The sequence below is a fragment of the Candidatus Campylobacter infans genome, assembly GCF_013416015.1.
Lineage (GTDB): Bacteria > Campylobacterota > Campylobacteria > Campylobacterales > Campylobacteraceae > Campylobacter > Campylobacter infans.
Window position 1 is genome coordinate 1,318,929 of the sequence record NZ_CP049075.1, and the last position, 115,343, is coordinate 1,434,271.

The following is a 115,343-nucleotide window of genomic DNA, read 5'->3' on the forward strand; positions in this document are numbered from 1 at the left end:
ATCATAGTTTTTTTGCCCCATTTTTGTAACTTTTAGCCCTTTATAATCTTGCTTGCTCACAGCTGGAATGTTAAGATTTAAAAACTCTTTTTTAGCAATTTGTAGCTCGTTATTTAAAATTTTTTTAATAAGATTTATGCTGATTTTACAAGCCAAATCATAGCCATATTTATCCAAGCTATCACCAGCATAAAACTGCGAAATAGCAATGCTTTTAATGCCTTGAAGTGCGCCTTCTTTTGCCCCAGCGCAAGTGCCTGAGTATGAAATATCCTCAGCCACATTACACCCGTAATTGATCCCGCTTATTATAAGATCTGGCATAGCACTAAAAAACTTAGCTAGGCCTATATACACGCAATCTGCCGGCGTGCCATCTTCAAGGCGGTAAAAATCATCACTGATTTTAAACAAATGTAAAGGGTTATGCAAGCTTAGCGAATGCGAACAAGCTGATTTTTGGCGATTTGGGGCTATTGTAAGCACGCGCACATCGCTTAAATTGCTTTTTAGCATATTTTGTAAAGCCACAAGGCCAGCCGCATCAAAACCATCATCATTAGTAAGTAAAATTTGCTTCATTTTAGAGCCTTTTTTTTTAGTTTAATTGCTATAATAGCAAAAAATCTAAGGAAAAACATTGAAAATTTTAGCCACTTGTTTAGAAAACTCAGCAAATCTACATTTAAAAAGCGTGCTTTATGAGCTAATTAAACGCGAAAAAATAGAACTTTATGGAATTTTCAGCAAAGATATAGAAAATTTCTTAAACTCCCAAGATGGCTGTTTAGCGCACGCAAGCTATGATAGTTTAGAGTTTAATGCGATGGGCTTTATGCAAATTTTACCTTTAATTTTTAAAGCCAAAAGAGCCATTAAAGAACTCAAACAACTAGCAAATAGCGTAGATGCCGTGCTTTTAATAGATTCGCCAGATTTTAATTTGCCTCTTGCTAAGGCTTTAAAAAATGCCAAAATTAGAGCAAAAATTACTTATTACATCTTACCCCAAGTTTGGGCATGGCGTAAAGGCAGGGCCAAGCAAGTTGAAAAATACTGCGATAATATCGCATCTATTTGGCCTTTTGAAAAGGATTTTTATCAAGGCGCAAGCTTTGTTGGTCATCCGCTCTTAGATGAGATTAAGATTCAAAAAAACCCACAAAAAAGCAATAAAATCGTCTTTATGCCAGGTTCAAGAAAACAAGAAATTTCACACTTAATGCCGATTTTTCGCACTCTTGCGCCTTGCTTGAATGAAGAAAAAATCATCGTAGTTCCCCAGTATTTGCGCGGTAAAGAAAATGAATATTATGGGGATTTAAGCGGATTTTCTTTAAGTTATGATGGGCTTGATGCGCTAGCAAATGCTGATTTTGCCTTTATTTGCTCTGGCACGGCTACTTTGGAGGCTGCTATAATTGGCACGCCTTTTGTGCTTTGTTACAAAGCGCGCGCGTTTGATATTTGGCTTGCAAAAAAGCTAGTAAAAATCAAGCATATCGGGCTAGCAAATATTATTTTTGATTTTTTACATTTAAAGCCCTTACACACCGAGCTTTTACAAGATGAGCTAAATATAGATAATTTATTAAAAGCTTACCACAGCGCAAACCCTAGCGATTTTTTACAAGCTTCAACTAAGCTTAAAAGCTACCTACAAACTGGCAGTGCAAAAAGCGTGGCAAATATCATAATGCCGTGGAGATTTAATGCTTTTAATTCTTGGTAAAAGCACAAATTTTAATGCGCGCAAATTTTAAAAGCACTAAAATTTTAATGCGCGCAAATTTTAGGCTTTAATTTGTGATTATATCGTAGTTTTGCGGTATTTTCGGCTCTAATAATTCTTTGTTTATGACTTCATTTTTGTGCGTATTTTTTAGCGTGATTTTAACATCATTGCCTAATTTATCTGTGTAGCTAATTTGTGCTGGCAAGGCATTTTGCGTGAAAATGCGGTATTTTACATCATCAAAATTTGCCTCAAAGGTGCTTTTATTTATTTGTTTGGCCCCGGATAAAAGCGTTAAGAGATCGGGCGCATCGCTGATTTGCGTGATAACAGCTTGCTCTAAATCAGGCTCTAAAATTGTGATATTTGTTTTAGAAAAATACACAAATTTTAAATTAGGATTTTCATACTGCCAAAACGCGCCAAATTTTGAATCTATAATAAAATGCCCGCTATAAGTGATGGATTTATTTTGGTTAGTTATTGTTTGCGTAAAATCACTTTTTAAGGTATCAAACTCCAAATCATTTGCGTTTAAAATTTTAAAACTCAAAACCAAAAATAAAAAAAATCTCTTCAAAATAAGTCCTTTTATAAAAGCTTTCAAGCATTATACTAAGCAAAAATTAACGCAAGATTAGTTAATATTTGCGCTTTAAATTTTCACAAGGCAAAAAGATGATTAAAAGCATTGCTAGAAAGATTTTTGGCACAAAAAACGATAAAGAGCTTAAAAAATACGCAAAAAGAATAAGCGCGATAAATTTATTAGAATACGAATACGGCGCGCTCACAGACAGCCAGCTACAAGCAAAATTTGATGAAATTAAGCTAAAAGTAAGAAATAACGAACTAAGCTTAGATGATGTTTTAAATGATGTATTTGCCATAGTTAGAGAAACATCAAAGCGCGTTTTGAATATGCGCCATTTTGATGTGCAGCTAATTGGCGGCTTGGTGCTAAATGATGGCAAAATAGCCGAAATGAAAACTGGCGAGGGCAAAACGCTAGTTGCTACCTTACCCGTGGTATTAAATGCACTAAGCGGTAAGGGCGTGCATGTAGTTACGGTAAATGACTATCTAGCCAAGCGCGATGCAACGCAAATGAGCCAGATTTATAATTTCTTAGGTCTTAGCGTTGGCGTGGTTTTGAGCGGACAAAATGATGAAATGGCGCGAAAAGAGGCTTATGCTTGTGATATTACTTATGGCACAAATAACGAATTTGGCTTTGATTATTTGCGCGATAATATGTGCTTTGAAGCTGATGCAAGGGTTCAAAGAGCGCATAATTATGCTATTGTAGATGAAGTTGATAGTATTTTAATAGACGAAGCGCGCACACCGCTAATCATCTCAGGGCCTACAAATCGCACGCTTGATGGCTATATCAAAGCTAATGATGTAGCAAAAGCCATGCAAAAAGGCCAAGCCCCGCTTGATACACTAGATAAAAACGCCAAACCCACAGGGGATTTTGTAGTAGATGAAAAAAATCGCACCATAATGATCACAGAACAAGGCATACAAAAAGCAGAAAAACTTTTTGGCGTGGATAATTTATATAGCCTAGAAAATGCCGCCCTTAGCCATTATTTAGATCAAGCCTTAAAAGCGCATAATTTATTTGAAAAAGATGTTCAATATGTGGTAAGAGATGGCGAGATTGTGATAGTTGATGAATTTACTGGGCGTTTAAGTGAGGGCAGGCGATTTAGCGAGGGCTTACATCAAGCCTTAGAGGCAAAAGAAGGCGTAAAAATCAAAGAAGAAAGCCAAACCCTAGCTGATATAACCTTTCAAAATTATTTTCGCCTTTATAACAAATTAGCTGGTATGACAGGCACAGCCCAAACAGAAGCTAGCGAGTTTAGCCAAATTTATAAATTAGATGTAATCACCATTCCTACGAATCTACCAGTGCATAGATTAGATAAAAACGATGTAATTTATAAAAGTGAAAAAGAAAAATTTAAAGCCGTGATCGAAGAAATAAAATCAGCAAATGCCAAAGGCCAGCCAGTGCTTGTAGGCACTGCTAGCATAGAAAAAAGCGAAATTTTACATAAGCTTTTAATAAATGAAAAAATCGCGCACAATGTGTTAAATGCCAAAAACCACGAAAAAGAAGCACAAATCATACAAACAGCCGGCGCAAAAGGCGCTGTAACAGTGGCTACAAATATGGCAGGGCGTGGCGTGGATATTCGCATAAATGATGAAGTGCGCGCTCTTGGCGGGCTGTATATAATAGGCACAGAAAGGCACGAAAGCCGCCGCATAGATAACCAACTCCGCGGGCGTAGCGGGCGTGGGGGCGATCCAGGCATTAGTCGCTTTTTTTTAAGTTTAGAAGATAATTTATTAAGGATTTTTGGCTCAACAAAAATTAAAAATATAATGGATAAATTAGGCGTAGAAGATGGCGAAAGCATAGAAAGCGGTCTAATAACAAGAGCCATAGAAAACGCACAAAAAAAGGTAGAAAGCTTACATTTTGAAGCCAGAAAGCATATCCTTGAATATGACGATGTAGCAAATGAGCAAAGAAAAACCATCTACAAATACAGAAACGAGCTTTTAGATCCAAATTTTGATCTAAGCGCAAAAATCATCTCAAACCGCGCTGAGTGGGTAGCAGATATGCTAAATAACGCCGGCCTTTATGCCCAAGATTTAAGCGAGAATATCAATTTAGATGCGCTTTGTGCGCAAATTAACGAACAAAGCGGGATAAAATTAACGCCAAACGAGCTAAACGGGCTTGATTTTGATGAAATTTCTAAAAAAATAGAGCAAATTTTAAGCAATAATTATGAAGAAAAAATGAGCCAGCTAAGCCCGCAATCTCGCCAAAATATCGAAAAAATGCTGTATTTACAAATACTAGATCGTGCGTGGAGAGAGCATTTATACCAAATGGACACGCTAAAAGCTGGCATAGGCTTGCGCGGGTATAATCAGCGCGATCCCCTAACTGAATACAAAAAAGAAAGCTTTAATTTATTTATGGAGCTAGTTCGCACGCTTAAAATCACCTCAGCTAAAACCCTAAGCCTAGTGCGTTTTGAGCTAAGCGATGAGAGCGCAAATGAAAGCGGCCAAAGCGCAAGAGAAAATAAAATAAATAAAAAACCAAGCAGAAACGATCCTTGCCCTTGTAAAAGTGGCAAAAAATATAAGGATTGTTGCGGTAAAAGTGGGCCTAAATTTTAGTTTTCATAAATTTTAATTTTTGAAATTTTAAAAATTTTGAGTTTTAAATTTTAGTTTTTGAAATTTTGAAATTTCATAAATTTTAAGTTTTGAAATTTTGAAAATTTGTCAATTTTGAAATTTTATAAGTTTTAAATTTTAATTTTTGGAATTTTAAAATTTTAAGTTTAATTGAGCGCACAAATTTTAATTTATGCCCTAAAAATTAAAAGTAAATTTTAAGTGTGAGTTATGGAAAATCCGTCTTTTTTAAAAGAACAAATCATTACTTATCTTGGCAATAAGCGCTCTTTGCTTGCTTTGATTGAATGCGCTATCAACCAAATAAAAGCAGATTTAAGGCTTGATAAAATCAGTTTTGCTGATGTATTTTCTGGCTCTGGCGTGGTTTCGCGCCTTGCCAAAGCGCATTCAAATATAATCTACGCAAATGATTTAGAGCTTTATAGTTTTATCATAAATCAATGCTATTTAAGCAATTTTAATAAAATTTTAAGCGATAAAATTGATGAGTTTTATGCTTTTTTACACAAGGATTTAGAGCTTAAAAAAGGCTTTATTAGCGCGCTTTACGCCCCAGAAAATGAAGAAAATATAAAAAAAGGCGAGCGAGTATTTTTTACCACGCAAAATGCTATGTTTATTGATTCAATAAGGCAAAAAATCGAGCTAATCCCAAAGGATTTTCAATGCTTTTTTATAGCACCGTTATTATATCAAGCTAGCGTTCATAATAATACTGGCGGAGTTTTTAAAGGCTTTTATAAAGATCAAAATGGCATTGGAAAATTTGGCGGCACAAAAGAGCAAGCACTTTCGCGCATTAAAGGACAAATCAGCCTGCCAAAGCCGATTTTTTCAAATTTTAATTGTGATTTTTGTGTAAGGCAAATGGAGAGTTTGGATTTTGCTAAAAGCTGCGAACGCGTGGATATTGCGTATTTAGACCCGCCTTATAATCAGCACCCGTATGGCTCAAATTATTTTATGCTTAATTTAATTGCTTCTTATAAAAAACCAAGCCAAATAAGCAAGATTAGCGGAATTCCAAAGGCGTGGAACAAAAGCATATACAACCAAAAAGCAAAGGCAAAAGATGCCTTTTTTACGCTCTTAGCTAGCCTAAAAGCAAGATATTTAATAATCTCATTTAATAACGAAGGCTTTATTAGCAAGGCTGAGTTTTGCGAGTTTTTAAATAAAATCGGCCAAACACAAATCCTAGAAAAAAAATACAACGCCTATAAAGCCAGCAGAAATTTAAATAATAGAGATTTACACACAACTGAATATTTATACATCATAAAAAAATAAATGCCTAATTTATGGCAAATTTTAATGCCAGCGCATTTATAAATTAAAATTTATAAAAATGGAGCATAAAATGCTTGAAATTTTAAAAATTAGCTTTAAAAAGGCCAAAAGTGGTAAAATATTTATTATTTCGTTATTTGCGCTTTGATAAATCCCAGCCTTTTATTGCGCTTTGCTCGCTGCTTGCGTTTTTGGGCGTTAGTATAGGCTTGATGGTGTTAATAATTGCTATGGGCATAATGAATGGCTTTGATAAAGAATTTGAGCGCAAGCTTTTTGCGATGAATTATCCAATTACGATTATTCCAGCATTTCGTGGTGGCATAAATGATGAATTAGTAAAAACTTTAAGCACGAAATTCCCGGATTTAAAATTTAGCCCCTATCTTAGCACTCAAATCGTCTTAAAAAATGGCGACTCTCTTGAAGGTGGCTTAATTTTTGGCGTAAATTTTGATAAAGAAAGACAAATAAACTCAGTGCTAAATACAGCCTTAAATAAGCTTCAAAAATCCCCACAAAATTTTGAAATCATCATCGGCAAGGGCTTATTTGATGAGTTTGGCTTGCGCCAAAATGATAAAATCACTGCTATTTTTATGCACTCTAATCCAACAGGTTTTGGCATCAGCCCACAACTAAAACGCTTTGATGTAAGTGGATATTTTCACTCAGGCCTAATAGCCTATGATAAGGGCTATTCATACACAAGCCTTAGCGCACTAAGAAAGCTTTTAGGCTTAAACCAAGGCCAATATCACGGCATTCATGTATTTTCAAATAATCCAAAAAAAGATATAAACGCGCTAAAATCCACCCTGCCTGTTGGCTTTGGCGCGATTGGCTGGTGGGAGCAAAATGGCAATTTTTTCTCAGCCTTAGAGCTTGAAAAGCGCGCTTTGTTTATTGTTTTAATGCTTATTATTTTAGTAGCAAGCCTAAATATAATCAGCTCTCTTTTAATGACCGTGATGAATCGCCGCGCTGAAATCGCCCTACTTTTAGCACTTGGAGCAAGCAAAAATGAAATTAAAAATAGCTTTTTCGCACAAGGTTTGGTTATAGGCGGGAGCGGAATTATTTGTGGTTTGATTTTGGGCTTAATTGGCATTTGGCTTCTTGGAAATTTTGAGATTATATCATTGCCAGCTGATGTTTATGGTAGCTCAAAATTGCCTATGGAGCTTAGTTTTAGCGATTTAATGCTTACTTTATTTGGCTCTTGTGTGATAGTAGCAGCTTCTAGCTTTTATCCAGCCAAAAAAGCAGCAAATGTAGATGTATTAAATACTTTAAGAAACGAATAAAATTTGCTTATATTAAAATTTAAAGGATTTATATGGACAATAAAGAAGAAGTAGTAATAATAGAAAACAACGAAAAAAACGAACAAGAAAGCACAAAGCAAAATAGCATAGATGAAAGCCAAGAGTTTATACCGCTTGAAGAATTAGATACCATCAAGCAAAGCACAATCTCCCAAGAAGAGCAAATAAGCCACGAGCCAAAAGAAAAAAAGCTTAATAAAAGGCTGATTATTTTAATATCTGCTGGCCTTTTAGGGGCTGTGCTTTTGGTGATGATTTTATTTTTATTGCTAAATAAAAACGAAGAGCCAGCCCAAAACGAGCCACCAATTCAAACCGAGCCAGTAAAACCAATAGAAAATAGCTATAAAATCGATAAAACACGCATCGAAGATATGATAAAAAAAGCAAACTCACTTTATGAAAATGGAGATAAATTTGAAGCCTTGAAAATTTATGAAAATGTGGCTATTTATAATGAAGCACTTTCGTATTATAACCTTGGCGTATCCCAAATGAACCAAGAAAAATTCCAAGATGCCATCACAAGCTTTCAAAAAGCCATCACAAACCACGAAAATACCGATGTTTCAGCATTAAATGCTGCTGTGTGTGCCTTACATTTAAAAGATGAAAAACTATTTCATCATTATTTAGATATCGCGCGCGCTTATCTAACTAAAAATTCAAGCGGATTTTTATATTACAGCGCGCTAATTAATTATTACCGCGGATATTATATAGAAGCACTTTATATTTTAAATAGCATTAAAGATAATTTTTATTCAAATAACGCGCTGTATTTGCGTTCTAAAATTTTAAGTATGTTAAGGCTTGATAAAGACGCCATAAACGAACTAAACAAAGTAAAAGACTACAACATAAACTTACCGCTTGGGCTTTTAAACGCTAGAATGGGCAATTATCACCAAGCCCTAACCCACCTAAATAAAATCAAAGAACCAGACCCAAAAGCCCAAGAAGCAAAGCTAGCTAGCACGCTAATCTTACTTAAATTAGGTATGTATGCGAGCGCAGCTCAAAATTTAAAAGAACTAAATGATAAAAACGCAAGCATAATTACTAGCATTTATCCTATAAAAACAGCTTTAAAAGATGATTTTTTCAACCTCAACGCAGCTCAAAAATCTTTTAGAGAAAAAGACTTTTTTCACAAGCAAAGCACTTATGGAATTTTATTTTACTACACGCCTTATCAAGTTTTTAATGCCGACCAAACCATAGAATACACGCAAAAAGGCGGTATTAGCGTTTTTATAAATCAAAACAAAGAAGCAGATGAATACCTAAAAGCCTCAGGCCTAATCAGTAGCGTAAATGCAAAGCTAACAAAAGCTATCTCAAAAGTGCTTTCAAACGAGCTAAGATCAGCAAACAAGCTCTTTAAAGAACTAATCAAACAATACCCAAATCATCATGTTTTACAATTTAATCTAGCATTAAGCTATGCTCAGCTTTTTGATTTTGCAAATGCTTATAAGCACTTTATCACAAGCTACCATCTAAACCCTAAAAACCATCTTGCAGGCATTTATGCCGTAATTTGCGCACAAGTAATACACAAAGATTATCGCAATTTATACAATGAAGTAAGCGATGGCATAAATGCTGATGATAGCTTAGAGCAAGATAATTTTTATTCTACTTTATTATTTTTTGTGCGCGATAATACAGGCGCGCTAAATCGCTGGCTAGATCAAGATAAAGCAAAAGATACCTTAGAGCACGCTTTTAGCTATATAGCTAGCGTTATGACAAATAGAAAAGATGAAAGCAAAAAGCATAGCTTGGTGATTTCAAAAACCTTGCCAAATGATTTATTAAGCGGACTTTTGGAGTTTTTAGCATACAATGAACACTCAAATATCAAAGAATACGCCAAAAATGTGCAAATAAATTTTTTTAATGCAAAAATCGATTTAAGCGCGATTTATGGCGGATCAAGCATAGTGCGCGAAATTTTTGTCAAGCTTTTACAAATTTCAGGCCTAGTTGATACCTTTCGCAATGCCGTAATACAAGACTTAAAGCTAGCAAGTGCCGATAAAATCGATGGTATGCGCACAACTCTTGCGTATTTGGATTTATTTTCACGCCATTATGACGAGGCTTATGAAATTTTAAATGATTTAGTCCATAACAAAAAAGAAAATGACGCCCAAACGCTATTTTTAGCAGCAGCTGCTAGCGTGGGTGCTGGGCATTTACACAATGGAGTAGCTTATTTAGAGCTTGCCAAACTCACAAACCCCACAGCACCTGGCAACCGCGTAGCACTTGGCTTTTTATACCACGAGCTTGGCAACATACCAGCAGCCATTTCACAATATGAAAGCCTAGGCAATAGCGATTATTTAAATAGATTTTTTACTTTTCATTTGGCTGAATAATTTAGTCAAAAAGGCCAAATTTTAAAAGCCTTAAAATGAGCTAAAAATATGATTAAAAATTTATTTATACTAGCGTGGCACATTTTGCTAAAATCGCGCTTTAAATCAGCTATCAAAAACAAGGTAAATAATGCGTAATTTTATCCTAAAAGAAAATAAAATTTTATTTTTACTTATTTTAAATATCGCAATTTTAATTTATGCTTGCGCTAATATAAACATAAGCTATGACGAAGCCCAAATATATTTTAGCCATAGCTCATTTTTACGCAAACAAGGCTTTTTACACGAATTAACCGGGCTAAGCATGAGCGCATTTGGCGATATTTTAGGGCTTGATTTTGCCATTAGAATGCCTTTTGTATGCGCTCATTTAATAAATATTTATTTATTTTATTTGCTAAGCCGTAAAATTTTAATTAGCCACGATGATAGCATTTTGAGTGTAGTGATTTTTATGTTTTTGCCTGGCGTTTTAGCTAGTGCTGTGCTAGTAAATAATGCCGTTTTTATCATTATGCTTAGCCTTGGCGCGCTTTTATGTTTTAGTTATTCTCGTTTTAAAACGCTTATTTTTTTATTTATTTTTAGCATTTTTATTTCAAATGCTTTTATTACGCTTTATTTGGCTTTATTTTTTTATGCGCTTTATACTAAAAATCGCGCTTATGGCGTGCTTGGGGCTATATTTATATTAGTTTGGCTTTTTGTTTTTGATTTTGAAATTTCAGGCAAACCACGCGGTTATTTGCTAGATACTATGGCTATTTATGCTGCTGTTTTTTCGCCTTTTATTTTTATTTATTTTATTTATGCGCTTTATAGAATTTGGGTTAAAGAAAGCAAGGATTTTTTATGGTTTATTAGTTGTGTGGCTTTTTGTTTAAGCTTGATTATTTCGGTGCGCGCTAAGGCTCCGCTTGAAGCATTTTTGCCATTTTGTGTGATTTTTTTGCCACAAATGCTTAGGTTATTTTTAAACTCTATGCGCGTTAGACTGCCGGCATTTCGCACAAAATATAAAATTTTAGGCGCATTTTTGCTTTTTAGCTTAATCTTACAAAACCTAGCAAGCATTTTTAATGCGCCCTTATATTTATTAAACCAAAACGCTAAAAATCATTTTATGTATAATTATGATATAGCAAAAGAGCTAGCTACTAAATTAAAGCAAAATGATGTTTATAGCGTCTATACCAGCGATGAAAAGCTAAGACTTAGATTAAAATTTTATGGCATTGATTCTAGTTTTAAGGCTAGACTTTCTACCCAGCAATGCGCCAAAAACGCTAGCAAAATTAGCATTGAAAAGCTAGGCAAACAAATCGCCCTATTTTATTTATGCAAATAACAGCTAAATATGCTATAATCCCGCCCAACTTCAAAAAGGACAATTATGAAAAAAGCTTTCACATTATTAGAATTAATTTTTGTCGTGGTAATTGCTGGGATTTTGGCCTTTGTTTTAATCCCAAAATCAAGCGACACAAAACTTCTTGAATCAGCAAATCAACTCATCTCGCATATTCGCTACGCACAGCAACTAGCCCTAAATAACGATCAATTCGACCCAAACGATAAAAATTGGTATAAAAAAATGTGGAGAATTGAGTTTGAAAATAACGGCACTTATAAAGTTTGGCGTGGCAATGAAGCTCAATCTAATAAAATAGCACCCGATCCAGCAAATCCTGGCCAAAAGCTAAAAGATGTGCAATTAAAGCGCGGAATTATCGCTAAGGCTAATAAAAAGGTTATCTTTGACGAGCTAGGTCGCGTATATAGCGATCAAGCCACAACTAAATCTTATGAACATAAAATAGATCAAAACACCACCATTAAGCTATGTAAGGGCAGTGCTAGTAGTGATTGCACAGGCAAAGAACACATCAAGCTAAGCATAGAGCCAGAAACTGGCTATATCTTGCCAGAGCATTGTGGCGCCGCAAATAAAGATGGATTTAGTAGCTGCAAAGTTTTAGATATTTAAAACCAAAAAAAGCAAATTTTAAAATTTGCTTTAATCGGCTAAACCAAAGGAAAATATGAAAAGAGCCTTTACTTTAATTGAGTTAGTTTTTGTCGTGGTAATTGCTGGGATTTTAGCTTTCGTTTTAATACCAAAATCAAGCGACACAAAACTACTCCAAGCCACAAATCAAATCATCTCGCACATCCGCTACACACAATCTTTGGCCATAAACGGCGATCAATTCGACCCAAACGATAAAAATTGGTATAAAAAAATGTGGAGAATTTCTTTTAGCAATATCAACAACAAAAAAGACGACAAATATAATGGCTGGAATTATGTCGTTTGGCGCGATAGCCAAGGTAATAGCACAGCAAATCCAAACTCTCCAAAAGAAATAGCCCCAGATCCAGCAGCGCCTGGGAAATTATTATACGCTAATGTTAGCGGCGGGCATAGATGGGTAAGCGATAGCACAAGAAACCCAAAGCTAAATTTAACCAACACCTACAACATAAAAGATATAAAATTCGCAAATTTTAAAAAAAAGAACTCAAAAACTTTAATTTTTGATGAATTAGGGCGCGTTTATTCGCCTAAAATAGATAATCCCTACGACAACAAACACGACCAAATAGCCACCATCACGCTAAGTAACGCAAGCGGTGCTAGCATAACCATAATGATAGAACCAGAAAGTGGCTATGTGTGTATCGCTAAAAAAGAAAAAGATCTAATCACTTGCGATGAAAATTATAATTTATAAGTAAAAAGGCTTTGCTCAATTAAAATTTCAAAGCCTAAATAAAATTTATTCTTGCAAACAACTTACAAGCACGGTATTTACGATATCTTCTACACTACACCCACGGCTTAAATCATTTATAGGTTTATTTAATCCTTGTAAAATCGGCCCAATCGCCACCGCATTACTAGCGCGCTGAACGGCCTTATAGCAGATATTACCAGCATTTAAATCAGGGAAAATAAACACATTTGCGCGCCCTGCCACGCAAGAATCTGGCATTTTTAATTTTGCTACTTTTTCATCAACGCTAGCATCAAATTGCATTGGCCCATCAATGCTAAGCGTGCTATCAAGCGCGCGAGCTTTAAGCATAGCCTCGCGCACAAAATCCACCATTTCGCCTTGTGCGCTATTTGCTGTGGCATAGCTTAGCATAGCCACCTTAGGCTCTAAGCCAAAACCGCGCGCCGTGCTGGCTGTGGCTAGTGCAATGCCCGCTAGCTCATCAACGCTAGGCTTAGGGCAAATCGCACAATCAGCAAAAATCCACACCTTATCTTTTAAACACATTATAAAAGATCCGCTCACACTACTAACGCCTGGTTTCATCTTAACAAATTGTAATGCCGGGCGGATAGTTTGGGCTGTGGTCGTGCTAGCTCCGCTTACCATAGCGTGCGCTAAGCCTTTATAAACTAACATTGTGCCAAAATAAGTGCGATCTTTTATCAGCTCATCTGCTTGGCTCTTACTTAAACCCTTATTTTTTCGCAATTCATAAAGCGAGTTTGAAAAATCCTCTAAATACTCGTTATTTGCTGGATTTATAAAATTAGCCGAGCCCAAATCGCAATTTAACTTGCTAGCTTTCATTAAAATTTCATCTTTATCGCCTAATAATATAATCTTACAAAGCTTATCTTTAAGCAATTCATCACAGGCTAAAAGCACGCGCTCATCATCACTTTCAGGCAAAACCACAACGCGCGAAAGCCCGCTTGCTTTAAGCCTTAATTCATTTAAAAAATCACTCATTTTTAATCCTTTGGAACTAATTTTGCTTATTATAGCCCAAATTCTAAATTAAACACAAAAATGGAGCCAAAATGACTAAGCAAAATTTCATAATGTTAAGTATGGTAACATTTAGCTTATTTTTAAGTGCTTGCGCAAATACCGATCCAAACATCGCAATGACGCCACCGCCGTATGTAGAGCAAATGCCAAACAAAGAAACGGGGCTTGATGTAAATTATGCAGGTTCTATTTTTGGGCGTGGCGATAATCCGTTATTTTCTGATAAAAAAGCCATGAGTGTTAATGATATAGTAACAGTAATAATCCAAGAAAACGCTAACCAAAGTAGCAAAACCAGCAAAAGCACCAAACGAGATAGCACAATTGGGCTTAGTGGCGGAAAATTTACAGGTCCGCAAAATACAAAAATAGGCAATTTAGCAAATAAATTAAACAATTACACAGATATTGGATTTAGCGGTGGTAGCGAGGCTGGATTTAGTGGCTCAGGCTCTACATCGCGGGCTGAAACCTTTACTACTACAATAGCTGCGCGCATTATAAAAGTGCTATCAAATGGCAATTATTTTATAGAAGGTAGCAAAGAAATTTTATTAAATAACGAAAAGCAAATAATGCAAATTACAGGCGTGATTCGCCCTTATGATATCAACCAAAATAACGAAATAAACTCACGCAATGTCTCAGACGCTAAAATAATGTATATCACGCAAGGCGATTTACACAAAAGCACCTCAAAGCCTTGGGGAACAAAAGTAGTTGAAACCATTTGGCCGTTTTAATTAAAATTTTAAAATTTGCGCCTTTATTGCGCAAATTTTAATGCTAAAAGTTAAAATTTTAATACTCTTAATTTTTCATACCCAAAAATACAAATAATTTAAGTTAGATTTTGTAATAATCCCAAATTTTAATTAAATTTTAATTAAAGGTAACACAATGAAACACGGTGATTTTACCCAGCTAGCCAAACACTATCACAACCGCCCTGCGTATTCGCCACTGCTACTTAGCAAGCTTATTGCTTGTATAAATGATGATGGCAAAAGCGCACAAAATTTACAAGTTGTAGAAGTCGGTGCTGGCACGGGCAAGCTAACAACAATGCTAGCAAGGGATTTTGGGTTTAGCGTAAATGCTATCGAGCCAAATGATGCGATGAGAAATGAAGGCGAAAAAGCCACACAAGGACTAAGTGTCAAATGGGCAAAAGGTAGCGCAGAGCAAACAAATCTCCCCGCGAATTTGGCCGATTGGCTTATAATGGCTAGTTCATTTCACTGGACAGATCCTAGCAAATCTTTGCCTGAATTTGCACGCGTGCTAAAAAGCCACGAATTACAGGGGGGGGGGGGGTCGTATTTTACGATTATCTACAATCCCCGCGATATAAAAGAAGGCTCAATTTTTTATGAAATCGAGCAAGAGATTAAGGATATTGTTCCAGAGCTTAATCGAGTAAGTAGCGGAACGCAAGATACAAAAAAATGGGACGAAGTGCTTATTAGCACAGGGCATTTTACAGACTGCGTTTTTATGGAGTGTGCTTATAGCGAAATATGGAGCAAAGAGCGATATATGGGAGCTTGGCACTCTGTAAATGACATACAAGCCCAAGCAGGGCAAAAGAGATGGGAGCAGATTTTAGCGATGATAGAGTCTAAAATCGCACCATTTGACAAGCTAGAAATTCCTTATAAAATTCGCTCTTGGACAGTGCGCAAGGTTTAAAAGGCAAATCTGCTTTGTGCTGGGTTTTCTTAATAAAAAAGGGACAAAATGAAACAAGAAAAATTAGTTGAAAATGTGTGGGATTACAGCAAACACGCGAAATTTTATGAATTTCGCCCAAATTACGCGCCAAAAAGCATTGATATGCTTATAGCGCTCGTAAGTAAAGGCGCAACTTCGCTTAAAGTTGCTGATATTGGTGCTGGGACAGGAAATCTAAGCATAATGCTTTGTGAGAGGGGCTTAAAAGTGATAGCAGTAGAGCCAAATGATGCGATGCGAGAAATTGGCATTGCTCGCACAAAGGGGCAAAATATAGAGTGGGTGCGTGCTACTGGGCTTGAAAATGGCTTAGAAAGTGGCGCATTTGACTGGGTAACCTTTGGCAGCAGTTTTAATGTGATGGATAGAAACGAAGCGTTAAAGCAAACACATAGGTTGCTAAAAAATGATGGTTACTTTTCTTGTATGTGGAATCACAGGGATTTAAACGACCCTTTACAAGAAAAGGCAGAAAACATCATCAAAGAATTTGTGCCAGATTATACGCGTGGCATTAGACGCGAAGACCAACGCCCTATTATTGAGGCGCACAAAGAGCTTTTTGATGAAATTTCGTATTTAGAGCAGGATTTTTATTTCACGCAAAGTTTGCAAAATTATATTTTGGCGTGGCAGAGTGTAAAAAATCCTTATTGGGATTTAGAAACTGATGCGGGCAAAGATTTATTTGCGCGAATTTGTGAGAGATTTAAAGAAAAATTACCAAATGAATTTCGCATAAAATACACCACAAGGTGTTGGAGCGCGAAAAAGGTGTGAGAGCAAAAGGACAAAAATGCAAAAGCTTAAATTCCAAAGCAAAGGCAGAAATTTGCTTGCATTGCAAGGGCTTTTGAGTAATGGCGAGGTTTTGCCATTACTCATTTTAAGCAAAAAAGATTTGCCAAAAAAAGATGATGAAAACGAAGAGAAAAATAAGGCACAAATTTTTGCCAAAATTCAAGCTTTAAATTCCAAACGCATTATTGTCCGCTCATCATCTTGCGATGAGGATAGCCACACGCACTCAAATGCTGGGGCATTTTTAAGCAAGGCAAATATCAAAAGCGATGATAAAAATGCTGTGTTTAATGCCTTAGAAGAGGTTGCAAATTCTATGCCAAATGACAATGATGAAATTTTGATTCAACCCTTTTTACAAAACATTGTCGCTTGTGGCGTGGCATTTAGCGTGGATAAGGATAATTTTGCGCCTTATTTTTGCATATCTTATGATGAAAGCGGAAGCAGCAACGCCATCACAGATGGCAGCAGTAAAGAAAGTAAGAATTTTTTTGCTTACAAAGATGAAATTGATAAAATCACTGACAAAAAAATGGCACAACTTATAGCGATGATAAAAGAGTGTGAAAAACTTTTTTCTTGTGAGTTTTTGGATATAGAATTTGCCTTTGCAAATCTTGGAGACAAAGAAATTCTTTATTGTTTGCAAGTGCGCCCACTTGTAATGAATAATAAACTAAATTTATTCAAATCGTTGCCAAAAGAAGCATTAGGTAGGCTCTATCGTAGGTTAGAAAATTTACAAGAAAAAAGATGGGGCGTGCTTGGGGAGCAATTTATCTTTGGAATTATGCCTGATTGGAATCCTGCCGAAATCATCGGCACTCGTCCTAAACGCCTTGGGCTTAGCCTTTACAAAGCTATCATCACGGACAATATCTGGGCGTATCAGCGTGATAATTACGGATATAGGGACTTGCGAAGCCACCCTTTAATGCACTCGTTTTTAGGAATGCCCTATATCGATGTGCGACTTAGTTTTAACTCTTTTGTGCCAAAAGATTTAGATGAAAAAATTGCCGAAAAATTAGTAAATTTCTATTTACAAAGCCTTATAAATTCGCCACATTTGCACGATAAAATCGAATTTTTTATCGTGTATTCGTGCTATGATTTTAACAGCCCCAAAAAACTTAAAAAATTACTCCAAAATGGCTTTAATGAAAACGAGATTAAAAGACTTGAATTTGCGCTTTTAAATCTCACAAATGACATTATAAATCCTAAAAATTCATTATTTAGAAAGGATATCGCAAAGGCGCATAAATTAAGCGTGGCTTTTGAAAGTGTTAAAAATTCAAATTATTCTTTAATAGATAAAATTTATTGGCTTTTGGAGTGTTGCAAACGCTACGGCACTTTGCCTTTTGCTGGTGTGGCTAGGGCTGGATTTGTAGCAATGCAAATGCTAAATTCGCTCGTAGAAATAGGCTTTTTAAGCAAAAAACAAAAAGAGGATTTTTTAAATTCTTTAAACACCATAAGCAAAAAACTCTCAACCCAAAGCGTAAATTTAAACGCACAAAATAAAAATGAGTTTTTAGCACAATTTGGACATTTGCGCGCTGGCACTTATGACATACTTTCTCCGCGCTATGACAAGGCGTTTGAAAAATACTTTTCATATCATACAAACACGCAAAAACCAAAAAAGAAAGCGTTTAGGCTAGATTCTAACAAAATGAAAGAATTAGACACGCTTTTAACACAAAATGGCTTAAAGATAGATTCGCAAGCCTTTTTTAGCTTTTTAAAAGACGCTATAGAAGGACGAGAAAGCGTGAAATTTGAGTTTAGCAAACTTTTAAGTTATGCGATAGAACTCATAGGCGAACTTGGCGCGTATTATGATATAGACAAAGAAAATATGGCGCATTTAGATATTCAAAGCATTTTTACGCTGTATTCATCTCTTTATCCTAAAAACCCAAAAGAGCGGTTTTTAGACGAGATTGCGCGACACAAAAGTGAGTATAAAATCACCCTTGCGCTCAAACTCCCGCCACTGCTTTATGAACCAAAGCAAGTATATCACTTTTTTACGCAAACTTCTTTGCCAAATTTTATCACTCAAAAAAGCATAAGTGCTAAAATAGCCTTTGAAAATGATGAGAATTTAGAGGGAAAAATCGTGTTGATTAAGGCGGCTGACCCTGGGTATGATTATTTGTTTTCTAAAAATATCGCTGGGCTAATTACTTGCTATGGCGGAGCAAACTCACATATGGCAATCCGTGCAAGCGAGCTTGCCTTGCCATCAGTCATCGGTGTAGGTGAAGAAAAATTTATGCAATTAAGCAAAGCAAAAATCATTCAAATTGAGTGTGCAAGCGAGCAAATACTATGTTTATAGCTATCTCTCAAAGACTTGCAACACAAGAGTCTTACAAAGAGTTAAGACAAATTTTAGCATTAGAATGGGGACATCTTTTTAAGAGTGAATTTAAAGGCTTTTTGCCCCTGCCTTTGTGTTTTGAGATTCCATTTTCTAGTTATGAAAGCGCGATAAAAGCTTGCATTTTAAGTGGCGGAAATGATTTAAGCGAATTTGATGAAAGCATAGAAAATAAAATGCGCGATGATTATGAAAGACAAATTTTAAAGCGTTGTATAGAGCTTAAAATGCCTGTTTTAGCCATTTGCCGCGGGGCGCAGTTTATGGCGCATTTTTTTGGCAGCACATTAAAGCCTTGTCAAAATCATATAGGTTCGCATTTGGTGCGTGATATTTGGGGAAGTGAGTTTAGGGTGAATTCTTTTCATCGTTATGCGATTGCGAATTTGGGTGCGGATTTAAAATGTTTAGCACTCGCACAAGATAAAACAACCGAAGCGTTTAAACATAAGAATTTGCCCTTTTACGCGCTTATGTGGCATATTGAGCGGGAAAATGGTTTAAATGATACAAGGATTTTAAATCAATTTAAACACGAAATTTTAAATTTTAAAGGTTTGCAAAAATGAAAGTAGCAAAGGCGTTGATTTTAGCAGCTGGCTTTGGCTCGCGCCTTATGCCACTTACCAAAAATGTGCCAAAAACGATGGTAGAGTATAAGGGAAAAAAGATTATAGACTATGAGATACAAGCCTTGCAAAATGCTGGCTTTAAAAGCGATGAAATCGCCGTTGTAGGCGGATATAAATTTGAAATTTTGCGCGAGTATTTAGAGCAAAATTTCGGCTTAAAACACTTTTTTGAAAACAAAGATTACGCAAGCACAAATATGCTCCACTCGCTATTTTGCGCTAGGGATTTTTTGCTTGAATGCAAAAAACAAAAACAAGACATTATCATTTCTTATGCAGATATTGTGTATTTTGCGCCTTGTGTTGTGGCGCTGCGTAAAAAAAATGCGGATATGGCAATTTGCGTTGATAAAGAATGGAAAAGGCTTTGGAGTGCGAGATTTGATGATATTTTAAGCGATGCTGAAACCTTAAAAATGCGCGATTGTAATGGGGAATTTTATATTACAGAACTTGGCAAAAAGCCCCAAAATTTAGATGAAATTCAAGCACAATATATGGGACTTTTTAAATTTTCACATAAGTTTTTGGATAAGGTTATCGCCCTTTATGATAGCCTAGATAAAAATGCGATTTTTGACACACAACCTTATAATAACATTTATATGACGAGCTTTTTGCAAGCGTTGATTGATAAATATCATAATGCAAAAGCAGTGATAGTTAGCGGTGGCTGGTGCGAGATAGACTTTAAGAGTGATTTAGAAGTGGAGGTTGTGAAATGAAAAAAGGTGCTGTGACATGGCTTTGTGGTTTGGCTGGTAGCGGAAAAAGCACTTTGGCAAGGGCTTTAAATGAACTTTTAAAGGCAAAATTTGACAATGTTATTTATTTGGACGGCGATGAATTACGAGAGATTTTAGAGCATTTTTCTTATGAGAAACAAGGGCGTATTGATATGGCAATCAAACGCTCAAAACTAGCAAATTTTTTAAGCAAACAAGGGCAGATTGTTATCGTTAGCACGATTTCGCTTTTTAATGAAGTGTATGAATTTAACCGCGCGAATTTGCAAAATTATTTTGAAGTTTTTGTTGAGTGTGAATTTGAGGAACTAAAAAGACGCGACCAAAAAGGACTTTACACAAAAGCACTTAGTGGTGAAATAGCAAATGTCGTAGGCGTTGATATTGCCTATGATACGCCTAGTCCAAATTTTACAATAAACAATACCAAAACAATAGATTTAGACAAAAAAAGCGCCTTGATATTGAGTGAGTTTGAGAAATTTTTAAAATCATAGGTAAAAAAATGAATCAAAATTATAAAACTAGCAAAATACCTTCACAAATTATTAAATTTATCCTAAAAACTACTTACACAAATTTTAAATTACATCAAAATTTGCCTATAAAATTTTTGTGCGGCCGGCTAAACGAGAGAGAGAGAGAGAGAGAGAGTAAGTCCGCACACTACATTTATTTATATTATTACAATCTACAATTTTGCGTGTTTGCAAATAAATGCGCCGCAAAACCTTTCACACAGCTTTTTGCATTGCAACAAGGAAATATCCTATGCCACGTAAAATAGTCTATGTCGCAATGAGCGCTGATTTAATCCACCCAGGACATATCAATATCTTAAAAATCGCCAAAGATTACGCCAGCAAGATAAAAGGCGAGGTGGTAGTAGGCTTGCTTACCGATAAAGCCATAGCTTCGTATAAGCGCTTGCCTTATATGAATTACGAGCAACGCAAAGCCGTGCTAGAATCCATCGCGCTAATTGATAGAGTAATCCCACAAGATACGCTAAGCTATGAGGGCAATATCCGCCTTTTAAAGCCAGCTTTTGTTATACACGGCGATGATTGGAAAAGTGGAGCGCAGGTTAAAACGCGCCAAAATGTGCTTGATACACTTGCCGAGCTAGGTTGTGGCGAGCTTATCGAGCCGCACTACACGCAAGGCATTAGCTCCACGCAGTTAAACGAAAATGCCCGCGCTATCGGCATTAGCACTAATGCTAGACTCTCACTTTTGCGCCGTCTTATTAGCGCTAAAACCCCTTTGCGCTTTATAGAAACACACTCGGCACTTTCAGCACTTATAGCCCAAAACGCCTTTGTTAATCGCAATGGCACAAAGGTTGAATTTGACGGCTTTTGGAGCAGTTCTTTGACGGATTCAACAAGTCGTGGCAAGCCAGACATAGAGGCTGTGGAGCTACAAAGCAGGCTAAATACCATAAATGAAATCTTTGAAGTAACCTCCAAGCCACTTATTTACGATGCTGACACAGGTGGGAAAATCGAGCATTTTACCTTTGCGGTGCGGAGTTTGGAGCGCACGGGGGTGAGTGCTTGTATCATCGAGGATAAAACGGGCTTAAAGAAAAATTCACTTTTAGGCAATGAAGTAGCACAAACCCAAGATGATATAAAGGATTTTTGCGACAAAATCCGCGCAGGCAAAGAAGCGCAAATCACAAGTGATTTTATGATTATAGCAAGGATTGAGAGTTTGATTTTAGACAAAGGAATGGAGGACGCGCTAAATCGGGCGTTTGCCTATGTCGATGCGGGGGCTGATGGGATAATGATACACTCACGCCACAAAAGCCCAAATGAAATTTTAGAATTTATCGCTAAATTTCGAGCTAAAAATTCACTAACGCCCATCGTAATCGTGCCGACAAGTTTTAATGAAATCACAGCGCAAGAACTTGGCGAGGCTGGGGCAAATATCATCATCTATGCAAACCACTTACTTAGAGCTGGCTTTGTGGCGATGAAAGAAGTAGCCCAAGGGATTTTAGAAAATGACAAAAGTGCAGAGATAGAGTCTAAATGTATGAGCGTAAAAGAGATTTTATCTTTAATCCCCGGGACAATATAGTGTCAATTTAGCGGATAAAAGCACGAATTTGTAAATTAAAATTTAAAGGATAAAAATGGCAAAAATTGTGATTTTTGGTGCAGGCAACTGCGGACGGCTAATCGCCCAAAACCTTGCTGGCAAGGGCGAGGAAATTGTTTGTTTTATCGACAACGACCCACTTAAAGCAAATGCTAGCGTTACACTAATGCTTAATAATGGGGGGGGGGGGGCGATAACGCATTGAGCGAGCCGCTTAAAATCCACACAAGCGAAATTTTAAAAACACTAAATTTTGATAGTGTGATTGTTGGCACTTTTACGGGATTTTATGAAATCCGTGCGCAACTTGAATCTATGGGAATCCCGCGCCACAAAATCGATGTCAGCCACATTGAATTAAGTGTGCGTGCAAGGGAGGCGTTTTTGCAAGATTTTGCAAAAGAAATAAACGCTCAAAATTTAGCGGGCAGTGTCGCAGAGCTAGGCGTGTATCGTGGCGATTTTGCACGGCGTATCAATGAATGCTTTAAGGACAAAACGCTTTATTTGTTTGATACTTTTGAGGGCTTTGAGAACAAGGATTTAACCCAAAGCAAAGATGGCAAAATGGGCGCAAATCTTGGCAAAAAGCACTTTTCAAATACAAGTGTAGAACTTGTGCTAGGCAAAATGCCTTATCCAAAGCAATGCGTTATCAAAAAAGGCTGGTTTCCACAAAGTAGCGCAGGCTGTGAAAATGAGCGGTTTTGCTTTGTGAATTTAGACGCGGATTTGTATGAGCCGATTTTGGCTGGATTAGAATTCTTTTATCCTAAAATGGTTCGCGGAGGCGTGATTTTAATCCACGAGTATTTTTCAGCTGGTTATGTGGGCGTTAAAAAGGCTGTGAATGAATTTGCGCATAAATTTGGGCTTTGTAATTTTCAGAAGCTACCCATAGGCGATAATTTAAGCATAGCAATCATTAAAATTTAAGGAAAAAAATGAAAACAGAGGTTTTTGGTGCGAGGTTAAAGGGGCTAGGATTTAGCGATTTTATCGGCGTGCCGTGTAGTTATCTTGCACCGCTGATAAATTGGGCGATAAACGAAAACGCTTTTATAATGGCAAACAACGAAGGCGAAGCAGTGGCAATGGCTAGTGGGATTAGTTTAAGCTCACTTTGTAATAAAACGCGCCGTTATGGCGTGGTGCTTATGCAAAATAGCGGGCTTTCAAACGCACTTTCGCCCTTAACAAGCCTAAATCATACCTTTGAAATTCCTATACTTGGTTTTGTTTCTTTGCGTGGCGAGCCAAACGAGCAAGGGCAAAACACCGATGAACCGCAGCACGAATTGCTTGGGCGTATCACAGATAAGCTACTTAAAATTTGCGAAGTAGAATGCGCCTTTTTAGACTCTCAATTTGAAGTGGCGTGCGAGCAACTAACAAGGGCTAAAAAGGTGCTTGAATCAAACAAAAGTTTTTTCTTTATTGTGCGCAATAATTGCTTTGAAAAAGTAGCGCTTACAAACAATCCGCTGAATTTAAATTTGAAAAATTCATCATCACAAGAATTTGCGTCAGTGGATTTTTTTGAGCGCGAGCAAGAGAGCCAAAAACCTACGCGCTTACAAGCTTTACAAATTATCCAAAATCTTAGCAAAGATTGTGCTATTTTTGCCACCACAGGCAAATGCGGGCGCGAGCTTTATGAGCTAGAAGATAGAGAAAATCAGCTTTATATGGTAGGTTCTATGGGTTGTGTGAGTGCTTTGGGGCTTGGTGTCGCGCTTAAATCAAGCAAAAAAATCATCGCCATTGACGGCGATAGTGCCTTGCTTATGCGACTTGGTGCGTTAAGTGGCAATGGCTATTACGCAAAGGTTGCTAATAAGGGAAATTTTTGCCATATCTTGCTTAATAATCAAAGCCACGACAGCACGGGCGGGCAGTTTAATCTTGCCCCATTTGTGAATTTCGCGCAAGTGGCTAAGGCGTGTGAATATAGCACAATAAAAGTTGCGCGAAATTTAAGCGAATTTGCCGCGTTTTTGCAAGAATTTTTAAAGGCAAAAAATGGCGGTGCGTGGTTTATTTACCTACAAATCGCAAAGGGCAGCAAAAAGAATTTAGGACGCCCTAAAAGTGCGCCAAAACAAGTAGCACAAAGATTTAGCGCGTGGCTTAATGAAAGCTAGGATAAATTAAATTTTAAATTTATGGCAAAAAATTTAAGATAATTTTTAAGGAAAATAAATGCGGTTTAACTACCACAACCCCGTTAAAATCCACTTTGGCGTAAAATGGCTAGAAGCGGTAGAAAATTTAGCCCAAAGGCTAAAAGATACGAAATTTTTACTCATCACAAGTCAGGGTTTTAGCAAAAGAGGATTAAGCGCACAAATTCAAAATGTGCTTGCAAAACAGCTTGCGGGCATTGTTGATGAGATTACGCCAAATCCGCAAATAAAGCATTTACAAAGCATTAAGGCAAAGTTATGTGATTTTGATGCAATCATAGCTCTTGGCGGAGGAAGCGTGATAGATAGTGCGAAATTTTTAAGCGTAGATAGTGTTTTTGAAAATGATAATTTTACAATCAAATCACAACCCAAAAAACTTTTTGCCTTTGCCACTACTTCTGGCACTAGCTCCGAGCTCACGCATTGGGCAACCGTGTGGGACAATGACGCTTTTGTTAAACACTCTTTAAACGATGAGATTCTCTATCCACAAGAGGCGATTTATGACCCAAATTTGACGCTAAGTCTGCCACGCCAAACCACTATCTACACGGCACTTGATGCTTTAAGCCATAGTTTTGAATCCATTTGGAACAATAACGCAAACCCCATTTCCACGCATTACGCGCTGATGGCGATTGAGATTATTTTGCGTGATTTAGTGGAGTTAAGTCAAAATTTACACTCACTTCAACTTCGCTCAAATTTAATGTTAGCAAGCATTTACGCTGGACTTGCTTTTTCTAACACACAAACCGCGCTAGCTCACGCATTGAGCTATCCGCTGACTATGCGTTTTGGCACGCCACACGGATTAGCGTGTAGTTTTAGCTTGCCCTTGCTTTTAGAATGCTTACCACGCAAAAGCCACGCTTTCGTGCTTTTGTCGCCATTTAAGCCACAACTTTTGCAAATCTTTGACAAGCTTGAAATTTCTATTTTGCCAAAAGATTATGGTTTAAACGATGAATTTATCGATGAAATTTTTAGCACACTCAATTCGCGTGCAAAAAACGGCGTTTTTGATATAAGCTTAGTTAAAGCAAAACTCAAAAACCCTTAATTAAAACAAAATTTTAATCTTTAAAATTTTAAAATTTCAAGCATTTTTATCCAAATCCTCAGCCACTTGTGCGGCAATGCGTAATTTTGAGCTATCAAAATGCGTGTAAATGCGCGATGTATCAAGGCTAGAATGCCCGAGCGCTTCTTGAACTAGCACTAAATCTTTTTGCTTTTTATAAAGCATAGTAGCAAAGGTATGGCGGAGCATATGCGCGCCGTTTTTTTCCTTGCGTATCCCAGCACAAAACAACACCTGCTCGACAATACGGCTAATATATGCTTGCGTAAGATGCGTGCCTTTGGAATTTGTAAAAAGCAGGCCATCGCTACTTGCATAATTTATCCCCATTTCATCAATTAAATGCTCTATCAAATGCCTTTTAATCATCACAATGCGATATTTGTTACCCTTGGCGCGTATGCGAATGGTGAATATATCGCCATCTGCTGTAATGTCGCGCCTTTTTATATTTAATGCCTCGCTTACGCGAATGCCTGTAAAAATGATAATCTTAATAATCAAACGATTTCTAGCGGTATTTTTTTTAAAATCCATCTCATCAATGGCGTTTAAAAATTTATGCACCTCATCTTCATTCATAAACTCAGGCAATTTCACGCCCTTATTGCCAGTAATTCCGCCCCAATTTTTTAGCTCTATATCATAAACATGCGCCTTGCCGTTTTCATCGTTTTGGCGGCTAAGGTATTTAAAAAAATTAATTGTCGCCATACGAAAATTTTTTTTGCTAGCATCTGATAGCGCGCCTGTCGTGCTTGCAAGCACTTCGCTAATTAACTCTTCATCGATTTGTGCCAAGCTAGTTAAGCCATAAAAACCCAAAACTTCATAAATTTTTTTAAGTGGCGCAAAATAAGTATTCACGCCAGCTAGTCCAGCATTTCTAGCTTTTTTTACTAAGCCATCTAGCTGGTTTATATTTTTTACGCCTTTTGTTAGTTCGTAGTTTATGCTAGCTAGCACGGCAGGTTCGCGTAATTCTTTATTTGAAAGTGTGGTTAGTTTATATTTTACAAAGCGAGCAATCCAAAAAAGCAAGCTATCTTTAAAATTTTCTTTACAATCAAGTTTATATTTCATTTTATCTCTTTTGGCTAAGGTGCTGATTTAAAATTTGAAAGAAATGCGATTATAGCGAGTTTTTATTAAATTATGCAAGTTTTATGCGCTCTTTATAATCTGGCATAAAACTAGCTATATAATCATAAAAACTTTTTTGATGATGATTAAAACGCAAGTGTGCTAGTTCGTGTAACACCACATATTCAGCAAATTTTGGATCCTTATGAATTAACGCGGTGTTTAAGTTGATGTAAGCTTTTTTGTGATTACAGCTACCCCAGCGCGTTTTCATTTTTTTAAAACTTACGCGCTTTATTGGCTTATTAATTAGCTTGGCATAATGCGATATATACGCATTTAGCATAATTTTAGCCTGCTCTTTTAAATAATCTTGTAAGCTTGCTTGATCTTTTGCGGTGATATTAAAAAGCCAAATCTTTACGCCATTTATATTTTCATCAAAACTAAGCTTATATTTTTGGCCTTTATATAAAATTTCATTTGCGTTTATGGAGTTTTGCTTGATTTTGGCGGTGGTTTTGCGTAGCCAGCTAAGATTTAATTCTAAAAATTCAAAAGCAGATTTTTGCGAGGTAAAAAGTGGCACATTTAAGCTTATATCGCCATTTTTAGCCACTTTCAAGCGCAGATATTTTACATTTTTTTTAAATATTTTAATCTCAAATTCATAAAATTTCATATATTTAAAATTTTAAATAATCTTAAAGCCTTTTTAATCCAAAAGCTTTAAGATTTTTAGGCTAATTATTTAAGCACTAAGCCCATTGTCATTTCACCGCGCATTATCCATACCATCGAGCGTTTGCCGATTTTTTGCGTGTTTGTTAGCTCTGCTTTTAAATCGCTTACTTTTTCAATGGCGCGTTGATTTACTTGCACGATTAAATCGCCTTTCATAAAGCCTACATTTTTAGCTTGTGAATTATCTTCTACTTTTGTTACTACCACGCCTTTTGCGTTTTGTGAGATTTGAAATTTCTTGCGGATATTATCTGTTAGATTAGCTACTTCTAGCCCAAAAACACTAGCATTTCCAGCACTTATGCTAGAAGAGTTGCCATCTAAATCTGCTAATTTCACCCTCACATTATCAATTTTATTTGCTCTTTCATATGAAATATTTATTTGGCTGTGTGGTTCTAAGGCACCGATGAAATTTTTAAGATTGGTTGCGCTGTCTATTATTTTATCATTTACTTTAATTATTAAATCTCCGCGTTTTAGTCCTGCTTTATCGGCTGGACTGCCTTCTTGGACGCTCATTATTAAAGCGCCTTCTTTATTTAAATACAGCTCTTTTTGATCGTTTGTGAGATTGCCAATACTTACGCCTATATAGCCACGGGTGATTTTGCCATCTTTAATTAACTTTTGGGCTATATCTTTTACCATATTTGATGGTATGGCAAAACCTATGCCGTTATTACCGCCACTTCTGCTTAAAATGGCTGAGTTTATGCCAACTAACGCGCCTCTACTATCTACAAGCGCACCGCCTGAATTACCAGGGTTAATGCTCGCATCTGTTTGGATAAAATCTTCATATTGATTTAAGCCAATATTATTTTTATTTAAGCCTGAGATTATCCCCTGACTTATGCTCCCGCCTACTCCAAAAGGATTGCCAATAGCAAATACAACATCACCTTCAAGCAGTTTTGAGCTATCAGCAAAACTAATGGCTAAAAAATCTTTGCCTTCAATTTTAATAATTGCTAAATCCGTTTTAGAATCTGTGCCGATGATTTTGGCTTTATATTCTTTTGAGCTATCTAGCATTGTTACGCTTATTTCATCGCTATCTTCAACCACATGGTTATTTGTTACGATATAGCCGTCATTTGAGATTATCACGCCTGAGCCTAAACCGCTTGTTTTTTGGCTTTTTTGATTTTGTGGGGTATTAAATTTAAAGCCAAAAAATTCTTCAAAAAACGGATCATTAAAAGGGCTTAGAGCGTGAAAATTAGTTTTGATTGTGCGAGATGTGGAGATATTTACTACTGATTTTTTTGCAGCACTTATGGAGCTAGAAAAGCTTAGCACTCCGCCATAATCAGCCGGATTAGAGCGCGCATAATCGCTAGGTGCATCTTTAAAACTAATGCTAGCCGCGCTTAAAATCCCGCACATAAACAAAGATAAAAATGCTTTTTTCATATTTTAATCCTTTATTAAAAAATGTTTTGCAATTATAAGAATTAGCCTTAAATCGCAAATAAATGTAAAATAAATACCAAAAATTTTAAAAACTTGAGTAAATTTGACTAAGGTTTTATGATATAATCACGCGCAAAAATTATAAGTGAGGTAAAAGCAATATGAATAACAGCTTATACGAAACCCTAGGTGTCCAAAAAGGCGCAAGTAGCGAAGAGATCAAAAAAGCCTACCGCAAATTAGCACGCAAATATCATCCTGATGTAAATAAAGATGAAGGTGCCGAAGAAAAATTTAAAGAAATCAACGCCGCTTATGAAATTTTAAGCGATGAAAATAAAAGAAAACAATACGACACGCACGGCGATTCAATGTTTGGCGGGCAAGATTTTCACAAATTTTATCAAGGCAATGGTGCTGATATAAATGATATTTTAAATAGTATTTTTGGTGGCGGTTTTAGTAGCAAAAAGCGAGCAAGTTTTAGCCAAGATGGTTTTGGGGGATTTGAGTTTGATAGATTTAGTGGGCAAAATTTCGCCTTTAATAATAGAATGAATGCTGGCGCTAGCTTGGATATAAATTATGAAATCAGCATAAGTTTAGAAGATGCTGTAAATGGCGCTAAAAAAAGCATTGATATAAATGGAGTTGCCATTAGTTTTAAAATCCCAGCAGGCATTAATGATGGCGAAAAACTTAGGCTAAAAGGCAAGGGCAGAAGTTATAAAGGGCAAAATGGCGATGCTATTTTAATGGTAAAAATCAAAACAGATGAAAATTTTAAACGCGATGGAGATGATTTATACGCAAACCTTGAAGTGCCGTTAAAAACAGCACTTTTTGGAGGTAGCATAAGCGTTCATACCTTTAAAAAAGATGTGAGTTTAAAAATCGCCCCTGGCACAAAAAACGCTCAAAAAATCCGCATCAAAGGCTATGGCGTGCCAAATCGCAAAAGCGGGATCTTTGGCGATTTATATCTTAGCGTGAGCGTGGTTTTACCAGATGTTAATACTCTTGATTTAGAGCTAAAAAAACTACTCCAAGAAAGGCTATAAAATGCAGCAAAACTATGATGAGCCAGTGTTTTTAATAAGCGTTGTTGCCAAAGTGCTAAATATCCATCCACAAACCCTAAGACAATACGAGCGCGAGGGTTTAATACAACCATCGCGCACAGACGGCAAAATGCGTTTATACAGCCAAAAAGATATGGACAAGATTAAAACTATTTTATGCTTGACGCGAGATTTGGGGGTAAATTTAGCCGGCGTTGATGTGATTTTGCGCCTAAAAGAACAAATCAATGAATATGAAATTTTAATCGAAGAGCTAAAAAGCCAAACCAAAACCCCAGCCCAAAACATAGAAAAAAAGCGTTCTTTGGTAAAAAAAAGTAAGTTTGATTTAATTTTTATTAAAAAATAAAGTTAAAATTTTAATGTGGGTTTGCTTGGCAAGCATTTGTGGCTGGGCGTTTATTTTAAAGATATTTTAAAGCAAACATTTGAAATTTTATGCGTTTATTTTAGGCAAATATTTTTGTTTTGGGTTTAATTTTGCGAGCATATTGAGATTAAAATTTTAAAATTTGTCTTATTTTAAAAAAGTAAAAATTAAAATTTAAGAAAAAATATTTTTCATTTTGTTTAAAAATATTAGAAAAATTATTTTTAATATATATTTAATGTAATTAATACTTTTAGTGATTATTTCGTGTTTTTATTCATTTTAGATAATATCAGTGTTATTTAAAAACTTACTTAAAATTTAACGCAAATTTAATACAAATTTAAGCAATAGTTTTATCAATTTTTGTTAAAATTACGCATCATTTAATGATAATTCCATCACAGGAGGACTTGATGCAACCAAGCAATGCATTAAATTACGACTTTGGCGTTGCTAAATTGTTCATGTTTTCTACGCTAATTTTTGGCATCGTGGGTATGGGAATTGGCACGCTTATAGCGTTTCAAATGGCATACCCAGATCTCAATTATATAGCTGGAGAATATGGCACTTTTAGCCGTCTTAGGCCATTACATACCAATGGCGTGGTATATGGCTTTATGCTTTCGGGTATTTGGGCGACATGGTATTATGTAGGCCAAAGAGTTTTGAAGGTGTCAATGAATGAAAGCAAATTTCTTACTTTCATTGGCTATTTACATTTTTGGCTTTATATTGTGGTTATCGCTCTTGCGGTAGTTACGCTATTTGCTGGTATTTCTACTTCAAAAGAATACGCAGAACTTGAATGGCCGATAGATCTTTTGGTTGTAGTAGTTTGGGTGCTTTGGGGCATTTCAATCTTTGGACTTATAGGCATACGCCGTGAAAAAACGCTATATGTATCTATTTGGTATTATGTAGCGACATTTTTAGGTGTAGCAATGCTTTATTTGTTTAATAATATGGCTGTGCCTACTTATTTTGTAGCTGGCATGGGTGATTGGTGGCATTCTGTTTCTATGTATGCTGGCAGCAACGATGCGCTAGTACAATGGTGGTGGGGACATAACGCCGTGGCATTTGTTTTCACAGTGGCAATTATCGCACAAATTTATTATTTCTTACCAAAAGAAAGCGGGCAACCTATTTTTAGCTATAAACTTTCTGTATTTGCATTTTGGGGCTTGATGTTTGTGTATTTATGGGCTGGCGGACACCATTTAATTTATTCAACCGTGCCTGATTGGATGCAAACTATGGGTTCAATTTTCTCAGTGGTGCTTATCTTGCCAAGCTGGGGTTCAGCCATAAATATCTTGCTTACAATGAAAGGCGAATGGGATCAACTCCGCGAAAGTCCGCTTATTAAATTTATGATTTTAGCTTCTACATTTTATATGTTCTCAACCCTTGAAGGACCTATTCTTTCTATCAAATCAGTAAATGCCATAGCGCACTTTACAGACTGGATACCAGGGCATGTGCACGATGGCACACTTGGCTGGGTTGGCTTTATGACTATGGCAGCGCTTTATCATATGACCCCACGCGTATTTAAGCGCGAAATTTATTCTAAATCTTTAATGGAAGCACAATTTTGGATCCAAACAACTGGTATCGTGTTATATTTTGCGTCTATGTGGATAGCAGGTATCACACAAGGTATGATGTGGCGCGCCACTGATGAATACGGCAATTTAGCTTACACCTTTATAGATACAGTAACCGTGCTTATCCCATACTACTGGATACGCGCTATAGGTGGCTTATTATATTTAATAGGCTTTTTCATGTTTGTTTATAACATACTAAAATCTTTGAGTGCAAGAGAGCTTGAAAAAGAGCCTGTTAGCGCATCACCAATGGCAGCGTAAGGGAGGATGATATGTTTAGTTGGTTAGAAAAAAATCCATTCTTCTTCGCAGTTTTTGTTTTTGTATTTATTGCTTATGCTGGTATAGTTGAAATTTTACCTGATTTTGCTGATAGAGCAAGACCTACAAAAGATACTAAACCTTATAGCGTATTAGAGCTTGCTGGGCGTCATGTTTATATCAGCGATAGCTGTAATGCATGTCATTCACAGCTAATCCGTCCGTTTAAAAGCGAAACTGACAGATACGGTGCTTATTCAATAAGTGGCGAATTTGCTTACGACCGCCCATTTTTGTGGGGTTCAAAACGCACAGGCCCTGATTTAGCTCGCGTAGGTAATTACCGCACAGCTGATTGGCATGAAAATCATATGAAAGATCCAGTTATGATGGTGCCAGGCTCGATAATGCCAGCATACAAACATATGTTTAGCAAAAATGCTAATATAGAAACAGCTTATGCTGAGGCTTTAACTGTTAAGAAGGTATTTAATGTGCCTTATGATACAGAAGGTAATCCTAAGCTAGGCACTTGGGAAGAAGCGCAAGAACAAGTAAAAGCAGAGGCGCAGGCTATAGTTGATCAAATGAAAGATCAAGATGTTAAAGATGCATTCGCTCGTGGCGAAATCCGCCAAATAGTAGCGTTAATAGCATATCTAAATAGCTTGAAATAAGGCAAAGCTATGAGTGTAGAGACTATGAGAGAACTTCAAGGATATGGTTTTTTTATCCTTCTTGTCGCTATGGTGGTTATATTATATAGCTATTGGTTTCATCTAACTCGCTCTGAAAAGTCAGGGCGCAGAAACTACGAAAAATACAGCCGTTTAGCCCTAGATGATAATTTAGATGATAAAACCATAGAAGCTAAACAAAACTCTACATCTAGCGATAATAGGAGCAGTAAATGAAATGGTTTAATTTAAGTGATAATATCAACTTACTTACTTTCATCGGCGCCATAGCTATTATTTTGATTACAGTTGTAGTCGTAGTCAGGCTATTTGGAGCTATGAAAGCAAAATCGGAAAAAGGCGAACTAAGCGAAGAAAATTGGGATGGTATCGGCGAGTACAAAAACCCATTGCCAGTAGGCTGGGCTGTGTGCTTTGCTGGTGTGATTATTTGGGCTTTATGGTATTTTTTAGTGGGTTATCCGCTAAACTCATATTCACAAATCGGCGAATATAACGAAGAAGTAAAAGCCTATAACACATCTTTTGAATCAAAATTTGCGAATGTTCAAGGCGATGAATTGATTAGAATGGGCGAGCAAGTATTTTTAGTCCAATGCTCTCAATGCCACGGCGTAGATGCTACTGGCATAAATGGCAAAGCAGCAGATCTTACAGCCTGGGGTAGCGAAGAAGCCATCTATCAAACAATAGTTCAAGGCTCAAAAGGTATGAATTATCCTCTTGGCGAAATGTCAAAAGGCGCTGATTTAGGCATAGATGATGCTACGGCAAAAGCCATAGCTGCTTATGTAGCACTTGAAATTTCAGCTATCAAACAAACCAAAAACCCAGCTCTTGTAGAAGCAGGACGCGAAGCCTATGTAACTTGCACAGCTTGTCATGGCGAAGATGGCAAGGGAATGGATGCAATGGCACCAGATCTTACAAAATACGGCAGTGGTGAATTTGTAGTGGATGTGTTAAATCACGGCAAAAATGGCTTTATCGGCTCAATGCCTAATTTTTCAACAACAGGCGTGCTAAATGCTGTACAAGAAAAAGCCGTTGGCGCATACATAAGCTCACTAAGAGGAGAATAAGATGGAAAATACAAATAGAAGCGTATTTGCATTTCAAGGAATTCCTGGTATGTTAATAGCTACTGTATTGCTACTTAGTATATTAGCGGTGCTTACATACTTAGGTATAATCGCCCAACAAGATGCGATGCAAAAACCTTATAATTTTGAGCGTAGCGAATTAACAGATGTAAAAATGCTAGACAATACAGATACTAAATTTAAAATAATGAGAACCAAGGAGTAAATATGAAAGTACTTGATTATATCATCGTTCTTGGGCTTATAATTTCAGCGGCTGTGTGCGCGTGGAGCGTATTAACCCCAAATCACCTTTTTATCGGCTGATTTTTTAAGATGAGCTTATGTAGCGCATAAGCTCTTAGCAAATTTAAGCGAGCTTGCATTTGCTGGCTCGCTTTTTTTATTTAAGGGTTTTTTGTGTTTAGAAATTTTATATTTATTTTCTTTTTATCTTATTTTTTGAATGCTAATGTTATAGATGATGCAAGGCTTTTAAATCCTAATGTTTTAGATAAAATAGGCAAACTAGGCAAAGAGCTTGAAAGCAAAACCGGCATAAAAGTAGTTTTACTAACAAGCCAAAACAAAAATAATCTAAGTTTAAATGAGCTTGTAAAGCCGCATTTACCGCGTGCGCCTTATGTTCTTTTGGTGCTTGTGCCAGCTAAGGCAGGCCAAAAAAGTGGCAAGGTGGATTTATTTCTTTCAGATGCGAGCTTAGTAGATAAAGATGAAATTTTAAGTCCGCGCCCAAACACAGGCTCGATTTTGCCTATTTTGGTGGCAAATAAAGCAGAAGATATCTATAACGCTGCTTTATTAAATGGCTACGCTGATATTTGCGAGCGCATAGCAACTAGCAAAAACATCACGCTAGAAAACGCCATTGGTAGCTCAAACCGCACCACTTTAAATATCTTGCGCTATTTAATTTATGGCTCAATTTTACTAGTTGTGGGCCTGCTTGCTTATAAAAAATATTTCAAAAAAAGAGAAAATGCAAATGAATAGCCAAAACCTCACGCGCGCAAGGGCTTATTATTATGAGTTTTTAGCCTTTGCTTTTTTCTTTTATGGCGATGATGATAGCAGATTTAATATTTTTAAAAATCAAGCCAGCTACTTAGCACAAAGTCCTTTAAGTGATGAAAATAAAGGCGATTTTGACTTGCTGGGTGGGATTGATTTTGCTGAGTTTAAAACAGAGCAAAATGCTGTGCTTTTTGATTTAAGCTACGGAAATATTCCTTTGAATATATCATTTTATGATGAAGGGCGCGATAATGGCGCACAAAGGCTTAAAGTAATTGAAATTTTAAAAAAAAGCAAATATAGAAGAAATTTTAAAATCTGCCAAGAAAGCGAGGATTTTATAGGCTTTGTCCTTGCGCTTGTTAGTTCGTTTTTAAAAGATAGCTTAAATGAAAACGCACAAATTATAAAAGAGCAAAATTACAATAGCTTAGAGCTTGCAAATGAGCTAATTATTGCCGTGCTAAATCCTTTTATAGACGAGCTTTGCGAGCTTTTAATGGCTCATAAAGATGCTAAAATTTTTAAAGCACTCGCAAATATTATGAATGAGTTTATGAATGTCGAGCGAGTATTTTTAAACATAAAAGCACCACCTAAAAAGGCTACAAGTATGGCAAAAACAGCAATGGCTATGAAGCCATTTAAAACCAAAATGCCAAGCGCAAAAAGCAAAATCCACTGGGATGAATTTAGCCTTTTATAAAATAATTTATTTAAATTAAAATTTCTAAGTAAATTATATTTAAAATTTAAATACAAATTTTATTATATAGCGATATTTAGCGCCAATTTACAATCTAAATCTTTAAAGCTAAATGAGTTATAATTATTTATAAGCAATTAAACTTTATCGCTCAAAAACTAAAATTTTGAATAAATAAATTCTAAACTATCTCAACTTAAAATTTTAAATTAAGCAGTAATTAACTCTTAAATAAAAAGCCCAAATTTTAAAGAATTATATAAAATTATTGATTATTTCATTATTTTGAGATTTCTTAATGCAAACTTATAAAAAATAACTAATTTCTAAATAAAGTATATGTTAAAAAGCAATTTATTACAATTTTACGCGATAAAACCACACAGAAAGGATCAAAATGCAAAATAGACGCGAGTTTTTACGCAAAAGCCTGAAAATAGGCGCCATAGCTGGTGCGGTAAGCCTTGGAGCTGCTAGCGTTGGCCCTTCAAGCAAAGAAACTTCAAGCAATGGCGTAGTAAGCGGTAAATCAAAGAAAAAAGAAGTGCTTTACCATAAAACAAAAATATGGGAGCAATATTATAAAATCGCATACTAATAAATATAATTTAGTAAGTTATAAAGATCAAAATTTATGAAAGGATAAACATGAGCGAGAGCAAAATTGGTAGGCGTTCGTTTTTAAAGCTAGCCACGCTTGGTGCGGCTAGCTCTACTTTATTTGGTGCTAGTAACCAAACACTAAGCCAATTACCAGCAAATGCGCCAGATCCATATCCTGGGTCAAAAAAAGTGCGCACAATATGTTCGATTTGTAGTGCGGGTTGTGGCATAGAAGCTGAGGTAAAAGATGGCGTTTGGGTGCGCCAAGATATGGCTATAAATCACCCTATGTCACAAGGTAGCCATTGCTGTAAGGGCATAGATCAAATAGATCTAACCAAATCAAAACAGCGCATAAAATTTCCTATGAAAAAGGTAAATGGCAAGTGGGAGCGTCTTAGCTGGGAGCAAGCCATAAACGAAATAGGCGATAAACTCTTACAAATTAGAGCCGAAGATGGACCTGATTGCGTGGAGTTTTTAGGCTCAGCTAAATTTAGCAACGAGCAAGCCTTTTATTTTAGAAAATTTGCGGCATTTTGGGGCACTAATAATATAGACCATGTAGCCCGCATTTGACATAGCGCAACAGTCGCCGGTGTGGCGAATACTTGGGGTTATGGCGCTATGACAAATCACTTTGGTGATGTGGCTGCGAATTCAAAGGTAATTTTACTAATAGGCGCAAATTCTGCCGTGGCAAATCCAGTTGGTGCTATGAAGCACTTTTTACAAGCCAAAGATAGAAATAATGCGAAGTTAATAGTAGTAGATCCTGTTTATACAAAATCAGCAGCAAAGGCTGATTATTATGTGCGTTTGCGCCCAGGAACTGATATAGCATTTGGCTATGGTATGCTTCATTTGATCTTTAAAAATGGCTGGGAAGATAAAAATATGCTAAAAACTCGCACCTATGCCATTGAAAAAATCCGTGAAGAAGCGGCAAAATGGACGCCAGAAGAAACGCAAAATGTTACAGGCATACCAGCAGAGCAGTTAATACAAATCACGCGTATTTTTGCTACTACTAAGCCTGCTACCTTGGCTTGGGCTCTTGGCGTTACTCAGCATTCTGTTGGTAGCTCTAATACAAGGATTTATTCTATCATTCAGCTAGTCCTTGGTAATATGGGCATAAAAGGCGGTGGCTGTAATATAATCCGTGGCCACGATAATGTCCAAGGCGCAACAGATATGAATAATTTAGCAGATTCTTTGCCGGGTTATTATGGCTTGGGCGATGATGCGTGGAGGCATTATTGTAAGGGCTGGGGGCAAGACTATGATGAGTTTATCAAGCGTTTTGCAACTAGCGTAAAAGAGCCACGAGATAAATTAGGCCAAGCTGTAAAAGGGACAAATTTTAAACAATATTTTTATTACAACCAAAATCACCCAGAAGAGCGCACTTGGCGTAATGAAAAGGGTTATTCGCTTTCTAAATGGTGGCAAGGCGTGCTAAAAGAAGAAAATACCTTTTCTAGCGGTAATTTACGCGTGCTATGGGTTCAAGGCACAGGCATAACCTCTATGGCGCATTTAACCAAAATCAAACAAGCCATAGATAAGCTTGATATGCTAGTGGTTGTAGAGCCTTTTGTTAATGAAGTGGCGATTTTGAGCGAGAGAAAAGATGGAGTTTATATCTTGCCAGCTTGTACTCAGTTTGAAAGTAGCGGTTATGTAAGCGCTACTAACCGCTCAGCACAATGGCGCTCACAAGTTATTAAGCCTATATTTGAAAGCAAACAAGACCACGAAATAATGATGCTTTTTGCTAAAAAATTTGGCTTTTATGATGAATATGTCAAGGGCTTGATGATGGATATTGTAGATGGAGAGCCAAAGGTAGTAAAAGATAGTTTTATTTGGCCAGATGATGCTACAAATGAAATCGCAAGATGCACTCAAAGCATAGGCAATATGGGGCGCACAGCAGATAGATTAAAAAGACATCAGCAAAATTGGGAAAATTTTGATCCAAATACCTTAAAAGGACGAGAAGGCACCCCAGTAGCTGGTGAATACTACGGCTTACCGTGGCCTTGCTGGAACAAAAACCACCCAGGCACGCCTATAATGTATGATATAAGCACACCTGTATGGCAAGGCGGTATGGGATTTAGAAATCGTTTTGGCTTAGAGCATAATGGCATAAGCCAGCTTGCCGATGAGAGCGTAACAATAGCTGGCTCAAAAATAAAAGGTGGCTACCCACAAATCACCAAAAATAATATAGAAAAAGTCCTTGGCATAACCCTAAGCAAAGAAGAAAAAGAAAAAATGGGTAGCTCGTGGAGTATGGATTATAGTGGCACAATCTTAAAATACTGCGAAAAATACGGCATTAGCCCTTGTGGTAATGCAAGAGCGCGCGCTATGGTTTGGGAGTTTGTAGATCCTATACCAAAACATAGAGAGCCAATTCACAGCCCGCGAAAAGATTTAGTAGAAAAATACCCAACCTTTGGCGACCAAGAGCGAAATTTCCGTGTATCTACAAAATTTATAAGCGAACAAACAGCAAAAGATTGGAGCAAGGATTTCCCTGTGATAATTAGCTCAATGCGCCTTGTAAATCTTAGCGGTGCTGGTATGCTTGAGCGCACTAGCAAATACCTAGCAAATATCACACCTGAAATGTTTGCGCATGTAAATCCTGCCCTTGCTGGCAAATACGGCATACTTGATGGAGAATATATGTGGATTCATAGCCCACAAGGCACGAAAATTAAAGTCAAATGCATTTATTCGCATTCGGTTACGCCTGATAGAATTTGCTTGCCTTATAATTTTGCTGGTGTGATGCAAGGGGTGGATTTAAGCGCGCGCTATCCTGAGGGCACAAAACCTTACATCATAGGCGAAAGCTCAAATACAATAACAAATTACGGCTTTGACATAGTTACGCAAATTTCAGAATTTAATGCCGGACTTTGTCAATTAGAGCGTTGTAAAGATCAAAGTATGTTTAAAACGCAATTTTTTGACGAGGAGGCAAAATAATGGCAAGAATGAAATTTTATGTAGATAACAACCGCTGCATTAGTTGCTTTGCTTGCCAAGTAGCTTGTAGCTCAGCACATGAGGTGCCAGTAGGCATAAATCGCCGTAAGGTCATAACCCTAAATGATGGCATAGAAGGCAAAGAAGTATCTTCTACCATAGCTTGCCAGCATTGCACCGATGCGCCTTGTGCGCAAGTTTGCCCTGTAAAATGCTTTTATATCCGCGAAGATGGCATAGTTTTACACGATAAAAAAACTTGCATAGGCTGTGGGTATTGTTTGTATGCTTGTCCTTTTGGTGCGCCACAATTCCCAAGAGATGGTGCTTTTGGCATTAAAGGCGCGATGGATAAATGCACGATGTGTGCTGGCGGCCCTGAGCCTACAAACTCTCACGAAGAGCGCGAACTATACGGACAAAACCGCATCGCTGAGGGCAAAATCCCTATGTGCGCGGCGATTTGCTCAACTAATGCTTTATTAGTAGGCGATGCCACCGAGGTTTCAAATGTATATCGCAAACGCGTCCTTAGCAAGGCAAACTCGGGGCGCACAAATGAATTAGGATTATAAATAATGAAAGGAATTTTGGCTCTTTTATTGTGCGCGCTTTATGCCTTTGGTGCTAGTGGCTCAAACCAGCAAAATAGCGCTATTTGGGGCGATGCCCGCATAGAAAATATAAATAAATACCAAGACGGCCTAGCACCACTTTGGGTAGAGCTTCAAGGCGGACATTATTTTGCTTATGCCTTAGTGATTTTGGTTGCTGTGGTGGTTTTTGCTTTTGTTTTGCATTATTTAATAGTTGGGCCACGCCATTATCGCCACGATGGGCAAAAAATTTACGCCTTTAATTTATTTATTCGCATAATCCACGCCCTAGCTGCTATTAGCTGGGTGATTTTAGTGCCAACTGGTGCCATTATGATGTGGGGCGAAAGTTTTGGTGGCGGTGCTTTTGTGCGCTTTTGTAAAAATGCCCATGGCTTTGCTACCATACTTTTTGCCATTAGCGTTTTGCCTATGGCAATTTACTGGTTTAAGGCAATGCTACCAGCCCTTTATGATATAAAATGGATGATGATGGTAGGCGGATATTTAAATAAAAAGCATCAAGCCATACCAGCTGGCAAGTTTAATGCCGGACAAAAAGCTTGGTTTTTCATAGCAGTGCCTGGTGGGATTATTATGATAATAACGGGCGCGTTTATGTATTTTATGGATTTTGCCAATGGCGATGTTGCTAGCTTTTTTGGTTTAAGCCAGATTGAGCTTTTGCGAGCTAGCGCGATAATTCACAATACTCTTGGCATAGTTTGTGCCGTGTTTTTGCTAGTTCATTTATATATGGCAGTAGTTGCCGTAGCTGGGGCAATACACTCAATGATAACTGGCTACCAAGAAGAAGAAGAAATCTACACCCTTCATCACTACTGGTACCAAGAGCTAAAACGCAAGGGCATAGTCAAAAAGTCCAAATATGAAGATATTTATAAACCATTAGAGTAGATTAAAATTTGCTTAAATTTTAATCTTTTTGGCGCGCTGGTTTAATTAGCGCGCTAAATTTCAATTAAAATTTCTCTAAAACATTTAATAATTTATATAAATTTCAATTAAAATTTCTCTAAAATTTCATAATTTGTATTACGCTTAGCAGGAATTTCGCCCAAATCTTTAATAAGCGCAATCATTTCATTTTGGCTCATTGAATTACTTGCGCCAGCTGCTTTTACGACATTTTCTTCAAGCATAGTAGAGCCTAAATCATTTGCGCCAAATTTTAAAGCCAACTGCCCTATTAAGCTACCTTGCGTTACCCAGCTGCTTTGGATATTTTTTACATTATCTAAAAACAATCTAGCCACTGCTAAAAGGCGCAAATAACGATTAGAGCTTTGTTTTTTAATTTCTGGGTGTTCTTTGATTAGTTTTGTGTTTTTGCTTTGAAAACTCCATAAAATAAAAGCACGAAAGCCACCAAACTCATCTTGGAGTTTTCTAATTTTTTCAAAATGCTCTACTATCTCGCGCTCATTTTCAAGCGTCCCAAACATCATAGTAGCCGTTGTTTTCATACCTATTTCGTGCGCTGCATTATGGACATCAAGCCAAGCTTGGGATTTAATTTTTTTTGGCGCGATTATTTGACGCACTCTATCACTTAAAATTTCAGCCCCAGCACCTGGTATGCTATAAAGCCCCTTGGCTTGTAATTTTTTAAGCACATCTTTATAGCTTAATTTTGAAATGTGCGCGATATAATCTATTTCTTCGGCTGAAAATCCGTGAATTGTGATTTGTGGATATTTTTTGGCAATATGATCTATTAAATCCTCATACCAGCTTAATTTAAGGCTTGGATGAACGCCACCTTGAAATAAAATTTGCGTCCCGCCAATAGCTAGCAATTCATCAATCTTAGCATCAATCTCATCATAGCTTAAAATATAAGCATCATCGTCTTTTACGCGCCTACAAAAAGCACAAAATTTACAATCCACCCAGCAAATATTTGTGTAATTTATATTTCTATCAACTATAAAAGTGGTGATTTTTTGCGGGTGCAAGGCTAATTTACGCTCATAAGCCATACGCCCAAGCTCGCATAAATCGGCATTTTGTATTAAATCAATGGCTTCATTTACGCTCATTCTTTGCATTTTTAATCCTTAAAAGCCGTGATTTTACACCAAATTTACAAATATTTAGCGCATTTTAAAGCAATTTTTTATACAATCAGCAATTCTATCACTTAAAAAGAGCGCAAAATATGGGTAAGGTATCATCAGCTACCATTGATACAGAAAATGTTTATGAAGATCTAAAACTTGCATCCCAAGCATCGCAAGTGCCTATAAATGATGTGGATGTCGATATTTTAGCAATTCACACTAAATATATTTTAGGCGATGAAAATGCCATAAGCGTAGATGATGTAAGTATTTTTGATGATGATGAGTTTTTTAGCGACCCAAAGCTTTTAATAGAGCAAAGCTACCGCGTACGCTATTATGATAAAACCGTAACGCCAAAAACCAAATTACCTAAAATTTCAATCTCTGTAAATAAAACCCTTACCAAACTACTAGCCAAAATAGACGCTACAAACAAAATCAAATACACCAGTGATTTTAGCGCAGAATTAGAAAATGCCATAAACCGCCAAATTTTAAAATATGGCTTTTTAATAGGCATAAGAAACGCAAGCCTAAAAAAAGAAATCAAACGCATAACAAGCGCGCTTAGGGTAAATGGCGAGCTTGGAGAGGATATAGTTTTTGAAGTAGCAAGCGGAGTTTTGCCAAAATATCCAGTAGATGATGCCCTAATCTATCATTATAAGGAAAAAATTTGTAACGAAGGTGATGATCCAAACGCAAGCGTGCTAGCTGTTGTAAGCGAGGGAGAGGTGGTAATAGAATATATAAAATCTCAAACCGGTCATCCAGGACGCAATCTAAAAGGCGAATTAATCGCTGTGGGCGAGCCAAAAACCCAAAACCAAACAGAAATAAAAACCACCGATAAAATCGAAAAAATCGAAGATGAAAATAGCATAAAATATATCTCCAAACAACAAGGCTATGTAAGCGAAGAAAATGGCGTCTATGATATTAAAGAAAAGCTTGATGTAAATGAAATAAGCCTAAAAACCACAGGTAGCATAGATGCTGGGCTTGATTCTGATGTAACAATAAATGTAGCAGAAAGCGATGTGATGAAAGATGCTATTGGCGCTGGAATGAGCATAGAAACTAGCATTTTAAATGTGCAAGGCTCAGTAGCCCAGGGCGCATCAATTACAGCAAAGCAAGTAAATATCGGCGGGCAAACACACGGCAAAAGCACAATCAAAGCCAACAACGCCACAATAAATGTTCATTTAGGATATTTAGAGTGCAGCCAAACAGCCATCGCAAAAAGAGTAGAAAGCGGCACAATAATTGCCAAAGTAGCACGCATTGAAAGCGCATTAGGCGCTACCATAATAGCAGAAGAAATCTACATCAAAGAATTAGTCGCAAACTGCAACCTAATAGCCTCAAAGCTAATCGTAATAGATCAAATTTTAGGCTCTGATAATCGCTTTGTAATAGATTTAATGCAAATCCCCGAATACGCAGCCAGCCTAGAACAATACAGCAAAGAAAAAGCAAGCCTAGGCAAAGAATTAAGCAAAATGAAGCAAATTTTAGAAAGCAAACACGCGCTAATAACCCAAAACACAAGCTCGGTAAATTTTGTAAAAAAACGCATCCAAGAGCTTGAAAATAACAACGAGCAAGTGCCAATGGGGCTAATAAATAAATTAAAAGATTACCAAAGCTTAGTTTATGAATATAACGAAAAAGCAAAACAATACAAAAACAAAAATGAACGCTACTGCGAGGTTATAGCCAAGCTTGAAGAATTACAAGATATGATTTTTGATAGCAAGATAATCAATAAAGGGCGCTGGGCCGAATTAAATGATATAAAATTTGAACTAATCGAGCCAAGGCGAACCATCACATACAGCACGCGCGAAAATGAACTAGCAAGAATGATAACCTTAAAGCATTTAGAAATCGCTGGCGAGAGCTTATATGAGCTTAAAAAATCCAACGAACTCCCACCAGAGTTTATGTAAATTTTAAATTAAGGCAAAAAATGATCAAGGCAATTGAGGGTGTAATTAGCAAAAAAGAGCCAGCTTATATTTGGCTAAAAACTACTAGCGGGGTTAGCTACGGCATAGCAGTATCTTTACAATGCTCGCCCAAACTTACTCTTGGCGCAAAATGCGAGCTTTTAATAACTCAAATAATTAAAGAAGATGCTAATTTGCTTTTTGGTTTTATAGACGCAAGCGAACAGCAAATTTTTGAAATGATGCTAAAAGTTAGTGGCATAGGCCCAGCTACTGCTATGGCAATTTGCTCTACCCTAAGCCCAGCCCAAGCCCAAAAAGCCGTGCTTAATGGCGATTTAGATGCCTTTAAAAAAGTCCCCGGAATTGGCCCCAAAACAGCCAAACTTTTACTAGCCCAGCTAAGCGATGCTAGCTTTATAAATAGCCAAAACGAAAACCCAGTGTGGCACGATGCGCTTTTAGCCCTACAAGCCCTTGGCTTTAAAAAAGAGCAAATTTTACCAGCGCTAAATGCTTGTAAGAGCGAAAATACCGTGGATTTAATCAAAGAAGCTTTAAGGATATTAAAAAAATGAAATTTGGCATTGTTTTTGGCGGAGCTAGCTGGGAGCATGAAATCAGCATAGTTTCAGCAGTGGTAATGAAAAGAGCGTTAAAAGCTGATCTTAGCTTTATATTTGTAGATGCGCAACGCAATTTTTATGAAATTTCGCCTGAGGATATGAGAGCAAATTTTTTCTCTCTTGGCAAATATAAAAAATGTCCCAAACTCCATCTAACGCACGGAGGATTTGGAAAGCACGGAGTTTTTGGGCTAAAAAAACTTGATGTGGATTGTTATATTAACCTAATTCACGGCTGCGATGGTGAAGATGGCAAGATCGCAGGGCTTTTTAGCTTTTATGAGCTTAAATATATTGGCCCGCGCCTAGAAGCTAGCGTGCTAAGCTTTAATAAACATTTAACTAAACTCTTAGCTGCTGCTTGTGGGGTAAAAACCTTACAATACCAAACCTTGCGCCGTGACGATGATTTAGCTTTACAAATGCCAGTAATTCTAAAACCAGCAAGACTTGGTTCAAGCATTGGCGTTAGCGTAATTTCGCAATTAAATCAATTACAATATGCGCTAGATGTGGGTTTTGAATTTGATGATTTAATTATCGCAGAGCCGTTTATTCAAGGCGTTAGAGAGTTTAATTTAGCAGGTTTTAAAGCAGATAAAGAGTTTGTTTTTTCAATGATTGAAGAGCCAAGCAAAAAGGCTTTTTTAGATTTTGAGCAAAAATATCTTAGTTTTAGTGGCGATAATGCCAAAAAAGCCGATATAAGCGATGAATTACAAAGTGCCTTAAAGCAAGCTTTTATTAAAATTTACGAAGCTGGTGGCTTTGATGGCGCGCTGATTAGGTGCGATTTTTTCAGCATTGATGAGCAAGTATTTTTAAATGAAATCAACCCAAATCCCGGCTCGCTGGCTAATTATTTATTTGATGATTTTACCAGCGCTGTTATCAAGCTAGCACAAAGCATAAAAATCGAGAAAAAAATTAAAATAGAATATAATTTTATCAGCCAAATTAGCGGGCAAAAAGGCAAAATGGCATAAAATTTAGCCAAATAAAATTTACGAAAGAAACTATGAAAACATTAAAAAACCATCTAGGCGTGATTTTTCCGCTTTTAATTTTGTTATTTTCAATAGAATTTAGTGTTATGGCAGATAGAGTGCTAAGCCAGTATGAAAACTCAATGACAAGCGATTATAACATCATCGTAGTCAGCAAAAAAGAATTACCAAAAGATCTTATTAGTGCTAAAATTTTAGCTTTTAAAGAGCTAATTCGCCTAGACACCTCAAATGTATTAGAGCGCATCAAAAACGAAATCCCAGAGCGAAATTTTAAAGAACTACAAAATAGCATGCCTTATTTTTATTCTCTAAAATTAAGCATTTTTCCAAGCCCTGAGATAATGAATAAAACGGCCAAAGATTTAGAAAAAATCAGCGGAGTAATGAGAGTAGAAACCTTTTCTAAAACGCATGATAAAATTTATCGTATCTTAACAATTTTTAAACTAGTAGCACAAGGCTTTACGATTTTAATCGCATTAATGGGCGTGGTGCTGATTTTCAATCAAATGAAAATTTGGCTTTTTGAGCATAGACGCAGAATCTCAGTAATGGCGGATTTAGGCGCGCCTTACTGGCTAAAATCAGCCATGCTTTATAAACTTGCCATAGTTGATAGCGCAATCGCTACTATTATAGTTTGTGCGCTTTATTATTATCTACCATCTATGCTAGATCTAGCCTTAAAAGATACAGGCATAAACACGCCTAGTATAAATATTTTTAATGATAGCGCCGTGCTATTTAGCGCTAGTATTTTAACATCAATAATTTCTGTTAGCCTTGTAATGATTCGCACAAGGCAAAAATGATGAGAGTTTTTATAGTATTTTTGTGCTTAAATTTTATCTTTATAGCCACGCTTAATAGCGCGCCAAAACTTAGCACAAAAGATAAAATCGCCACAAATGAAAAAACCCTAGCCACAAATAAAAATTTAGAAGAAAAGCTAAACAAAAAACTAGACGAACTAGCGCGCGATATCGTAAATAGCGAAGCCGAGCTAAAAATCACACAAGAAAAAATCGATCAAATGCAAGCACAAGTAAATAAACTAGAATCCATCGCAAAATCCGCTGATACCGAGCTACAATCCCTAAAAGAACAAAACGCCAACTTAATAAAATCCCAACGCCAAATCGAAGAAAATATGCTAAAAGCCATCAGCGAAAAATTTGCCTATGATTTAATCGCCCCGCAAGATTACGCAGAAAACCAAGAAAGCATCATAGCAAATGAATTATTAGCCAGCCTAAACACAAACATAAACGCGCAATTAAGCAAAATGGCGGTGGATTATTCTAAAACAACAAATCTTATAAAAAGCCAGTCAAAAAGAATAAGCGATATTGAGTTTAGCTTACAAGATTTTCGCTCAAAGCAAGAAAAATTAAAACAACTAAGCCAAAAACAAAACGAAGAATTATCCAAGCTAAAAAATGATAAAGAATCTTATAGCGAGCAGCTAGCAGCAATTAGCACGCAGCAGCTCGAACTTCGCGCCACGCTTGAAAATTTAAAAATCATTGAAAAAGATGAAAAAGCCAAAGAAGAAGCCAGATTAAAAGCCGAGCAAATCAAAGCCGCAGCAAAAGCCAGCAAAAAAACGCTAGCAGATAACGAACCACAAAATGTGCGCAAAATGGGTTCAAGCTATCAAAGTAGCGCAGTAAAAAAATACAAAGGCGCAAAAACAATCGCTCCGCTTGAAAACTTCACCCTAAAACAAGCATTTGGGGATTATACAGATCCTGTTTATAAGATTAAAATTTTTAATGAATCCGTGGTGCTTCGCTCAACCACGCCAGATGCAACGGTAAAAAATGTGCTTGATGGCAAGGTGGTATTTGCCAAGGATACAGCCGTGTTACAAAAAGTAATAATTATGGAAAACACAGATGGCATACACACGATATACGCGCATCTTAGCAAAATCGCTCCAACCATAAAAGTAGGCTCTAAAATCAAAAAAGGCTATGTTATAGGGCGCGTGGAGCGTGATTTGACCTTTGAAGTAACGCAAAAAAACTACCACATAAACCCAATGGAGTTAATCAGCGCAAAATAATTTAGCACCAGAAAAATTTTAAACTATTTTGCCTGTAATTAAAATTTGGGTTTTTATATTATTAAAATTTGCCACTTTTCTTAAAAGATTTTGGGCGTAAATTTTAAAATTTGGGATTGAAATTTTAAATGAAATAATAAAAAATTAAAATTTTAAATAAGCTAACAAAATTTGGGATTGAAATTTTAAAGCAAATAAGAAAATTTGCCACTTTTCTTAAAAGATTTTTGGCGTAAATTTTAAAATTTGGGCTTGAAATTTTAAATTAAGTCAGTAATTAAGCCTTAAAAATTAAAATTTCAAATCACCCAATCATTCACAAAGCAAATTTTAACTTAAAGATTCTACTACTTTTTTGGTTTCTTGCGCTATGGCTAGCTCTTCATCTGTTGGCGCAACGATAATTTTTATCGGCGAATCTTTCGTGCTAATTTCACGCACTAGATGAGAAGGGCTTTCATTTAATGCATCATCAATGCAAATGCCTAATTTTTCTAGGCCTGCGCACACGCTTTGGCGCACCCTAAAATCATTTTCGCCGATGCCTGCGGTAAAAATTATACATTTTGCATCCTCAACCAAGGCCAAATACGCCCCAATATATTTTTTAACCCGGTGAATAAACATGTCATAAGCTAGCTTTGCCATTTCATCGCCGCCATACATACGCGCTTTGATCTCGCGCATATCATTAGTGCCACAAATCGCAAAAAGCCCGCTTTTTTTGTTTAAAATATTATCAATCTCACCGCCCGTTAAGTCCGTATTTTTTAGCAAAAATGGAATTATCGCAGGATCTATATCGCCTGAGCGCGTCCCCATCATCAAGCCTTCAAGCGGAGTAACGCCCATGCTCGTATCCACGCATTTACCGCCTTTTATAGCGCACACACTAGATCCTGAGCCAAGATGCAAGCTAACCGCATTTAAACTAGCAAAATCCACACCCAAAAGCTTAGCAGCTTCTTTGGCGACAAACTCGTGGCTAGTGCCGTGCGCGCCGTATCTGCGGAGTTTGTGCTTATTATAATATTCAAGCGGCAGGGCATACATATAAGCAGCTTTTGGCATACTTTGATGAAAAACAGTATCAAAAACTGCGACATTTGGCGTGCTTGGGCTTACGCGCATGGTTTCTCGCATACCTGCAAGATTGGCTAGATTATGTAAAGGCGCAAGTGGCACAAGACTTTCAATCTTGCTTAGCACATCGTGATTTATTAGCACGCTAGCATTAAACACATCAGCGCCTTGAACCACTCTATGCCCGACAGCATCGATATCGCCAAGACTTTTTAAAGAACCACTTTCAAACAACAAATAATTCATTATATCAATGCCAAATCCGTGATTTGTAATAGGCAAATCGCGCTCTGCTTTAAAACCGCTTAATTCATTTGTGATTATCGCGCGCGAATTATTTGCGCCAATTTGCTCAATCAAACCCTTGCAAATCACGCTCTCATCGCTCATATCGAAGAGTTTAAATTTTATAGAACTAGAACCTGAGTTTATAACTAAAATTTTCATCATTTGCCCTTTTTGCGTTTTATGCCAAGCTTTGATTATACGAAAAAATCTAAAATCTTTTATAAAATAAGGATAAATTAAATTAAAAATAAAGTTAAAATGTTACGATTTTACACATTTTATAATTTTTATTATATTTTTTTGTATTTAAAATTTTAAAATTTCTTAGCAAAACTCGTTGTTGCCGTTTGTTTTTTTTTTTTTTCTAAAATGCGCTTTTTCATAAAAGGATAAAAATGCTAAATTTTAACATAATCACAAAGCACCCAATGCAAGAAATGATCGCAAAAGAATTATTAAATAGTCCCGATGCTTGGGAAAAAATCCAAACTCTTACAAAGGGTTTAGATAAAACTAGCACCGAATGTGTCTATCGCATAATCTCGCGCGTCCAAAGCGCACTTTTAAGCCAAGATGGGAGTTTTGGAAATTTAAGTGCTGATGAAAGTGCGAAATTAGAAAAAATTTGCTTTGAGTTTTACCCAAATATCTTTATGCTCACGCCATCGCGTTATTATTATGATGGATATTTTTTGCCAATAAAGCATTTTGAAGTAGGCGTGTTTTGGGATAAGCACTCAATGAATACATTTGATCAAACAACTCTGATAAACATCAAAGATAAAGATATTATCGATGTAGGTGGCTTTATAGGCGATAGCGCGCTAATTTTTAGAGAATTTACAAAAGAAAAAATCCACACCTTTGAAGCCACTAGCAAAAACTTCGAGCTTATGCAAAAAACCTTACAAATGAATGAAAGCTCTCAAATAATCCCAAATAAACTTGCCCTTGGTAGCGCAAAAGGCAAAATGAAAATAAACCTAGCAGGCTCAGCAAGTAGCGCGATGTATAGCTATAATAACGGCGAATATGAAGAAGTTGATGTAATCACCCTAGATGAATATGTGCGCGAAAATAACCTAAAAATCGGCTTTATAAAAGTGGATATTGAAGGTGGGGAGATGGATTTTTTGCGTGGTGGATTAGAAACCATAAAAACCCAGCGCCCAGCTATGCTAATTAGCATTTACCATCACCCAGAGCAATTTTTTGGCATAAAGCCCTTTATTGAAAGCCTAGATCTTGGCTACAATTTTAAAATCCATAAGCCAGTTGATAACACCATAAGCATTGAAACCGCGTTATATTGTGAAATTTTAAATTAAGCAAATTCTATAATTTCTAGTGGCATGATATAAGCTAAATAAATTATGATGAAATTTCAAGGCTAAATTTTAATTGCGCACCTTTAAACACGCAAAGCAAAGCGCAAGCAAGTGTGCTAGCTTGCGCTTTAGGCTCACATCAAATAAATTATTGGCACTATTGTTGGGTATTTTTTAATTTTTCTAAATATATGCTTGCGAACTACTTGGCGGATTTGATTTTCTAAGGCTTTGGTGTCGTTTAAAAGATCATCGCGCACATTTGATAAAAACTGCTCGATCACGCCTTGAAGCTCTTTGCTTGTATTTGCGCGCTCGCCAATTAAGCCGTGAGTAATTACGCGATTTTTAATCAAGCGTTTTGCGTTGCGATCGATTTGTGCCATTATTACGATTATACCGGCCTCGCTTAGTTGCTGGCGGTCAATTACTACATCATCGCTTATTTGCTTGCCGATTTGATTATCTATGAAAGTTTTGCCAGTTTTTACGGTGCGTGCGCGCTTTAAGTAGCGTTGTGTTAGCTCCATTTGATCACCATCATTCATCAAATAAATATTGCGCTCATCGACCCCGCAAGCTATGGCATGCTCTTTATGCCTTAAAATGTGGTTGTATTCGCCATGCACAGGCAAGAAAAATTTTGGTTTTATTAAGTTTAGCATCATTTTTTGCTCTTCGCTAGCTGCATGCCCGCTAACATGAATTTCGCTAAAATCTTGATACGCCACGCTTGCGCCATTTTTTAGCAAATAATTTAGCACAGCCGAAACGCTTGCTTCATTGCCAGGTATTGCCTTAGCAGAGATGATTATTTGATCGCTTGGCTTGATTTTGATGTATTTATGCTCATCAGTTGCCATGCGATAAAGCGCGCTCATTGTTTCACCTTGCGAGCCGGTGGTAACAATTAAAATTTCATTATCTTTATATTTAGCCACTTCATTTGCATCTATGAAAATTTCTTTTTTAAGCGATATATAACCTAGCTCAATCGCAGTAAAAAGATTGCGCTCCATACTTCGCCCTATCACACAAACCTTGCGCCCGTGCTTTATACCACGCTCTATGGCTTGAAAAACGCGGTGAATATTTGAGCTAAAAGTGCTCATTATAACGCGCCCTTTTGCCTTATCAAAAAGCTCATCAAAGGTCTTGCCTACACTATTTTCACTTTTTGTTACACCATCGCGCCAGCTATTTGTGCTATCGCTCATCAACAAAAGCACGCCCTCTTCGCCATAATGAGCCAAGCGGTGTAAATCAGTAGCATAGCCATCAATTGGCGTAGGATCAAGCTTAAAATCGCCCGTGTGAATTATCACGCCCGCTTTTGTTTTAATTGCTAGCGCGCTTGCATCAATTACTGAGTGCGTTATATGGATAAACTCCACCTCAAACTCGCCTATTTCATAAATTTTACGCTTTTGTATAGGACGAAAATAACTTCTATGCGCCTTTAATCCGTGCTCTTCAAATTTATTGCTTATCATACCAAGTGGCAAGGGCGTTGCATAAATTGGGAATTGAAATTCCTTAAAAAAATACGGCATCGCACCAATGTGATCTTCGTGTGCGTGCGTTATTAACACAGCGCGCACCTTATCTTTAATTTTTCTTATATAACTAAAATCAGGCACTAAAATATCAACCCCTGGCATATTTTCATCAGGAAAACTCATTCCCACATCGACAATTATCGCATCATTATCCGTTTCAAAAATGGTCATATTCGCGCCTATTTCGCCAAGTCCGCCAAGTGGAGTAATGCGCACCTTAACGCTGGCATCATTTGCGTTTTTAAGAGGATGCAAGCGCTCATAGTGCATTTGTTTATTTGCTTTTATGCTTGCTTGCATCGCCTTTTGCCAGTCTTCATTGCCACTTAATTTTATTGTATGAGTGGATTTTTTAGAGCGTTTTTTGTTTTTATCTTTTTGAAAGTTTTGAGAGTTTTGTTTTGTTGCGTTATTAAAATTTGGCTGATTTTGGGGATTTTTTTCTTCGGTGGTGAAATTTTGAGTGTTGTTGCTTTTTAATTGCTCTCTTGCTTGCTCAGCAGCTGCTTTTGCCTTGGCTGCGGCGTTTTGTTTTTGTAGATTTTTGCGATGATTTTTAAATTTTTTGGCTTTATTTGGAGCATCTAGTGGAGCGCTTGCGTTAAAATCATCAGCTCCAAAAAAACTATCTACTACATTCGTGGTTGCTTGATTGGTGCTATTTTCATTTGTATTTTGCATTGCTAAATTCCTTAAATAAATCTAAAAATAAGGTAAGATTTAGCTCGTGAGGACGGATAGTTTGGCTTAGATTTAAAATTTTAAAAATCTGCTCTAAGCGCGTTTTATCAAAATTTGTGCTGAGATTTTTTAAAAGAGTTTTGCGTGGAGAGATAAAAGCTAGCCTCAAAAAATTTTCAAAATTTTTAATTTCTTTGTTTTCAAGTTTAGCTTTTTTGGCTTTAATTAGCCTAATTACTGCGCTTGTAACCTTTGGAGCAGGCTCAAAACAATTAGGCAAAACTTCAAAAAGCAGCTCACAATCCCCATATAAACTAGCCAGCAAGCTTAAAGCGCAATGCTCGCTTTGTTTTGGCTGTGCGCTAAATTTTAATGCTACCTCGCGCTGTATCATCACCACAAAACCAAGACAACGCTCATCGCGTAAAGCCCTTAAAATCATATTTGTAGCGACATAGTATGGTAAATTAGCAGCCAAAAAATACGGCTTTTGGCTAATTTCATCATCACAAAGCGCGCTCGCATCAGCATTTATTAACTCTAAATGAGCGCTTTTTATCTCATTAGCAAAGCTCTTTTGCAAAATCGCAAACAGCTCAGTGTCTATCTCAAAACATCGCAAACTATGGCAAATGCCTAAAAGCTCACGAGTTAAATCACCTAAGCCAGGCCCAATTTCTACGATTAAATCGCTCTTGGGAATCGCTTTGATGATTTTTTGCTTTACGCTTTGATCTTTTAAAAAATTTTGACCGAAATATTTTTTAGCTTTAATTTGCATTGGGCGCAGATTTTACACCTTGAAACTAAATTAAATGTAAATAAGTTTATTTGCCCAGAAAAAAGCCCAGCAAATGCTGGGCTAAAAAATTAAAATGATGTTTTTGGATCTTTTGATAAATTTTGCGCCCAAGGTAATTTTTTACCGCCTAATAAATGAAAATGCAAATGCATTACTTCTTGTCCGCCATTTTCGCCACAATTTGTAATCAATCTATAACCACTTTTATCCACGCCTGTAACAATTGCTACTTCTTGGATAAACCCGCTCATATCCCCAAACATCTCCCCAGGGCTTTGCTGGAAATTATCTATGTGATTTTTTGGTATTATTAGCACATGCACTGGCGCTTTTGGGTTGATATCATGAAATGCTAAAAATTTATCATTTTCAAGCACCTTATTGCTTGGAATTTTACCATCTACAATTTGACAAAATACACAATCCATCTTAAATCCTTTATTTTAAAATCAAGCGGGCGATTATAGCTTATTTTATATCAATTTTAAGTTTTTTAGCTAGAATTAGCACCAAAAATTTTAAAAAAGGCAAGAAATTGCAAGAATACAAAATTAAAATTTCAAACGCTTCTAATTTAAATGAATTAGAATCTTTAAGGCTTGAATTACTAGGCAAAAAGGGTAAAATCACCGCTGGCTTTGCTAGCTTAAAAGAACTTGACGCAGAACAAAAAAAGCAAGCAGCCGCCCAGCTAAATACCCTAAAAGACGAGTTTAGTGCGCTAATAGAAAATAAAAAATCACAGCTTGAAAATGAACATATCAAACAAACAATGCAAGCTGATGGCGTTGATGTGAGTTTATTTAGCCAGCCTTGCGAAAGTGGCGCATTACATCCTGTAATGGATACTATGGATAAAATCATAGAATACTTCATATCGCTTAATTTTAGTGTAGAAAATGGACCATTGATAGAAGATGATTTTCACAATTTTGAAGCATTAAATTTGCCACCTTTTCACCCAGCGCGCGATATGCAAGATACTTTTTATTTAAATGATTTTAGATTGCTTCGCACGCATACAAGCCCGGTTCAAATCCGCACAATGCAAGCTCAAAAGCCTCCAATTCGTATGATAGCACCAGGTGCGGTGTTTAGGCGGGATTTAGATCTTACGCACACGCCGATGTTTCATCAAGTTGAGGGCTTGGTGGTTGAAGAGGGCTTAAAGGTGAGCTTTGCCAATTTAAAAGATATCTTAGAAAATTTTCTAAAATATTTATTTGGCGATGTTAGAGTGCGTTTTCGCCCTAGTTTTTTCCCTTTTACTGAGCCTAGCACTGAGGTTGATATTAGTTGTATATTTTGCGGTGGTAGTGGGTGTCGTGTATGTAAGCAAACAGGCTGGCTAGAAGTGCTTGGTGCTGGGATTGTAGATGAGAATGTATTTAAGGCTGTAAATTATAAAAATGTAAGTGGCTATGCCTTTGGGCTTGGGGTAGAACGCCTTGCAATGCTACTTCACCGCATACCTGATTTGCGTAGTTTATTTGAAGCGGATTTAAGATTATTGGAGCAATTTAGATGAAAATAAGCACAGAATGGCTAAATGAATGGATAGATTTAAAAGATAAAAGCACGCAAGAAATCACGCAAGCATTAAATCAAATCGGCTTAGAAGTTGATAGCTGCCAAGCACTAAAAGTAGCAGATAATGTAGTAGTAGCTAAGGTCTTAGAGTGCCAAATGCACGAAAACAGCGATCATTTACATGTTTGTAAAGTAGATGTTGGCAATGATGAAATTTTACAAATAGTCTGTGGCGCGCCAAATGTCAAGGTTAATCAAATGGTAGCTTGCGCGCGCGAGGGCGCAAAAATCGGCGATATTACAATCAAAAAAGCAAAGCTTAGAGGCGTGGAGAGTTGTGGTATGCTCTGCTCAGCGCGCGAGCTTGGTCTAGGCGATATAAATGAGGGCATAATGGTGCTTGATGATAGCATTGGTGAGTTAATCATAGGCAAGCCATTAAATGAATATAGCGCATTTAATACAGATATTATAGAAATTGAGCTTACGCCTAATCGTGGGGATTGTCTTAGTGTGCGTGGCATTAGCAGGGATTTGGCTGCAAAATTTGATCTAAGTTTGAAAAAAATAAATTTTATTAAAAAAGATGATGACGAAAAAATCGGCATAGGTCGCTTGCTTAGCGTATCAAATACCGCCAATAACCAAAGCGCATTTTTTTATAAAATTATGCGTTTAAATGATTTTTCTTTAAATTTGCTCACGCTTTTAAGACTAAATTTATTAGAAAATGCAAATAAATTACCTATAAAAGCGATTTTACAATACGCAACTTATAGCAGCGGCGTGATTTTTAGGGCTTATGATTACGAAAAAATCGCTAAAAACAACGAAAAAATCAGCTTAAAAATCCAAGCTGGCAAATATAACGAAAGCTTAATTTACGCAAATGATGAGCTTTTAGCCGTAGCTGGCATACATCAAAACGATTTTGCAAGCGTGGATAAAAACAGCCAAACCATCATCATCGAAGCTAGCTACACACCACCGCAAATCATCGCCACAAGCCTAGGCAATGATAAAAATCAAGCAAAAGATGAAATCACTTATCGCACCTTGCGTGGCAGTGAGCCTGAGCTTGAAGTAGGCACAAGCTTGCTTTTTGAGCGTTTAATTGCCAGTTCAAGCCTATATGGTGGCGCTCAAATAATAAAACCAAACACAAAACAAGAAAATATTTTAATAAACGCTAACACAATTAGCCAAATAATCGGCCTTGAAATAAATAAAAACACCATAATTAAAATTTTAAAAAAGCTAAATTTTGAAATCAACACAGCCGAAAACGATGCCTTACAATTTTACGCCAAAGCACCATTATATCGCCACGATATACAAAATGCCCAAGATATTTGCGAAGAGGTCGTAAGAATAATTGGCATAGACAATATCAGCCCGCGCCCGCTAGAATTTGCCCAAAAATCATACACCAATCAAGCCCTAATTCAATACAAACAAGCCAAAATTTTACGCCAAAAGGCCACGATGGCTGGCTTTTTTGAATGCGTTCATTATGTTTTTGATGATGAAAGCGAGCTAAGAGAGCTTGGTTTTGCCCCTTGTAGCTTAAAAATCGCAAATCCTATCACAAACGAGCTTAGCGCACTAAAACCGACTTTATTAAATGCTTTATTAAACTCAGCCATTCGCAACGCTAAAAACGGCAAAAAAGTAATAAAACTTTTTGAATACGGCGAGGTTTTTAGCGCGCACGGCATTCAAAGCTCTAAATTAGCCTTTATTTCAAGCGGGCTTAATCACGCCCCAAGCTTGCTAAATGGCCAAAAAGGCGCAGGACTTAATTTATTTAATTTTGTTAATGATCTACAAAAGATTTTTGGCAAAATCGAGCTTAAAAAAAGCACGCAATATAGCTTTTTAAGCCAATACGAAAGCGCAGATATTTATCAAAATGGCGTAAAAATCGGCTTTTGTGGGAGATTTAGCTTAGAGCTTAAAAAAGACTTGCCAACTTATACTTATGTATGCGAAATAGATTTTGACAAAATAACCCAAACAAACACAATCATTAAAGAATACTCCCGCTATCCAGCAATCAATAGAGATTTAAGCCTGCTAGTATCAAATCAAATCAGCTACGACCAAATAAAAGAATGTATCAATAGCCTAAATATCAGCTCATTAAGAGAGTTTAGCCCAGTTGATAAATACAAAGATGAAAGCCTAGGCTCTAATGCTAGCCTAAGCATATCTTTTAGTTTTCAAGATAATAACAAAACCTTAGTAGATGATGAAATAAACGCGTTAATGGAGCAAATTTTAAATGCGTTAAAACAAAATTTAGGCATTGATTTAAGATGAAAATAACTCCATTAAAAAACTCTTTTGATATAAGCTTTACACAGCTTGCTAGCGATAAATCAATAAGCCACCGCGCGGCGATTTTTTCACTATTAAGCAAGGGCGAAAATCATATAAAAAATTATTTACAAGCGCAAGATTGCCTAAACACGCTAAATACCATAAAAGCCCTTGGCGCAAAGGTTGAAAACATCAATGATGGCGAATACATCATCACCGCGCCAGATAAAATTATTTCAGCAAATAAAATTTTAGAATGTGGCAACTCTGGCACGGCTATGCGAATCTTTATGGGCTTGCTAGCTGGCATAAAAGATGAGTTTTTTGTACTTAGCGGTGATATGTATTTAAATGAACGCCCAATGCGAAGAATCACAAAGCCTCTATCTAGCGTAGGGGCGAAATTTTATGGCAGAGATAACGCAAATAAAGCACCCATTGCAATTTGCGGGCAAGAATTAAACTACTTTAACTACCACAGCCCAATAGCCTCAGCCCAAGTCAAAACCGCCCTAATCCTAGCTAGCTTACAAAACAAAGGCGCGATAATTAGCGAAGATGAACTAAGCAGAGATCATAGCGAAAAAATGCTAAAAGCCATGGGCGCAAATCTAAGCCAAAAAATAGATAAAAACGGCAAGCACAAAATCACAATAAACCCGCTCCAAGCACCGCTAAATCCCCTAAATATCAGTATTCCAAATGATCCTAGCTCTTGTTTTTTCTTTGGCGTAGCAGCTGCGATTACTAAAAACGCAAAGGTAAAATTTCAAAATATTTTATTAAATCCTACGCGCATACAAGCCTTTAAAGTGCTTGAAAAAATGGGCGCACAAATTAGCTATGAAAAAAATGCTTGCTTATATGATGATATCGGCACGCTCACCATTAGCGCGCCTCAAGAGGGGCTAAAAGCAGTAGAAATTGACGATAAAATTTCTTGGCTAATTGATGAAGCGCCAGCACTTGCTATCGCTTTTGCTTGCGCAAATGGCACGAGCGTGCTAAAAAACGCAAAAGAATTAAGAGTAAAAGAAAGCGATAGAATAGCAGTAACCATAAACGCGCTAAAAGCTTGTGGCATAAAAGCGCAAGAATTAGATGATGGCTTTATAATAACAGGCGATCCACAAAGCAAAAATCTAAAACCTGCCCAAATCGACAGCCATGGCGATCATAGAATCGCTATGAGTTTTGCTATTTTAGGTTTAAGATGTGGAATGGAAATTAGCGGGGCGGAGTTTATTTCTACTTCTTTTCCAAATTTTAAACAATGCTTAGATTCTTTATATGGCGATCAAAACGCCAAATTTTAATATTAAACTTTTAAACGGCGGTAAATATGCAAATTGAAATAGCTAAAAATTGTGGGTTTTGCTTTGGCGTAAGGCGCGCGGTTAAAATCGCACAAAAAGCAAGCGGTGCTAGCACTATTGGCGAATTAATCCACAACAACCTTGAAATCAAGCGCCTACAAACTGAATGCAATGTAAAAACACTAAAAAGCATAGATGAATTAACAAACGAAAAAACCGCCATCATTCGCACTCACGGCATTACAAAAAACGACCTTGGAAAACTAAGTCAAAAAGACATAAAAATCATCGATGCAACCTGCCCTTTTGTAACCAAACCTCAAAAAATCGCCGCTGATATGAGCGCTGCTGGCTATGAAATAGTGTATTTTGGCGATAAAGAGCATCCTGAGGCTAAAAGCGTGGCAAGCTACGCTACAAACCGCGTCCATATCGTCCTTAGCACAGATGAACTTGAAAATATCAAGCTATCAAATAAAATCGCCCTAATCTCTCAAACCACCAAAAAAATAGAAAAATATAGTGCCTTGGTGGTTTATTTAATGAAACGCGCAAAAGAAGTGCGCGTATTTAATACAATTTGCAACGCCACGCTTGAAAACCAAGAAGCAGCAGAAGAGCTAGCTAGACGCGCTGATATAATGATAGTAATTGGCGGTAAAAATAGCTCAAATACAAAACAACTCTTTTTAATCTCCAAATCGCTTTGTAAAGATAGCTACCACATAGAAAACGCCGATGAATTACAAAAACAATGGTTTATAAACAAAAAACTTTGTGGCATTACAGCAGGGGCAAGCACGCCAGAGTGGATTATAGAAAACATAGCCAAAACAATAAAAAATTTCTCTTAATTTAAAAATTTTATAAATAAATTTTAAAATTTTAAAACCTGCGTTAAATTTTAAAATTTAAAAAGCTAATTAAATTTTAATTTATAAAAGCTAAAAGAGCTAAAAGAATGATTAAAACTACTCTTTCTACTTCAAAACGCGCTATTTTCGGGCTAGTTTGGCCACAAATTTTAATGATGTATTTGCTCTTTATCACAAATATCGCGCCACTTTGGGTAGTAGGCAAAATGGACGCACAAACACAAGCCGCACTTGGGCTTGTAATGCAAGTGATATTTTTTTTAAATGCCTTTTGTATAGCTTTAAATGCAGGCGCAACTGCTGTTATTTCACAATCAATGGGCGCTAATAGATTTTTTAGAGCTAGGCTTTATGTAAATATTTCTTTGGCGTTAAATTTTATTTTAGGTGCGCTTCTTGGCTTTTTAGGCTTGGTTTTTAAAGATGGGATTTTTGAGCTTTTAGCCGTGCCAAATGAAGCCAAACAAATAGCCCACAGCCTTTGGGAGATAATGATTTTTGCTATGCCGTGCGCTTTTATTTATCAAGGCGCGATGGTGATTTTTCGCTGTTTTGGCGATGTGATAACTCCGCTTTTTATAAGTGCTTGCATTAGCGCGCTAAATGTATTTTTATGCACTGGACTAGCTTTTGGGTATTTTGGATTTAGCAAGCTAGGATTTAGCGGGATTGGTTTTGCAAATGTAGCTACAAATGTGCTTGGTTGCGCGCTTTGCTTGATTTTGCTTTTAAAATTTGGCTTTTTAAAAATAAATAAAAAAGGCTTTTTATGGCTTTTTGCGCGCAGTATTTGGCTTAAAAAAGCCCTGCCTTATCTTTTTAGCGTAGCGTTAAACTCAGGCGCAAATAGCTTGATTTGGCAAGGCGGTAATTTAACTCTTTTTGCCATCGTTGCTAGCACGCCAATAGACCAAAGCGCCGCACTTGCTGGGTTTGCTGTTGGCAATAGGATTGAGAGTTTTTTATTTACGGCGGCTACGGCTTTTAATATGAGCGCTGCGGTGCTTGTGGGTAATTGCGTTGGCAAGGGCGATTTTAGCGCAGCAAGGCGCGTTAGCTTATGGCTTGTTGGCTCAGCTGCTGTTTTGATGAGCATTTTAGCTATCTTGCTTTTTCCTTTTAGAACTGAGCTAAGCGCGCTTTTAAGCAATGATAAAAGCGTTATTTTTTACTCAGCTTCTTATTTGGCTTATAATTTTATTAGCACGCCATTTTCTATCGCTTCTACGGTTTTTGCTGGCGTGATGGTGGGTGCTGGGGCAGCAAAATATAATCTTTTTGTTTTTAGCGGGACTTACTGGTTAGTGAGAATTCCCTTAGCAATTATTTTAGCGCATTTTGTTTGGGGCGATGCTAGGGGAGTTTTTGGGGCAATGCTAATCTCGCAAATAATCCAAACAGCGTGGATGAGCTATATTTTCGCAAGCGATAAATGGTTAAAATTTGGTATGAAAGATTTTAGCAAGCAAGGCTAATTAAGCGCGCTTAATTTAATCCGCGCTTAAAGCCATTTAAAATTTATAAATCAAATAAAATCCCGCGCCTAAAAGCTTAAATTTTAAAATTTCAAAATTTAAGGCGCGCAACTTTTTGAATTAAAATTTCTTTTTATTTGCATCGTCCATTATATCTTGGGCGATTTTATTTACATTTTCAGCGATTGTAGCTGATGCGACTGCGATGTTAGAGTTTTCTTCTGTGCCTACTTGTATGTTCGATACATTTTCATTTATGCGCTCTATATCGTGCGCTGAATCCGTTACAGAATTACTCATATCAGCAATGCTTTGAACTAAAATATTTGTATTTGTTTCAATCTCAGCTAGGGATTTTTGCGTTTTTTCAGCTAGGTTGCGAACCTCATCTGCTACCACGGCAAACCCGCGCCCATGCTCGCCAGCTCTTGCTGCTTCGATAGCCGCATTTAGCGCTAAAAGATTTATTTGATCTGCTATATCGCGGATAATGCCAGTAACGCTTTTAATATCTTGACTTTGTGTGGTTACCTCAGCTGTTTTTTGGCTTAGGCCTTGCATTGTTTGGTTGATATTTTCAAGCGCATTTACAGAAGTATGTAAAAGCTCAGCTTGGGTTTTTGCGCTTTTTGTTAGCTCATTTACCTTTTTGTTTAATTCATCGCTTTGCTCTTTTAGCTGGCTAGCAAATTCTGATGAAGTTTTAAGCATTTTAACTATTTCTTCGCCTAAAATATTTGTAACCTTTTCTACTTCGCCACTTGCATTGTCTATTCTATTGCGAAAATCTAATTTAGTGTATTCATTAAATAAGGCTGAAATTTTATTCATATCGTTGCCGATTTTTATGCTTAGCACATCAAGCAAGCGGTTGAAGTTAGTTTTAAGCTCTGAAAGTAGCGGATTGCCTGGGTTTTCGCTAATGCGACTTGTCATATCGCCATTTTCTACATTTTTGACCACTTCAACTGTATTTTTCACAGCCAAAACATCTTTATCGATTGTTTCTTTTGTGCGGATTAAGTTTTCATTTATTAGCCTTGACATTTGGGCTATTTCGTCATCGCCTTTTATATTTTCTATCAATTTAAGCTCTTTTGTTTCGTAATTTACATATTTAAAAGCACCAATTAATCGTTTTTGAACGCCAGCGAGCGGAGAGATAAAATATTTTATAACAAAGGCTAAAATCACAATACCTACTAGCGTACAAATAACCAACACACCTATGGCAAAAACCAAATCTTTATTTAATTTACTCTCAATATCTGATAATCTTGATGCCGCTACTATAACCCAGCCATAAGATGAAACCCTAAAAAAGCCATTGCGCACACTACCTTGTGTGTCTTTGTAAGTGATTATTCCTTCTTTTGCCCCACTTGCTAAAAGCTTATCTAACGCCTCTTTACTAGTACCGCTTGTGCCAGCTTTGATTATGGCGGCATCTTCATGTGAAAAAATCCTATTGCCAGCATTTATATCAGTTATAAATATATTAAGCGATGGCATTTGATCGTTTTTGAATGTTTTAAGGCGTTTTTGAAAAATTCCAGTATCAAGCTTAATATCTAACACGCCGATGAATTTACCATCTCTAATAATCGGCGCTGCAACATCAGCTATATATTTTCCTTGCAAATGCCCTGAAAAATCCGAACGCACAGGCATTATAGTTGCTTTTGGATCAACTTTTACCTTTTGATACCATTTACGCTCTAAAATATTTTCTGATTCATTGCCTTCATAAGTCGTGGCTACGCCATTTTGGTTAAACTCGCTAGCAAAATGCCTGCCATCTTCAAAAACCACTCTAAACATCGAATATCCAGTAACGCTTTGAAGTCTAGTCATTGTGTTTTTTATATTATCATCGTCATAAGCGATTTTTGAGATGATATTTGCCATATTTTGTGCGCGATTTTGAGTTTCTTTGATGGTAGTATCTACCGTAACAAACGCGCCCTCAACGGCAAGAGTTTGAAACTCTGTAAAGAGAGTTTTTGAATTTTGAGCTGAGCTACGATACATAAGCGTAACTAACACCACCAAAATAATAGCCACAATGCTAGCAGCGCAAGCTGTAATCTTAGCACTTAAATTAAGCTTCATAATAAATCCTTAAATGGTAAAATTGAAAGCGGATTTTAGCTTAATTACTTTTAAAGTAATTTAAAATTTTATTAAATTTTGATTTGATTTTTAAATTTTAATTTAGCAAGCAAAAAGTTTATAGCATTAAAATTTCTTTAATTTTTTGCTTGCTTTATCGTAAAATTTTGTTTTAGAGATTATCAAAATTAAATATTTTGAGTTGAAATTTTGAATAAATTAAGTTTTAAATATTAAGCTAGAAATTTTAACGAAGAAAAATTATGAAATTTTAAAATTTACCAAGCCAGTGCGAAAGAACACGCACTGGATAAATTTTACTCTTTTACTTTTTTACAACTTGGCTTATCACCTCTATAACAAGCCGTGCGGTAAATGCTTTGAGCAGCTTCGCGGTCTTTTGGCACGCCTATGCCATTTTCAAGCATTTTTGCTAGTTTTAAGCAAGCTGGTATGTGCTGAGCTGCTACGCATATTTGATTATAAGCGTGAGCGGCGTCATTGTAACGCTCCAAATCATATAAAATTTCAGCCACTTGAACGCAAGCGTTGATGTTTTCTTTGCCTTGAACGCAAAGCGCATCGTATTCATCAAGCTTTTTTTCTAATTCTTGCGTGTGCGAATCTTTATGCTCGGCTTCATTTGTAGGTTTGCTAGGTTTTGGATTTTTATTACAAGCACTTAGCAAAACTCCAAGCATTAAAATTGTAAAAAAAACTTTCAAAGCGCGCATTATTCATCTTTCCCTGTTAAATAATAAACCTCTTTGCCATCGATTTTTTTAAGCTTGAAATTATTATCTTGGGCCCAGTTATATACTGTTACATTAAAATCTTTAAGCATTGTAGGATCGCTAGAATCGCATTTAATCTTAAACACATCCTCACTATTTGATAAAGCCACATAGCCGTGATAGATTTTTATTTCATCATTAAGCGCGGCTAATTTATCAAGATCTGGCACGCTAAGGCCATTATCTTCTACGCAGCGGCGAACTTGATCTTTTAAAGCCTCATTTGGTGTAAGCCCTAGGCTAACTAAAATTGGTGTGTAATGCATTTTTTCTCCTTTAAGTTTGGTTATTTTGATTTTTGTGCAATTAGCACATCTTCTATGATTTTTTTGATATCGCCATCTAAAATGGCAGCTGTTTGGCTATATGTTTTGTTACTGCGCAAATCCTTAACTTGCTGAAATGGAAAAAGCACATAATTTCTTATTTGATGTCCCCAGCCTATATCGCTTTTTTCGATATTTGCGCTAGCTTCTTGCATTTTCATTTGCTCTAATTCATATAGCCTTGATTTTAGCATTTTCAACGCTGTGGCTTTGTTTTTGTGCTGACTTCTGTCGTTTTGGCATTGAACGACAATCCCGCTTGGAGCGTGCGTGATACGCACTGCGCTATCTGTTTTATTTACATGCTGTCCGCCAGCGCCACTTGCGCGGTAATAATCATAGCGCAAATCCTTTTCTTCAAGCTCTATTTCAATATTATCATCTAGCTCAGGGCTCACCATAACGCTTGAAAAGCTCGTGTGCCTACGCCCTGCGCTATCAAAAGGGCTAACGCGAATTAGCCTATGAATGCCGTTTTCAGCCTTTAAATATCCATAAGCGTTTTCTCCATGCACGATAAAACTAACATCTTTAAGCCCGGCCTCATCGCCTTCTTGAAAATCAAGCGTTTCTACCTTAAAGCCCTCTCTCTCGCAAAAGCGCAAATACATTCTATAAAGCATACTCGCCCAGTCATTGCTCTCAGTCCCGCCAGCTCCTGGATGAATGCTAATAATTGCGTTTTTATCGTCATTTTCTCCACTTAGCATAAGTGAAATTTCAAGTTCGCTAATTTTATTTTCTAGCTCGCTTGCATCATCAAAAAGCGCATTTATCGTGCTTTGATCATTTTCGCTTAAAGCTAGCTCATATAAATCCTTAGCATCTTTTTGGGCTGTTTTTGCTAACATAAACTTATCTAAGATCCTTGAAATTTTAACTTTTTCTTTTTGTATTGCTCCGCTTTTTTGCGCATCACTCCAAAATGCCATATCGCTTTCAAGCGTGGCTATTTCATTTAATCTAGCATTTAGGCTATCTGGTTTTATAATATTTGCGATGTTTAAAATTTTATTTTCTAAGCTTTTTAAAAGTTCGCTATATTCGTAATTATCCAAGTTTTTAATCCAAAATTTATAAAATAAAGCGCGCATTATAACAAAAGAATTTTTAAGATTATCTAATTTTATGCTAGAATTGCGCGCTTTATTCAAAAGGCGCTTTTTTTAAGGCGCAAATTCTAAGGTCTAAATATGCAAATTTTAAGAACAATTCAAGAGCTTAAAGCCTGGCGCAAAGCCCTAAATACAAATGATATAGGTTTTGTGCCTACAATGGGCGCATTACATAATGGCCACGCAAGCCTAATCCAAAAAGCCACAAGCGAAAACTCAGCCGTAATTGTAAGCATTTTTGTAAATCCTAAGCAGTTTTTAGCTGGCGAGGATTACACGCAATACCCGCGCAAAGAGCAAGCCGATTTAGCAATGGCAAAAGGTTGTGGGGCAAGTGCTTGTTTTTTGCCTAGCGAAGATGAGTTTTATAGTGGTGATGATACTTTAATATCTGCGCCAAAAGAACTTGCTAGCGTGTTAGAGGGTCAAATTCGCCCCGGGCATTTTGATGGAGTATGCAGGGTTTTAAATAAATTTTTTAATTTAATCAAACCACAACGCGCATATTTTGGCCAAAAAGACGCACAGCAATTATTAATAGTTCAAAAAATGGTAAAAGATTTTTTCATAGATATTGAAATTAAGGCTTGCCAAATCGTGCGCGAAGCCGATGGATTAGCTATTTCAAGCCGTAATGCATATTTAAATGAAGCCGAGCTTTTAGAGGCTCTAAAACTTTCTCGCGCGCTTAAAAAAGCAAAATCTTTAATAGATTTAGGCACGCTTTCAAGCGCTGAGATTAAAAAGGCTATGAAAGAAATTTTAGAACCGCTTGAAATTGATTATATCGCCATCACAGATAAAAATTTAATCGCACGCGATAATGTGGTGCTTGATAATACTTTAATCTTGCTTGCTGTGCGCGTTGGCAAAACGCGCTTAATTGATAATATTTGGGTATAAAATGCAAACACTTTATTTAATGTCGCTTGGCTGTAATAAAAACTTAGTCGATAGCGAAATAATGCTAGGTCGCTTAAAAAATTATAAAATCATCGATGATGCCAGCAAGGCCGATGTTATCATCATAAACACTTGCGGTTTTATCCAAAGCGCAAAGCAAGAAAGCATTAGAGCTATTTTAGAACTAGATCAAATGCGTAAAAATGGTGCTTTGCTGATAGTTACAGGCTGCTTGATGCAACGCTACGCAAAAGAGCTAATGGCCACCTTGCCTGAGGTGGATTTATTTGCTGGCGTGGGAGATTACGCTAAAATCGATGAATTAATAGCAAAACGCCAAAATAGCGATTTTAGCGCGCCTACATTTTTACAAACGCGCGATGAACGCGTAATTACTGGCTCAAACTACCATGCTTTTATTAAAATTTCAGAAGGCTGTAATCAAAAATGCGCCTTTTGCGCCATACCTAGCTTTAAAGGCAGGCTAAAATCGCGCTCGCTTGATGATATAATAGTTGAAGTAAAAAATTTAGTAAAACGCGGATATTATGATTTTAGCTTTATCGGGCAAGATACTAGCTCGTATTTGCTTGATCAAGGACAAAAAAACGGACTAATTAGCTTGATTGATGAAATAGAGCGCATTCCAGGTGTAAAGATAGCAAGAATTTTATATCTTTACCCAAGCTCCACAAGCCCTGAGCTAATCGAACGCATCGCACAAAGCAAGGTTTTTGCGAATTATTTTGATATGCCAATCCAACACATTAGCACCAATATGCTAAAAATTATGCGCCGTAACAGCTCACAAAGCACGATAAAATCGTTATTAGCTCAAATGCGCGCCATCAAAAATAGCTTTTTAAGAACAGGCGTGATAGTAGGCCACCCAGGTGAAAGCCAGGCCGATTTTAACGAGCTTTGCGAGTTTTTAGAAAATTTTAATTTTGATAGAATCACCGCCTTTGCGTATTCGCGCGAAAACGACACCCCAGCTTATGATATGCCTCAACTCCCAAGCAAAACAATAAACGCGCGATTAAAAAGCATTTCAAAAATCACCCAAAAAGCCACACAAACTAGCTTTAAAAACCTACTAGGCAAACGCGTTAAAATTGCATTAAATGGCCCTTCAAGCGAGGGCGAGTTTTTTTATGGAGCCAAGCTTTTAGAATGGGATAGAGAAATTGATGGCGAAATTTTAATCAACGATAGCCAGATTTTGGATTTAAAAGCAGGCGGGATTTATGAGTGCCAAATCAGCGAGTTTTTGGCGCCAAACTTAATAGGCCAAATCACTGCTAGCCTTTAAAACCTAGCTTTTGCCTAGCAAATTTTAAAATTTGGCTTTAAAATTTTAAAGTAAATTGTAAATTTTAAAATAAATTAGAGTTTTAAAATTTGCTTTTAAAAATTTTATCTTATAGCGTTAAACTCATATAAATTGAGCCACTTTGGCTAAACTTAAATAAAAATTTTTATAAATTTTCTTAAATTCCTTGACTTTTATTAAAATTTTTTGTTATATTTTCAGCACTCAATTCTTACGAGTGCTAATTTTAAACTACATCTTAACCGAAAGGATCAACATGAAATTCCAACCACTTGGAAAACGCGTATTAGTCGAGCGCGAAGAAGAAGCGACTACAACAGCCACAGGTATTATCATACCAGACAACGCAAGCAAAGAAAAGCCAATGAGTGGCAAGGTAATAGCCATAAGCAAAGAAGCAGAAGGCATAAAAGAAGGCGATAAAATCGTATTTGCTAAGTATTCAGGTTCAGAAATCACAATTGATGGCAAAACCTTTTTAGTGCTAAACACAGATGATGTGCTAGGCATTTTAAAATAATTCAAATTTACAAAAGGAGTAAAAAATGGCAAAAGAAATCTTTTTTTCAGATGACGCTAGAAATAAATTATACTCAGGCGTTAAAAAACTAAATGATGCGGTAAAAGTGACTATGGGACCACGCGGTCGCAATGTGCTAATCCAAAAAAGCTTTGGCGCGCCAAGTATCACAAAAGACGGCGTAAGCGTAGCAAAAGAAATAGAGCTAAAAGATACCCTAGAAAATATGGGCGCAGGTTTAGTGCGTGAAGTTGCTAGCAAAACAAACGACCAAGCAGGCGATGGCACCACAACAGCCACCGTGCTAGCTCACGCGATATTTAAAGAGGGCTTGCGTAATATCACAGCAGGCGCAAATCCTATCGAAGTAAAACGCGGTATGGATAAATACTCAGCCGATATCATCGCCGAGCTAAAAAAACAAGCCAAAAAAGTAGCAGGCAAAAAAGAAATAGCCCAAGTAGCGACTATTTCAGCAAATAGTGAAAGTGCCATTGGCGATTTGATAGCCGATGCTATGGAAAAAGTAGGCAAAGATGGCGTAATCACCGTTGAAGAAGCTAAAAGCATTAGCGATGAATTGATAGTAGTTGAGGGTATGCAATTTGACCGCGGTTATCTAAGCCCTTATTTCATCACAAACGCTGAAAAAATGCAAGTTGAGCTAAGCAATACCTTAATTTTATTATTTGATAAAAAAATTACAAATCTTAAAGATTTATTACCTGTTTTAGAACAAGTTCAAAAAACAGGCAAGCCACTTTTAATAATCGCAGAAGATATAGAAGGCGAAGCATTAGCCACTCTTGTGGTAAATAAACTTCGTGGCGTGCTAAATATCTCAGCCGTTAAAGCACCAGGATTTGGCGATCGCCGCAAAGCAATGCTTGAAGATATAGCTATTTTAACAGGCGGAGCAGTAATTAGCGAAGAGTTAGGACGCACGCTTGAAAGCGCAAGTTTAGATGATTTAGGCAAGGCAGATAGAGTAGTAATAGACAAAGACAACACCACAATAGTAGGTGGCGCAGGCACTAAAAAAGACATAGATGCTCGCATAACCCAAATCAAAGCACAAATTGCTGAAAGCACAAGCGACTATGATAAAGAAAAACTCCAAGAACGCCTAGCCAAGCTAAGCGGCGGCGTAGCAGTAATAAAAGTAGGCGCAGCCACAGAAACCGAAATGAAAGAGCGAAAAGACCGCGTAGAAGATGCCCTAAATGCTACAAAAGCAGCAGTTGAAGAAGGCATAGTAATAGGCGGTGGCGCAGCTCTAATCAAAGCAGCTAAAAAAGTAAAAAACAGCCTAAAAGGCGATGAGCAAATCGGCGCAGAGATCGTAAAACGCGCGCTTTTTGCCCCACTTCGCCAAATAGCCCAAAACGCTGGCTTTGATGCGGGCGTGGTAGCCGATAAGGTTGAAAATTCCAGCGAACACGAAGGCTTTGATGCTAGCAAAGGCGAGCTAACGGATATGTTTAAATCAGGCATTATCGATCCTGTAAAAGTTGAGCGCATTGCCTTACAAAACGCTGTAAGCGTGGCTAGCTTGCTTATCACCACAGAAGCTACCGTAAGCGATATAAAAGAAGAAAAACCAGCAATGCCAGCAATGCCAGATATGGGCGGTATGGGTGGCATGGGCGGTATGATGTAATCTGCTAAAATGCTATTATTTAGGCAAGGATTTAGCGTCCTTGCCTTTTAAAATTTCAATTATTTTTTTTATTTTTCTTTATAAAATTTCAAGTTATTTTTTTATTTTTGCTTTTAAAATTTTAATTATTTTTTTTTATTTTTTTTATGCCGTGTTGGCATTGCTAAGCAAGGCTACGCTAGCAGGATATAATCTTTTACCATTCTTTGCCTACCTTTGAAAAATCATCGTAGATATTTAGGTTTTCATCTGTGATTTTTTCGCATAAAATAGCCATTTCATCTTTGCTTTTTTCTACTATAAGCTTATTTTTTACTATGCTAAGGTTTAAGGGGGTATTTTCTTTTAAATTTAGCTGTTTTATAAGAAAATTTGGAACTCTAATCACCATAGAATTGCCCAATTTATTAAGTCTTACTTGCATAATATCTCCAAAAATTAAGTTTAAAATAAGTATAAGATTTTTTCATAAATAAGTCAAATTTATTTTTACGCCACAAAATACTTAAAATTTTAATAATATTTAATAATCATTAAATTATAAAATTTCGCTTTTTATTATGATGTATTCGTTATTAGAGCTAATTTTATTTGTTAAATTAAAAAAAATTTTCTTTAATTTAAGTTTAAGCTAAGCTAAAAGCTACTAATATTTCAGCCACTAGCTTTAAAAGCTAGGTATTTTAAAGCTAGGAGTTATTTTAAAGGAGAAAAGCATGAAAAAAGGCTTTACTATGATTGAGTTGATCTTCGTGATCGTAATTTTAGGTGTTTTGGCGTCTGTAGCGATACCAAGACTAGCAGCTACAAGAGATGATGCAGAGGTTTCAAAAGCCGCTACAAATTTGGCGACAGCCATAAGCGATATCACAGCCTACTACACAGCTCAGGGAGAGTTTCAAACTGATGGTAGTTTTGATAAAATGACAAGTGCAGTTACTAAAAATGGACAACTCAAGGTTAAAGGCGATAAGGTATGCACCACAATAAAACTTGAAGGAGGCAATGTCAATAATCAACAAACTTCGAATGCCGCTAAAATAAAATTCACTATCACTGGTAGTAATGATCCAGTATGCAAACAATTGCAAAAATTATCTGGTATTAAAAGTATGTGCGGACAAGATAATGATTTAACCGATAATACAGAATGCGCAATCCAAGTTGGTGGTTCTGGTGTTAAATTCTAACTTCATTATTAATTAATGTTAATGTCTTAACCTAAATTTTAGCTCCACTAAATTTTAAAATTTAGTGGAGTTTCTACTTCATTAAAATCCGCAAAATTTTAAAAATTTTAAAATTTTAAACCCGCCCAGAATTTAAAATAATAAAAAAACCAAATCAATCTTCAAAGCTAATGGCGATTGTAGCGGGCTTTGGCAGTTTTTTAAGGCTTTGTTTTAGCATTAAATGATCGCTTAGGCCAGAAATTTTGAGCGTAGAGCCATCAAGGCTAAATCTTGCTTGCTTAAAAGTAGAAAGCTCCCTAGCACTTGCTAGCAAAAAGCAAAGCCATTTTAGCGTTTTAAGCGGGGCGCAAAGCTTGCTAAACTCGCCCAAATCGTCATTATCAAAGTCCTTGCCGTGAAACTGGCAAATCACAGCGATATTACAAAGCTGCTCGTGCGTGTAGCCGTAATTTAACGCCGTCCGCACGATATACGCGCTATTTAAACGCTCTTTATAATAACCCAAGGCGCGCCCCACATTAAAGATTTTTGCCGCCACACTAAGCAAAAACAGCTCATTTTCCCCAAGCCTATGAAAAGGCGCAAAAACCCTAAAAAGCTCTTTTGCGGTATTTAGCGTGGCGCGATTATCAATAGGGCAAAAGCGATCTTGTAAGCTTTTAAGGCTAGGATTAAAATTTGCTGGAAATTTCACGCCAGGGCGCAAAATCGCGCTTAAAAACAAACCCTCTCTAATGCCAACGCCACTTGTTATAACGCGTTTTGCGCCTAAGCTCTCACATAGCTTTAAAAACACAAGCGCGCCACCGCGAATGGTATCAAAGCGATCTTTGCTGATATTAAAATTTTTAAGTCCTAAAACGCTTGAAAGCGCGATTTTACGGATATAAGCGCTATTTTGCGCATTAAAGGGATAAATAAAATTATGTAAGCTTTCAAGCGGATATTTGCGCTCTTTAATAATAGCCGTGCTAATAGCACGCAAAGAGCCGCCGATAGCGATTATATCGCTATTAGCAAAATCCTTATCAATGCCTTTTAAAAGCTTATTTATAAACTCGCTTGCGCCGTTTGCGTCCTTTTTATCATAAAAAAGCTCTTTTAAGCGCACGGTGCCGATATTTAGCGAAATAGTGGCTGTGATACGGCCATTTTGTATGCGCGCAAGCTCTGTGCTGCCGCCGCCTATGTCTATGGTGGTGGCGTTTTTAAGCGGGCTTAGCAAGTTTAACGCGGCTAATCCGCCATAATAAGCCTCGCTCTTGCCATCAACTACGCGCAAATTTATGCCCAAGCCGTTTTTTACTCTATTAATAAATTCCTTGGCATTTGGCGCATCGCGCAAGGCTGAGGTGCCAGTGGCTATTATGCGCCTTGCGCCGTATAATTTAATATAGCTTTTAAACTCGCTAAATGCGCTATAAACATTATCCATAGCCTTTTGCTGTAATACTCCGCCCTTTTCATAAGCGCCCTCGCCTAAGCGCACTTTAAGCTTGTATTCTCGCAAAATAAAAAATCCAAGACGGCTTGTGCGCTCAAAAATCGCCATTCTTGCGCTATTTGAACCCAAATCAATCACGGCTATTCGTTTTGGCATTTTGTGTCCTTATTTTTAATTTTTGCTTGCGTTAAAATTTTAATCAAATAAACTACGCCTAAAACTACGCCTTGTAAGCTCGTTTTTGCCGTATTTGGCTAGGGCTTGTAGGTGAGCTTTTGTGCCATAGCCCTTGTGCTTGTCGTAATCAAAAAGCGGATAAAGCGCGCTAAAACGGCGCATTTGGCGATCGCGGCTTACCTTTGCGATTATGCTAGCAGCGCTAACTTGTGCTATTAATTTATCTGCTTTAATCATAGTTTTAACCAAGCTCTCACCGTAATTACAATTACCATCAAATAATAAATCATAGCCTTTAAAATGCGCCTCTAAGGTCATTAGCGCGCGCTTTAAACACCAAGAAAGCCCGCGCTCATCTATTATATTATTTGAAAAAAACAGCACCAAATAATCGCATTTTGGTAAAATTTCATTATAAATTTGCTCGCGTTTTTTCTCGCTTAAAATTTTAGAATCAGCCACAAGCGCGCTCAGCTCATCATCAAAGCCGGGCTTAAACGCGCACCCAGCCACTACTAGCTCGCCAGCTAGCGCGCCCCTGCCAGCCTCATCTATGCCACAAAGCACGGCTAAGCTCCATTTTTACGCACTAAAAGCGAATGTAAAAAGGCAACTAAAATAATGCCAAAACTCAAAGTCCCAGTAATTAGCTCGCTAACTTCATAAAATATATTTATAAACATTATCACGCTAAGGGCTAAAATAGCGTAATTTGCGCCATGCTCTAAAAATTTAAACTCACTTAGCGTGCCGTGATGAACCATATAAAGCGTTAAAGAACGCACAAAAAACGCGCCAATGCCTAAGCCAATCATTATAATAAAAATATTTTCACTCATCGCAAACGCGCCTATTACGCCATCAAAGCTAAATGAAGCGTCTAAGGTTTCAAGGTATAAAAAGCCAGCAAAACCACTGCGCGTGGCTGCGGATTTAAAATTTTGATTTTGTAAGCCCTGGTTATGGTTATTAAAATTTGTAATTTTATTATTGACATTTTCATCATCGTTGTTATTAAAATTTGTAATATCAGCCTTTTCATCATCGCCTAAAAACTCATTTACAAGCCCTAATGCCATATGAACCAAAATCGCCGCAAAATACGCCATCGCATAATCGCTATTTTTGGTTAAATAAAGCATTATCATTCCCACAAGCACTGCTATAAAAACGCTTGCATTTTTAGCTTTTGCAAGAGCTAACATTACGCGATTTGCCTCAATCGCTCGTATCCAGCGCACATTTCGCCCAGCAAAGAAAAACTCCAAAGCAACCATCAACAAAAACGCCCCGCCAAAAATGTAAATTTCACCTTTATTTGCGCTTAAATGCTTGTGGTAGGTATCTACATCGTTAATGGCTAGCATTAAGGTTTCAACAATCCCAAGCTTTGCTACCATGGCAACGATAATAATAGGAAAGGCAAAACGCATACCAAAAACAGCCACAGGAATGCCCCACACAATAAAACGCCGGCGCCATTTTTCATCCATTTCTTCAAGGGTTTTAGCATTTACCACGGCATTATCAAAGCTTAGGCTAATTTCTAAAACTGCTAGTAACGCACAAATATACGCCGCCGCAAAGCCACCAAGCCAAAAGGCTAAAATAAGCCCAACAAAAGTAATAAAAAATGAAAAATAAAAAAATCGCATAACTCTCCCTTGGCTAAAAGTGTGTATTATAATAAAATTTTATTTATTGTTTGTAAGAATTTGCTTGATTTGAGTTTAAAATTTTAAAGTGGCGTAAATTAAAATTTCTTTGCCAAAACACAAATAAAATTAAAATTTCGCCACAAAACGCAAGCCTTTATGGCCGCAAATAAAATAGCCTATTTAACAGCTTGTGCCATATCCCACATAGGCATAAAGATACCAAGAGCCATAAGAATAACCATACCAGCGATGAAAACTAGCAAAATAGGCTCCACATAAGCTGAGATATTATCTAAGATATTATTAAAGCGCATTTTATAATAATCAGTAACTTTTTCTACCATTTCATCTAAGCTACCGCTACGCTCGCCAGCGCTTATCATTTGGACAAGCATACTTTCATAAAGCTTAGTTGATTCTACGGCGTATGAAAGGTTGCTACCGCGAGTAACTAGGGTTTTAATAGATGAAAGTTTTTCATTTAAATGATCATTATCCACGCTTAAAAATGCGGTATCAAGGGCATCGACTATTGGAATACCAGAGCGCACTAGCTCGCAAAAAATAAGATTAAAGCGGTGCATAGTGGCAAAAAATACGATATTGCCTATCAAATAAACCCTTAAAATGTTTTTATCAAACTGCTTTTTAAAATTTTTATTTGCGCGGTATAAATAAAACACGGTAAAAACCGCAGCTATTACAATGCCAGCGATGAAAAGCCCGTGATTGCTAAGTGCGGATTCTATGCTTAGCAAAATGCGCGTAGGCAAAGGCAACTGAGCGCCTAATTGCTCAAAAATCTCTCTAAATTTTGGCACAACCATTATCATAAGAATAACAAAGGCCGCGATGATGGCGATTATTACCGTTACTGGATAACGCATAGCTTTTTTGAACTTTTGCTTATTATCATAAACATCTTGGAGAACTTGCGTTAATTGCCCTAGGGATTCAGATAACTGACCCGTTTGCTCGCCTAGGCCTATTAAGGCTATGCTAACATTGCCCACTTCATCTTTAAAAGCGCTCATACTCTCTGTTAAACTCATACCGGCATTTAAGTCATCTCTTACGGCAGTAAAAATTTCTTGTAAGCGTTTATTTTGCGTGTTTTTGGCTACTTCGCGCACGCAGTCGTGGATGGATATACCAGCACCAGTCATTACAGTAAGCTGACGCAAAGTGGCGATATAATCCTCCATTCTAAGCTTTGGCTTAAAAATAGCTGCTAAACTAGACTGCAAAGCCTCAATAGCCGGTATGCCACCTTTATGCTCGGTGGTTTTTATAACCGTGCCACCGCGCCTGCGCATAGCTTGAGTTTTAGCTTGATCTAAACTATTTGCTCTAACCACATCAGTGTAGCGTTTGCTACCTTTTACTTGAACAACCTTATAACTTCTCACTTATTATCCTTTCGCCACTCTATAAACTTCGGCTATACTAGTAATACCAATAGCCGCGCGACGCATACCATCAGCAAAGAAATCCTTAAAGCCCTCTGCATAAGCTTGATTTGCAATTTCTTCTTTTGATGCGTTCTTGGCTATTAAAGATGAAATTTTATCGCTAACAGGCAATACCTCGCTCACCATTTCGCGCCCCACATAGCCAGTTTGCGAGCATTTCTCGCAACCAACTGGCCCATAAAATTGATAATCACCAGGAATTAAGTGCACAATTCTCTCCATTTGTGCCTCTGGCAAGGTGATTTTTTGCCTACAGCTTGGGCAAAGCTTACGCACAAGACGCTGAGCCTCCACACCAACCAAAGCACCGCTTAATAAATAAGGCTCTATTCCCATATCCATTATACGCGTAACGGCTGAAATAGCGTCATTTGTGTGTAAAGTAGAAAACACTAAGTGGCCTGTAAGCGCTGCTTGTATGCCTATGCGTAAAGTTTCTTGATCGCGAATCTCACCTATCATTACAATATCAGGGTCTTGGCGCAAGATCGAACGCAAAGCAGACGCAAAGGTAAGCCCTGCTTTTTCATTAACATGAACTTGCTGGATTAGTCCCATTTGATACTCAACCGGATCCTCAACGGTGATAATTTTCTTTTCAACGCTTTTTATATCATTTAATGCCGCGTATAAGGTCGTGGTCTTACCAGAGCCAGTAGGTCCAGTAACTAAAATCATACCATAAGGCGAAACGCTCATTTTAGTAAATTTTGCAAGAGTTTCTTCGGCCATACCTAAATCTTTAAGATTTATAATTACTTTGGATTTATCCAAAATACGCATAACTATACTCTCGCCGTTAATTATAGGCAAGGTAGATATACGAAAATCATACTCTTTGCCAAGAACTTGCACGCTAAAACGGCCATCTTGTGGTTTGCGGCGTTCGGCTATATCCATATTTGATAGCATTTTAAGCCGGCTAGCAAGTGGCGGATAAATATCCTTTTCAAAAACAAAAAGTTCAGTTAGCATACCATCTATACGGCTTCGCACAACGCAATCATTTTGCGTAGGCTCTATGTGTATATCGCTAGCGCGATTTGAAATAGAAACACGCAAGATAGTTTCAATAAGCTTTAAAACACCGCTACTTTCGTTTTCATCACCTTCGCCTGTGCTAGATTCTAATTCTTTGCGGATTTGAGTTACAATCGATGATACGCTTTCATTAAGTTCTAATTTTGCGAGCATTTTATCGATAGTTGTAGGATCGCACACGACAATTTTTAAAATTTTACGATTAAAAATCCCGCCTATTTTATCTTGTGAATCTATATCAAAAAGATTTTTAAAAGCTACATATACATTTACTTCATCTTCTTTATATGGCAACGCACCAAAACTTTTAAGATTAGAGCAAGGCACGGATCTAGCTAGATTAAAATCCACATCAGAATCATCTAATTTAACATATTCTAAATTAAAAGTTTTTGCAAAATAGCCTAAAAATGTATCCCTATCTAAACCAAAATACCCGGTAATATCATCTAAGCTTATACGAGTTCGTCTGTATAAAGTAGCGAGCAAGCTTACTATTTCGCTATCTCGCATACCTAACTCTTCTTTTAGAGTGGCTATGGTTCTTTTTGAGTTTATTTTAACAGTTAGGCTCTCAAAATCGCTTTGAGCGACCTTTCCTTCGCGCACTAATGCTTGTAAAATTTCTCGATTTATATCTTTGATATCTGCCATTTTTTATCCTAAGGTAAAGTGTTTGAATATATTTGTGAAATTATTGCTTGAATTTCTTGATTATCAGGGGCTTTGTTTTGAAATGTTTCTAGCACCCTAATAGCATCTTGTCTTTTATTCATTTTAGCCTGTGATTTAGCAAAGATTATCCAACCATCTGGGTCGTTTTTATCCATATCATTTAATGTCAAAGCCCATTTAGCAGCATTTTTATAATCTTTTTTATCATAATATTCTTTTGCAAGAAGCCTTACATATTGTATGTCGTGCGTTTTGTAAAAATTTTCTTTAAGAGTATCTATGGAGGTGTTAAGAACGGTAGATTCTATTATAACTTGCGCTTTTTTTTCTTTTTTTACTTCTTTTTCTTTTGCGCTAAATTTAGGTTCGTTTTCTAAAAAAACTATCTCATCTTTATTTTTATTATTTTGCTTAGATTTAGCGGTGTTTTTTTACTTTGGTTTTTCTAATTCATCATCATCGTAGTTATTGTATTTTTCATCAATTGCTTTTTGTTTTAGGTTTTGAATTTTAAGTCTTTGCTGTAATTCGTTTTTGGCAATTTGTGCTTCTTTGCTACTATCATATCCTCGTAGCAAAATAACCGTAATCACGACTATTGCACAAATACACAATGACGCAATTATACCTAGCTTTATAAACAATTTTTTACGATAATTAGATAAAAGTTTTTCTAACCTTTTAATTTCTAAACCATCAAGCATGTAATATCCCTAAGTCTAATGCTGCCATTAAAATGCAATTTTTTAATTCTTTTTTAAGTGTAGCTGGACTATTTTCTTCATAATACTCAGCTATTTCAAACACTTTATATAAAATTTGATTTAATCTTCGTAAATTGCCCTTGCTTATTTTATATAATAATTTTAAAGTTTTATTAGTGAAAATACTCATAGCAGCATTTTGCTCATGCAAAAATAGCTTTTTTTCTATATACATCAACATTTCATCATAAGAGCATAAATCAAACTCAACAATCTCGCCAATTCTCGTATTAAAGCATTCCTTAGCTAGCAAGTCCTCACTGGCTGTTTTATGCACCGTAAAAAGTATTTTAAAATATCTAGTATCAGCTATTAGGCGAATTTTTTCTACCAAATCTTTTGGATAAAGCTGGCTTTCATCTAGTATTAAAACATACTGAGTTTTTGGCATATTTGTTTTTGGATCCAAAGGATTTTCTTTTTCACACTTTTGAATTAAGGCTTCTGTATTATCACACAATACATCATCACCAAACAAACGCGTAGAAATCGCATTTATAAAATCTTTTTCACTAAAAAAAGGTTGTAAAAAAAATATAATAGGCTTTTTATCTTTTAAATCATTATAAATTCTTTGTAATAAAAAAGTTTTGCCAGTGCCTGGCGCGCCAAAAAATAAAATAATTTTTACTGGTTTATCCAAAGCACCGCAAATTTTGCGATAGGCGATTACTGTTTTGTCTAAACTAACATAACCGCTTATATCGCTATCTGAGAATATATCTTTTATATCTGTGTAGATATTTTTACTCATTAAAGTATTCCGTCAGAATATCCCAAAGATTTTAAAGAATCTTTAACATTACCTGTTTCGTTGATATTAACAACTTTTGGTGTAATTATAAAGACTAACTCTGTGCTTCTTAATGAATCTGTTACATTTTTAAACAAATAACCAATCGCAGGTATATCACCTAAAACAGGAACTTTATTTACATTTTTACCAGTTTCTTGGCTAATTAAACCACCTAAGACTATTGTATCACCGCTATTAACTTGCACAACAGTAGAAAGCTTTTTTTGTAAGGTATCAGGTGCTATGCTACGAGCTGCGGTTTGTCTTACATTATCTTCTTGATATTTAAAGGTATTTAAACTAGGATTTATGCGCAACATAATCTTACCATCATCGCTTACCTCAGGTAAAATATTCAACAAAATACCTATAAAAGTAGAATACTGAGTAACATCTTGTGTGACGGTAGTACCAGTATCAGAGCTTACATTTGAGCTAGTGATTTGATAATTTATATTATCGCCTACTGATATAATTGCTTGTTGATTATTCATAGTCATTACTTTTGGACTAGAAATAACCTTAGAGTTACCTTTTGTTTCAAGGAAATTAATTACGCCCTCTAAATTAATATCTACTCCACCGCCTAAAATAAAGCCACCAGTGATAGAGCGCATAGTAGGTATGGCTGCATTGCCTATTTCTCTTGTTATCCAATCACCATCTTCACCTGTGTAAGAATATTCATACTTGGTGCCTTGAAAAGGAATTCTATTACTTCTTGTACCGGCCTTGGCATTAGGACTTGGATCATTGCCTCTTCTACCAAATTTAAATGAACTAGGACTTCCATCGCCTAAATTGCTATTAAAGCTTAGATTAAATTTAGACCAATCAATACCTTTTGAAAATTCATTTTCAAGTTGGATAGAAATAATGCGAACATCTATCATAACTTGTTTTTTCAAGCTTTTATTTAGATTATTTATGTAGCGAGCTACACGATTTATTTGTGTTTTAGTACCAGTTACTGTTATTAGCCCAGCATTTGGATTAACCACAGGTGCTGGAGCGGCAAAATGCTCTATGCCGTTATTCATAATAGCTAAAATTTCAGCTTGTAATTGTGTCCAAAAATCAAATTTTTCAGTTATTTTAATGATATTTTCTTGTGATTCTAAGTCTGTGTTGTTTTCGTTTTGATCACTTAAATTTTCAAGCTCAGTAGGTGCTGAATCAGTAGATGCTCTTGTAACAGCACGACCTTCTCTAATAGATGTTATATAATCGATTTTAAAAGTTCTAGACTCAGTAGTAGCAACCTTTAAAACCTTTTTATTAAAGGTATAACTTAAATCATTATGAGTAATCAATATATCAAATATATCACTCAAACTCAATGATTTAATGTTTATGCCAGTGGCATCTTGACTTAATATGCTACTAGCATTCCTATCAGCTACAATAATACTAAAATCACAAGTTGAAGACAACTGAGATAAAATCTCTTTGATACTTGTATTATCATCCGAAATTTTGATGCTAAAAAGCCTGCGATCGCAACTAGCACCAAAAGCCAAAGTGCTACTTAGCAAAAATGCTAAAAATAGCTTAATTAAACGATATTGTGACATTGTTTCCCCTTTTTAGTTCTATCGTTACATTTGTATCTGTGTTTGGATCATTTAAGATTGCTTGTCTTGATTCTATCTTAATAAGTTTGTATTGTTCTATATCTTCATCAAGTTTATACCAAGACCCATTTATCCTTGCAGAATTGCCTACAATTGCGCTTAATTCAAAATTTGGAATAACTACAGCTGATTCAGGTTTTACTCTTGCAAAAGGATCTTTAATCTCATCTATTTGCTCTTGGGTAATTTCGCTCTTGCGCTCTTTTGCTATTTCTTCTATTTCTGCTGGCACATTATTTTGTTCTTGTGTAGCATTTACTTCATCATTTGCCGTCAATAAAACAAAAGAACAAAACATCAATGCTATTTTTATGAATGTTTTTTTCATATCCTTCCTCGCTTTAATATTCTTTTGTGTATAATTTTACTCATATCTTACGCCCCATGATGATATATTGATATGTCCATAGATATTGCCTTTATCATTAACTTTCATATCTATATCGCTTATATCTATCGCATCTATGCTTTCTTCTAATCGTCTTGTGTATTGAACTATGTTATTAAAACTTTCTGTTTCAAAAGTTACATTCACATCATACAATTTAGCAAAACTCAAAGGATTTACTTGATTAAGCATATTGTCTATTCTAATGATTGTTACATTAGTATCCAAAGCATCGCGTGCAATGTCGTTTAGATAGACATTTATATTGCTACCTGCTAGCAATTTAGATAGCTCTTTAACCTTTTGGCTAACCTCAGAATTTTTTTGACTCACGCTTGCAACTTCGCTTTGTTTTTCTTGAATTTCTCTATTGAGTCTAGCGATTTGACTATTTAATTCTTTTGGTTTATTTTTTAGGTCGTTGAGTTCTTTGTTGATTCCATTTAATTCAGATTCAACATTTTCTCTTACTTCAACAGCACTAGGATTAACCAGTAAATAAATTATATAAGCAACAGCCACAAATGCTACTAAAAAGATAAGCCTTTTGTCTTTATCTTTTTTACCTTCAAAATATTCGTCTAATCTTTGTATGTATTCTTCCATTATTTCACTCCTATTTTGATAGCACTTTGGTAGATACCCTCTTTAACAGAAATTTCCTTAGCAACTACACTATATCTATCAGAATTTTCTATAAATTTTATAAGCTTAGTGATTTTTATATCATTACTACTATTTAATACTACGGTTATGATATTATCACTATCAATGCTTATATTTTCGGTATTTACACCTTGATCATTTAAATATTTAGCTATATCATATAAGGTAGAGTTTTTCATTTTATACTCAACCTTTTTTGAATGGCTATCTTTAATGATATTTTCTTTAAGTTCAAGGTCGGCGCGTAAATTTGCTAATTTATCCTTAATGGCATTAAATTCTTTTTGGGTATTTTCTTTTTTAGAATTTAAACCATTAACCTCTTGCTGTAAAGATTCTACTTTTAACTTTTGCTCATCTCTTTCCATTGTATTCAAACCAGCTTGAACCAGCTCTACACCAGGCATTATCAAGCCAGCTACCAAAGCTACACCCATAAGAGCTACGAATTTACCACCATCGCGTTTCATAAATGCAGGCGGTCGGAGATATGGACTTAGATTTAAAGGGCTTCTTTCATCATCACAGCCTCTTGCGTATAAAAACATTAAAACATTTAAGAAATTTATATCTTGCTCGCCACCTTCAAAATTTAGGTTAAAGCTAAAATCTCTACATTCTATGCCTATGCGCTTGCTGGCTAAATCCGCTAAGCCATTTATTGTGCCTATATCTGTGCCTATAAATATTTTAGAAATATTAGCAGTTGATAAATCGCTTAAATTTGCAAAAACATCAGATACAAAATAAAGCAATTCATCTACGACATTAACCATTTCTCCGCTTACGCCGTCTTGTTTTAGCTTGGCAAAAAAATCGGCTTTTTCTATTTTTTGTCCGGTTATTGCTGGATACTGAGCGGCTAAATAATTAAGGGTATATCGCCCAAGAGAGCGCACAAAAGAGAAGTTTCCTTGATTATACACCACCACATATGCTTCATCATCGCCTATATAAATAAAGCAATCCACACTATTACTATCTAGCACACCTTGTTCATATAAGCCTTTATATAGCAACGGCTCTGGTACCACATAATCTATATATTCGGTATTAAACAGCAATGGTTGTAGATTTGTTTCTACGGTTTCAGCTGAAATCAAAAATACATCGTAGAAATTCTCTTTATCTTTTCTTGGCCCATAAGACATAAGATATTGCTGAGCATTATCTAATGCCAAATTACGATAAGCTGCATCTAAAAGAAAACCCTCAAGAGTTTCTCCACTTGAACTACCAGAAGCATCTAATTTGGTATAGTGCAATTCTCTATTCTTTACATAAGTAACAATCATAGGATCTTTTTTACTTATAGAAGAATAATCCTTTGGCTTTACGACATTATCTTTAAAAGCATAGGCCTTGCTTTTAAAGACATCTACGGTAGTAATTTCTAGTCCTTTTTTAGAACTAGAACTCTTGCCCGAGACTGTGCTCGGTCCCTTAAAGGAAGCTAAAAAGTTGTTTTTCATCAGCAGCCTCACCCCTAATTTTTTTTAAAAGTTTGGCATTATAACAAAAAAACGGCATTTTTTACTTTTTTTTAATTTTTTTTTTACTTTTTTTTTGAATTTAGTTAAAGAAAAACATTTTTTTTAAGACTTTTTTCATTTTTATGCCAATTTTTTTGCACTTTTACTTCAAGTCCTAGATAAACTTTTTGTCCGTCTAAGGCTGCTATTAGTTTTCTAGCTTTAATGCCGATATTTTTAAGAGCGCTTATTAAAATACCTTTATGGCTTTGGCTATCTGTGATGATAACTGCTTCTACACTGGTAAGTTTAGGTAAATTTTTCACGCCTTTTATCAGCACCTCAGCACTATAAGGCAATTCATCACTAACGCAAGCAAAAATCGCTTCAAGGATAAAATCTCTATAAATATCCTTGCTTTTTGCATCGCTTAAATCCTGGCTATCATAATATAATGGCGCTACTGGCAAAATTTTAATACATTCATTTAATAATTCATCTCTAAAAGCTGCCTTTTTTATGCTAACTGGCACAAGCGCGCTATAATTTTGGCTGTAAGTATTATATTGTGCTAATTTTGCAAAAAGCGCTTCTTTTTTGGCTAAATCTACCTTTGTGATAACGACTATATGCGCCTTTTGGCATTTTGCTACCTTTAAAATTTCTAAAAATTGTTCATAATCTTTAATATCATCAAAAACGCTAGCGCAAAATATCAAAGCATCGCAATCATTTAAACTTTCAATTGCTTTTTCATTTAAAATTTTATTTAATAGCTTTTGGCTGTTATTTAGCCCGGGTGTGTCTATGAAGATTAATTGATTTTGTCCGTGCATTACTATGGCTTTTAGTGTTCGCCTAGTGGCGTTTTGCTTGTGTGAAACTAATGTGATTTTTGTATTTAGCAAATAATTAATTAGGCTAGATTTACCTGAGTTCGTGCGCCCAATTACTGATATAAAGCCAGATTTTGCCATTTAATGCCTTTAAAATTTTAATAAATTGCCACTAAATACACAAATCCGCCAAACTCATTCACTTAAAATTTTACGAATCTTTTCAAAGCGCGTATTTATCGTGCCATCTATATTGCCACTATCGCTTAAAAGCAAAGCCCCGCCAGGACTTATAGCATCATCGCTGCTAAGTTTTATATGCGTATCGCCTTCAAATTGTTCGCTCAAATAGCCATAATCCTTGCTATTTACTTTTATTTCAACGCTTGCGGCATCTTTTAGCTCGCTAATTAAACTCTTAGCTATATTTAGCGCAACCTTGGCTGAGTTTTCTTTGATTTCTTTTAGCACCACTTCTTTTGCTATATCGATTGCTGTGTGGCTTAATTGCTCTTGTGTTTTTGCCAAAAACTCATCAAAACGCGCACTTTGTTCATCTAGCTTTTTAATGCTCGTGCTATATTTGCTCTCTAAATCTTTAATTTGCGCATCGTAGGCGGTTTTTGCGGCTTGTTCGCCTGCTTGCTCGCCCTCTTTTCTTGCTTTATCTGTTTCGCTAGCTAGGCGTTGTTTAAACTCGCTTTCTTGGCTTTCTATTTTCATTTGAAGTTTTATAATGTTATCGCTTAATTCATCTGTGCGCTTTAAAAGTTCTTCTATAAAGCTTGGTTGGGAATTTTGCGTGCTTTGTGGCTCTTGTGGTTCTGGCTGTTTGATTGCTGGTGTAATTACCTGAGTTGTTTCAAGCGAAGTATCTGCGGTGCTTTCTTTATCTATTTGCTCGACATTTATTTGCTCGGCATTTGCTTGCTCAGCGCATTTGCTTGGTTTTTCGTTGCTGATATTAGCGTTTTCTTCATTATCGCGTCTTGTGTTTAAAACCTTAAATCTATATGGTTTGATCGTATGTTTTTGGCTACTAGCGTCTATTACATTACTTTGCATTTTTACTCTTTTTCTAAAACAGCGGTTTTAAAATTTTACAATTTAGCCACAAAAACAGCATCTAAAACCACCATTAAATTTTATTCGATCATCTCGTCATTACCGCCTAATTGAACCACTCCGGTTTCAGCTAATTTTTGCACTGCTTCTACTACTTTGCGCTGTGCTTCTTCTACTTCTTTTACACGCACAGCACCAAGATAGCCCATTTCTTCTATAAAAGCCTCGCTTGCGCGCTGGGACATATTTGTCAAAAATCTTTGTTTTAACTCTTCGCTAGCACTTTTTAAGCCTACCATTAAGTCTTTTTTATCCACGACTTTTAGCACCTCGCGAATTGCTGTGTTATTAAGAGAATTAATATCTTCAAAAGTAAACATCATTTCTTTAATATTTGCTGCTAGGTTTGGATCGCTTTGCTCGATAAACTCGATTGTAGTTTTAGCCGCTTTTTGTCCTAAGCGATTTAGCGTTTCAGCCACGGCTCTTGTGCCACCTATTTCAACCTTATAGCTTGTTAGGCTTTGTAGTTTGCTTTCTAGCACGGCAGAAACGCGCTTAATCACGCTAGGGCTGATATCGCCAAGATTTGCCATACGCATCACCACCTCGCCCCTAATATCCTCAGGAAAATAAAACAGCGTCTCAGCAGCACTCGTAGCGTCCATATGAGCTACTATTAAGGCGATGGTTTGCGGGTGTTCTTTAACAATAAAATCAGCTAACTGCTGTGGGCGCACATTTTGTAAATAGCCAAAAGAGCGCGTAGTTTCCATAGATTTTTGCAATTTATCTAAAATTTTTTGCGCTTCTTCGGGACCAAAAGTTTTATATAAAATTTCTTTTGCGTATTCTAAACCACCTGTTTTAATATGCTGATTTGAAGCAAATAAAGCATAAAATTCTTCAAGCACCGCTGCTGCTACTGCTTTATCTAGCGTTTTGGCTGTGGCTATATGGCGCGAAATCTCCATAACAACCTCAGGATCCATATGCGAAAAAATCAAACTAGCCGCATCTTCACCCATTTGTATTATCATTATAGCGATCTTTTCAGGCATTGAAAGATCATCAAAAACCATTTTTTGTTCTTCATTTAATTTTGCCATTAAAAATCCTTAGAGCCACTAAAACTATTATCTGTTTTAACCATACTTTGAAGCAACGATGCCACCTCATCGCTTCGCTCAGCCACTATGCCCTTCATTTTTTCAAGTAATACATCATATTTTAAATCTTCTTCATTAAAGTCATCATTCATACCAAGCTCATCTTCTGCGCGTTTTTTAGCAGCTTTAAATCGCTCTATTGTATCTTCTGCTTCTTCTTCTACATCAATTTCTTCTTCAAAAACCGCTTCTTCTTGTGGTTTAGTATCCATTAGCATTTTATTCATAAACGGCACAATCACCTTTTTATAGAATACAAACAAAATTAAAGCCACCAGCAAATACTTCAACACAGGCAAAAGTGGCTTAATATATTCTTCTTCAAAGCGTTGAAATTTTGTAAGTGGCGTGCTTATATTATTAGGTCTAAACTCAAAATTGCTCACCGTTACTTGATCGCCACGCGCTTGATTATAACCCACTGCTTGCTCGACCAAAGAGCGTATTTGATTTACTTCATTTTCATTAAGCGGGATATAATTTATCTTGCTTGTAAGCTCGCCGCTTTCATCGCGCACATTTTCATATCTGCCATCTACTACCACAGCTGCGGTTAAACGCTTAATAGTAGCAAATTGCGGTTTTGTTTTGATTATTTGTTTTGAAATTTCATAGTTTGTGTTTGTAACGGTTTTATCGTATTCTTGCGTTGGTTTATTATCTTCTATGCCTTGGACTGGCCCTATATTACTAACAGCCCCTGGCACGCCGCCTAGCTCTTTTGGATCGCGCCCTACTTTATGCTCTTCTATATTTTGCTCGCTACGCACCACAGAATTTGGATCAAAAATTTCTTGCTCTTTATCTGTTTGGCTAAAATCAAACTCTATACTAACCTTTGCTGTAACTTTATCTCTACTGCCTACAAAACGCGCTATCATATCTATAATCTTAGCTTCATAATTGCTCTCAAACTCGTGCTTATAGCGAAGTTGTGCTTTTATTCTAGCGGCTTCTTGCTCATTTTGCATAGCCACGCTATCTTCGCCGACAGCAACGCCATCTTGGGTAACGATTTTTACATTTTCTAAGCTAAGATTTGGGATAGAGCCAGATACTATGCGCTTAATGCCATCGATTTGGCCATAATCTAATAATGAGCCATTTTTAAGCTTGACCACCACAGAAGCAGTTGGGGGAGTTTGACGCTCTGTAAAAACGCTTTCTTTTGGGAAGGCAATATACACGCTAGCGCGCTCAATAGGCTCTAAACTCTCTATGGTTTTGCTTAATTCGCCTTGAATTGCGCGTTGAAATTTTATGCGTTGCTCGCCTTCTGTCGCGCCAAAACTATTAGTATCAAAAAGCTCAAAGCCTGGTTTTGTTTTGCTAGCTTGAACTATCCCCAAGCTAGCCACAGCAATGCGCTCGCGATAAACATCTTTATTTGGCACTAAAATTGTATTTTCGTCTGCTAATTTATATTTAACGCCATCCATTTCAAGCTGAGCGATGATTTGCGCGCTTACAGATGGTTCTACATTAGCAAAAAGCACGCTATAACCAGAAAATTCCTCGCCCGATCCCTTAGGCGCGCGCGTAAAAAGCAACAAAAACACTATCAATGCCACCACAGCCACCACGCTACTTATGGCTACGATTTTTTGGCGTTTTGTAAGATTTAAAAATATGGTTGAAAGTTGCCCAAAAAGCTCTTTAAAATTATTCATTTAACGCATTGATCCCAAAAAATTTTAAAATTTAGGCTCCCATTATAGCAAATTTCTATGATTTACGCCCAAAAAACAGCTAAAATCTTGTTAAATTTTATCACAAACGCTAGCTTTTAAAATTTTATGGCTTTTTTTATTGAAATTTTATTCAAAAAATTGCTTAAAAATTAATAATTTTTATTAAAATTTTATTTAAAAATATTTTATATTAAATTCTAAAATTTTGAAATTTAAGGATTTGAACGAGGCTATGGCTATAAGCCGAGTTTTGTTTATGTAGTCATTTATCTTGCTTTAATGTCGCCATTAAAGTCTAGCAAAGCGTATATTTTAGGGCTTTACCACCGCTTCTTGCTGCGAGCTGGGTTTGCATAGCCACGCCGCTTGTTCTGGCTTGCGTGCTGGTGAGCTCTTACCTCGCCGTTTCACCCTTGCCAAGCGCGATGCGCTGGCGGTTTGCTTTCTGTTGCACTTTCCCTAGGATCGCTCCTGACATCCATTAGATGTAGCCCTGCCCTAATGCAGCTCGGACTTTCCTCGCTTATTTAAGCGCGACTACTTGCCATAGCGGCGTGATTATAGCGTAAATTTTAAAATAGCTTAAATAATTTAGCCAAAGAGTATTAAATTTTAAAATTAAGCCAAAAATCCAGTTAATGGAGAACTAGCTCGCGCATTTTGGCTAATATCTGCTATACCCGCTAAATACGCGCTTCTACCAGCTTTTATCGCCTCGCCAAAAGCGCGCGCCATCAATTTGACATCACAAGCTGTTGCTATTGCGGTATTTACCATCACAGCCGCACAACCCATCTCCATACAAAGTGCCGCCTCGCTTGGCCTGCCTATGCCAGCATCTACGATAACTGGCACCTTTATTTCATCTAATAAAATTTTTAACATATCTTTATTTAACAGCCCTTTATTTGAGCCAATAGGCGCTGCTAGCGGCATTACAGCCACGGCCCCAGCAGCTTCTAGCGCGCGCCCAGCATACAGCTCAGGATACATATACGCAAGCACGCTAAATCCATCATCGCTTAGCATTTTTGTAGCTCGCACGCTTTCTTCATTATCTGGGAAAAGATACTTGCTATCTTTAATAAGTTCAAGCTTAATTAGCTCGCCATAGCCAAGCTCGCGCGCTAATCGCGCCAAGCGCAAAGCCTCATCAGCATTATTAGCTCCGCTAGTATTTGGCAAAAGAGTTATATTTTTAGGGATAAAATCTGTAATATTATCGCTTTTTGTGCTTGCACGGCGCAATGCAAGGGTGATTATTTGCGCCCCACCACTTTCTATGCAAGCTTTTATTAAATTTGGATCAAATTTGCCAGAACCCATTATAAAACGGCTAGTAAAATGCCTATTTGCTATGATTAAATCATCATTCATCGCTAATCCTTTTTTAAAAGCGCAGATTTTAACAAGTCAAGGCTTAAAATTTTAAAATTTTCAAAACATATAATTTAATATTAAAATTTATCAAAATAAACAAAATTAAAAAAAATCTAAAAAAATTTTGGCAAAAATCTTGACAATAATTCACTCAATTTGTATAATTCGGCTAGCACTTACAAGATAAGAGTGCTAAAAATAAGGCAAAATAAAGTGAAAATTGATAAAAGAGAATTAATTTTAGAAAATATAATTCGCGCTTATTTAAAACAAAATGAGCCAGTTGGTTCATCTGTGCTTTGCGAGCATATAATAGAGCAAGGCAACGCAAATATCCCAGCAAGCACGATTAGAGTGTATTTTAAAAAGCTAAGCGATGAGGGCGCAATAACCAAGCTCCACATAAGCGGCGGGCGAATTCCTACTGTGCTTACGATGAGTTATTATTGGCAAGAACACTTAAAATTTAATGAAAAAATCAAGGTTACAAATGAAGAATTATTAAGTTTTTTGGTGTATGAATTAGGGATTTATTGTATGATTTTTGCCAAAAAAAATCCAAAATTTAGCGCCATAAAACGAATTAGTGATAAATTTTTGTTTTTAGAGTTTGAAGACGAGGCATTAAATATAAAATTTAACGCAAAAGTTGAAAAATTTCTACAAAATTTACTTGGCATTAGTTTAGACGAGCTAGAACTTGCAAGCATTCAAGTAGGTTTAAGCGAGCTAAGAGTAAAGATTAAAGAGCTAAAAAGAAGTAATATTTTTTACCAAGAAAATGAAAAAATCATTTTTGAAATTTTTAAAGATGAACGCATAAAAAATGCGCTAGAACCTAGTTTTGAGCGTTCTTTTACAAATAATTTAGCTTTTTGGATAGAAAGTGCGCACATGGGTTTAAAAACCCCAATACTTTATAAGGGCGAAAATGCGGTTATGATATGCGTTGGTAGCGTTTATAATGATTATGAAAAATTCTTAAATACTTTAAAGGAGGCATCGTGAAAGATAATACAGATCAAACAAGTAGTGTTAAAGATTTCTCAGCAGATGATGAAATCTTAACCCAAACAAACGAGCAAGAACAAAACAATCAAAACGCAAATGATGATGAATTAGTAAATTTTGACGAGCTAAAAACTGCTACGCAAAATAATGACGATAGCGCTCAAATAAGCGAGTTAAAAACTAAACTAGTTCAAGCGCAAGCAGATTTTGAAAATATCAAAAAACGCCTTGAAAAAGACAAAATCACTGCTGTAAATTTTGCAAATGAGAGTTTTGCTAGGGATTTATTACCTGTGCTTGATACGCTTGAAATGGCGATAAATGCTGCAGGTGATGATGAAGCAAGTGCTAAGATTAAAGAAGGCATTAGTTTAACGATTGATAGCTTTAAGCAAGTGCTAAATAAGCACGGCGTGCGTATGATACAAACAAATGAAGGCGGAGAGTTTAACCCACAAATCCATAACGCAATGAGTTATATTCAAAGCCAAACAATCGCAAGCGGACGCATCGCACAAATCTATCAGCACGGATATATGTATAATGATAGAATTTTACGCCCAGCAATGGTGCTAATTTCTAAATAAATTAAAATCTTAAATCAAATTAAGGAGTCTAAAATGGCAAAAGTAATAGGTATAGATTTAGGTACTACAAACTCTTGTGTGAGCGTTTATGAACGCGGCGAGAGCAAGGTTATACCAAATAAAGAAGGTAAAAACACTACCCCAAGCGTGGTGGCTTTTACTGATAAGGGTGAAATTTTAGTAGGCGATACAGCCAAACGCCAAGCAGTAACCAACCCGCAAAAAACGATTTTTTCAATTAAACGCATCATGGGTTTAATGATGAATGAAAAAAACGCAAGCGAGGCTAAAGCACGCTTACCATATCACATAATAGAAAGAAATGGTGCTTGCGCAGTAGAAATCGCTGGCAAAACCTACACTCCACAAGAAATTTCAGCCAAGGTATTGATTAAATTAAAAGAAGATGCTGAGGCGTATTTGGGCGAAAAGGTAGTAGATGCGGTAATTACCGTGCCAGCGTATTTTAACGATAGCCAAAGAAAGGCTACAAAAGAAGCAGGCACCATTGCTGGCTTAAATGTTTTACGCATTATAAATGAACCAACAGCAGCCGCGCTTGCTTATGGCTTAGATAAAAAAGAAGCTGAAAAAATCGTGGTTTATGATTTAGGTGGTGGTACTTTTGATGTAACTGTGCTTGAAACTGGCGATAATGTAGTAGAAGTGCTTGCAACTGGTGGTAATGCCTTTTTAGGTGGTGATGATTTTGATAACCGCTTGATTGACTTTTTAGTTAGTGAGTTTAAAAGCGAAAGTGGCATTGATTTAAAAAACGATGTAATGGCGCTCCAAAGACTAAAAGAAGCTGCTGAAAATGCAAAAAAAGAATTAAGCAGTGCTATGGAAACAACCATAAATCTGCCTTTTATCACAGCAGATTCTACTGGCCCAAAACACCTTACCAAAACAATCAGCAGAGCAAAATTTGAAGGCTTGATAGAAGATTTAGTAAATGAAACCATCACTAAAATAAATGAAGTAGTAAAAGACGCAAATATTTCAAAAAGCGAAATAAAAGAAGTTGTGATGGTTGGTGGTTCAACTCGCGTGCCATTAGTTCAAGATGAAGTAAAAAAAGCCTTTGGCAAAGAATTAAATAAAAGCGTAAATCCTGATGAGGTGGTTTCAATTGGTGCTGCAATTCAAGGCGCTGTAATAAAAGGTGATGTAAAAGATGTGCTTTTGCTTGATGTTACGCCACTTAGCCTTGGTATAGAAACGCTTGGCGGGGTAATGAGCAAGTTGATTGAAAAAGGCACAACAATCCCAACTAAAAAATCACAAACTTTCTCAACCGCTGAGGATAATCAAAGTGCTGTAACAATAAATGTGCTTCAAGGCGAGAGAGAATTTGCAAGAGATAATAAAAGTTTAGGAAATTTTAATCTTGAAGGCATTATGCCAGCACCGCGCGGTGTGCCACAAATTGAGGTTACTTTTGATATCGATGCAAATGGAATTTTAACCGTTTCAGCAAAAGATAAAGCAAGCGGTAAGGCTCAAAATATCACAATTAGCGGTTCAAGCGGACTAAGCGAAGATGAAATAAATAAAATGGTAAATGACGCCCAAGCCCACAAAGAAGAAGACCAAAAACGCAAAGAAGCCGTAGAAGCAAGAAATAACGCCGATAGCCTAGCTCATCAAACCCAAAAATCCCTAAATGAATTAAGCGAAAAAATAGCCACAGAAGATAGAGCCAAAATAGAAAGTGCTTTAAATGATTTAAAAGAGGTGCTAAAAGATGAAAGCGCATCAAAAGAGCAAATCGAAACTAAGGTTAAAGCGCTAAATGAAGCAAGCCACAAATTAGCTGAGGCTATGTATAAAAATGAAAATAAAAACGAAAAAGACGAAAACAAGAAAAAAGACGATGATGTAATAGACGCTGAGGTTGAATAAAAGCAAATTTGAATTATGGCGCGCAAGTCGCGCCTATTTCTTTTTATTTTAAAACCAAAAAGCCAAAATATTTCAAACCCGCTGATAAACTAGCCTTACAAATTTTAAAATTTTAATTTTTTACACATAATTTATACAAAATAAATCTTAAAATTCTAAATCATATTAAGATATTTTCGCTATCATTGCGCCTTTTATTAAAGGATTAAAGTGGATTTTGCTTTTATGCGTGAGAGCTTGCCTGAGTTTATCCAGGCCTTTTGGCTTACGCTTTATATAGGATTTTTTGGCATTTTATTTTCTTGTGTGTTGGGTTTGATTTGTGCGCTGATTGAAATCCGAAAAACGCCCATTTTATCGCAACTATCTAGCATTTATATAGAACTTAGTCGCAACACACCTCTTTTAATTCAGCTTTTCTTTTTATATTTTGCGTTGCCAAAAATCGGCATTAGATTAAGTAGCGAAGTTTGTGCGGTGATTGGGCTTGCGTTTTTAGGCGGTAGTTATATGGCTGAGACGCTTAGAGCCGGCTTTTTGAGTGTGGAAAAAATCCAAAAAGAAAGCGCGCTAAGCCTTGGTATGAGCAAAATGCAAATGATGGCTTATGTCGTTTTGCCACAAGCATTAAGCCTTAGTATGCCATCGCTTACAGCAAATGTGATATTTTTATTTAAAGAAACCTCTGTTTTTAGTGCTGTGGCCTTGGCGGATTTAATGTTTGTAGCAAAGGATTTAATAGGATTATATTATAAAACGACAGAAAGTTTGATTTTGCTTGTGTTGATGTATTTGGCTTTACTTTTGCCTATTTCATTACTTGGGCTATATTTAGAAAAAAGGCTACGATATGCAGGATTTGGGGCTTAGCGTTTTATTTAAAGGTAGCAATTTTACAAGGTTGCTTGATGGGCTTTATATTACGCTTGAAATTAGCCTTTTGAGTGCTTTGTTTTCTATAATTTTTGGTTTATTTTTTGGGCTTTTTATGCGGATAAATAATCCATTTACAAAATTTATATCACGGCTTTATTTGGATTTTGTGCGCATTATGCCACAGCTTGTTTTGCTTTTTATCATGTATTTTGGTTTGGCGCATGCTTTTGGGGCTGATCTTAGTGCTTTTACTTCGGCGGTGATAGTTTTTAGTTTTTGGGGCGCGGCTGAAATGGGAGATTTGGTGCGTGGCGCGCTTGCAAGTATCGCAAAACATCAATACGAAAGTGCTTTCGCACTTGGATTAAATAAGGCTCAAACTTACGCTTATATCGTTATCCCACAGACTTTACGCAGACTTTTACCACTTACCATAAACCTAATAACTCGCATCATCAAAACCACCTCACTTGTGGCTTTGATTGGTATAGTTGAAATGCTAAAAATCGGCGAACAAATAATAGATGCAAATAGAATGAGCCATCCAAATGCGGCTTTATGGGTGTATGGAGTGATTTTTATGCTTTATTTTGTGCCTTGTTATATAATTTCTCTTGGTTCGCGTTATTTAGAAAATAGGTGGAGATGATGTTAAAAATTGAAAATCTTACAAAAAGCTATGGCGATTTAGAAGTGCTAAAAGGCATAAACTTAGAAGTGGCTAAGGGCGAGGTGATGGTGATTTTAGGATCAAGTGGTTGTGGTAAAAGCACTTTGCTAAGATGCATAAATGCGCTTGAAATTCCAAATAGCGGTCAAGTTAGCCTAAATGGTGAGCTTATAACGCCAGCAAATTTAATATCAATGCGCCAAAAAATCGGTATGGTTTTTCAAAGTTATGAGCTTTTTTCACATCTTAATGTGCTTGAAAATATCACCCTTGCGCCATTAAAGGTGCAAAAACGCCCAAAAGATGAAGTAAAAGCGCAAGCCCTTGCCCTTTTAGAGCGCGTTGGCTTAAAAGATAAACAAAACGCTTATGCCAGACAGCTTAGTGGTGGTCAAAAGCAACGCGTAGCCATAGTTCGCGCTCTTGCGATGCGCCCTGAGGTAATGCTTTTTGATGAAGTTACAGCAGCGCTTGATCCGCAAATGGTGCGTGAGGTGCTTGAGGTGATTTTAGAGCTAGCAAATAGCGGGCTAACTATGCTAATAGTAACGCATGAGCTAAATTTTGCAAGGGCTGTGGCAGATAAAATCGTGTTTTTAGATAATGGCGTGGTGGCTGAATGCGTGAGCGCAAAAGAGTTTTTTACTAAACCAAAAACTAAAAAAGCACAAGAATTTTTAGCATCATTTGAGTTTAATCCTGTTAAAAATATATAATTTTACCTGTATTTTAAAAAAATGAAATAATAATAAATTTTATAAAATAAAGTTTTTTACTAGATAAAATTTAAAAAACTTGCTATAATCTGGCTTTGAAATTTTAACCAAGGAGAAAAAAATGAAAATTTTCAAAATATTTATGGTTGCGCTTTTGGCTTGTGCGTTTTTACAAGCTAGAAGCGTTGATGAAATAAAGCAAAGCGGGCTTATCAAAATCGGCGTTTTTAGCGACAAAGCGCCTTTTGGCTATGTCGATGAAAACGGCCAATACCAAGGCTATGATGTGTATTTTGCTAGGCGCATTGCTAAGGATTTGGGCGTGAGGGTGGAATTTACAGCGCTTGATCCAGCTAGTCGTGTAGAATATGCTAAATCTGGCAAGGTTGATATTGTCTTAGCAAATTTTACCGTTACAAAAGAGCGCGCACAGCAAGTGGATTTTGCCTTGCCTTATATGAAAGTTGCTCTTGGCGTTGTAAGCCCGCAAAATGCGGTAATAAAAAGCTTAGATGATTTAAAAGGCAAAACCTTAATAATCACAAAAGGCACGACAGCTGAAACATTTTTTAGCAAACATAAACAAATCAAGCTTTTAAAATTTGATCAATACGCGCAAGCCTATAATGCCCTGCTTGATGGGCGCGGCGATGCATTTAGCACCGATAATACCGAGGTTTTAGCCTGGTCTAAGGCAAATAAGGGCTTTGAGGTTGGCATAGCAAGTCTTGGCGAAATTGACACCATCGCGCCAGCTGTAAAAAAGGGTAATAAAAGCTTGCTAGAATGGCTAAACAATGAAATAATCGAACTTGGCAAAGAGCAGTTTTTTCATAAAAACTATGATGAAACCTTGCGCTCTATTTATGGGCAAAGCTCAAATGCTGATGATTTAGTAGTAGAAGGCGGCAAAATTTAACTTTTAAATCTTAAAAATAAATGCGCTAATATATTTAAGCAAATTTTAATTTTTTAATTTATGGCCAAATTTTTGCATATTTTGCTTATAGATTTGGCTTAAAATTTCAGCCACTGCGCCAAAAAGCTGAGCTGGGATTTGCTGGTTTATATCACACAGCTTATAAAGTTCTCTTGCAAGTGGCGGATTTTCTATTATATCAATTCCATTTTCTATGGCAATTTTACGGATTTGAAGTGCTAAAAAATCCACGCCTTTTGCTAGCACTATTGGCGCATCTTCTTTTTCTTTATCATAGCGCAAGGCTACAGCGTAATGGGTTGGGTTAGTGATGATTACATCGGCATTTGGGATATTTTGCATCATACGCTTTTTTGCCGCTTGCATTTGTAGTGATCGAATGCGGCCTTTTACTTGCGGATCCCCTTCCATTTGCTTAAACTCATCTTTTATTTCTTGCTTGCTCATTCTTAAATCTTTAAAATAATTAAAACGCGTGATAAAAATATCAGCAATAGCTATAATCATAAAAAGCAGTAACATCACAGCAGCTAAAATTAGTAATTTTTCTTTAAGCCAAGCAAGCTGATCAATCATCGTAAAAAATATAGTCGATGGCAATTCCTTAACAAAAGTAAGAAAAAAATAAAAAGCCACGCCAAAAACCGCGCCTACTTTTAAAACAATTTTCAAGCTCTCAACTAGTTTTTTTATTGAAAAAAGTCGCCCAAAGCCACTAATTGGGTTTATTTTATTAAAATTTGGAGTTAGTGGCTCTGTGGTAAAAATAAAGCCAAATTGCATGACATTGCCTATAATGCCAGCAAGCATTATAAGTCCAGCCAGCGGCAACACAGCAAGCACCATTTGAAAAAGTATCATCATAGCGATATTTGTTACATTTTTAATGCTTAATTCTTGCCCGATTAATTCCATACAATAATAATAAGTTTTTAAAAATCTCTCGCCAAAATACGGCAAAAGCAACCATAAAGCCAATAAACCAACCAAAAGCGTTACAAAACCAGAAGCATCTTGGCTTTTTGGGACATTGCCTTTATTTCTGGCATCTTCGATTTTTTTACTCGTGGGCTCTTCGGTTTTTTCTTGATCATCGCCTGCTGGCATAGCTTACCTTTATAAAATTTTAATTTATTCTTTACTCATTTGTGAGTTTTGCTTGACTTTTTCTAAATTATCAAAAATTTCGCTTGCTTTTTTTAAATCATCTGCTTTAATGCCTAAATCTTTTGGGCTCAAAAGCATTTTCATTAGGTTTTTGTTTTGACCTAAATCAGAGCCAAACTGCCTAGCATTTAGCGCGATTAGCTCAAAAATCGCATCATCTTTATTCATATTATCACCTTATAAAATCATCGCTACGCCCACTTGGCGACCACAAATTTTATCCCGTCTGTATGAGTAAAAATTATCATCACAATGCGTGCAAATATCGCTTATTTCGTAATTTTTTATGCCAAGCGCGTTTATTTCGTCTTTTAAAGCTTGCGTTATATCAAAAAATCCCTTATTTTTATAGCGATTAAAATCGCCCAAATCAAGCCCGCCAACTTCATAGCAAGCCCCTTTTATATGCGCGCCTATTAAAAGTTTTAAATCTTGTGGCTGGCTTTTCATGGCATTTAGGCATTTGCTTATAATCTTAGCACAAACCCCAGCCCTGCCCGCGTGAATTACAGCGATTTTGACTTGTTTTTCATCTATTAAAATCACAGGCGCACAATCAGCTACCATCACGCAAATACCAACACCCTTTAAGCTCGTAATAATCGCATCACAAGGCGTTTTAATCTCGTATGAAATTTTGGTTTTCTGCCTTAAATCTTTTGTGCTTTTTAGCTCGTAAATTTTATCGCTATGAATTTGCTCCATAAAAACTAGCATTCTTGCGCCTATTTCGCGTTTTAAAATGCTTTCATTTTTTTCTAGGGCATTTTGGCAATCACCTGTATGCAAGGCTAAATTAAAATTTGCAAAAACTCCGCTACTAGCGCCATTTACTGCCAAATTAGCATTAAAATTTTCTCCACCCAGCAATCCAAAACGATTAGTAAAAGTGGCTAAAAATTTTGCTTTTTTCATCTTAAAACATTCTTGTATAAAGCTCGGCTTCGTCCCAAGTGAGCTTGTTTTGCTGATTTTTTGGCTCTAAATTTTGAAATTTTAAAATTTGCTTTGTGTATTTGGCAAATAAATCACTTTCAATATGCACGCGCCTATTTAGCTTATAGTGCGAAAATAGCGTGTCTTTAAGCGTTATAGGAATAATGCTAAGGCCTATGCCACGCTCATAAACAGCCGAGATTGTAAGGCTTATGCCATCAACGCCCACGCTACCTTTATGCGCCATTAACTCCATAATTTCAAGCGGTAATTCTATAAAAAAATCCACTCCCACATCAAGCTTATTAATGCGCTCAATGCGCCCTAAGGCATCAATATGCCCTTGCATCAAATGCCCGTGTATTTTTTCACCAAATTTTAATGCTTCTTCAAGGTGTAAAAGCTCGCCAGGCTTGTAATTTTCAAGTGCTAGCACTTTTGCGCTTTGGCTGCTAAGCTCTACTACAAAAGCATTATTTTGGATTTCAACTACGCTTAAACACGCGCCATTTACTGCTATGCTATCGCCAAGGCTTGCTTTTAAATCACTAGCAATTAAAAGACGCTTGCCATCAAAATCTAACGAACGCCCAAGCGTGCGGATTAAGCCATTAAACATTCATAAGCCTTGAAATTTTTGCGCGATTGTAGCGCATTAGGCTTTTGTTTTGCAAATTTTGATTAAACATTGATTAACTCGCATTTTTGCTCGCCTAAAACAGCAATTAGCCCCTTTGTGCTTTGTTTGGCGTAAATGTGCTTGATTGCGCGCATATATTTATTTACTTGTTCTTTATTTTTTTCTAAATTAGCAAGAGAGCTTTTATAATCAATCACCACAGCGCTTTGCTCATCTAAAAGCAACAAATCAAGGCGTAAAATTTCGCCCTCAAAGCTTAAAGTTTGCTCTTTTAAGCATATTTTATAATGTTTAAAATTTTCATTAAACGCGTCTATAAAATGCTTTGCGCGCTGTTTGATATTTGCTAGGTCGTGTTTTGTTAAATTATATCCATAAGCATTTATTAAAGCTTGCATAGCGCGCTCTAAGCATTCATAGCTAAAATCTGCGCTCATTTCAAGCAAATAATGTAAAGCCATACCAAAATACGCGGTTTTTGGGTCGATGTTATTTGCTTTTGGCTCGCTTTTAATATCTTGGCTTTTTATTTTCGCAAATGGCGGTATTTGGCACTCTTCTAGCGTGTTTTGAGCTTGGTTTGTTAGCAGATTGTGTAAAGAGCCTTGCGTTAAATCGCTAAGATTTAAAATTTCATTTTCTCCATCCTTGCCATAAGCTTTAAAATACGATGGCTTATTTGCGCTTGCGTTATTAGCGCATAAAATAAATAAATTGCTTTTAGCTCTTGTGAGTGCGACATATAGGGCATTTATGCGCTCTTGCTTTTCTAAAATTTCATCATTTTGTTTTAGTTTTATAAAATCATCATCGCCTAAAAATTCTAAAATTTTATCATTTAACTTAATCTCCCAGCGGTTTTTATATAAATCAAAATCGCTTAAAAATGCGCTATTATTGCGGTTTAGCCCACTTAAATTATCACAAACTATACAACACGCAAAGCCAAGCCCCTTGCTTTTATGAACGGTGGTGATATTTATGCCATCTTCTTCATAATCTAAGCTTAATTCATTACAATTTTGCATCTCATAAATAAAATCTATGATATTTGGATAATTTTGGCTAATTTCATAGAGTTTTAGCAAATTTTTAGAATAAATATTTAGTCCTAAACGGCTAGCTAAGAGCTTTAAGATGCTTGCGTTATCATCAAAATTTATTTTTATTGGCGCAAAATTTTGTCCTAAATATTCATACAAATAACGCCCATGATAACTGCGCCCAAATATACAAAATTTTAAATATTCTAGCACCAAGCTTACGCTAATATCGTTTATTAGGTATTTTGCGCGACTTGCTACTTTGATATTTTGGCTTTGGAGATATTCTTTTATGATGTTTATGTCTTTATTTTGCCAGCATAAGATTGTGATTTGATTTGGCGGGATTTTATTGTTTAAAATAAAATTAACCTTGCTAGCTAGCAGGGTTAAAAAGCTATCTAAATCATTACTATCAAAGCTAGAAACATCGACTAATCCATCATCTTGGCTATTTGGCTTTTGTGCTTGGTAGTTTGAAATTTTATCTTTAAAGGTTTGATTTACAAACTCAACTATTTTTTTGGTGCTTCTATAATTTATATCAAGGCTGTCTTTTTGAATTTGCCTTATGCCGTTTTTTGTAAATTTTTCAATCAAAAAATCAAAAATCTTTTTATCTCCGCCACGAAAGCGATAAATGCTTTGTTTGATATCGCCTACATAAAAAAAACTGCCGATATGCTCATTTTGGCCTAGGCCTGAGATGATTTCTTCGATTAAGGGCAGTAAAATTTCGTATTGTTCGATATTTGTGTCTTGAAATTCATCTATTAAAATATCGCTAATTCTAGCATCTAACCTAAAATACAGCTCATTTACATCAAATTTTTGCTCACCCATTTTTAAAAGCTTATACACATTCGCGCTTACATCCTTAAAATCAAGTTCGCCAAGCTCACTTATGGTTTGAGCGCGCACATGGCTGTATTTATTAACTAAGCGCAAAAAATGCGAAATTTTATAAGCTTCATAAGCTTTATAATATTTTTTTAAGGCTTGATATAAATCATCATAAATCGCATTTAACTCACTTTGGATTTTTTCTATATATTTGGTTTTGCTAGCCATTAAAGTAGCGATTTCTTTAACGCTTGAAATTTCAAACTTATTAAGCGATCTTTTTGGGATTAATCCTTTAACAATAGCTTGTTTTTTTAATTCATCAAAATGTGCCAAAACATCGCTATTATTAGCTTTTGGGCTTGGTGGATAAGGTAAGCATAAGCCTGGGTTGCTTGCTAGGTTTTCTAAAAAACTATACGCGCTAAAATCACTTGTGCTTAAATACAAGCTTAATTCTTTTAACTCATCTGGGCTTAGGGCGTTTATAAATTTTATATTTATTATCTCATCTATATTATTTTGGATTTTAAAATCAGGCATAAGCCCTACATTTAGGCTAAAACGCCTTAAAATTTGCGAAAAAAACGCATCAAAGGTGTAAATTTTAAGTTCGCTATTTAAAAAATCACTTCTTCGCTCTTGGCTTAGAGCTAGCACATCATCATAATCCACGCCCAACAAATCAGCGATGGCATTTACTCTATCGCGGCGCTTTTTGCTTTCTTTTGCGCTAATGCCGGGCTCGTTTGCGTCCATATTTAAAAAGGTTTCGATGATATTGCTTTTCATCTCATTTGCGGCTTTGTTGGTAAAGGTGATGGCTAGGATATTTGAGATATTTTGGCTAAATTGTCCGTTTTGCTTTTGTAAAATCAAAGCTACAAAACGCACAGAAAGCGCAAAGGTTTTGCCACTGCCAGCACTTGCTTGTAAGGCTAGAAGGCGTTTAAAATTTGGCTTTTTCATATTTTGTCCTTATATAGCGCGCTAAATGCGCTATGCTCGTGCTTACAGCCCTCATCGCACATAAATGAAATTTCTTGTTTATTTATTTTTTTGAGATCTTGGATTAACTCTGCTAAATCAAAAGTCTTTTTAGCGCCTTTAAAATCCATGCTATTTTTAAGATCTAAAAACACAGCCTGGCTAGCCCCACTTAATGCCTTATAAAATTGCAGCTGTAAATCATTATCTGGTAATGCGCCACTTTTATAATCAATCACCAAAAGCTCACCAGCGCATTCATCAATCCTATCTATCACGCCTTTAATTTGTATGCCTTCAAACTCGCATTGAATCTCTTTTTCGCATTCACGCACTTTATAACCGCTAGCAAAATGTTCATTTTGTTTAAGGGCAAACTCATTTAATCTTAGCTTAAATAATTCTACTTCTAATTTGTTTAATCCGCCCAAATGAGATGTTTTTTGCGCTATTAAATCTTTTAATGCTTGGTCATTACAAAAATTTGGATTTTCATTAAAGTAATCTTTTAAAATTTCATGTATTAGCGTGCCAAGGCTGGATTTATCAAGCTTTAAGCTTAAATCCACGCCCTCGCTTATGCCTAAAATATATTTATAATAATACGCCCTTTTACACGATAAATAGGTGCTTAAACGGCTAAACGATAAAGGATTTGCAAAAAAATCATGCTTACAAATTAATTCATTTGGCTTTAAGTTTATAATAGCTTTTGGCTCACAAAGCCTTAAAAGCGCGTCTTCATAGCACCGGCTTTTTATTTGTGGGCTTTTATCAAGTCCTAGCTCGCTAAAAAAGCGTGAAAGCACGCTTTGTTCGCTTATTTCATAGCTAATGCCTACTTGTTTGGCATTAAAAATTAAACGCTCATAATAAAATCTTTGTAAATCATCGCGCTCTTTATGGCTAATTAGGCCTGCTTTTGCCCTGATATTTGAGCTTAAAAATATTTCTTTTTTGCTTGATTGTGGGACTAGATTATCGTTAAAATCTATAATTATCACCCCATCAAATTTTAAAGATCTGCTTTCAAGCACGCCCATTGCGGTGATTTCGCCACCGCCTGTTAAAGATAGGCTTTTTTGCCTTAACGCTATTATAAAAAGCTCTAAAATTTCATTAGTTTTAAGCTTATTTGCTATGCTTTTTAGGCAAAAAAGCTCGTGATTTATTAGAGCTTTTAGTTCAGGGGCGGTATTTACAAACATTTCGTTTATAATAAAGCAAAATTTCTCATACTCGCAAATTTTAAAAAAAGAATTTTTAAAATAAATATAATGCTCATCTAAAAGCCCTAGATGATTTAGCGTGGCGATTGTTTTATTTGGAGTTTGTTCTTTATTTAAATAAGCATCATTTTTTTGATAATCCAGCCCTAGTTTTAGCGCGTCTTGGAGATTTACAAGCAAGGCAAACTCGCTAGTTTTAGCCACGCTTTTACCCATTGCGTAATTTAGCATATTATTTTTGTCTAAATTGCGTAAAGTATCGCTAAAATCTTCATCAGGCAAGATTACTGCTATGTTTTTAGCCTCTATGCCATTTTCAAGCATTTTGCTAATTTGGCTAAATACAAAACTAGCTTGCAAGCTTCTAAGCTCAAAGCCTTGTAAGCTAATATCTGGCGTGCTTTGATTTAGTTTTTGTGTATTTAAAATTTCATTTTGGCTTAGATTAAAATCATACGCAAAACCACTTTTAAAGCTTATTTGGCAATTTTTTTCTAATTCGCGGGCTAGTTTTTTATTAAATTTTGAAATGCTAAAACTTAATATCACCAAAACTCGTTTTGAAATTTTATTTAAAATTTCAAGCTCATGCGCGTTTAAAATACCATCAATCCTAACATTTATTTGCTCGTAATTTAAAATAAAATCCCAGTTTATATCATAAAGCTCGCAAACGCTTATATCATCGTAAAATCCAGCATTTTTTAAGCGCGTTAGGTATTCTTTTTCAAGCTGGCTTAAAATTTGTAAATGCTCATCAAAATTTGCGTAAATGTCTTTTTGTTTGAGCATTTCAATGCTAACTTTTTGCCTTTTTAACTCGCTAAAAAAGGCAAATAAATACTCACTGCTTTTTAAAAAAGCAAAAAATTCCAAAGGGATTTTAAGCTCGCTAGCTACTGCTTTAACAGCATTTGCGCTTTCTTGCATTATTAAAATTTTAGTGTTTGAATCCGCCCTAATTAAGCCATTTACGATTATGGCTTTATTTAAAAACTCATCAAAACTAAGCGCGGGACTTAGCATGCAATTTTGCTCTAAATAGGCTTTATTGCGTTCTTTGATGGCTCGTTTTGTGGAAAATACTTCTAAAATCATAGCTTTATTTCACAAAAAATTCATAATTATAAATGCCAAAACAATTTTTATTTTGGCTTAGCTTGATTTTTACTTGCCATCTGCCAAGTTTTGGGACATTAAAATTTGCTATTTGAAGTTTATTATCATCTAGTGTGGCAGTTAAAGGCGTGTCAAATTGGCTAGTTTCTGGGCGCGTTAAAAATACATCTGCGCTGATATCTTTGCTAGCGTTTGTATCAAAGCTAAGGCTGATATCATCGCTACTTTTAGCGATTTGAACTATTCTTTTATGTTTTTTGCTTTGTAGTATGGTTTCATCGCTTTTTATGCCTTGGCTTAAAAGCGTGGCGTTGCTATCAAAGCTAAATTTTTCATTAAAGCAATCTTGTGCGGCATCGAATTCGTTTTTATAATTATCCACATTTTGATAAGTATCAAAACTGCTATTATCCACATACACAGGATAATCCAAACACACATACACAGTATATCCACACGCTATCACGCAAGCAATAATCGAAAGCAAAATACCATAAGGCCAAAATGTCTTTTTCTTTTTCATTACAAATCCTTTTTTAGGGCGCAATTATAGCAAGATATTTTGGCTTTTTAATGAAATTTTAAGCTCTTAGAAAGATAAATTTTAAATCACTAAAATTAAAAAAACTTAAAATAAAATTTGGATATAGTTATGCAAAAATTAAAGAGTAAAAATGAAAATAGGTAGCTTGTTTGCTGGCATTGGCGGGATTGAGCTTGGTTTTAAAAAAGCAGGATTTAGCACAGCGTGGGCAATTGAGATTGACACTAAGGCGTGCGTAACCTATAAAGCTAACCACAAACACCAAATTATCAACGCAGATATTAGCAAAGTTGATTTTAAAGAGCTAAATTCCATTGACATTTTAACAGCTGGCTTTCCTTGTCAAGCATTTAGTGTTGCTGGTTATTATAATAGGACAAGATAATGAGCCAAAAGCACGAAAATTATGAGTTGCTAAACTTGCTAGGCTATGGACTTGCGAAGTTTGATAATAATTTTATCAAAGAATTTGGTTGCAAAACAAAGACAGAATTTTTTAATTTTTTCGTGGATAATAACATTGTCAAAACCGCAAGTGTGGTAAAAAATCGAATGGATTTGTTTGATTATTTTTTTCCACAAAATCCGCGTAAAGGCTGGTGGCAAAAGGGCGATGCCTACATTCATCGCAAACATTTGATTGATTCGCTTTTTGGCGATGAAAATGTCGCGGGATTTACAAATATCGTAAAACTTATGTTAAAAAAAGAATATCACATTGAGTTGGCTAACAAAGTAAGCCCCATTACTTGAAACTAAATTTAAAAAAATGCAAAGCACAGGGTTTGAAGCGGAGTTGTATTTTTTACACAATTATAATGAAATTGAAATTTTGCAAAATGGCACAATCACAGACGCTAGGCTTTATGGTGATGGTTATGACTTTTTTGTAAAGACGGCAAAAAACGAGTTTTTGTGCGAGATAAAGGGTATCCGTGAAGCTAGCGGTAGTTTGCGACTAACACAAAACGAATTTGAAAAAGCTCAAGATTTTAAGGATACTTATTTGCTTGTGGTGGTTATGGATTTACAAAATAGTCCGAAATTTAAAAGCATTTTAAATCCACTTGAAAATTTGAAATTTAAGGAAAAAATTATAGCTCAAAAAGAACTCAAAGAGTATCATTTATTAGGGAGTTTAGCGGTATGAATTTTGAGATTACTTCTGTTAAAAGTATAAAAAATGATAAATTCGTCATTTGTGTATTGATTGACAATTTTGGCATTTTTGAAAGATTTAAAAACTTCATAATCTTTATCATCAGGGTATATTTTGATATACTCAATATCTTTGTCGTCAAGAATATATTTCATAGCAAACCTTTCGCACTATTTTGCCATAATGATATTGAAAAATATTCAATAGAATTAAAACAAAATGATTTATTTGTTGCAAGAGCAATTTTAGCTGGATTTAATGCTTCAAATGTTGATGTTAGAAGCTCTCGTTACGATGCGATTGTAGATTTTGATGATATGCTCTTGCGAATTCAAATCAAAGGTATTTCAAATGGCGAGATTATCTCTTTTAAAGACAGAGATAGAGGCGGACAAGGCATTGACCACACGCACGAGCGTAATCGTGGCAAACGAATCACAAAAGCAGATTGCGATATTTATGTGGCTGTGGATAAGCAAGTAGGCATTTGTTACCTTATCCCTATGAGTTTTGCGGATACTTTGAGCGATGATGAATGCAACAAAGTGCGATTAGAGCAAGTGCAAAATTTCAAAGAAAATTGGGAAGTTATTAAAGAAGTGGCAAAAGAAAAACTAAAAAACCTACAAATTTCCTAAGATAAAAAAATGCGCCAAATTTTAAAAATAGCTTAAAAGTTTGGCTTAGAAGCGTTAAATGTTGCATGAGTTGGTGGCTAATTACTCTAAACTAGCTCGCCATAAATTATAAAATTCTTACAAAATAATTCTTAAATTTTATATTTAAGATTAAGAAAATAATTCTTTATAATTTTTCTTTAAAAACTCCACGACCTCTAAAATACCCTCAGCACCTTGCGATTTTGCATTTTCAAGCACATCATCGATATTTTCTACATATAAATCGCAAGCTTTTTGTAAGCAATCTTTTTTAACGCCAGCGCTTAATAAAAGCGCTTCAAGCATCATTTCAAGCTCGTAGCTTAAATCCTCCATCGTTACTTCATAATCACGCATTATTTTCTCCTGTTTTTTCGTTGATTAAGCCCACGATTTGCTCTCTAATTTTTTCATAATCAAAACTATCTTTAAAAGCAGCAAAAAACCCGCCACTAGCATTTTTATGTCCGCCGCCGCCTACTAGCTCGCTAGCCATTTTACTAACATCAAAATCCCCGCTTGATCTAAATGAAAGTGTTTTTTTGCTCGTAACATCAATATAAAATTTATATTCAGGATTAGCATGTAAAAAATCATTTGCCACAACGCTTACATTGCCAATATTTGAGCTTAAAAGCCCTAAATGTCCGCGGTATTTTATGCTCATTTTTTCTTTATTTTTACTTAATAATTTTACTAAATAAGCTGAAATTAAATTGCTTAAAGTATCGTCATCTTTGCTTTTAAAAAAACTTTTTTTGATAGAATGCAAGGCATTGTCAAGCTCAATATAAGCATTAGCGCGCTCGCTAAAATCCATAAATGAGCGCATTAAATAAAACAAATACTCCATATTTTCATCATTAAAAAGCACCTTATTTATTTCTTTTGCATTTGCAATCGCGCCCAAACAAACCTTGCCAAACTCGAAATAGTCGTCATTTTCTAGCCAAATATCCACAGCATTTACCGCATTTACAAAGTTTTCTAACTTTTTATCCTCGCCAAAAATTCCACTAAAAAACTCATAACAAATTTTAGTCGCACAACGCGTATCGTCTAAATAATACCAAAAATGCTCGCGCGCGCTAATCTCGCCACTTGCGTGATGATCTAATAAAATCAGCTTAACCCCATCGCGCTCGCGCACAGCTCTTGAAAAATCATCACATTGAACAGGCGTAAGATTTAAATCACTAACAAAAATCACAGCTTTTTCATCTGGGTTTTTTGCTTTGCTAATATCAATCTCTCTAAGTATCATTTCAAATTTTTCATCGATTTCACGCCCATAATTTGAATTATAAAAACTCAATTTTTTTAAATAGTGCGCACTTACTAGCTGGCAAGCATAACCATCTAAATCCGTATGACTAAGATGCAAAAAAAGCATAAATTATCCTTAATTTTGGCTAGGGATTTAGCCAAATTTTAAAATTTACAAGCCAAAAAGCTTATAGGATTTGAAATTTAGCTAAAACGCAAACGAAAATCAAGCGTGGTGCTCATCATCTAAATATTTATACCCACTTACGATCGCGTCCATACCGCCATTTTTACCTTTGATTGCATTAAATACAGCCATATAAACATGCACGCACACAAAAATTACAATTCCCCAAGTTACAATGTGATGAATAGCGCGCACATTTGCCAGGCCACCAAACATAAGCTCAAAATAGCGCATCGGCTCATAAAGCAAGCCACCAAGCCCTTCGTGATAATTATGCACATATAAAATAAGCCCCGTTAAACAAATAAGCACAAGCATTATATAAAAGCCCAAATACGCAATAAATTGTAAAGGATTATAAGTGCCTTTAAGGCGTGGATGCTCACTAAATAATACATAATACTTGATTTGCGCTATCCAAATGCTAGGATTTATAAAATCCCAAAAACTAACACGCTCAATATGGCTTTGCTTATCAAAAATAAAAAGATAAATTTTAAAAATAAAACACGCAATCAATACAAATCCAGCTATTTCATGCACAGCGCGCCATTTAGCATTCATAAAATTTACAGGCTCGCCACTAGGCACAGGCGCAGCAAAAACATAAGCTATATAAAGCCCGCTAACTACAAGCACAACGATACTTAACGCCCTAATCCAATGCGCTAGGCGCAATCCTATACTAAACTCATAAACCAAATGCCTTGCTGGCTCGCCATCATAACGCTTGCTTGGAGCCTGTTTGATTTTATCAGCTATTTTTTCGCTAGCTTTTGTGGTTTTAGCTATTATTGTTTGCATTTTAGCCCCTTAGCATAAATTTGGATTTACCTTATATTCGCTGATTTTAGCGCCCTTTGTGTCCATTACATGCACAGCACAAGCAATGCATGGATCATAGCTATGGATTTTGCGGATTATTTCAAGGGGTTGTTTTAAATCAGCAATTTTAAGCCCAATTAAACACGCCTCATAACTACCCATTTGCCCACTAGCATCTTTTGGCGAGGCATTCCAAGTGCTTGGCACGACAGCTTGCCAGTTTTTAATCACTCCATTTTCTATGCGACACCAATGGCTAAGTGTCCCGCGTGGGACATGGCCTATGTAACGCCCTTTATATTCTTTATTTTTATCTATTACATAAGGTGCGCAAGTTTCATCATCTACTTTTAAATTTTCTACTAAATTATTAAAGGCTTTTAGGGTGTTATTAGCTATTATTGTTGCTTCTATCATACGGCACGCTGTGCGCCCAAGCGTGCTTAGGACGGCATTTAATGGCAAGCTAGTATCTTTTAAAAATTTATCAACCACAGGCACTACATATGGGTTATTTTTAGCATAATTTACCACTATATTTGCAAGTGGGCCTACTTGCATAGGCAAGCCATTATAGCGTGGAGCTTTAATCCAGCTGTATTTGCCGGCTTGATCAAATACTTTTGAGTTTTGCATTTGACCCTTTGCATTTAGGGTTTTTTCATCTTTTAAGCCTGTGTAGTTTGGCTCAGTTTGTCCATCGTATGGATGAAGTGCGCTATCGTTTTTATACCAAGAATGCGTGGCTTCTTCGGTTATTTTGCTCTCATCGCATTCTATTACCTTGCTAAGATCGCCATTTAAAATAATGCCTGTTTGAAATAAATAATCCCCGCGCCCTACCATAAAGGTTTGATTAGTTAATAAATTCGCCACGCCTACATCATTTAACACGCTCGCTTCTTTGGCATAAGCCTTACCAGCCATCACCAAATCCGCATAATATGCGCGATTAACAAAATCAGCCACTTCTTTAAATTTTGTAAGATATTCGCCAAGCCTAGCAGGGCTTTTTAAATCCATCACGCAAGTTACTCCGCCAACGGTTAGGCTTTGTGGGTGTGGTTGTTTGCCACCAAAAATCGCCATCAATTGCGCAGCCGTGCGCTGAATCCTTAAACATTCTAAATAATGGCTTAGCGCGATTAAGTTTTGCTCAGGGCTTAGATGATAGGTTTTATGCCCCCAGTAGGCATTAGCAAATGGCCCAAGCTGACCTTTATCCACAAAGGCTTTAATGCGTTCTTTTACGCTTTGAAGATGATCCTCACCACAAGCATAAGGCAAATCGCAATATTTAAAGGCTTCATCGCTTGCTTTTTTAGGATTAGCACTAAGCGCACTTACAATATCTACAAAATCAAGCGCGTGTAATTGATAAAAATGCACAGTATGATCATGTAAAAATAATGCCGCATTCATCAGGGTGCGCGTTAGTTCGGCATTGTATGGAATGGTAATGCCAAGGGCATTTTCAACCGCTTCTACACCAGCTCTATAATGCGAAAAAGTACAAACCCCACAAATGCGCTGTGTCATAAAGCCAGCATCGCGCGGATCGCGCCCTTTGACAATTTGCTCAATCCCGCGCCAAAGTGTAGAACCACTATAAGCTTTTTTTACTATATTATTATCATCTACTACCACCTCAATGCGCAAGTGGCCTTCTATCCTAGTAATTGGATCTACTACGATTTTTTGCATTATTTATCCTTTATTTTGGCTAAATTTTAAATTTACGCTCACAATCTAATCAATGTTAAAAAGCACAATTTAAAATTTTAAATATTAGCGCAAATTTTAATATTAAAATTTATAAAACTATAAATATTATTTTTTAGTGCTTGCTATTAGCGCGTGCGCTGCTATGGCCACACCAGTAACTGCTAGCACGCCTATGCCTATTTTATCAGCGATAGCATCAGCGCCCAAGCCACCAAACACACTCTTATACAATCTATCGCCCAAAGGCTCTTCAAAAGGCCCCATATTATCCCAAAAATCAGGCTCAGAGCAACCTATACAGCCATGCCCTGCTTGAATTGGCCAGCTTGTGTGGCTATTAAAGCGTTCTTGTGAGCAGTTATTAAAGGTGTATGGACCCTTACAGCCGACCTTATATAAACAATACCCTTGCTTAGCGCCCTCATCACCAAAACGCTCCACGAACTCACCAGCATCAAAATGCCCGCGCCTCTCGCACAAATCGTGTATCCTGCGCCCATAAGCCCATTTTGGTCTATTGTAAGCATCAAGGGCTGGTAAAGTCCCAAATAATAAGAAATGAAGCAGATTGCCTACTATATTTTTTTCACTTGGCGGACAACCTGGGACATTAATCACTGGCTTATTTGTGATTTTGTGTAAAGGTTGTGCGTTTGTAGGGTTTGGAGCAGCTGCTTGAATACCGCCAAAACTAGAACAAGCACCTATGGCAAAAATCGCAGCTGCGTGATTTGCAGCATGAATTGCGTGCTCCTCGCCTGTGGTACCTTTTGGCCCTATGCTTAAAAAATACGAGCTAGAATCAGCAGGAATTGCGCCCTCAACCATTAAAATATATTTGCCCTTATATTTTTCTATGGCATTTTCAAGGTTGTCTTCTGCTTGCCAACCACTCGCAGCCATGATGGTTTCGTGATATTCCAAGCTAATATAATCAAAAATAATGCTATCTATTGTTGGAGTATCTGAGCGTAATAAACTCTCACTACATCCGGTGCATTCAGCCATATGTAGCCAAATCACAGGCAATCTATCTGCCATTTGCGCTGCTTTTGCCACACTTGGAGCAAAACTAGCCGGTAAGGCCAAAAAAGCAGTCATCGAAGCTGCCCATTTCATAAAATCGCGCCTAGAAAAGCCATTAGCTCTTAATTTATCCATCACGGAGCTATTTTCACGCATTTTAGGGAGTTTTGCTAAATTTTGCAGCCTTTGTTTTAATGAATTTTCACTCATGCAAGATCCTTAAAACTAATAAGTTGCGAAATTTTAATAAAATTTAGCTCATTAAAATTTTAAATAAAAAATTAGTTAAATTTTATAAGTTTAATTTAAGTAAAATGTAAAAATGCCATATATAACGAAGTCGCACCAACTATACTAAGCATAAAATTTCCTCTCCAAGCTTGTAAAATTAAGACAAAAATTGTGCAACAAATGGCAAAAACCAAATTAATCCCGCTTGCGTTTAAACTTTTTAGCGCATAAATTACTAAAACAAGCATTATAAATAAGCCGCTGTTTTTTTGTAAATGCGCTAAAACCTGGCTTTTAGAGCTTTTTTTAAACATAAAAAAAGGCAAAAAACGCGTCAAAATCGTAGCCACACTAGCTACTAACACATACAATAAAGCCTCCATCAAAAATACCTTCTAAATACGCATAGCACGCTCATTCCAGCAATTAAAACACCAAAAAGATAATATTTATCAGGCAAAATAAACAACCCGCCAAAAGCTAAAGCAAATGCCAAGCTAAGCACATTAAAATTTCGCTCTTTTTTAAAAATTTCATAGGCCAAAATCGCAAAAAGCGCGCACAAACTAAACTCAATGCCAGCATAATCAAAAGGCAAAGCCACACCCAAAAACGCCCCAAACGCACAGCCAATAAGCCAATAACAATGATTAAATAAAGCAGTTAAATTATACAAGCGGTTTAAATCTTGGGGATTTTCTCCACTAAGCGAGCGGGCTTTTAGCATAGCAAAACTTTCATCAGTAAGAGCAAAAATAAAATAAAATGGAAATTTTAATGTTTTAATCTCATCAAGCAAAGAAAGAGTGTAAAAAAAATGTCTAAAATTTATCAAAAATATAACAAAAAATAGCTCCAAAAAACTAGCTTTTGTAACGATAAAAATCGCCAGCATAAACTCAGCTGAACCCGCATAAACCAAAAGTGCCGTAAAAATCACCACCCAAGGCTCAATGCCAAGGCTTATCGCATAAAGCCCAAAAGCCAGCCCAAGCGGTAAATAGCCCATCATCACGGGCAAAGTAGATTTAAAAATTTCAAAATTGCTAAGAGTTTTCATTGTAAATTTTAATGAATATTTAAAATTTTAAAGACAGCCAAACGAAATTTTAATTCATTCATTTTCTATCCCAAAAGTTTTTAATAAATCCCTAGCACAATCTTTATAAGTTCTAATCTTACAAGTTGGCTCTTTTAGCTCTAAATCGCCATTACACAATGCTTTTAAAATATCATAAAGCTCAAAATTATCCTTAAAATACAGCGCATTTTCGCCGCCAACTTCTCTAAATACAGCAATATCCCTTGCAAGAACCGCTTTTTGATGGCTTAGTGCTTCAATTATCGGCAAGCCAAAGCCCTCGTCCCAGCTAGCAGCAATCAAGCAATCACAACTCTCATAAAGCCTATTTAATTCATCATCATTTATAAAAGAAGTAAAATAAATATTTGTGCGTTTTTCATTTGCTAGGGGAGTTTTTGGCGTGCCAGTTTCATTTAAAATTTCATTATTTTCTTTATCTTTAAAATTTAAAAGCTCATCAACACCGCATTCACATTCAGCCAAAAATTTCTTAAAATCATCATCAACGCGCCCTATTCTACCAGCAATTATCAGCCTTGTTTTTATGCCCTGGCTTGCTAAGCGCAAAAAGCTAAGAGCCACGGCTTTTTGAGCCTTGCGCTCTTCGATTGTGCCAACCATTAAAAAGTTTTTAATCTTATTTTTATTTTTTGCTGGGTTTGAAATTTTAAAATGCGAGCCAAGACGAATCACGCTTGCGTTTTGAATGCCAAAAGCCATTAAATCATCATAAACTCTATTTGAGATTGCTATTAAATGTGCGTTTATGTTTTTTAAAGTATCTAGCCAGCTTAAATGAAGCCTTGCCGCATTAAAAGGAAAAAACTGCGGATTAGTTAAAGGCAGTAAATCATAAACGCGAAAATACGCCTTAGCACCAGCTTTTTTTAATTTATCAAAAAAGCCATTTTTATAAGCTTGAAGCACTGGAAGTTCGCATTTTTCATCGCCATAAAGCACCGCAAAATCAAGCCCGTAAAAAATATCTCCATTTTGTGGGATAACTTCGCCATCTAAGCAGCTTTTAAACGCCACGCCGTGCGCTTTTAAGATAAACTCATCTACAAATTTATAGCTTTTAAGATTATTATCATAAGCTACCACATGCACTGGCAAATGGCTAACTTTAATTAAAGCATTTAGCTCTTGCCACACAACGCGTGAAATGCCAGTGCGCGCATCTGTGATATAAATTGCTGAAATATCAATTAATATTCTAGCTTTTAAAATATTTTTCATTTTAAAAGGTTTTTGATAGGCTCGCTCTAAAATACCAGCTAGATTGCTAGCAAAAATAGCCGTGCTATGCTCGTTTATGATTTTTTCTTTTGCCGATTTTATAATGTTTTTAAATTTATCTGTGTTTAAAATTTCTTTACTTTGGCTAAGAGCATTTTTAAGCTTTGAAATATCATCGATATATAAGCTTTGTGCCTTATAATCGCTAAAATTTGCTATAACCAAGCTTTCATTATTAAAGCAATCAAGTATTGCTCCGCTTGATTCTCCGCGCTCTTCTTTTCTTAATTGCACGCTAATATCAGCTGCTGCTTGGTATAAATTATATTCATCGCTATTAAGCCAGCCGGTGATTTTTACATTTTTTATATTATTTTCTTTTATAAAATTATTTATTTTTATAAAATATTCATCATCGCCACTGCCACCAGCAAAAATCAGCATAAATCTATCATCATTTTTTAGCGTTAAATCCCAAGCCTCTAAAAGCTCGTAATTCATCTTGCTATCATGTAATAAGCCAAAAGAACAATACAAACATTTACCCTCAAAACCTAAGCTTTTTTTAGCTTCAAGCTTATTTGGATAACTCAGCTTTCTAGGCAGTAATAATAATTCAAAAACATCATCATTGTTATAAAATTTCTTAGCTAATTCTAGGCTTTTTTGCGTGTGAGCTATGCAAACTCTGGCATTTTCTAAAATGCGCCTATTTAATGGATATTTAGAGCCAAAACTTTTATAAGCATTAAAAAAATGCTCCACCCTAGCCTTTAAGCCGTGGCAATAATAAGCCTCATCTTCTAAATTTTGACAAACCGGCATTAACTCAAAAATAAAAAAATCATGCAAAATCACCACGCCCGGTATTTTCATCATAGCTTCATAAATTTTAGCGTGAAAATGCAGATGGTTGCCGATATTATAAAGCGCATAATCATAAGCGCTAGAAGTTTCATAAAATTTGGCAAAACTTATAATCTTAAAGCCCTTTTCATCGCATTTGTCATCACTAACTAGCGTGATATCAAAATAATTTTTTAACTCTTGTAAAATTTCATGCGAATAAACAGCAATCCCTGAAAGTGCTGGTAAAAAGGGAGAAAAATAAGCAAGGCTTTTCATTTATTTGGCTTTTTAAAATTTGCTAAAAAATCTCTTGTGATATTGCGTAATTTTCTAGCTATGCGAATAGGCAATCTATTTCTAAGCTTATCATAAGCAGCTTTTAAAAGCATATTTTCATTTTCTAAATCTTTAATATATTTAGCAATTGGCGCGTTCGCATTTAAATCAAACTCTTTAAATTCCACTCAAAAATCCTTTATTATTAGTTTTGGTTTTAAATGTGCTAAGCCCACAAAATATAAATTAGTATTATTTATAAGCTCAAACACCAAAAGATTATCACACCATTGATAATTTGATTCTACATGCACAAAACCAGCATGCAAGGCAACAGAGATGCTATAACTACCCTCGCCCAAATCCAAATCAAGCTCATAAATAAACTCTTTTACCTGCTCTTTATTCATAGCCTGGCTTTGCTTCATACAAAAGCTATTTGTGCCGTAAATTTTTTGCCCTACTCTATCTTTAATGGTAAAACCAACAGCAATATCATCTAAATCATCATAAGCTTTAACCACAA

108 protein-coding genes, 1 other RNA gene and 2 pseudogenes (2 of these 111 cut by a window edge) are annotated in these 115,343 nt (G+C 36.3%); 60 read left to right on the forward strand and 51 right to left on the reverse strand.

Annotated features, from left to right (window positions below):
• On the reverse strand, positions 1 to 582 hold the 5' portion of the coding sequence (surE, locus tag CINF_RS06660) for a 5'/3'-nucleotidase SurE (RefSeq protein WP_178696314.1). 198 nt of this gene lie to the left of the window's left edge; only the first 582 of its 780 coding nucleotides appear in the window; its start codon is at positions 580 to 582; the stop codon falls past the left edge of the window.
• Between the two features lie 58 nt (positions 583 to 640).
• On the opposite strand from surE, the gene lpxB reads away from it, so the two are divergent.
• Positions 641 to 1,732 carry a lipid-A-disaccharide synthase gene (lpxB, locus tag CINF_RS06665; RefSeq protein ID WP_179974970.1) on the forward strand — a complete coding sequence of 364 codons (1,092 nt, stop codon included), beginning with the start codon at positions 641 to 643 and terminating at the stop codon, positions 1,730 to 1,732.
• A 67-nt stretch (positions 1,733 to 1,799) separates the two neighbouring features.
• Here the strand turns inward: lpxB and lolA are convergent, their stop codons facing one another.
• Entirely contained in the window at positions 1,800 to 2,315 is a 516-nt protein-coding gene (gene lolA, locus CINF_RS06670; RefSeq protein WP_179974971.1) for a LolA-like outer membrane lipoprotein chaperone, read from the reverse strand.
• A 98-nt stretch (positions 2,316 to 2,413) separates the two neighbouring features.
• Here lolA and secA point away from each other — a divergent pair.
• The 8 genes and pseudogenes from secA to CINF_RS06705 all read left to right on the forward strand — a co-directional run.
• Positions 2,414 to 4,781, forward strand: a pseudogene (gene secA, locus CINF_RS06675) (preprotein translocase subunit SecA); the annotation flags it as partial.
• A 17-nt stretch (positions 4,782 to 4,798) separates the two neighbouring features.
• Positions 4,799 to 4,954, forward strand: coding sequence for an SEC-C metal-binding domain-containing protein (locus tag CINF_RS09175; RefSeq protein ID WP_476695829.1), 156 nt, complete (start codon positions 4,799 to 4,801; stop codon positions 4,952 to 4,954).
• Positions 4,955 to 5,185: 231 nt separating this feature from the next.
• A complete protein-coding gene (locus tag CINF_RS06680) occupies positions 5,186 to 6,268 on the forward strand; it encodes a DNA adenine methylase (protein WP_179974973.1) in 1,083 nt (360 codons plus the stop codon).
• Between the two features lie 110 nt (positions 6,269 to 6,378).
• On the forward strand, positions 6,379 to 7,575 hold the full coding sequence (locus tag CINF_RS06685; RefSeq protein ID WP_179974974.1) for an ABC transporter permease: 1,197 nt from the start codon (positions 6,379 to 6,381) through the stop codon (positions 7,573 to 7,575).
• 32 nt (positions 7,576 to 7,607) lie between these two features.
• Complete coding sequence (locus CINF_RS06690) at positions 7,608 to 9,986, forward strand: tetratricopeptide repeat protein (RefSeq protein WP_179974975.1); 2,379 nt, start codon at positions 7,608 to 7,610, stop codon at positions 9,984 to 9,986.
• Between the two features lie 130 nt (positions 9,987 to 10,116).
• Positions 10,117 to 11,337: a hypothetical protein gene (locus CINF_RS06695; protein WP_179974976.1), complete on the forward strand. Its 1,221-nt coding sequence runs from the start codon at positions 10,117 to 10,119 to the stop codon at positions 11,335 to 11,337.
• Between the two features lie 45 nt (positions 11,338 to 11,382).
• Positions 11,383 to 11,976: a pilus assembly FimT family protein gene (locus CINF_RS06700; RefSeq protein WP_179974977.1), complete on the forward strand. Its 594-nt coding sequence runs from the start codon at positions 11,383 to 11,385 to the stop codon at positions 11,974 to 11,976.
• A gap of 55 nt (positions 11,977 to 12,031) precedes the next feature.
• Positions 12,032 to 12,724, forward strand: coding sequence for a pilus assembly FimT family protein (locus CINF_RS06705; protein ID WP_179974978.1), 693 nt, complete (start codon positions 12,032 to 12,034; stop codon positions 12,722 to 12,724).
• 45 nt (positions 12,725 to 12,769) lie between these two features.
• Here CINF_RS06705 and pta read toward each other — a convergent pair whose 3' ends face one another.
• Positions 12,770 to 13,741, reverse strand: a complete 972-nt coding sequence (pta, locus tag CINF_RS06710) for a phosphate acetyltransferase (RefSeq protein WP_179974979.1) — start codon at positions 13,739 to 13,741, stop codon at positions 12,770 to 12,772.
• A 71-nt stretch (positions 13,742 to 13,812) separates the two neighbouring features.
• On the opposite strand from pta, the gene flgH reads away from it, so the two are divergent.
• The 12 genes from flgH (at position 13,813) to CINF_RS06765 (ending at position 25,461) form a co-directional block, all read left to right on the forward strand.
• Entirely contained in the window at positions 13,813 to 14,526 is a 714-nt protein-coding gene (gene flgH, locus CINF_RS06715) for a flagellar basal body L-ring protein FlgH (RefSeq protein ID WP_179974980.1), read from the forward strand.
• Between the two features lie 157 nt (positions 14,527 to 14,683).
• Positions 14,684 to 15,475 (forward strand): class I SAM-dependent methyltransferase, encoded by a 792-nt coding sequence (locus tag CINF_RS06720; protein ID WP_179974981.1) that lies wholly within the window; start codon positions 14,684 to 14,686, stop codon positions 15,473 to 15,475.
• A 48-nt stretch (positions 15,476 to 15,523) separates the two neighbouring features.
• Positions 15,524 to 16,297 (forward strand): class I SAM-dependent methyltransferase, encoded by a 774-nt coding sequence (locus CINF_RS06725; RefSeq protein ID WP_179974982.1) that lies wholly within the window; start codon positions 15,524 to 15,526, stop codon positions 16,295 to 16,297.
• Positions 16,298 to 16,313: 16 nt separating this feature from the next.
• A complete protein-coding gene (locus CINF_RS06730; protein ID WP_179974983.1) occupies positions 16,314 to 18,674 on the forward strand; it encodes a PEP-utilizing enzyme in 2,361 nt (786 codons plus the stop codon).
• Positions 18,665 to 19,285: a gamma-glutamyl-CDP-amidate hydrolase gene (locus tag CINF_RS06735; RefSeq protein WP_179974984.1), complete on the forward strand. Its 621-nt coding sequence runs from the start codon at positions 18,665 to 18,667 to the stop codon at positions 19,283 to 19,285. Before CINF_RS06730 ends, CINF_RS06735 begins: the two co-directional genes overlap by 10 nt.
• A complete protein-coding gene (locus CINF_RS06740; RefSeq protein WP_179974985.1) occupies positions 19,282 to 20,073 on the forward strand; it encodes a phosphocholine cytidylyltransferase family protein in 792 nt (263 codons plus the stop codon). The genes CINF_RS06735 and CINF_RS06740 overlap by 4 nt, the downstream gene beginning before the upstream one ends.
• On the forward strand, positions 20,070 to 20,591 hold the full coding sequence (locus CINF_RS06745; RefSeq protein WP_179974986.1) for an adenylyl-sulfate kinase: 522 nt from the start codon (positions 20,070 to 20,072) through the stop codon (positions 20,589 to 20,591). The genes CINF_RS06740 and CINF_RS06745 overlap by 4 nt, the downstream gene beginning before the upstream one ends.
• 274 nt (positions 20,592 to 20,865) lie before the next feature.
• The gene (gene aepX, locus CINF_RS06750) at positions 20,866 to 22,188 is read left to right on the forward strand and encodes a phosphoenolpyruvate mutase (protein WP_240156104.1); all 1,323 of its coding nucleotides are present in this window, start codon (positions 20,866 to 20,868) and stop codon (positions 22,186 to 22,188) included.
• Between the two features lie 55 nt (positions 22,189 to 22,243).
• On the forward strand, positions 22,244 to 22,414 hold the full coding sequence (locus CINF_RS09005) for a hypothetical protein (RefSeq protein ID WP_240156105.1): 171 nt from the start codon (positions 22,244 to 22,246) through the stop codon (positions 22,412 to 22,414).
• A complete protein-coding gene (locus tag CINF_RS06755) occupies positions 22,411 to 23,145 on the forward strand; it encodes a TylF/MycF/NovP-related O-methyltransferase (RefSeq protein WP_420808751.1) in 735 nt (244 codons plus the stop codon). Before CINF_RS09005 ends, CINF_RS06755 begins: the two co-directional genes overlap by 4 nt.
• An 8-nt stretch (positions 23,146 to 23,153) precedes the next feature.
• Positions 23,154 to 24,353 (forward strand): phosphonopyruvate decarboxylase, encoded by a 1,200-nt coding sequence (gene aepY / locus CINF_RS06760; RefSeq protein ID WP_179974987.1) that lies wholly within the window; start codon positions 23,154 to 23,156, stop codon positions 24,351 to 24,353.
• A gap of 58 nt (positions 24,354 to 24,411) precedes the next feature.
• On the forward strand, positions 24,412 to 25,461 hold the full coding sequence (locus CINF_RS06765; protein ID WP_179974988.1) for a phosphonoacetaldehyde reductase: 1,050 nt from the start codon (positions 24,412 to 24,414) through the stop codon (positions 25,459 to 25,461).
• A 36-nt stretch (positions 25,462 to 25,497) separates the two neighbouring features.
• Here the strand turns inward: CINF_RS06765 and CINF_RS06770 are convergent, their stop codons facing one another.
• From CINF_RS06770 to CINF_RS06780, 3 genes are all read right to left on the reverse strand, one after another.
• Positions 25,498 to 26,565, reverse strand: coding sequence for a tyrosine-type recombinase/integrase (locus CINF_RS06770; RefSeq protein ID WP_179974989.1), 1,068 nt, complete (start codon positions 26,563 to 26,565; stop codon positions 25,498 to 25,500).
• Between the two features lie 70 nt (positions 26,566 to 26,635).
• Entirely contained in the window at positions 26,636 to 27,247 is a 612-nt protein-coding gene (locus tag CINF_RS06775; RefSeq protein WP_179974990.1) for a M48 family metallopeptidase, read from the reverse strand.
• A 65-nt stretch (positions 27,248 to 27,312) separates the two neighbouring features.
• The gene (locus CINF_RS06780; RefSeq protein ID WP_179974991.1) at positions 27,313 to 28,728 is read right to left on the reverse strand and encodes a Do family serine endopeptidase; all 1,416 of its coding nucleotides are present in this window, start codon (positions 28,726 to 28,728) and stop codon (positions 27,313 to 27,315) included.
• Between the two features lie 161 nt (positions 28,729 to 28,889).
• On the opposite strand from CINF_RS06780, the gene CINF_RS06785 reads away from it, so the two are divergent.
• The 13 genes from CINF_RS06785 to CINF_RS06850 all read left to right on the forward strand — a co-directional run bounded on the left by CINF_RS06785 (position 28,890) and on the right by CINF_RS06850 (position 40,707).
• A complete protein-coding gene (locus CINF_RS06785; RefSeq protein ID WP_179974992.1) occupies positions 28,890 to 29,789 on the forward strand; it encodes a DnaJ C-terminal domain-containing protein in 900 nt (299 codons plus the stop codon).
• A 1-nt stretch (position 29,790) separates the two neighbouring features.
• A complete protein-coding gene (locus CINF_RS06790) occupies positions 29,791 to 30,159 on the forward strand; it encodes a heat shock protein transcriptional repressor HspR (RefSeq protein WP_178696265.1) in 369 nt (122 codons plus the stop codon).
• 437 nt (positions 30,160 to 30,596) lie between these two features.
• Complete coding sequence (gene ccoN / locus CINF_RS06795) at positions 30,597 to 32,060, forward strand: cytochrome-c oxidase, cbb3-type subunit I (protein WP_178696263.1); 1,464 nt, start codon at positions 30,597 to 30,599, stop codon at positions 32,058 to 32,060.
• A gap of 11 nt (positions 32,061 to 32,071) precedes the next feature.
• Positions 32,072 to 32,737 carry a cytochrome-c oxidase, cbb3-type subunit II gene (gene ccoO / locus CINF_RS06800; protein WP_179974993.1) on the forward strand — a complete coding sequence of 222 codons (666 nt, stop codon included), beginning with the start codon at positions 32,072 to 32,074 and terminating at the stop codon, positions 32,735 to 32,737.
• A 9-nt stretch (positions 32,738 to 32,746) separates the two neighbouring features.
• The gene (locus CINF_RS06805) at positions 32,747 to 32,974 is read left to right on the forward strand and encodes a cytochrome c oxidase, cbb3-type, CcoQ subunit (RefSeq protein WP_178696259.1); all 228 of its coding nucleotides are present in this window, start codon (positions 32,747 to 32,749) and stop codon (positions 32,972 to 32,974) included.
• Positions 32,971 to 33,840, forward strand: a complete 870-nt coding sequence (locus CINF_RS06810) for a c-type cytochrome (RefSeq protein ID WP_179974994.1) — start codon at positions 32,971 to 32,973, stop codon at positions 33,838 to 33,840. Before CINF_RS06805 ends, CINF_RS06810 begins: the two co-directional genes overlap by 4 nt.
• A gap of 1 nt (position 33,841) precedes the next feature.
• Positions 33,842 to 34,066, forward strand: a complete 225-nt coding sequence (locus CINF_RS06815) for a DUF4006 family protein (RefSeq protein ID WP_179974995.1) — start codon at positions 33,842 to 33,844, stop codon at positions 34,064 to 34,066.
• Between the two features lie 194 nt (positions 34,067 to 34,260).
• The gene (locus CINF_RS06820; RefSeq protein WP_179974996.1) at positions 34,261 to 34,854 is read left to right on the forward strand and encodes a hypothetical protein; all 594 of its coding nucleotides are present in this window, start codon (positions 34,261 to 34,263) and stop codon (positions 34,852 to 34,854) included.
• Positions 34,841 to 35,581, forward strand: a complete 741-nt coding sequence (locus tag CINF_RS06825; RefSeq protein ID WP_179974997.1) for a molecular chaperone TorD family protein — start codon at positions 34,841 to 34,843, stop codon at positions 35,579 to 35,581. Before CINF_RS06820 ends, CINF_RS06825 begins: the two co-directional genes overlap by 14 nt.
• 397 nt (positions 35,582 to 35,978) lie before the next feature.
• On the forward strand, positions 35,979 to 36,179 hold the full coding sequence (locus CINF_RS06830) for a Tat pathway signal protein (RefSeq protein ID WP_179974998.1): 201 nt from the start codon (positions 35,979 to 35,981) through the stop codon (positions 36,177 to 36,179).
• A gap of 50 nt (positions 36,180 to 36,229) precedes the next feature.
• Positions 36,230 to 39,193, forward strand: coding sequence for a formate dehydrogenase subunit alpha (locus tag CINF_RS06840; RefSeq protein ID WP_240156107.1), 2,964 nt, complete (start codon positions 36,230 to 36,232; stop codon positions 39,191 to 39,193).
• Complete coding sequence (fdh3B, locus tag CINF_RS06845; protein ID WP_178696245.1) at positions 39,193 to 39,768, forward strand: formate dehydrogenase FDH3 subunit beta; 576 nt, start codon at positions 39,193 to 39,195, stop codon at positions 39,766 to 39,768. The genes CINF_RS06840 and fdh3B overlap by 1 nt, the downstream gene beginning before the upstream one ends.
• Positions 39,769 to 39,771: 3 nt before the next feature.
• Positions 39,772 to 40,707, forward strand: a complete 936-nt coding sequence (locus CINF_RS06850) for a formate dehydrogenase subunit gamma (protein WP_179975000.1) — start codon at positions 39,772 to 39,774, stop codon at positions 40,705 to 40,707.
• A gap of 107 nt (positions 40,708 to 40,814) precedes the next feature.
• Here the strand turns inward: CINF_RS06850 and CINF_RS06855 are convergent, their stop codons facing one another.
• On the reverse strand, positions 40,815 to 41,861 hold the full coding sequence (locus CINF_RS06855) for a dehypoxanthine futalosine cyclase (protein ID WP_179975001.1): 1,047 nt from the start codon (positions 41,859 to 41,861) through the stop codon (positions 40,815 to 40,817).
• Between the two features lie 110 nt (positions 41,862 to 41,971).
• Here CINF_RS06855 and CINF_RS06860 point away from each other — a divergent pair, with 110 nt between their 5' ends.
• Genes CINF_RS06860 through CINF_RS06880 form a run of 5 tightly spaced genes read left to right on the forward strand, consistent with a single transcriptional unit; the run spans position 41,972 to position 47,535 of the window.
• Positions 41,972 to 43,831 carry a flagellar assembly protein A gene (locus CINF_RS06860; RefSeq protein ID WP_179975002.1) on the forward strand — a complete coding sequence of 620 codons (1,860 nt, stop codon included), beginning with the start codon at positions 41,972 to 41,974 and terminating at the stop codon, positions 43,829 to 43,831.
• Between the two features lie 20 nt (positions 43,832 to 43,851).
• Positions 43,852 to 44,409 (forward strand): Holliday junction branch migration protein RuvA, encoded by a 558-nt coding sequence (gene ruvA, locus CINF_RS06865; protein ID WP_179975003.1) that lies wholly within the window; start codon positions 43,852 to 43,854, stop codon positions 44,407 to 44,409.
• Positions 44,406 to 45,443 carry a D-alanine--D-alanine ligase gene (locus CINF_RS06870; RefSeq protein WP_179975004.1) on the forward strand — a complete coding sequence of 346 codons (1,038 nt, stop codon included), beginning with the start codon at positions 44,406 to 44,408 and terminating at the stop codon, positions 45,441 to 45,443. The genes ruvA and CINF_RS06870 overlap by 4 nt, the downstream gene beginning before the upstream one ends.
• Before the next feature lie 32 nt (positions 45,444 to 45,475).
• Positions 45,476 to 46,279, forward strand: coding sequence for a cell division protein FtsX (locus tag CINF_RS06875; RefSeq protein ID WP_240156108.1), 804 nt, complete (start codon positions 45,476 to 45,478; stop codon positions 46,277 to 46,279).
• Positions 46,276 to 47,535 (forward strand): murein hydrolase activator EnvC family protein, encoded by a 1,260-nt coding sequence (locus CINF_RS06880; protein WP_476695828.1) that lies wholly within the window; start codon positions 46,276 to 46,278, stop codon positions 47,533 to 47,535. Before CINF_RS06875 ends, CINF_RS06880 begins: the two co-directional genes overlap by 4 nt.
• 330 nt (positions 47,536 to 47,865) lie before the next feature.
• Here the strand turns inward: CINF_RS06880 and CINF_RS06885 are convergent, their stop codons facing one another.
• On the reverse strand, positions 47,866 to 49,065 hold the full coding sequence (locus CINF_RS06885; protein ID WP_179975005.1) for an acetate kinase: 1,200 nt from the start codon (positions 49,063 to 49,065) through the stop codon (positions 47,866 to 47,868).
• Between the two features lie 236 nt (positions 49,066 to 49,301).
• On the opposite strand from CINF_RS06885, the gene CINF_RS06890 reads away from it, so the two are divergent.
• On the forward strand, positions 49,302 to 50,234 hold the full coding sequence (locus tag CINF_RS06890; RefSeq protein ID WP_240156109.1) for an FkbM family methyltransferase: 933 nt from the start codon (positions 49,302 to 49,304) through the stop codon (positions 50,232 to 50,234).
• Positions 50,235 to 50,368: 134 nt separating this feature from the next.
• Here CINF_RS06890 and CINF_RS06895 read toward each other — a convergent pair whose 3' ends face one another.
• The 3 genes from CINF_RS06895 to CINF_RS06905 all read right to left on the reverse strand — a co-directional run bounded on the left by CINF_RS06895 (position 50,369) and on the right by CINF_RS06905 (position 53,704).
• Complete coding sequence (locus CINF_RS06895) at positions 50,369 to 52,474, reverse strand: ribonuclease J (protein WP_179975006.1); 2,106 nt, start codon at positions 52,472 to 52,474, stop codon at positions 50,369 to 50,371.
• Positions 52,458 to 53,255 (reverse strand): 16S rRNA (adenine(1518)-N(6)/adenine(1519)-N(6))-dimethyltransferase RsmA, encoded by a 798-nt coding sequence (gene rsmA / locus CINF_RS06900; RefSeq protein WP_178697331.1) that lies wholly within the window; start codon positions 53,253 to 53,255, stop codon positions 52,458 to 52,460. The genes CINF_RS06895 and rsmA overlap by 17 nt, the downstream gene beginning before the upstream one ends.
• An 89-nt stretch (positions 53,256 to 53,344) precedes the next feature.
• Entirely contained in the window at positions 53,345 to 53,704 is a 360-nt protein-coding gene (locus CINF_RS06905) for a histidine triad nucleotide-binding protein (protein WP_178697332.1), read from the reverse strand.
• 107 nt (positions 53,705 to 53,811) lie between these two features.
• Between CINF_RS06905 and pheS the strand changes: the two genes are divergently transcribed.
• From pheS to CINF_RS06930, 5 genes are all read left to right on the forward strand, one after another.
• The gene (gene pheS, locus CINF_RS06910; RefSeq protein ID WP_178697333.1) at positions 53,812 to 54,804 is read left to right on the forward strand and encodes a phenylalanine--tRNA ligase subunit alpha; all 993 of its coding nucleotides are present in this window, start codon (positions 53,812 to 53,814) and stop codon (positions 54,802 to 54,804) included.
• Entirely contained in the window at positions 54,801 to 57,128 is a 2,328-nt protein-coding gene (pheT, locus tag CINF_RS06915) for a phenylalanine--tRNA ligase subunit beta (protein WP_179975007.1), read from the forward strand. Before pheS ends, pheT begins: the two co-directional genes overlap by 4 nt.
• Positions 57,125 to 58,444 (forward strand): 3-phosphoshikimate 1-carboxyvinyltransferase, encoded by a 1,320-nt coding sequence (gene aroA, locus CINF_RS06920; RefSeq protein WP_179975008.1) that lies wholly within the window; start codon positions 57,125 to 57,127, stop codon positions 58,442 to 58,444. Before pheT ends, aroA begins: the two co-directional genes overlap by 4 nt.
• A 26-nt stretch (positions 58,445 to 58,470) precedes the next feature.
• Positions 58,471 to 59,298: a 4-hydroxy-3-methylbut-2-enyl diphosphate reductase gene (locus CINF_RS06925; RefSeq protein WP_179975009.1), complete on the forward strand. Its 828-nt coding sequence runs from the start codon at positions 58,471 to 58,473 to the stop codon at positions 59,296 to 59,298.
• Between the two features lie 107 nt (positions 59,299 to 59,405).
• A complete protein-coding gene (locus CINF_RS06930; RefSeq protein WP_179975010.1) occupies positions 59,406 to 60,794 on the forward strand; it encodes an MATE family efflux transporter in 1,389 nt (462 codons plus the stop codon).
• 120 nt (positions 60,795 to 60,914) lie between these two features.
• On the opposite strand, the gene CINF_RS06935 is transcribed toward CINF_RS06930, so the two are convergent.
• The 4 genes from CINF_RS06935 to prfB form a co-directional block, all read right to left on the reverse strand.
• On the reverse strand, positions 60,915 to 62,906 hold the full coding sequence (locus tag CINF_RS06935) for a methyl-accepting chemotaxis protein (RefSeq protein WP_179975011.1): 1,992 nt from the start codon (positions 62,904 to 62,906) through the stop codon (positions 60,915 to 60,917).
• Positions 62,907 to 63,223: 317 nt separating this feature from the next.
• On the reverse strand, positions 63,224 to 63,640 hold the full coding sequence (locus CINF_RS06940; protein ID WP_178697339.1) for a sel1 repeat family protein: 417 nt from the start codon (positions 63,638 to 63,640) through the stop codon (positions 63,224 to 63,226).
• Positions 63,640 to 63,966 (reverse strand): type II secretion system protein, encoded by a 327-nt coding sequence (locus CINF_RS06945; protein WP_178697340.1) that lies wholly within the window; start codon positions 63,964 to 63,966, stop codon positions 63,640 to 63,642. The genes CINF_RS06940 and CINF_RS06945 overlap by 1 nt, the downstream gene beginning before the upstream one ends.
• Positions 63,967 to 63,986: 20 nt before the next feature.
• Entirely contained in the window at positions 63,987 to 65,084 is a 1,098-nt protein-coding gene (gene prfB, locus CINF_RS06950; RefSeq protein ID WP_179975955.1) for a peptide chain release factor 2, read from the reverse strand.
• 135 nt (positions 65,085 to 65,219) lie between these two features.
• Here prfB and panC point away from each other — a divergent pair, with 135 nt between their 5' ends.
• From panC to groL, 4 genes are all read left to right on the forward strand, one after another.
• Positions 65,220 to 66,044 carry a pantoate--beta-alanine ligase gene (panC, locus tag CINF_RS06955; protein WP_179975013.1) on the forward strand — a complete coding sequence of 275 codons (825 nt, stop codon included), beginning with the start codon at positions 65,220 to 65,222 and terminating at the stop codon, positions 66,042 to 66,044.
• Position 66,045: 1 nt separating this feature from the next.
• Positions 66,046 to 67,356: a 30S ribosomal protein S12 methylthiotransferase RimO gene (gene rimO / locus CINF_RS06960; protein WP_178697342.1), complete on the forward strand. Its 1,311-nt coding sequence runs from the start codon at positions 66,046 to 66,048 to the stop codon at positions 67,354 to 67,356.
• Positions 67,357 to 67,633: 277 nt separating this feature from the next.
• The gene (gene groES / locus CINF_RS06965) at positions 67,634 to 67,897 is read left to right on the forward strand and encodes a co-chaperone GroES (RefSeq protein ID WP_178697343.1); all 264 of its coding nucleotides are present in this window, start codon (positions 67,634 to 67,636) and stop codon (positions 67,895 to 67,897) included.
• 25 nt (positions 67,898 to 67,922) lie between these two features.
• Positions 67,923 to 69,557 (forward strand): chaperonin GroEL, encoded by a 1,635-nt coding sequence (gene groL / locus CINF_RS06970; RefSeq protein WP_178697344.1) that lies wholly within the window; start codon positions 67,923 to 67,925, stop codon positions 69,555 to 69,557.
• Positions 69,558 to 69,753: 196 nt separating this feature from the next.
• On the opposite strand, the gene CINF_RS06975 is transcribed toward groL, so the two are convergent.
• The gene (locus CINF_RS06975; RefSeq protein WP_179975014.1) at positions 69,754 to 69,981 is read right to left on the reverse strand and encodes an AbrB/MazE/SpoVT family DNA-binding domain-containing protein; all 228 of its coding nucleotides are present in this window, start codon (positions 69,979 to 69,981) and stop codon (positions 69,754 to 69,756) included.
• Between the two features lie 292 nt (positions 69,982 to 70,273).
• On the opposite strand from CINF_RS06975, the gene CINF_RS09110 reads away from it, so the two are divergent.
• Entirely contained in the window at positions 70,274 to 70,747 is a 474-nt protein-coding gene (locus CINF_RS09110) for a type II secretion system protein (RefSeq protein WP_179975015.1), read from the forward strand.
• A 154-nt stretch (positions 70,748 to 70,901) separates the two neighbouring features.
• On the opposite strand, the gene CINF_RS06985 is transcribed toward CINF_RS09110, so the two are convergent.
• The 18 genes from CINF_RS06985 to CINF_RS07070 form a co-directional block, all read right to left on the reverse strand.
• Positions 70,902 to 72,350: a Ppx/GppA phosphatase family protein gene (locus CINF_RS06985; protein ID WP_179975016.1), complete on the reverse strand. Its 1,449-nt coding sequence runs from the start codon at positions 72,348 to 72,350 to the stop codon at positions 70,902 to 70,904.
• Between the two features lie 39 nt (positions 72,351 to 72,389).
• Positions 72,390 to 72,938 carry a ribonuclease HII gene (locus CINF_RS06990; RefSeq protein ID WP_179975017.1) on the reverse strand — a complete coding sequence of 183 codons (549 nt, stop codon included), beginning with the start codon at positions 72,936 to 72,938 and terminating at the stop codon, positions 72,390 to 72,392.
• Positions 72,939 to 72,940: 2 nt separating this feature from the next.
• The gene (locus CINF_RS06995; RefSeq protein WP_179975018.1) at positions 72,941 to 74,026 is read right to left on the reverse strand and encodes a DUF475 domain-containing protein; all 1,086 of its coding nucleotides are present in this window, start codon (positions 74,024 to 74,026) and stop codon (positions 72,941 to 72,943) included.
• A 179-nt stretch (positions 74,027 to 74,205) separates the two neighbouring features.
• Positions 74,206 to 75,438 (reverse strand): type II secretion system F family protein, encoded by a 1,233-nt coding sequence (locus tag CINF_RS07000; RefSeq protein ID WP_240156110.1) that lies wholly within the window; start codon positions 75,436 to 75,438, stop codon positions 74,206 to 74,208.
• A 3-nt stretch (positions 75,439 to 75,441) separates the two neighbouring features.
• On the reverse strand, positions 75,442 to 77,196 hold the full coding sequence (locus tag CINF_RS07005) for a GspE/PulE family protein (RefSeq protein ID WP_179975019.1): 1,755 nt from the start codon (positions 77,194 to 77,196) through the stop codon (positions 75,442 to 75,444).
• 8 nt (positions 77,197 to 77,204) lie between these two features.
• Positions 77,205 to 77,603 (reverse strand): CDC27 family protein, encoded by a 399-nt coding sequence (locus tag CINF_RS09020; RefSeq protein ID WP_179975957.1) that lies wholly within the window; start codon positions 77,601 to 77,603, stop codon positions 77,205 to 77,207.
• Between the two features lie 45 nt (positions 77,604 to 77,648).
• The gene (locus CINF_RS07015; RefSeq protein ID WP_179975020.1) at positions 77,649 to 77,921 is read right to left on the reverse strand and encodes a hypothetical protein; all 273 of its coding nucleotides are present in this window, start codon (positions 77,919 to 77,921) and stop codon (positions 77,649 to 77,651) included.
• Entirely contained in the window at positions 77,914 to 78,735 is an 822-nt protein-coding gene (locus CINF_RS07020) for an ATP-binding protein (protein WP_179975021.1), read from the reverse strand. Before CINF_RS07020 ends, CINF_RS07015 begins: the two co-directional genes overlap by 8 nt.
• On the reverse strand, positions 78,735 to 80,351 hold the full coding sequence (gene mshL / locus CINF_RS07025; protein WP_178697352.1) for a pilus (MSHA type) biogenesis protein MshL: 1,617 nt from the start codon (positions 80,349 to 80,351) through the stop codon (positions 78,735 to 78,737). Before mshL ends, CINF_RS07020 begins: the two co-directional genes overlap by 1 nt.
• The gene (locus CINF_RS07030) at positions 80,329 to 80,739 is read right to left on the reverse strand and encodes a hypothetical protein (RefSeq protein ID WP_178697353.1); all 411 of its coding nucleotides are present in this window, start codon (positions 80,737 to 80,739) and stop codon (positions 80,329 to 80,331) included. The genes mshL and CINF_RS07030 overlap by 23 nt, the downstream gene beginning before the upstream one ends.
• A 36-nt stretch (positions 80,740 to 80,775) precedes the next feature.
• Positions 80,776 to 81,405: a coiled-coil domain-containing protein gene (locus CINF_RS07035; protein ID WP_178697354.1), complete on the reverse strand. Its 630-nt coding sequence runs from the start codon at positions 81,403 to 81,405 to the stop codon at positions 80,776 to 80,778.
• Positions 81,405 to 82,937 (reverse strand): coiled-coil domain-containing protein, encoded by a 1,533-nt coding sequence (locus CINF_RS07040; protein WP_179975022.1) that lies wholly within the window; start codon positions 82,935 to 82,937, stop codon positions 81,405 to 81,407. The genes CINF_RS07035 and CINF_RS07040 overlap by 1 nt, the downstream gene beginning before the upstream one ends.
• 104 nt (positions 82,938 to 83,041) lie before the next feature.
• A complete protein-coding gene (gene era / locus CINF_RS07045) occupies positions 83,042 to 83,914 on the reverse strand; it encodes a GTPase Era (RefSeq protein ID WP_179975023.1) in 873 nt (290 codons plus the stop codon).
• A 54-nt stretch (positions 83,915 to 83,968) separates the two neighbouring features.
• Positions 83,969 to 84,838, reverse strand: a complete 870-nt coding sequence (gene fliH, locus CINF_RS07050; RefSeq protein ID WP_179975024.1) for a flagellar assembly protein FliH — start codon at positions 84,836 to 84,838, stop codon at positions 83,969 to 83,971.
• Between the two features lie 80 nt (positions 84,839 to 84,918).
• On the reverse strand, positions 84,919 to 85,947 hold the full coding sequence (fliG, locus tag CINF_RS07055) for a flagellar motor switch protein FliG (protein WP_179975025.1): 1,029 nt from the start codon (positions 85,945 to 85,947) through the stop codon (positions 84,919 to 84,921).
• Positions 85,947 to 87,677: a flagellar basal-body MS-ring/collar protein FliF gene (gene fliF, locus CINF_RS07060; protein WP_179975026.1), complete on the reverse strand. Its 1,731-nt coding sequence runs from the start codon at positions 87,675 to 87,677 to the stop codon at positions 85,947 to 85,949. Before fliF ends, fliG begins: the two co-directional genes overlap by 1 nt.
• 244 nt (positions 87,678 to 87,921) lie before the next feature.
• Positions 87,922 to 88,251, reverse strand: an RNA gene (gene rnpB, locus CINF_RS07065) — RNase P RNA component class A.
• Positions 88,252 to 88,316: 65 nt separating this feature from the next.
• On the reverse strand, positions 88,317 to 89,075 hold the full coding sequence (locus tag CINF_RS07070; RefSeq protein ID WP_178697360.1) for a thiazole synthase: 759 nt from the start codon (positions 89,073 to 89,075) through the stop codon (positions 88,317 to 88,319).
• Between the two features lie 216 nt (positions 89,076 to 89,291).
• Here CINF_RS07070 and CINF_RS07075 point away from each other — a divergent pair, with 216 nt between their 5' ends.
• From CINF_RS07075 to CINF_RS07105, 7 genes are all read left to right on the forward strand, one after another.
• Entirely contained in the window at positions 89,292 to 90,086 is a 795-nt protein-coding gene (locus CINF_RS07075; RefSeq protein WP_178697361.1) for an HrcA family transcriptional regulator, read from the forward strand.
• Entirely contained in the window at positions 90,083 to 90,676 is a 594-nt protein-coding gene (locus CINF_RS07080) for a nucleotide exchange factor GrpE (RefSeq protein ID WP_240156111.1), read from the forward strand. Before CINF_RS07075 ends, CINF_RS07080 begins: the two co-directional genes overlap by 4 nt.
• A gap of 33 nt (positions 90,677 to 90,709) precedes the next feature.
• Positions 90,710 to 92,581, forward strand: a complete 1,872-nt coding sequence (dnaK, locus tag CINF_RS07085; RefSeq protein WP_179975027.1) for a molecular chaperone DnaK — start codon at positions 90,710 to 90,712, stop codon at positions 92,579 to 92,581.
• Positions 92,582 to 92,791: 210 nt separating this feature from the next.
• On the forward strand, positions 92,792 to 93,451 hold the full coding sequence (locus CINF_RS07090) for an amino acid ABC transporter permease (RefSeq protein ID WP_178697363.1): 660 nt from the start codon (positions 92,792 to 92,794) through the stop codon (positions 93,449 to 93,451).
• On the forward strand, positions 93,432 to 94,106 hold the full coding sequence (locus CINF_RS07095; RefSeq protein ID WP_179975028.1) for an amino acid ABC transporter permease: 675 nt from the start codon (positions 93,432 to 93,434) through the stop codon (positions 94,104 to 94,106). Before CINF_RS07090 ends, CINF_RS07095 begins: the two co-directional genes overlap by 20 nt.
• Positions 94,097 to 94,843, forward strand: coding sequence for an amino acid ABC transporter ATP-binding protein (locus tag CINF_RS07100; RefSeq protein WP_275690505.1), 747 nt, complete (start codon positions 94,097 to 94,099; stop codon positions 94,841 to 94,843). Before CINF_RS07095 ends, CINF_RS07100 begins: the two co-directional genes overlap by 10 nt.
• Before the next feature lie 121 nt (positions 94,844 to 94,964).
• Positions 94,965 to 95,762: a cysteine ABC transporter substrate-binding protein gene (locus CINF_RS07105; protein WP_179975029.1), complete on the forward strand. Its 798-nt coding sequence runs from the start codon at positions 94,965 to 94,967 to the stop codon at positions 95,760 to 95,762.
• Positions 95,763 to 95,807: 45 nt separating this feature from the next.
• On the opposite strand, the gene flhB is transcribed toward CINF_RS07105, so the two are convergent.
• From flhB to CINF_RS07140, 7 genes are all read right to left on the reverse strand, one after another.
• Positions 95,808 to 96,890 (reverse strand): flagellar biosynthesis protein FlhB, encoded by a 1,083-nt coding sequence (gene flhB, locus CINF_RS07110; protein ID WP_178697367.1) that lies wholly within the window; start codon positions 96,888 to 96,890, stop codon positions 95,808 to 95,810.
• Between the two features lie 24 nt (positions 96,891 to 96,914).
• Entirely contained in the window at positions 96,915 to 97,118 is a 204-nt protein-coding gene (locus CINF_RS07115; RefSeq protein ID WP_179975030.1) for a hypothetical protein, read from the reverse strand.
• A gap of 9 nt (positions 97,119 to 97,127) precedes the next feature.
• Entirely contained in the window at positions 97,128 to 97,865 is a 738-nt protein-coding gene (locus CINF_RS07120) for a purine nucleoside phosphorylase YfiH/LACC1 family protein (protein WP_179975031.1), read from the reverse strand.
• A 1-nt stretch (position 97,866) separates the two neighbouring features.
• Positions 97,867 to 98,505: a riboflavin synthase gene (ribE, locus tag CINF_RS07125; protein ID WP_178697370.1), complete on the reverse strand. Its 639-nt coding sequence runs from the start codon at positions 98,503 to 98,505 to the stop codon at positions 97,867 to 97,869.
• Positions 98,506 to 98,567: 62 nt separating this feature from the next.
• Entirely contained in the window at positions 98,568 to 101,381 is a 2,814-nt protein-coding gene (locus CINF_RS07130; RefSeq protein WP_179975032.1) for a RecB-like helicase, read from the reverse strand.
• Positions 101,378 to 103,726 carry a PD-(D/E)XK nuclease family protein gene (locus CINF_RS07135; protein ID WP_179975033.1) on the reverse strand — a complete coding sequence of 783 codons (2,349 nt, stop codon included), beginning with the start codon at positions 103,724 to 103,726 and terminating at the stop codon, positions 101,378 to 101,380. Before CINF_RS07135 ends, CINF_RS07130 begins: the two co-directional genes overlap by 4 nt.
• Positions 103,727 to 103,730: 4 nt before the next feature.
• Positions 103,731 to 104,270 carry a hypothetical protein gene (locus tag CINF_RS07140; protein WP_179975034.1) on the reverse strand — a complete coding sequence of 180 codons (540 nt, stop codon included), beginning with the start codon at positions 104,268 to 104,270 and terminating at the stop codon, positions 103,731 to 103,733.
• A gap of 151 nt (positions 104,271 to 104,421) precedes the next feature.
• Here CINF_RS07140 and CINF_RS07145 point away from each other — a divergent pair, with 151 nt between their 5' ends.
• The 3 genes and pseudogenes from CINF_RS07145 (at position 104,422) to CINF_RS08895 (ending at position 106,088) form a co-directional block, all read left to right on the forward strand.
• A complete protein-coding gene (locus CINF_RS07145; RefSeq protein WP_205195798.1) occupies positions 104,422 to 104,676 on the forward strand; it encodes a DNA cytosine methyltransferase in 255 nt (84 codons plus the stop codon).
• Positions 104,676 to 105,441, forward strand: a pseudogene (locus tag CINF_RS07150) (protein NO VEIN domain-containing protein). The gene CINF_RS07145 and the pseudogene CINF_RS07150 overlap by 1 nt, the downstream one beginning before the upstream one ends.
• Positions 105,438 to 106,088 (forward strand): hypothetical protein, encoded by a 651-nt coding sequence (locus CINF_RS08895; RefSeq protein WP_205195799.1) that lies wholly within the window; start codon positions 105,438 to 105,440, stop codon positions 106,086 to 106,088. Before CINF_RS07150 ends, CINF_RS08895 begins: the two are co-directional and overlap by 4 nt.
• 150 nt (positions 106,089 to 106,238) lie before the next feature.
• On the opposite strand, the gene CINF_RS07160 is transcribed toward CINF_RS08895, so the two are convergent.
• The 10 genes from CINF_RS07160 to CINF_RS07205 form a co-directional block, all read right to left on the reverse strand.
• On the reverse strand, positions 106,239 to 106,466 hold the full coding sequence (locus tag CINF_RS07160; RefSeq protein WP_178697374.1) for a hypothetical protein: 228 nt from the start codon (positions 106,464 to 106,466) through the stop codon (positions 106,239 to 106,241).
• A complete protein-coding gene (locus tag CINF_RS07165; RefSeq protein WP_179975035.1) occupies positions 106,459 to 107,502 on the reverse strand; it encodes a DHH family phosphoesterase in 1,044 nt (347 codons plus the stop codon). The genes CINF_RS07160 and CINF_RS07165 overlap by 8 nt, the downstream gene beginning before the upstream one ends.
• A 99-nt stretch (positions 107,503 to 107,601) precedes the next feature.
• The gene (gene cybH / locus CINF_RS07170) at positions 107,602 to 108,366 is read right to left on the reverse strand and encodes a Ni/Fe-hydrogenase, b-type cytochrome subunit (RefSeq protein ID WP_178697376.1); all 765 of its coding nucleotides are present in this window, start codon (positions 108,364 to 108,366) and stop codon (positions 107,602 to 107,604) included.
• A gap of 9 nt (positions 108,367 to 108,375) precedes the next feature.
• Positions 108,376 to 110,094: a nickel-dependent hydrogenase large subunit gene (locus CINF_RS07175; protein WP_179975958.1), complete on the reverse strand. Its 1,719-nt coding sequence runs from the start codon at positions 110,092 to 110,094 to the stop codon at positions 108,376 to 108,378.
• A 123-nt stretch (positions 110,095 to 110,217) separates the two neighbouring features.
• On the reverse strand, positions 110,218 to 111,348 hold the full coding sequence (locus tag CINF_RS07180; RefSeq protein WP_178697377.1) for a hydrogenase small subunit: 1,131 nt from the start codon (positions 111,346 to 111,348) through the stop codon (positions 110,218 to 110,220).
• Between the two features lie 95 nt (positions 111,349 to 111,443).
• Complete coding sequence (locus CINF_RS07185; protein WP_179975036.1) at positions 111,444 to 111,752, reverse strand: AzlD domain-containing protein; 309 nt, start codon at positions 111,750 to 111,752, stop codon at positions 111,444 to 111,446.
• Positions 111,752 to 112,429 carry an AzlC family ABC transporter permease gene (locus CINF_RS07190; protein WP_179975037.1) on the reverse strand — a complete coding sequence of 226 codons (678 nt, stop codon included), beginning with the start codon at positions 112,427 to 112,429 and terminating at the stop codon, positions 111,752 to 111,754. Before CINF_RS07190 ends, CINF_RS07185 begins: the two co-directional genes overlap by 1 nt.
• Before the next feature lie 54 nt (positions 112,430 to 112,483).
• Entirely contained in the window at positions 112,484 to 114,817 is a 2,334-nt protein-coding gene (locus CINF_RS07195) for a glycosyltransferase (protein WP_179975038.1), read from the reverse strand.
• Positions 114,814 to 115,005, reverse strand: a complete 192-nt coding sequence (locus CINF_RS07200) for a hypothetical protein (protein ID WP_179975039.1) — start codon at positions 115,003 to 115,005, stop codon at positions 114,814 to 114,816. Before CINF_RS07200 ends, CINF_RS07195 begins: the two co-directional genes overlap by 4 nt.
• Positions 115,006 to 115,343 carry the 3' end of an ABC transporter ATP-binding protein gene (locus CINF_RS07205; protein ID WP_179975040.1) on the reverse strand. Its footprint extends 877 nt past the window's final position, so 338 of the gene's 1,215 nt are visible here — the last part of the coding sequence; the start codon falls outside the window, past its right edge; its stop codon occupies positions 115,006 to 115,008.

Excerpts from the sequence above, each read along its gene's own strand:
- CINF_RS06690 (WP_179974975.1), top strand. The coding sequence starts at position 7,608 with ATGGACAATAAAGAAGAAGTAGTAATAATAGAAAACAACGAAAAAAAC.
- CINF_RS06975 (WP_179975014.1), bottom strand. The coding sequence starts at position 69,981 with ATGCAAGTAAGACTTAATAAATTGGGCAATTCTATGGTGATTAGAGTT.
- CINF_RS07105 (WP_179975029.1), top strand. The coding sequence starts at position 94,965 with ATGAAAATTTTCAAAATATTTATGGTTGCGCTTTTGGCTTGTGCGTTT.
- CINF_RS06740 (WP_179974985.1), top strand. The coding sequence starts at position 19,282 with ATGAAAGTAGCAAAGGCGTTGATTTTAGCAGCTGGCTTTGGCTCGCGC.
- CINF_RS06785 (WP_179974992.1), top strand. The coding sequence starts at position 28,890 with ATGAATAACAGCTTATACGAAACCCTAGGTGTCCAAAAAGGCGCAAGT.
- pta (WP_179974979.1), bottom strand. The coding sequence starts at position 13,741 with ATGAGTGATTTTTTAAATGAATTAAGGCTTAAAGCAAGCGGGCTTTCG.
- CINF_RS07035 (WP_178697354.1), bottom strand. The coding sequence starts at position 81,405 with ATGGAAGAATACATACAAAGATTAGACGAATATTTTGAAGGTAAAAAA.
- CINF_RS06850 (WP_179975000.1), top strand. The coding sequence starts at position 39,772 with ATGAAAGGAATTTTGGCTCTTTTATTGTGCGCGCTTTATGCCTTTGGT.
- CINF_RS06995 (WP_179975018.1), bottom strand. The coding sequence starts at position 74,026 with ATGCGATTTTTTTATTTTTCATTTTTTATTACTTTTGTTGGGCTTATT.
- CINF_RS07180 (WP_178697377.1), bottom strand. The coding sequence starts at position 111,348 with ATGAGTGAAAATTCATTAAAACAAAGGCTGCAAAATTTAGCAAAACTC.
- CINF_RS06855 (WP_179975001.1), bottom strand. The coding sequence starts at position 41,861 with ATGCAAAGAATGAGCGTAAATGAAGCCATTGATTTAATACAAAATGCC.
- CINF_RS06825 (WP_179974997.1), top strand. The coding sequence starts at position 34,841 with ATGCAAATGAATAGCCAAAACCTCACGCGCGCAAGGGCTTATTATTAT.
- CINF_RS07160 (WP_178697374.1), bottom strand. The coding sequence starts at position 106,466 with ATGCGTGATTATGAAGTAACGATGGAGGATTTAAGCTACGAGCTTGAA.
- groES (WP_178697343.1), top strand. The coding sequence starts at position 67,634 with ATGAAATTCCAACCACTTGGAAAACGCGTATTAGTCGAGCGCGAAGAA.
- CINF_RS07115 (WP_179975030.1), bottom strand. The coding sequence starts at position 97,118 with ATGAATAAAGATGATGCGATTTTTGAGCTAATCGCGCTAAATGCTAGG.
- CINF_RS06940 (WP_178697339.1), bottom strand. The coding sequence starts at position 63,640 with ATGCGCGCTTTGAAAGTTTTTTTTACAATTTTAATGCTTGGAGTTTTG.
- CINF_RS07005 (WP_179975019.1), bottom strand. The coding sequence starts at position 77,196 with ATGGCAGATATCAAAGATATAAATCGAGAAATTTTACAAGCATTAGTG.
- CINF_RS06925 (WP_179975009.1), top strand. The coding sequence starts at position 58,471 with ATGCAAATTGAAATAGCTAAAAATTGTGGGTTTTGCTTTGGCGTAAGG.
- ruvA (WP_179975003.1), top strand. The coding sequence starts at position 43,852 with ATGATCAAGGCAATTGAGGGTGTAATTAGCAAAAAAGAGCCAGCTTAT.
- fliG (WP_179975025.1), bottom strand. The coding sequence starts at position 85,947 with ATGGCAAAATTAAATGAAGAACAAAAAATGGTTTTTGATGATCTTTCA.
- CINF_RS07195 (WP_179975038.1), bottom strand. The coding sequence starts at position 114,817 with ATGAAAAGCCTTGCTTATTTTTCTCCCTTTTTACCAGCACTTTCAGGG.
- flhB (WP_178697367.1), bottom strand. The coding sequence starts at position 96,890 with ATGCCAGCAGGCGATGATCAAGAAAAAACCGAAGAGCCCACGAGTAAA.
- CINF_RS06805 (WP_178696259.1), top strand. The coding sequence starts at position 32,747 with ATGAGTGTAGAGACTATGAGAGAACTTCAAGGATATGGTTTTTTTATC.
- CINF_RS06985 (WP_179975016.1), bottom strand. The coding sequence starts at position 72,350 with ATGCCAAAACGAATAGCCGTGATTGATTTGGGTTCAAATAGCGCAAGA.
- CINF_RS09110 (WP_179975015.1), top strand. The coding sequence starts at position 70,274 with ATGAAAAAAGGCTTTACTATGATTGAGTTGATCTTCGTGATCGTAATT.
- CINF_RS07120 (WP_179975031.1), bottom strand. The coding sequence starts at position 97,865 with ATGAAAAAAGCAAAATTTTTAGCCACTTTTACTAATCGTTTTGGATTG.
- CINF_RS06680 (WP_179974973.1), top strand. The coding sequence starts at position 5,186 with ATGGAAAATCCGTCTTTTTTAAAAGAACAAATCATTACTTATCTTGGC.
- CINF_RS06875 (WP_240156108.1), top strand. The coding sequence starts at position 45,476 with ATGAAAACATTAAAAAACCATCTAGGCGTGATTTTTCCGCTTTTAATT.
- aroA (WP_179975008.1), top strand. The coding sequence starts at position 57,125 with ATGAAAATAACTCCATTAAAAAACTCTTTTGATATAAGCTTTACACAG.
- CINF_RS06725 (WP_179974982.1), top strand. The coding sequence starts at position 15,524 with ATGAAACAAGAAAAATTAGTTGAAAATGTGTGGGATTACAGCAAACAC.
- CINF_RS07185 (WP_179975036.1), bottom strand. The coding sequence starts at position 111,752 with ATGGAGGCTTTATTGTATGTGTTAGTAGCTAGTGTGGCTACGATTTTG.
- cybH (WP_178697376.1), bottom strand. The coding sequence starts at position 108,366 with ATGCAAACAATAATAGCTAAAACCACAAAAGCTAGCGAAAAAATAGCT.
- CINF_RS06775 (WP_179974990.1), bottom strand. The coding sequence starts at position 27,247 with ATGAAATTTTATGAATTTGAGATTAAAATATTTAAAAAAAATGTAAAA.
- CINF_RS07095 (WP_179975028.1), top strand. The coding sequence starts at position 93,432 with ATGCAGGATTTGGGGCTTAGCGTTTTATTTAAAGGTAGCAATTTTACA.
- flgH (WP_179974980.1), top strand. The coding sequence starts at position 13,813 with ATGACTAAGCAAAATTTCATAATGTTAAGTATGGTAACATTTAGCTTA.
- CINF_RS07130 (WP_179975032.1), bottom strand. The coding sequence starts at position 101,381 with ATGAAAAAGCCAAATTTTAAACGCCTTCTAGCCTTACAAGCAAGTGCT.
- CINF_RS07135 (WP_179975033.1), bottom strand. The coding sequence starts at position 103,726 with ATGATTTTAGAAGTATTTTCCACAAAACGAGCCATCAAAGAACGCAAT.
- CINF_RS06790 (WP_178696265.1), top strand. The coding sequence starts at position 29,791 with ATGCAGCAAAACTATGATGAGCCAGTGTTTTTAATAAGCGTTGTTGCC.
- CINF_RS06935 (WP_179975011.1), bottom strand. The coding sequence starts at position 62,906 with ATGAAGCTTAATTTAAGTGCTAAGATTACAGCTTGCGCTGCTAGCATT.
- CINF_RS06695 (WP_179974976.1), top strand. The coding sequence starts at position 10,117 with ATGCGTAATTTTATCCTAAAAGAAAATAAAATTTTATTTTTACTTATT.
- CINF_RS06890 (WP_240156109.1), top strand. The coding sequence starts at position 49,302 with ATGCTAAATTTTAACATAATCACAAAGCACCCAATGCAAGAAATGATC.
- CINF_RS06810 (WP_179974994.1), top strand. The coding sequence starts at position 32,971 with ATGAAATGGTTTAATTTAAGTGATAATATCAACTTACTTACTTTCATC.
- dnaK (WP_179975027.1), top strand. The coding sequence starts at position 90,710 with ATGGCAAAAGTAATAGGTATAGATTTAGGTACTACAAACTCTTGTGTG.
- CINF_RS06745 (WP_179974986.1), top strand. The coding sequence starts at position 20,070 with ATGAAAAAAGGTGCTGTGACATGGCTTTGTGGTTTGGCTGGTAGCGGA.
- aepX (WP_240156104.1), top strand. The coding sequence starts at position 20,866 with ATGCCACGTAAAATAGTCTATGTCGCAATGAGCGCTGATTTAATCCAC.
- CINF_RS07165 (WP_179975035.1), bottom strand. The coding sequence starts at position 107,502 with ATGCTTTTTTTGCATCTTAGTCATACGGATTTAGATGGTTATGCTTGC.
- CINF_RS07015 (WP_179975020.1), bottom strand. The coding sequence starts at position 77,921 with ATGCTTGATGGTTTAGAAATTAAAAGGTTAGAAAAACTTTTATCTAAT.
- CINF_RS07145 (WP_205195798.1), top strand. The coding sequence starts at position 104,422 with ATGAAAATAGGTAGCTTGTTTGCTGGCATTGGCGGGATTGAGCTTGGT.
- ccoN (WP_178696263.1), top strand. The coding sequence starts at position 30,597 with ATGCAACCAAGCAATGCATTAAATTACGACTTTGGCGTTGCTAAATTG.
- CINF_RS06885 (WP_179975005.1), bottom strand. The coding sequence starts at position 49,065 with ATGAAAATTTTAGTTATAAACTCAGGTTCTAGTTCTATAAAATTTAAA.
- CINF_RS06705 (WP_179974978.1), top strand. The coding sequence starts at position 12,032 with ATGAAAAGAGCCTTTACTTTAATTGAGTTAGTTTTTGTCGTGGTAATT.
- ribE (WP_178697370.1), bottom strand. The coding sequence starts at position 98,505 with ATGTTTAATGGCTTAATCCGCACGCTTGGGCGTTCGTTAGATTTTGAT.
- rsmA (WP_178697331.1), bottom strand. The coding sequence starts at position 53,255 with ATGCAAATTAAAGCTAAAAAATATTTCGGTCAAAATTTTTTAAAAGAT.
- CINF_RS06870 (WP_179975004.1), top strand. The coding sequence starts at position 44,406 with ATGAAATTTGGCATTGTTTTTGGCGGAGCTAGCTGGGAGCATGAAATC.
- CINF_RS07030 (WP_178697353.1), bottom strand. The coding sequence starts at position 80,739 with ATGAAAAAAACATTCATAAAAATAGCATTGATGTTTTGTTCTTTTGTT.
- ccoO (WP_179974993.1), top strand. The coding sequence starts at position 32,072 with ATGTTTAGTTGGTTAGAAAAAAATCCATTCTTCTTCGCAGTTTTTGTT.
- fliH (WP_179975024.1), bottom strand. The coding sequence starts at position 84,838 with ATGCAAAGTAATGTAATAGACGCTAGTAGCCAAAAACATACGATCAAA.
- aepY (WP_179974987.1), top strand. The coding sequence starts at position 23,154 with ATGAAAACAGAGGTTTTTGGTGCGAGGTTAAAGGGGCTAGGATTTAGC.
- pheT (WP_179975007.1), top strand. The coding sequence starts at position 54,801 with ATGAAAATAAGCACAGAATGGCTAAATGAATGGATAGATTTAAAAGAT.
- mshL (WP_178697352.1), bottom strand. The coding sequence starts at position 80,351 with ATGTCACAATATCGTTTAATTAAGCTATTTTTAGCATTTTTGCTAAGT.
- CINF_RS06765 (WP_179974988.1), top strand. The coding sequence starts at position 24,412 with ATGCGGTTTAACTACCACAACCCCGTTAAAATCCACTTTGGCGTAAAA.
- panC (WP_179975013.1), top strand. The coding sequence starts at position 65,220 with ATGCAAATTTTAAGAACAATTCAAGAGCTTAAAGCCTGGCGCAAAGCC.
- CINF_RS06945 (WP_178697340.1), bottom strand. The coding sequence starts at position 63,966 with ATGCATTACACACCAATTTTAGTTAGCCTAGGGCTTACACCAAATGAG.
- groL (WP_178697344.1), top strand. The coding sequence starts at position 67,923 with ATGGCAAAAGAAATCTTTTTTTCAGATGACGCTAGAAATAAATTATAC.
- CINF_RS06830 (WP_179974998.1), top strand. The coding sequence starts at position 35,979 with ATGCAAAATAGACGCGAGTTTTTACGCAAAAGCCTGAAAATAGGCGCC.
- CINF_RS06770 (WP_179974989.1), bottom strand. The coding sequence starts at position 26,565 with ATGAAATATAAACTTGATTGTAAAGAAAATTTTAAAGATAGCTTGCTT.
- CINF_RS06780 (WP_179974991.1), bottom strand. The coding sequence starts at position 28,728 with ATGAAAAAAGCATTTTTATCTTTGTTTATGTGCGGGATTTTAAGCGCG.
- rimO (WP_178697342.1), top strand. The coding sequence starts at position 66,046 with ATGCAAACACTTTATTTAATGTCGCTTGGCTGTAATAAAAACTTAGTC.
- CINF_RS06730 (WP_179974983.1), top strand. The coding sequence starts at position 16,314 with ATGCAAAAGCTTAAATTCCAAAGCAAAGGCAGAAATTTGCTTGCATTG.
- CINF_RS06815 (WP_179974995.1), top strand. The coding sequence starts at position 33,842 with ATGGAAAATACAAATAGAAGCGTATTTGCATTTCAAGGAATTCCTGGT.
- CINF_RS06895 (WP_179975006.1), bottom strand. The coding sequence starts at position 52,474 with ATGCAAAATACAAATGAAAATAGCACCAATCAAGCAACCACGAATGTA.
- CINF_RS06880 (WP_476695828.1), top strand. The coding sequence starts at position 46,276 with ATGATGAGAGTTTTTATAGTATTTTTGTGCTTAAATTTTATCTTTATA.
- fdh3B (WP_178696245.1), top strand. The coding sequence starts at position 39,193 with ATGGCAAGAATGAAATTTTATGTAGATAACAACCGCTGCATTAGTTGC.
- CINF_RS08895 (WP_205195799.1), top strand. The coding sequence starts at position 105,438 with ATGAATTTTGAGATTACTTCTGTTAAAAGTATAAAAAATGATAAATTC.
- CINF_RS06930 (WP_179975010.1), top strand. The coding sequence starts at position 59,406 with ATGATTAAAACTACTCTTTCTACTTCAAAACGCGCTATTTTCGGGCTA.
- CINF_RS06720 (WP_179974981.1), top strand. The coding sequence starts at position 14,684 with ATGAAACACGGTGATTTTACCCAGCTAGCCAAACACTATCACAACCGC.
- CINF_RS06700 (WP_179974977.1), top strand. The coding sequence starts at position 11,383 with ATGAAAAAAGCTTTCACATTATTAGAATTAATTTTTGTCGTGGTAATT.
- fliF (WP_179975026.1), bottom strand. The coding sequence starts at position 87,677 with ATGAATAATTTTAAAGAGCTTTTTGGGCAACTTTCAACCATATTTTTA.
- CINF_RS09005 (WP_240156105.1), top strand. The coding sequence starts at position 22,244 with ATGGCAAAAATTGTGATTTTTGGTGCAGGCAACTGCGGACGGCTAATC.
- CINF_RS07140 (WP_179975034.1), bottom strand. The coding sequence starts at position 104,270 with ATGAAAAAGAAAAAGACATTTTGGCCTTATGGTATTTTGCTTTCGATT.
- CINF_RS07040 (WP_179975022.1), bottom strand. The coding sequence starts at position 82,937 with ATGAAAAACAACTTTTTAGCTTCCTTTAAGGGACCGAGCACAGTCTCG.
- CINF_RS06860 (WP_179975002.1), top strand. The coding sequence starts at position 41,972 with ATGGGTAAGGTATCATCAGCTACCATTGATACAGAAAATGTTTATGAA.
- era (WP_179975023.1), bottom strand. The coding sequence starts at position 83,914 with ATGGCAAAATCTGGCTTTATATCAGTAATTGGGCGCACGAACTCAGGT.
- CINF_RS07070 (WP_178697360.1), bottom strand. The coding sequence starts at position 89,075 with ATGAATGATGATTTAATCATAGCAAATAGGCATTTTACTAGCCGTTTT.
- CINF_RS07020 (WP_179975021.1), bottom strand. The coding sequence starts at position 78,735 with ATGAGTAAAAATATCTACACAGATATAAAAGATATATTCTCAGATAGC.
- CINF_RS06735 (WP_179974984.1), top strand. The coding sequence starts at position 18,665 with ATGTTTATAGCTATCTCTCAAAGACTTGCAACACAAGAGTCTTACAAA.
- CINF_RS07190 (WP_179975037.1), bottom strand. The coding sequence starts at position 112,429 with ATGAAAACTCTTAGCAATTTTGAAATTTTTAAATCTACTTTGCCCGTG.
- CINF_RS06905 (WP_178697332.1), bottom strand. The coding sequence starts at position 53,704 with ATGGATTGTGTATTTTGTCAAATTGTAGATGGTAAAATTCCAAGCAAT.